Source organism: Streptomyces sp. Ru72 (genome assembly GCF_002920635.1).
Taxonomy (GTDB): Bacteria; Actinomycetota; Actinomycetes; order Streptomycetales; family Streptomycetaceae; genus Streptomyces.
Genome location: NZ_PQSR01000002.1, coordinates 1 through 113774 on the forward strand (window position 1 = coordinate 1; position 113774 = coordinate 113774).

The window sequence follows — 113774 nt, forward strand, 5'->3', positions numbered from 1 at the left end:
CGGCACCATCAAGGGCCTGAGCGCCGAGGTCGGCGCCTCCATCACCTCCGGTGCCGCGATCTGCGAGATCAAGGACTGACGGCCCGACTGACCGACACGGACGGCGCAACGCCCGGCGGACCGGAAACCGGACCCGCCGGGCGCCTGCTTTCCTGACGGCTGTCCGCGGGCCGAGTCGTCCTCCGGGCGAGGAGCGGGACCGGACGGGCGCCGTTCGGCGCGGCCACCCGGACCGGAGCCCCGGCGCGCGGAACCCCCTGCGCCCGCGTGTCAGCGGCGGCGCAGGTCCGCCACGCGAGCGCGCTCTCCCGGGGGATGCTCGCCGAGCGCCGTGGCACTGCGGAGCTGCGGGCCGGGGGCCTGGCTGCGGCGGGGCCCCGGGAGGGGCACGTCCCGCCGTTGCCGGCCGCCCGCCGGGACCGGGTCCGCGGCCGAGGCCCCGGCGACCGCGATCTGCACGCCCTGGTCGGCCAGCGCCTGCAGTTCCGTCGCCGCGCGGTCGTCGTGCGCCGGGGGCTCGTCCGTCACCAGTCGGGTGATGACGTCCGTCGGCACCGTCTGGAACATCGTGTCCGTGCCCAGCTTGGTGTGGTCGGCGAGCACGACCACCTCGGCCGCCGCCTGGACCAGCGCCCGGTCCACGGACGCGGACAGCATGTTCGACGTGGACAGACCGCGCTCGGCGGTGAGTCCGCTCCCGGACAGGAACGCCTTGGAGACCCTGAGGCCCTGGAGGGACTGCTCCGCGCCGCTGCCGACCAGGGCGTAGTTCGAGCCGCGCAGGGTGCCGCCGGTCATGACCACCTCCACGCGGTTGGCGTGCGCCAGCGCCTGGGCGACCAGGAGCGAGTTGGTGACGACGGTCAGCCCCGGCACCCGCGCGAGCCGGCGGGCCAGCTCCTGCGTGGTCGTACCCGCTCCGACGACGATGGCCTCGCCCTCTTCGACGAAGCTCGCGGCGAGGTCGGCGATGGCCGTCTTCTCGGCGGTCGCGAGGTGGGACTTCTGCGGGAAGCCGGACTCCCGGGTGAACCCGCCCGGCAGGACCGCACCACCGTGCCGGCGGTCGAGGAGTCCTTCGGCCTCCAGTGCGCGCACGTCCCGCCGTACGGTCACTTCGGAGGTCTGGACGACGCGGGCGAGCTCACGGAGCGACACTGCCCCGTTGGCCCGCACCATTTCGAGGATCAGTTGGCGACGTTCTGCAGCGAACACGAAACTGACAGTAACCCCAACGACCGTCTGCTTTCAGCAGTTTGCGCCGAATAACAGAAGTTGTTCGCACGGCAGAGCGGAAAGTGGTATAGGCGCCCGATCCATGCCCATCCGGGCCGCCCCTGCCGTGCCCATCACCGGCCGCCCGCCACGGTCAGCCGCCTGACCTGCGGGATCGGCCGGAGAGCGGGCGTCCGGGCCGTCAGCCTTCGCCCGATGTCTTACGGGTGTGCAGCTGCCGTGCCACCTCGGCGATCGAGCCGGACAGGGACGGGTACACGGTGAAGGCGTTCGCGATCTGTTCGACCGTCAGATTGTTGTCGACCGCGATCGAGATGGGATGGATCAGTTCCGAGGCACGCGGCGCGACCACGACGCCGCCGACGACGATCCCCGTGCCCGGGCGGCAGAAGATCTTCACGAAACCGTCCCTGATGCCCTGCATCTTCGCGCGCGGGTTGCGCAGCAGCGGCAGCTTGACGACCCGGGCGTCGATCTTGCCCGCGTCCACGTCGGCCTGCGTGTAGCCGACGGTGGCGATCTCGGGGTCAGTGAAGACGTTCGAGGAGACGGTCTTCAGGTTGAGCGGGGCCACCGCGTCGCCCAGGAAGTGGTACATGGCGATGCGTCCCTGCATCGCGGCCACGGACGCCAGCGCGAAGACTCCGGTCACGTCACCGGCCGCGTACACGCCCGGTGCCGTCGTCCGGGAGACCTTGTCCGTCCAGATGTGCCCGGACTCGCGCAGCTTGACCCCGGCCTCCTCCAGGCCCATCCCGCTGCTGTTGGGTATGGCGCCGACGGCCATCAGGCAGTGCGAGCCGGTGATCACGCGGCCGTCGGCGAGAGTGACCTCGACCCGGTCGCCGACACGCTTGGCGGACTGCGCGCGGGAGCGGGCCATGACGTTCATGCCGCGGCGCCGGAAGACCTCCTCGAGGACTGCGGCGGCGTCGGGGTCCTCGCCCGGCAGCACACGGTCGCGCGAGGAGACGAGGGTGACCTTGGACCCGAGCGCCTGGTAGGCGCCGGCGAACTCGGCACCGGTGACACCGGACCCGACGACGATCAGCTCCTCGGGCAACTCGTCGAGGTCGTAGACCTGTGTCCAGTTCAGGATCCGCTCACCGTCGGGCTGGGCGTCGGGCAGCTCGCGCGGGTGACCGCCGGTGGCGATGAGCACGGCGTCGGCGGTGAGTGTCTCCTCGCTGCCGTCCGCGGCACGCACGACGACCTTGCGGGAGCCGTCCAGGGCCTGCATGCCCTCCAGCCGGCCGCGACCGCGCATGACCCGGGCGCCGGCGCGCGTGACGGAGGCGGTGATGTCGTGGGACTGGGCGAGCGCGAGCCGCTTGACCCGTCGGTTGACCTTGCCGAGGTCGACCCCGACCACGCGAGCGGCCTGCTCCGCGGGCGGCGTGTCGTCGGCGACGATGATTCCGAGCTCTTCGTAGGACGAGTCGAAGGTGGTCATCACCTCGGCCGTCGCGATGAGTGTCTTGGACGGCACGCAGTCGGTGAGCACCGACGCCCCGCCCAGGCCGTCGCAGTCGACGACGGTCACCTCCGCGCCGAGTTGTGCGGCCACCAGCGCCGCTTCGTATCCGCCGGGTCCGCCACCGATGATCACGATCCGAGTCACGTACTCCATTGTCCCGCACCCTCCAGGCGGCGCTTCTCCTGGGGGCGGCCGGTGATGCTTCTGTTACGGCAGGGACGCCCGAAGCGCTGCCGTACCCTCGACTCCATGTCGCTCTACGCCGCGTACGCCGGCAACCTCGACGCGCGGCTGATGACCCGCCGCGCTCCCCATTCGCCGCTGCGCGCCACGGGCTGGCTGAACGGCTGGCGGCTGACCTTCGGGGGCGAGCACATGGGGTGGGAGGGCGCCCTCGCGACGATCGTGGAGGACCCGCTGTCGCAGGTCTTCGTGGCGCTGTACGACATCGCGCCGATGGACGAGGAGTCGATGGACCGCTGGGAGGGCGTGGGCCTCGACGTCTACCGCCGGCTGCGCAGCGTCCGCGTCCACACGCTGGACGGCGAGGAGACGGCATGGACGTACGTCCTCAACGCCTATGAGGGCGGCCTCCCCTCGGCCCGCTACCTGGGCGAGATCGCGGACGCGGCGGAGTCCGCCGGGGCGCCGCACGACTACGTGATGGAGCTGCGCAAGCGGCCCTGCTAACCCCTTTCATCGCGGTTTCGTCCCTTTCGCCGGAAAACGACAAGACAACGATCGCATTGCCGTGACCTCCGTCATCTACGCGCGTAGGCAAAGACCGGCTACCCTCATGCGCGTGAACGCATCTCTTCTTCCGGACGACCTCCAGGGCGACCCCTACGCCGCCGCCGACGCCGCCGCCGCGCGCCTGCGCGAGCTGACGGGTGCCGAGACCCACGACGTCGCCCTCGTGATGGGCTCCGGCTGGGCTCCAGCCGTCGACGCCCTCGGGGCACCCGCTGCCGAGTACCACGTCACCGAGCTGCCCGGCTTCCCGCCGCCGGCCGTCGAGGGCCACGGCGGCAAGATCCGCTCGTACCGGATCGGCGACAAGCGCGCCCTGGTCTTCCTCGGCCGTACGCACTACTACGAGGGCCGCGGCGTCGCCGCCGTCGCGCACGGCGTCCGCACCGCCGTCGCCGCCGGCGCCAAGACCGTCGTGCTGACCAACGGCTGCGGCGGCCTGCGCGAGACGATGCGCCCGGGCCAGCCGGTCCTGATCAGCGACCACATCAACCTGACCGCGACCTCCCCGATCGTCGGCGCCAACTTCGTCGACCTCACCGACCTGTACTCCCCGCGCCTGCGCGCCCTGTGCAAGGAGATCGACCCCACCCTCGAGGAGGGCGTCTACGCGCAGTTCACCGGCCCGCACTACGAGACCCCGGCGGAGATCCGCATGGCCCGCACCATCGGTGCGGACCTGGTCGGGATGTCGACGGTCCTCGAGGCGATCGCCGCACGCGAGGCGGGCGCCGAGGTCCTCGGCATCTCCCTGGTCACGAACCTCGCCGCCGGCATGACGGGCGAGCCGCTGAACCACGAGGAGGTCCTGCAGGCGGGCCGTGACTCCGCCGCGCGGATGGGCGCGCTGCTGGCGAAGGTGCTGGAACGGCTGTAGGGCACCATCGCACGGGGGTGCCCTCCCTCCGGGGCCTCCGCCCCGGACTCCCGGGTCGGCCTGCGGCCTCGTCCTCGAGCTCCCCCAAGCCCTTCGAGCAGGGGACCTCCAGACGGGCAGTCGTCGCCGGCCTGGGCCGGGAGGCACCGACCGACGTGCCGCCGCACCCGGCTCCCGCACCCACCCGGCCGCCGTGCTGCACTGGACGGGACGGCGATACGCGACGCACCCGCCCGCCCCCGCATGGACAACGCCATCCACCACACAACGAGAGGTTGACCCGACGTGCACGACGAACTCATCGCACGGGCCAAGGCGTGGCTGGCCGAGGACCCCGACGCGGAAACCCGTGACGAACTCGCCGAGCTCATCGACGCCGGGGACCACGCCGAGCTCGCCGCGCGCTTCAGCGGCACCCTCCAGTTCGGCACCGCCGGCCTGCGCGGCGAACTCGGCGCCGGCCCGATGCGCATGAACCGCTCGGTGGTCATCCGCGCCGCCGCGGGCCTCGCCGCGTATCTCAAGGCCAAGGGTCGCGGCGACGGCCTCGTCGTGATCGGCTACGACGCCCGCCACAAGTCCGCCGACTTCGCCCGGGACACCGCGGCCGTCATGACGGGCGCGGGTCTGCGCGCGGCCCTCCTCCCCCGCCCCCTGCCCACCCCTGTCCTCGCCTTCGCCATCCGGCACCTCGGCGCGGTCGCCGGCGTGGAGGTCACCGCCAGCCACAATCCGCCGCGCGACAACGGCTACAAGGTCTACCTCGGCGACGGTTCCCAGATCGTGCCCCCGGCGGACGCCGAGATCGCGGCCGAGATCGACGCGATCACGACCCTCACCGCTGTCCCCCGCCCGGACGCCGGCTGGGACACCCTGGACGACAGCGTCCTCGAGGCCTACCTCGCCCGCACGGACGCCGTCCTCGCCGCCGACTCCCCGCGCATCGCCCGCACCGTCTACACGGCGATGCACGGCGTCGGCAAGGACGTCCTCCTCGCGGCCTTCGCCCGGGCCGGCTTCCCCGAGCCCGTCCTCGTCGCCGAGCAGGCCGACCCCGACCCGGACTTCCCGACCATCGCCTTCCCCAACCCGGAAGAGCCCGGCGCGATGGACCTCGCCTTCGCCAAGGCCCGCGAGACGGACCCCGACCTGGTCATCGCCAACGACCCGGACGCGGACCGCTGCGCCGCCGCCGTCAAGGACGGCACCGACTGGCGCATGCTCCGCGGCGACGAGGTCGGCGCCCTGCTGGCGGCCCATCTGGTCTCGCGGGGAGCCACCGGCACCTTCGCGGAGTCGATCGTGTCCTCCTCGCTCCTCGGCCGCATCGCCGAGAAGGCGGGCCTGCCGTACGAGGAGACCCTCACCGGCTTCAAGTGGATCGCCCGTGTGGAGGGCCTGCGCTACGGCTACGAGGAGGCCCTCGGCTACTGCGTGGACCCGGACGGCGTACGCGACAAGGACGGCATCACCGCGGCGCTCCTGATCACGGAGCTCGCCTCGCAGCTGAAGTCCGAGGGCCGCACGCTGCTGGACCTCCTCGACGACCTCGCCGTCGAGCACGGCCTGCACGCCACCGACCAGCTCTCGGTCCGCGTCCAGGACCTCTCGCTCATCGCCGCCGCGATGCGCCGCCTGCGCGAGCAGCCTCCGACCGCACTGGCGGGTCTGCCCATCACGAAGTCCGAGGACCTCACCCAGGGCACGGACACGCTCCCGCCCACGGACGGCCTGCGCTACACGCTCGACGGCGCCCGCGTGATCGTCCGCCCCAGCGGTACCGAGCCCAAGCTCAAGTGCTACCTGGAGGTCGTGGTCCCGGTCGCGGCGCACGCCGACCTCCCGGCGGCCCGGGCCAGGGCCACCGACCTGCTGGCGTCGATCAAGCGCGACCTGTCGGCGGCGGCCGGCATCTGACCGGCCTCGGCCGCTCGGTTGCGGTCTGGCCGTGGCTGCCGCGGTGGCGGGTACCTGCACGGAAGGCTGCCTGCCCGGGGGCCGGGGGCCGGAGGCCCGAGGCCGGGGTTGCTCGGGGGTCGCCTGGGGTCGTCCGGTGGTCGGGGCGTGGCTGTTGGGCCGCTCGCTTCTTTGTCAGGGTCGTGCTTGCGCGGGCCGAGTCAAGGGCGCTGCACTCCGCTGCGCTGCGTTCCGCGTCGGCTGCGCCGATCGGCCTGCGGCCGACCCTTGACCAGTCCCGCTCCAGCACGGGTGAGAAGCGAGCGAGCGGCCCGGAGGAACGGGGGACCCAGGTCGGGCGACCTGCGCGTGGGCTGCACTGTGCCCGGAGTTCGGGGCGCGATCGCGCCTCGCATGCACGCCGGGTGGGTTCAGCGACTCACGGTGCGAGGGCAGAAACGTCGTCGCGAATCGACGGCACCTCGGCAACGTGCGGCTCACTGTGCGTGTGCAGGGCGGGCGGGATGCCCACGCGGCCATACAGTCGGGCGCCGACCCACGCATGACGCCAACCGGAACCGCAAGGACGATGGGAGACCGTGCCGCGTGGCGGGCGCCGCTCGCCGGGGTGTCTGCCCGGAAACTGCAACAGAACGCGCAGATGTGCTGCACTCTGCGCACCCACCTCCCCACCCGCCCACCCACTGCCCACCGGCCGTACGCCGCTTTGCCGACCCGGCGTGCATGCGAGCCGCTGATGCGCCGCCCGACCCCCAGCACAATCCAGACAACAGGTTCCTTGAACTCCGCCGGGCCCCCCGTTCCTCCGGGCCGCTCGCTCGCTTCTCACCCGTGCTGGAGCGGGACTCGTCAAGGGTCGGCCGCAGGCCGATCGGCGCAGCCGACGCGGAACGCAGCGCAGCGGAGTGCAGCGCCCTTGACTAGGCCCGCGCAAGCACGACCCTGACAAAGAAGCGAGCGGCCCAACAGCACGCCCGGACCACCGGACGACCCCAGGCGACCCCCGAGCAACCCCGGCCTCCGCTCAGCCCACCGCCAGCAGAATCGCCAGCACCACCGCTCCCGCGACCGCCGGCCCGGCGATCTCGTAGGCCCAGCGCACCGTCACCTCGCCCTGAGCCGTCTCCTCGTGCTCTCGGGTCTCGTGCAGCCGGCGCAGGTCATCCATGACCTGGTCGGTCGTGGCGCGGAGGGGACCGGTCGAGCCGGCGGGGCCCGCCGGGCCGGCATCCAGCGCGCCGGGGCCGAAGGGGCGAGGCCTCAGCGGCCGGTCCTTGCCGCGCTCCCCCGCCCCCGCGGCCCGCGCCTGCTGCCGTGCGGCTCTCTTGCGTGCCCGCATCGACACGGGGACCGCCCACAGCTGGTACTTGGTGCCGGACTTGGCGATGACCTCGTTCGAGTAGCCGGATCGCAGGGCGGCGATCTGGGCCCAGGGCAGGACGATCACGCGGAACGGGTTGCGGATGCGCAGCCGCTCGTCGTTGGCGTACACGGCCGGCCGCAGGGTGAAGGCGACCACCAGCGGCACGACGAGGATCATCGCGGCGAGCGCCAGCCACGGGGTGCGGCCGTGGCCGGTGAACAGCGCGTCGAAGCCGAGCCACAGGATGATGGCCAGCAGCAGGACACCCCCCGCGATGCCTCCGGACGACCGGTGGACCCGGTCCCTGAACTCGGGGGCCGGCGGCTGCGGCGCTGGTGACTCGTGCTCGGGGGTCGTCATGGTCCCGATTCTGCACGACGGGATCGGCGCGGTCGTGGGCGGTCCGTCGTGCATCCCACCGGCGTTGCGATGCGCACACGGGGGTGTACAGCCGCTACGCGCGTAGATATGCTCGCCTGGTGACCATGCCCACCACTGCATCCCGCGCACACGCTCTCGCCGACGTCACCGCGTCCGACAGCACGCTGCGCCGCTTCCTCCACGGGCTGCCCGGCGTCGACGCGGTCGGCCTCGAGGCGCGCGCCGCCTCGCTCGGCACCCGATCCATCAAGACCACCGCGAAGGCGTACGCCATCGACCTCGCCATCTCGATGGTCGACCTGACGACGCTGGAAGGCGCGGACACCCCGGGCAAGGTCCGGGCGCTCGGCGCCAAGGCGGTCCACCCCGACCCGACGGACCGTACGACCCCGACGACCGCGGCGGTCTGCGTCTACCCCGACATGGTGGCCGTCGCCAAGGAGGCCGTCGCGGGCTCCGGCGTGAAGGTGGCCTCGGTCGCCACCGCCTTCCCGGCCGGCCGCGCCGCCCTCGACGTGAAGCTGGCCGACGTGCGCGAGGCCGTCGCCGCGGGCGCCGACGAGATCGACATGGTCATCGACCGCGGGGCGTTCCTCGCCGGCCGGTACCTGAAGGTGTACGACGAGATCACCGCCGTGAAGGAGGCCTGCGGGACGTCCGCCCGTCTGAAGGTCATCTTCGAGACCGGCGAGCTGTCGACGTACGACAACATCCGGCGGGCGAGCTGGCTCGGCATGCTGGCGGGCGCCGACTTCATCAAGACCTCGACGGGCAAGGTCGCGGTCAACGCCACGCCCGCCAACACCCTCCTCATGCTGGAGGCCGTGCGCGACTTCCGCGCGCAGACCGGCGTCCAGGTCGGCGTGAAGCCGGCCGGCGGCATCCGCACCAGCAAGGACGCGATCAAGTTCCTCGTCCTGGTCAACGAGACCGCCGGTGAGGACTGGCTGGACAACCACTGGTTCCGCTTCGGCGCCTCCTCGCTGCTGAACGATCTGCTGATGCAGCGTCAGAAGCTGGCCACCGGCCGCTACTCCGGCCCCGACTACGTGACGGTGGACTGATCACCATGGCATCCGCATTCGAGTACGCACCGGCGCCCGAGTCCCGCTCGATCGTCGACATCGCCCCCTCCTACGGCCTGTTCATCGACGGCGAGTTCACCGAGGCGGCCGACGGCAAGGTCTTCAAGACGATCTCGCCCAGCACCGAAGAGGTGCTGTCCGAGGTCGCCCAGGCCGGTGAGGCCGACGTCGACCGAGCGGTGAAGGCCGCCCGCAAGGCGTTCGAGAAGTGGTCGGCGCTGCCCGGCTCCGAGCGCGCCAAGTACCTGTTCCGCATCGCCCGCATCATCCAGGAGCGCAGCCGCGAGCTCGCGGTCCTGGAGACGCTGGACAACGGCAAGCCGATCAAGGAGACCCGCGACGCCGACCTGCCCCTGGTCGCGGCGCACTTCTTCTACTACGCGGGCTGGGCCGACAAGCTGGAGTACGCCGGTTTCGGCTCAACCCCGAAGCCCCTCGGTGTCGCGGGCCAGGTCATCCCCTGGAACTTCCCGCTCCTGATGCTGGCCTGGAAGATCGCCCCGGCGCTCGCCACCGGCAACACGGTCGTCCTGAAGCCCGCCGAGACGACGCCGCTGAGCGCCCTGTTCTTCGCGGACATCTGCCGCCAGGCGGGTCTGCCCAAGGGCGTGGTCAACATCCTTCCGGGCTACGGCGACACGGGCGCCGCCCTCGTCGCGCACCCGGACGTGAACAAGGTCGCCTTCACCGGCTCCACGGCCGTCGGCAAGGAGATCGCCCGCACGGTGGCGGGCACGAAGAAGAAGCTCACGCTCGAACTGGGCGGCAAGGGCGCCAACATGGTCTTCGACGACGCACCCGTAGACCAGGCCGTCGAGGGCATCGTGGGCGGCATCTTCTTCAACCAGGGGCAGGTCTGCTGCGCGGGTTCCCGCCTGCTGGTCCAGGAGTCGATCCACGACGAGCTCCTCGACTCCCTCAAGCGCCGTCTGTCCACGCTCCGCCTCGGCGACCCGCTGGACAAGAACACCGACATCGGCGCGATCAACTCCGCCGAGCAACTGGCCCGGATCACCGCGCTCGCCGAGCAGGGCGAGGCGGAGGGCGCCGAGCGCTGGTCCCCTGCCTGCGACATCCCGGAGAGCGGCTACTGGTTCGCCCCGACGCTGTTCACGAACGTCACCCAGGCGCACACCATCGCCCGCGACGAGATCTTCGGCCCGGTGCTCTCCGTCCTCACCTTCCGCACGCCGGACGAGGCGGTCGCCAAGGCGAACAACACGCAGTACGGCCTGTCGGCGGGCATCTGGACCGAGAAGGGCTCCCGGATCCTGGCGGTCGCGAACAAGCTGCGCGCCGGTGTCGTCTGGTCCAACACGTTCAACAAGTTCGACCCGACCTCGCCGTTCGGCGGATACAAGGAGTCGGGCTTCGGCCGCGAGGGCGGCCGCCACGGCCTGGAGGCGTACCTCGATGTCTGAGAAGTCCGAACAGCAGCGGCTCACCGTCTTCAAGACCTACAAGCTGTACGTCGGCGGGAAGTTCCCGCGTTCCGAGAGCGGCCGGGTGTACGAGGTGACCGACTCCAAGGGCAACTGGCTGGCGAACGCGCCGCTCTCCTCCCGCAAGGACGCCCGTGACGCGGTCGTGGCCGCGCGCAAGGCGTTCGGCGCCTGGTCGGGTGCGACCGCCTACAACCGCGGCCAGGTCCTGTACCGCGTCGCGGAGATGCTGGAGGGCCGCCGGGAGCAGTTCGTCCGTGAGGTCGCGGACGCGGAGGGACTGTCGAAGTCGAAGGCTGCGGCGGTCGTGGACGCGACCATCGACCGCTGGGTCTGGTACGCGGGCTGGACCGACAAGATCGCCCAGGTGATCGGCGGCGCCAACCCGGTCGCGGGCCCGTACTTCAACCTCTCCTCCCCCGAGCCGACGGGCGTGGTCGCCGTGCTGGCCCCGCAGGAGTCGTCCTTCCTCGGCCTTGTCTCGGTCGTGGCCCCGGTGATCGCCACGGGCAACACGGCGATCGTGGTCGCCTCCGAGAAGGCCCCGCTGCCCGCCCTGTCCCTGGGCGAGGTGCTGGCCACCTCGGACGTCCCGGGTGGCGTGGTGAACGTCCTGTCCGGCCGTACGGCGGAGATCGCCGCGCCGCTGGCCGCGCACCAGGACGTCAACGCGATCGACCTGGCCGGCGCCGACGAGGTCCTGGCGAAGGAGCTGGAGATCGCGGCCGCGGACAACCTCAAGCGCGTTCTGCGTCCACAGGCTGTGGATTACTTCGAGACGCCCGGCATCGAGCGCATGACGGCCTTCCTGGAGACGAAGACGGTCTGGCACCCGACGGGTTCTCTGGGCGCCTCCGGCTCGTCGTACTGACGCCGGTCCGCGGGGCGGCCACCAGCCCGCGCGCCCTTACGGACAGCAGAGCCGCGCTCTCCCCCGTCCGGGAGAGCGCGGCTCTGCGTGGGTGGCCGCCGGCCGGGAAGCGGTCAGCGCAGCGCCCCGACCACCTGTCCGACCACCGGCACACTGCCGAGCGACTCCGCCTCGGCCACCGGCCGGGTCAGGGACCGGGACGACAGCGGCTTGAAGTCGGCGAGTTGCGTGGCGACGCCGTTGTCGAGCGGGTCGACGCCCGTGCCGGCGAGCGGGTTGGGCTTCAGGCCCGCGAGCGGCCCGGCCGCGTACCGCACGGGCCCGGTGACGTACCCGACGGTCCCCGTCAGTGCCGACACCCCCGCCTGCGGGTCGACCTTGCCGAGCGACGTGGGCCTGGTCCGCATCACGTCGGCCAGTGGGCCGCCGTCCGCCGCCGACGCCGAGGCGGCGCCCGCCCCCAGGGCGACGCCCGCGGTCGCGAGAGCGACGAGCGCGCGCTGGGCGGTGGGGGACTTGGGGGAGGCGTGTCGTGCCATGGCTGCTGCCACCTTCTTGCTGCGAAACGTGAGAGTGTCGCCACGCAGCGTAGTTGAGGTGTGATCTGCGCTCCAAACGTCGACCCGCGGGGTCCGCAGGGTGTACGGCATGCGTCAGACTGGTGTCTCGTGAGTCTTCATCCCCCGGCCCCGCCCGCGTCGTGCTGCTGTGCGGCCCCTCCGGCTCCGGCAAGTCCCTCGTCGCCGCCCGTTCCGGCCTGCCCGTCCTGCGGCTCGACGACTTCTACAAGGAGGGTGACGACCCCACACTGCCCCTGGTGGAGGGGAGTTCGGACATCGACTGGGACCATCCGCAGTCGTGGGACGCGGACGTCGCGGTCGCGGCCATCGCCGAACTGTGCGCCACGGGCCGTACGACGGTGCCGGTGTACGACATCGCCCGGAGCGCGCGTACGGGCGAGGAGACGCTGGACATCGACCGTGCTCCCGTGGTCGTCGCGGAGGGCGTCTTCGCCGCCGAGATCATAGAGCGCTGCCGGGAGCTCGGGCTGCTCGCGGACGCGCTGTGCCTGACCCGTGGCCCCCTCACCACGTTCCGCCGCCGCTTCCTGCGCGACCTGAGGGAGGGCCGCAAGTCGGTGCCGTTCCTGCTGCGCCGCGGCTGGCGGCTGATGCGCGCCGAGCGGTCGATCGTGGCCCGGCAGACGGCGCTCGGCGCGTACGCCTGCGACCGGGACGAGGCACTGAGCCGGCTGGCCGCGGCGGCCGCGGGACGGCGGGCGTCGGTGGGTACGGCGGCGTAACCCGTTCGCCCGAGGACCGCGGGGAAACGAGAAACGGGACTGGTTGGACCCCCCGGCCCTCCAGTCCCGCTCTCTTTGTGCTCCCCCGTGATCCCCCGTTTCTCCGTGTCCCCCGTGCTTCCCTCCCCGGTACCGATCCCCCGATCGGTACCGCTCCCCCGTGTCCCCCGTGTCCCCCCGCCCCTCAGGCGACGAGCTCGCCGAAGGACTCCTCCTGGTCACGGCCGAAGCTGAGGACCTGGTCCTCGCGCAGCCGGCGGAGCGACCGCCAGATGCTCGACTTCACCGTGCCCACACTGATGTCGAGGATCTCCGCGATCTCCGGGTCCGTGCGGCCCTCGTAGTAGCGCAGGACCAGCATGGTGCGCTGGAGTTCCGGCAGCCGGGCGAGCGCCTGCCACAGGACGGCGCGCAGCTCCGTACCACGCATCGCGTCCGTGTCGCCGGGCGTCTCCGGCAGCTCCTCGGTCGGGTACTCGTTCAGCTTGCGGCGACGCCACGCGCTGATGTGCAGGTTGGTCATCGTGCGCCGCAGGTAGCCCCCCACGGCTGCCTTGTCGCTGATCCGGTCCCATGCCCGGTAGGTCGAGAACAGCGCGCTCTGCAACAGGTCCTCGGCCTCGAAGCGGTCACCGGTCAGGTGGTAGGCGGTGGCGTACAGGGAGGCGCGGCGCTCCTCGACGTAGGCGGTGAACTCCGCCTCCGCCGCGGAGCGGCGCTCCCCCGGGTCCTCCCCGTACGCGGCTCCCCCGTGGGTCTCCCCCGTGCGAGCGTCGACCACCGTCATGAACGCGGTGTGCTGACGCCCGGTGCCGCGAGCGCACCCCCGCGCTCCCCCACGCTCGAACACGCTCGCGCGGGAGGGACCCCCGTCTGCACCGGACTTCTCAGAACCGCGGGTCACGTCGTGCAGACGCGTGACCACTGCGCTGGTGCTGGTGCCCTGCAGCGTATTCATCTCGCGCCCCCCGTCGTGGAGTCCCGGTCGTCGGCTCGCTTCCTTGCCTGTGCCGAAGAGCTTGCCCGGGCCAGTTCATGGCCGTGTCCGTCGACTGTCACAGAGCTGTCACAGGGGGCGCCCGCAGCCGTGCCTCAGCCCGCTCACAGAGAAGAGCGATACGGCTACGCAGGCGCGGCGGGCAGTGGCGTCCTGCCGGTCGTGAGGGGTCGGAGCAGCCGGACAGTCGAAACACGGCCACGGCATGGGCCAGAATGACCTCCGTGCCTTCCCTGTTGCTGATCGAGGACGACGACGCCATCCGAACGGCCCTGGAGCTCTCTCTGACGCGCCAGGGACACCGTGTGGCCACCGCTGCCACCGGCGAGGACGGTCTGAAGCTGCTGCGCGAGCAGCGGCCGGACCTGATCGTGCTGGACGTGATGCTGCCCGGCATCGACGGGTTCGAGGTGTGCCGGCGCATCCGGCGCACCGACCAGCTGCCGATCATCCTGCTGACCGCGCGCAGCGACGACATCGACGTCGTGGTCGGGCTGGAGTCCGGCGCCGACGACTACGTCGTCAAGCCCGTGCAGGGACGGGTGCTGGATGCCCGGATCCGGGCCGTGCTGCGTCGCGGGGAGCGCGAGGCCAGCGACTCGGCGGCCTTCGGCAACCTGGTCATCGACCGGGCCGCGATGACCGTCACCAAGAACGGCCAGGACCTGCAGCTGACCCCGACCGAGCTGCGGTTGCTCCTGGAGCTGAGCCGGCGGCCCGGACAGGCGCTGTCCCGGCAGCAGTTGCTGCGGCTGGTGTGGGAGCACGACTACCTGGGCGACTCGCGGCTGGTCGACGCGTGTGTGCAGCGGCTGCGCGCCAAGGTGGAGGACGTACCGTCCTCGCCCACGCTCATTCGTACGGTCCGTGGGGTCGGCTACCGGCTGGACGCCCCTCAGTGACCGATTCACCAGGGGGAATCCGCGGCTGGGCCGCGGCTCGCAGGACCGTACAGTCCCGTCTGCGCTTCACCAGTCTGCGGCTGCGCCTGGTCGTGGTGTTCGGGCTCGTGGCGCTGACCGCCGCCGTGTCGGCGTCCGGCATCGCGTACTGGCTGAACCGTGAGGCCGTGCTCACCCGCGCCCAGGACGCGGTGCTGCGCGACTTCCAGCAGGAGATGCAGAACCACGCGAGTTCCCTGCCGCCGCATCCGACGCAGGACGAGCTGCAGCGCACCGCCGGCCAGATGGCGAACAGCAGCCAGCGCTTCAGTGTGCTGCTGATCGCCCGGGACGAGCGCGGGAAGACGGTCGTCGGCAACTCCGACCTGGACTCCTTCACGTTGGAGGATGTGCCGCAGTCGCTGCGGAAGGCCGTCGACAAGCAGCAGAAGGTGTCCTCCACCAACAAGTACGCCCACCACCTGTACTGGCAGCGGATCGTGGAGGGCGGCAAGCCGTACCTGGTGGGCGGCGCCAAGGTGATCGGTGGCGGTACGACCGGCTACATGCTCAAGTCCCTGGAGCCGGAGGCCAAGGACCTCGACTCGCTCGCCTGGTCGCTCGGCATCGCCACCGGTCTCGCGCTGATCGGCTCGGCGCTGCTCGCGCAGGCCGCCGCCACGACCGTGCTCAAGCCGGTGCACCGCCTCGGCATCGCGGCCCGGCGCCTGGGCGAGGGCAAGCTGGACACCCGGCTGCGGGTGTCCGGCACGGACGAACTGGCGGAGCTGTCACGGACGTTCAACCGCGCCGCCGAGTCCCTGGAGAAGACGGTCGCGGACATGAGCGCCCGCGAGGAGGCCTCCCGCCGCTTCGTCGCCGACATGTCACACGAGCTGCGCACACCGCTGACGGCGATCACGGCCGTCACGGAGGTGCTGGAGGAGGAGCTGGACGCGGAGACCGGCAGCGTGGACCCGATGATCGAGCCGGCCGTGCGGCTGGTGGTCAGCGAGACCCGGCGGCTGGGCGACCTCGTGGAGAACCTGATGGAGGTCACCCGCTTCGACGCGGGCACGGCCCGGCTGGTCCTGGACCACGTGGACATCGCCGACCAGATCACCGCGTGCATCGACGCCCGCGCCTGGCTCGACGCCGTCGAGCTGGATGCCGAGCGCGGCATCATGGCCCGCCTGGACCCGCGCCGCCTCGATGTGATCCTCGCGAACCTGATCGGCAACGCGCTCAAGCACGGGGGTTCGCCGGTACGGGTCTCGGTGCGCGAGGAAGGCGAGGAGCTGGTCATCCGGGTGCGGGACCACGGCCCCGGCATCCCCGAGGACGTCCTGCCGCACGTCTTCGACCGCTTCTACAAGGCGAGCGCCTCCCGCCCGCGCTCCGAGGGCAGCGGCCTCGGTCTGTCCATCGCGCAGGAGAACGCGCACATCCACGGCGGCAGCATCGATGCCGCCAACTCCCCGGAAGGCGGGGCGGTGTTCACGCTGCGCCTGCCCCGCGACGCGTCGCCGCTGATCGAGCAGGAGACGCGGAACGGGAACGGCACCGAGGGGAAGGCGCCATGAGGGCACGGAGCGGACGCCTGACGGCGATACGGGGCGGTCGCCCGGCGGTGCCGCCGGGCGGACGCCGAGTGGCCGTACGCGGCACACGCGCGGTGGCGGTACGCCGCGCGCGCCGCTGGTTCGCCGTGCCGTTGCTGGCCGCGATGCTGGCCGGCTGCGGGATCCGGGCCACCCAGGTGCCGACGGACTTCGGGCCGGCGCCGTCCCGGGTGCCGTGCGCGCTGTCCGGTGCGGACCTGGCCACGCAGGCGGGCCGGGGCATTCCCGTCCAGGTCTTCCTGCTGTGCGCCTCGCAGCTGGTGACGGTGGACCGCTCCGTGCACATCCCGGACGGCACGGCCGAGCGGCAGCGCCGGGTGCTGGTGGCGCAGGGGTTGCTCGACCAGCTCGCCATGGCGCCGTCGCCCGCCGAGAAGCAGGCCGGCTACACGACGGACGTGGTCGGCGGCATCACGGTGAGCGGCCCGCGCGGCAAGGACCCGGAGGGCACGTTCCGGCTCAGCAGCCGCCTGCAGGAGCTCACCACCTCCGCCCTCGGGCAGATCGTCTGCACGTTCGCCGACTCGGAGGCGACCGCCGCCGACGACGGGACGGTCGTTCTCGGCGGGCCGGAGGACCGGCCGCTGCGCCGCTACCGGTGCACTGCTCAGGTGCGGTCGCACCCGGGGGCGACGGCGCCGCCGTCGACCGAGGTCACAGGCGGGTGAACCGTGGGGCGCGCCCCTGAGGTGAGCGAGCCCGTCACAAAGGGGAACCGATCGTGCCGGGAGCGGCGTCTAGGGGGGCGTGCAGCGTCAAGGCTCAATCAGCGGCAGCGCCGCGGTCCGCGTCCGTGTGGCAGGGGGTGTCCTCCTCGTCGCACACCTCGCGCTCGTCGCCTGGATCACGCTGCGCCCGCTGGACGTGCCCTGGGTGAGGCCCGCCAACCTGCATCCGTTCGCCGGTATCAGAGCCGATCTCGCGCTGGGCTGGCCGGAGGCGGCCCGCCGTATCGGCAAGGGGCTCGCGCTGCTCGCGCCGCTCGGGGTGCTGCTGCCCGTGGTGGGTGGGCGGCTCGTCGTCTCCCCGCTCGCCTCGCTGGCCCGTACGGTCGCCGCGGGCACCCTGATCTCCCTGGGCATCGCGCTGCTGCAGACCGGGGTGCCCGGACAGGTCGTGGACATCGACGCGACCCTGCTGAACACGGTCGGCGTGGCGCTGGCGCACCTCCTGGTGGTGCCCGTGGCACGGTTCCGGCTGCGCCGCCGGATGGAGTCCCGCGGCGCGGGCGCCCACCCCCGGGAGGAGCCGGCTCAGGGACGGACCCCGACGATTCCCAGGGTCGGGATAGCTCCGTAGAGTGACGCTTCGTCCGCTTCGCCCCCGTAGCGTGGAACATGTCGAAAGCGCCGAGGAGTTGGGCGCCGGCCCCCGGACTTCCGGCAGCCGCCGGAGCGGGGTTCCACCACGGTTCGCGAAGGAGCCACCATGACCGCCCTGGCCCGCCCCACCCACGGACGGATGATCGGCGGAGTGTGCGCAGCGCTGGCACGGCGCTTCGGCACCTCCGCGACGACGATGCGCGTGATCTTCCTGCTGTCCTGCCTGCTCCCGGGCCCGCAGTTCCTGCTCTACATAGCCCTGTGGATCCTGTTCCCCTCCGAGGACAAGGCGGCGGCCGGCACCGCCTGGTGACCTGCCGACCGCAGGCACGCCGACGGGCGCCCCGAGCGGGGCGCCCATCGTGGTCGTGGGGGCGTGTCCGCTCAGCCCAGCGGGATGCCGTTCACCGGCAGGCCGTGCGTGGGCAGCCCCTGCACCGGCAGCCCGCCGAGCAGCCCGGCGGCCGGGGCGACGGGGCCGTTGCGGAGGGCCTTCTCGGCGGCGGGCTGCGCGGCGGCCACCACGGTGCCGAGCGCGTTCTGCCCCTGGCCGAGCGCCTGGTCCGCGCCGGGCAGCGTCTTGGCGACGTTGCCCACCGGCAGCGCCTGGGTGACGGAGTCCAGTGCGGCGGTGTCCGGCACGGCGGGGGCCGCGCTCGCGACACCCGCGCCCGCGGCGGCGAAGGCGGCGCCGAGGGCGGCGACACCGAGGGTCCTGGCAGCAGACTGCTTCATGTTGAACGCGTCCTTGGGTCCGTTGACGGAGATCTGAGCGGTCCAAAACCGTAAACACGCGCCGACGGGCTCCGCAAACATACGAATACGGCCGGACGACGATCTCCCGGCCGTATCGAAAAAGCCGTCCGTCAGCCCTCGGACGCCCCGGAACCGCTGGTGGAGGCGGTCTGCTGGAACAGCCATTCGGACTTCAACTCGGCGTATCCCGACTTGATGACGTCATTGATCATCGCCAGTCGTTCATCGAAAGGAATGAATGCTGACTTCATAGCATTGACGGAGAACCACTGAAGATCGTCGAGCGTGTAACCGAATGCCTCGACCAGGTGGTCGAATTCCCGGCTCATGCTCGTCCCGGACATCAGGCGGTTGTCCGTGTTCACCGTGGCCCGGAAATGCAGCCGCCGCAGCAGCCCGATGGGGTGGTCGGCGTACGAGTCGGCGGCGCCGGTCTGGAGGTTGGAGCTCGGACACAGCTCCAGCGGGATGCGCTTGTCGCGTACGTAGGAGGCGAGGCGCCCGAGCTTGACCGTGCCGTCCCGGAGGACCTGGATGTCGTCGATGATGCGCACGCCGTGCCCGAGCCGGTCGGCGCCGCACCACTGCAGGGCCTGCCAGATGGACGGCAGCCCGAAGGCCTCCCCGGCGTGGATGGTGAAGTGGTTGTTCTCCCGCTTGAGGTACTCGAAGGCGTCGAGGTGCCGGGTGGGCGGGTAACCGGCCTCGGCTCCGGCGATGTCGAAGCCCACGACACCCAGGTCCCTGTACCGGTTGGCGAGTTCGGCGATCTCCAGGGCGCGGGCGGCGTGCCGCATGGCGGTGAGCAGGGCGCCGACACGGATGCGGTGGCCGGCCGCCTTGGCCCGCCGCTCGCCCAGCCGGAAGCCCTCGTTGACCGCCTCGACGACCTCCTCCAGGCTGAGCCCGCCCTCCAGGTGCTGCTCGGGCGCGTACCGGACCTCGGCGTAGACGACCCCGTCCTCGGCGAGGTCCTCGGCGCACTCGGCGGCCACGCGCACCAGCGCCTCGCGGGTCTGCATCACGCCGACGGTGTGGGAGAAGGTCTCCAGGTACCGCTCCAGGGAACCGGAGTCGGCGGCCTCACGGAACCAGACGCCGAGCTTGTCCGGGTCGGTCTCGGGGAGGTGGGTGTACCCGGTCTCGCGGGCGAGGTCGACGATCGTGCCGGGGCGCAGACCCCCGTCGAGGTGGTCGTGGAGCAGGACCTTGGGAGCCCGGCGGATCTGGTCCCAGCTCGGGGTGTTCTGGTGCTGGCTCGTCATTGCCGCACCCTATGCCCTACGCGCGTAGAGCACGGGGTGCGGCGAGGCGTCGATACCCAAAGGTGACCCGTCGGCCAGGTTTCGTACACCGTCGCTTCTGACACTGTTCTGTCATGGCAGATCAAGCGACGCCGGTTCGCACGGCCCGGCTGGGAAGGGCGCTCGGCCCGGAACCGACGGCGGTGAGCGGTGCGGTGCTGCTGCTCCCCGGCGGTGACGAGACGTCCTTGCGAAGACCGCTTCCTGTGATGGCCGCCGCCTCGGTCCGCGCGCTCGGCCGCTGGCTGACCCGGGCCGGGCATGGCGAAGGCCTGGTCACACATGTCGTGCACTACCGCTACCGGGGCTGGAACGGCGGCGAGGCGCATCTGGCGCAGGACGCCGACTGGGCCGCCGAGGAGGTCGTCCGCCGCTACGGGGACGTGTCCGTCTGTCTGGTCGGCATGGGCATGGGCGGGCGGGCGGCGCTGCACGCCGCGGGGCACACGGCCGTCAACTCCGTTGTCGCACTGTCGCCTTGGCTGCCCGAGGAGGATGTGGCGGCACCACCCGAACCGGTGAAACAGCTCGCCGGACGCCGGGTGCTGATCGTGCACGGCACGAACGACGAACGCACGGACCCGGAGCTGTCGTTCCGCCTGGCGGCGCGCGCGAAGAAGGCGAACCGCGACATCTGCCGCTTCGAAGTGCACTCCGACGGGCACGGGTTGCACCAGTACCGCTCGGAAGTCCACTCCCTGGCCGAGGACTTCGTGATGGGCTCGCTGTTCGGGCGGGCGTTCTCCCGCCCGGTCCAGGACGCACTGGCGGCTCCGCCGCCGCTGGGGTTGAGGATGCCGTTGGCCGCGGGGTTCGGCAGGTCGTTGAGGAGGTGAGCGGGGCGTCCCTCGCGGGGCGCGGGACTGCGTCGGCCCGCGGCTCCGCCGTGAGGGCGCGGGCGATCACGGCGAACCTGCGCCCTCAGTCCGGGAGAAGCCGTCCCCTCCTCGACAGCAGAAACTTCTTGAAGGCCGCCACCGGCGGCGTGTCCACGTGCCCCGCAAGCCACGCCACGCCGATCTCCCGCACCGCCCGCGGCGCGGTGACGGTGAGTTCCACGACCCCGGGCCGGGGCACGGCCGGCGGTGGCAGCAGAGCCACCCCCAGTCCCGCCGCGACCAGGCCGCGCAGCGTCTCGGCCTCCTCTCCCTCGAAGGCGATCCGCGGCTTGAACCCCGCCTCGCGGCACAGGTCGTCGGTGATGCGCCGCATCCCGTATCCGGGCTCCAGGGTCACGAACGTCTCGTCGGCGGCTTCCGCGAGCCGCACGCGCCTGCGGCTCGCGAGCCGGTGGTCGGCGGGCACCACGAGCCGCAGCTTCTGCTCGTCGAGGCGCCGGGCGACCAGATCGGGCGCGTCCGGCACCGGAGAGGTCAGGCACAGGTCCAGCTCCCCCGCCCGCAGCCGCTCCAGCATCGCCTCGCCGTAGTTCTGGACCAGGCTGAAGCGGACCCGCGGATGGTCGGCGCGGAAGGCGTGGATCAGCCCGGGCACGGTCTCGGCGCCCAAAGTGTGCAGAAAACCGAAGGCGACCTTGCCGACGGCCGGATCGGCGTCCGCGCGCACCTCCTCCGCGGCGCGTTCGATCTCGGCGAGGGCACGCTCGACGGAGGCGAGGAACGTGCGCCCCGCCGGGGTGAGCGCGACCGTGCGGCCACGCCGGGCGAACAGCTGCACACCCAGGTCCTCCTCGAGCCGCACCAGGGCCCGGGACAGGGTGGACTGCGGGACCTGCATCTCCTGAGCGGCGCGCGTGACGTGCTCGGTGCGGGCGACGCCCGCGAAGTACGCGAGGCGCGGCGCGAGCAGCGTGACGATGTCTTCTGCGTCACTTGTGTCACTGAACGATGACAGGCGAGCGGCTGACCTCTGCTGATGCACCATGGGAACGATTATGGCGGTTCTGTGCATTGGACGGATCAGCGGTCGTGTCCGTACGTTCGAGGCATGCCTGCTGCCGATACCGGGGCGTCCACCACCGTGGGCGCCGATGCCGTCACCGCCCCCGCCCCGCCCCCGACTCGCGGATGACCCCGGGTGGCCCCGGCTACCGCCGCATGAGCCTCGCGCTCTTCCTCGCCGGTGTCGCCACCTTCGCGCTCCTCTACTCCACGCAGGCCCTGCTGCCGCTCGTCTCCCGCGACTTCGGGGTGACGGCGAGCGCGGCGAGCTGGACGGTGTCCGGCGCGACCGGCGCGCTGGCGCTGTTCGTCCTCCCCATGAGCGCCCTGTCCGAACGCTTCGGACGGCGCACGCTGATGACGGCGTCGCTGGCCGTGGCGGTGACCGTCGGACTGCTCGTCCCCTTCGCCCCGTCGCTGGGCTCGCTGATCGTGCTGCGGGCGGTGCAGGGCGCGGCACTGGCCGGGCTGCCGGCGTCGGCGACCGCGTACCTGGCCGAGGAGGTACGGCCCAAGGCCCTGGTCACGGCGATCGGCCTGTTCGTGGCCGGGAACAGCGTCGGCGGGATGAGCGGCCGGATCATCACCGGCTGGGTCGCGCAGGAGTGGGGCTGGCGGGTGGCCGTCGGCACGGTCGGCGTGATCGCGGTCGCCTGCGCGGTGGCGTTCCGTCTGCTGCTGCCGGCGCCCAAGCACTTCACGGCGGGTTCGCTGCGCCCTCGCGTGCTGGCCCGCACGGTCCGCGACCACCTCGCCAACCCGCTGCTGCGCCGGCTGTACGCGATCGGCGCGCTGTTCATGACGGTGTTCGGCGGCGTCTACACGGTGATCGGCTACCGCCTGACGGAGGCGCCGTTCGGGCTGCCGCAGGGCATCATCGGCTCGATCTTCCTGGTGTACCTGGTGGGCACGGTGTCGGCGTCGACGGCGGGACGGCTGGTGGGCCGTCTGGGCCGCCGCGGGGCGCTGTACCTGGCGGGCGGCACGACCACGGCGGGCCTGCTGCTCTCCCTGGCGTCCTCGCTCCCCCTGGTCCTGCTGGGCCTGGTCCTGATCACCGCCGGGTTCTTCGCGGGCCACGCGGTGGCGTCCTCGGCGGTCAGCCACACGGCGGAGGAGGGCCGCGCCCAGGCGTCCGCGCTCTACCAGTCGGCGTACTACATCGGCTCCAGCACGGGCAGCACCCTCGGCGCGGTCGCGTTCCACGCGGGCGGCTGGACCGGCACGGTCGGGATGGGCGTGCTGGCGGTCGCGGGCGTGGTGGTGATCACCCTTCTCGGATCGCGGGCGGCCCGCGTCGCCGCGCGCCGCGAGCCGCTGCCCGCGCACTGAGCCCGGTCCGGCCCGAGGGTCGTCCTCCGCTCGGGCCCGACCTGCGCCTTCCCTCACTCCGCGAGCCGTTGTCAGTGGGCTGCTGTAGCTTCCGAAGTGCTGGGGCGCAATGGCGCGCGACAGGAACGGCCACAGGGGTGGGTGGACCATGGGTGAGGGCACGGCGACGGTGGAGGACCTCGACGTCCGGCTGGAGAAGCACAGGGTCGAGCTGACGGGGTACTGCTACCGCATGCTCGGCTCGTCCTTCGAGGCCGAGGACGCGGTGCAGGACACGATGGTCCGCGCCTGGCGGAGCTACGAGAAGTTCGAGGGCCGCTCCTCCTTGCGCTCGTGGCTGTACCGGATCGCGACGAACGTCTGCCTGGACATGCTGAACGCGGGCAACAAGCGGGCCCGTCCGATGGACCTGACCGAGGCCACGCCGCTGGAGCGGGCCGCCCTCTCCCCGCGCCCGGACCACACGTGGCTGGAGCCGATGCCCGATGCGCGGGTGCTGCCGACGACCGGGGACCCGGCGGAGGCGGCCGTCGCCAAGGAATCCGTCCGACTGGCCTTCATGGCGGCCCTGCAGCAGCTGCCGCCCAAGCAGCGCGCGGTGCTCATCCTGCGCGAGGTGCTGGCCTGGAAGGCGAGCGAGGTCGCGGAACTGCTCGACACCTCGGTCGCCTCGGTCAACAGCGCGTTGCAGCGGGCGCGGGCGACGCTCTCGGAGAAGAGCGGCGAGGGGTCCGACGCGGCCGTCTCCGACCCCCTCGACGAGGAGCAGAAGAAGCTCCTGGAGCGCTATGTGGCCGCCTTCGAGGGGTACGACATGGCGGCGCTCACGACTCTGCTGCACGAGGACGCGGTGATGACGATGCCGCCGTTCGACCTGTGGCTGCGCGGCACCTCGGACATCACCGGTTTCATGACCACGCTCGGCGCCGCCTGCGCGGGTTCGCGGCTGGTGCCGGTCGCGGTGAACGGCCTGCCGGGCTTCGCCCAGTACAAGCCGGACCCGGAGAAGGGCGGCTTCACGGCCTGGGCGGTGCAGGTGCTGGAGACGTCAGCCGGGCGGATCACCGGGTTCCACTGCTTCCTCGACACCCGGCGCTGGTTCCCGCTGTTCGGGCTGCCCCTCGAGCTCGACCGGGAGGCCGACGAGGTCGAGTAGTGCGCGCAGGGCGGGCGCCGGGTCGCGCAGCCGGATACGGCCCCCGGCCCGACGCGCGGCGAGCTGCAGCCTGGCCAGCAGGTCGAGGGTGGCGAGCCGCACGGGCCTGAGGGCGCCGACGTCGCATACGACGACCCCGGTGCCGGTGGCCTTCAGCAGTGCCTGCACGTTGTCGCCGAGCTGCGCCACCTCGTCGGGGGCGACGGGTCCGGCCAGCACGAGTACGGGGGGTGTATTGGCGTCCACGGAGGGTGGACCGGGCGGACGCCGCCAACTCATCGGCTGGCGGCCGTACCTCTAGTCGACCGGAAACTCGCTGGTGTCGATGATGAGGTCGAAGGGAGCCGGAAGCTTGATGGCCTCGCCGAACTTGGCAGTGCTCAGTGGGCGGTAAACGTCGCTCTTCGGATCTCCGTAAAGCGTCGCGGTAGGGCCGTCAGGGGCCCAACGGTCGACGAGCAGGTAGAACGGGATGCCGGCGGTGGCGTAGGCGGCGGGCTTGCTGACACGGTCGTGGCGCGCGTTGGCCTTGGACGTGACCTCGACTACGAGTTCGGCGAGAGCCGCCGGAATATGGGTCTCCGTCTCCGCGCACTGCGGCACCGGAGCCACTACAAGGTCCGGGATGAGCATGCCCAGCCGCGACGGCACGGCGATGGCCAATGTCTGGAAGACCCCCCAGTCGTCGGGGATGACTGAGTAGAGGCGACGCTGGATGCGTTCTGCGATGACGTTGTGGCGGGACGCAGGAGCAGGTGACACGGTGATGATCCCCTCGATGATCTCCACCTTGCTGCCCTCAGGCCATTCCATCTCCTCCCAGAACCGGACGAGCTCGTCCCAGCTCTGCTCGGGGTCGTGGCTGACGGTGAGTGCGCTCATGGCGGTCTCCTATCGGTGCGTCACCGATCCCAGCATGCCGAACGGGATCGGCGGCGGTCCACCGATCCCGTTCACCCGAAAGGGAAAACGCCTGGTCAGGCGATACGTTCCAGCACCACCGGCGACGCCGTGAAGTCTGCTCCGTCCGCCGCGATGTCGTACGCCCCCTGCACGGCCTGCAGCGCGTACTCGAAGCGCTCCGGCGTGTCCGTGTGCAGGGTCAGCAGGGGCTGGCCCTCCGTCACCGTGTCGCCCGGCTTGGCGTGCATCTCCACGCCCGCCGCCGCCTGCACCGGGTCCTCCTTGCGGGCCCGGCCCGCGCCGAGGCGCCAGGCGGCGACGCCGATGTCGTAGGCGTCGAGGCGGGTCAGGACACCCGACGACGGGGCCTTGATCACGTGCTGCTCCTTCGACGTCGGCAGTGGCGCGTCGGGGTCGCCGCCCTGGGCAGCGATCATGCGGCGCCAGACGTCCATCGCGGAGCCGTCGGCCAGGGCCTTCGCCGGGTCCGCGTCCTTCACGCCGGCCGCGTCGAGCATCTCGCGGGCGAGGGCGATCGTCAGCTCCACCACGTCCGCCGGGCCGCCGCCCGCCAGGACCTCCACCGACTCGCGGACCTCCAGCGCGTTGCCCGCGGTCAGGCCGAGCGGGGTCGACATGTCGGTCAGCAGCGCGATGGTCTTCACGCCGTGGTCCGTGCCGAGGCCCACCATCGTCCGCGCCAGTTCACGGGCGTCGTCCAGGGTCTTCATGAAGGCGCCGGAGCCGACCTTCACGTCCAGGACCAGCGAGCCCGTGCCCTCCGCGATCTTCTTCGACATGATGGAGGAGGCGATCAGGGGGATGGCCTCCACCGTGCCCGTCACGTCGCGCAGCGCGTAGAGCTTCTTGTCCGCGGGTGCCAGGCCGTCGCCCGCCGCACAGATCACGGCGCCGACACCGTCCAGGACGGACAGCATCTCCTCGTTCGACAGCAGCGCGCGCCAGCCCGGGATCGACTCCAGCTTGTCCAGCGTGCCGCCCGTGTGGCCGAGGCCCCGGCCCGACAGCTGCGGGACCGCCGCACCGCACGCGGCGACCAGCGGGGCCAGCGGCAGCGTGATCTTGTCACCGACGCCGCCCGTCGAGTGCTTGTCGGCCGTCGGGCGGGAGAGGGACGAGAAGTCCATGCGCTCTCCCGACGCGATCATCGCGGCCGTCCAGCGGGCGATCTCGCGGCGGTTCATGCCGTTGAGCAGGATGGCCATCGCGAGCGCGGACATCTGCTCGTCGGCGACCTCGCCCCGCGTGTACGCGTCGATGACCCAGTCGATCTGCTCGTCGCTCAGCTCACCGCGGTCCCGCTTGGTGCGGATGACGGAGATGGCGTCCATGGCCATGGGTTCCTTCCGGAGGTTCGAAGGACCGGAGGTCCGAAGGTGTACGGCCCCCCTGAGCCGAAGAGATCAACTCAGAGGGGCCGCACGGGAGTTACTTGGTGAGATGGTCCGGGCCGAAGGCCTGCGGCAGCATCTCCGACAGCGGCAGGACCCCTGCCGGAGAGTCCACCAGCAGATCCGGGCCGCCGAACTCGTACAGCAGCTGGCGGCAGCGACCGCACGGGACGAGCAGCTCGCCCTCGCCGTTCACGCAGGTGAAGTGCGTGAGCCGGCCGCCCCCGGTGTTCTGCAACTGCGAGACCAGCCCGCACTCGGCGCACAGGCTCAGGCCGTAGGAGGCGTTCTCGACGTTGCAGCCGGTGACGGTCCGCCCGTCCTCGACGAGGGCCGCCACGCCGACCCGGTAGCCGGAGTAGGGGGCGTAGGCGCGGGACATCGCCGCGCGCGCCTCCTGTCTGAGGGCCGCCCAGTCGAACGTCGCGGGCTCGGTCACTTGCCCTGTCCCTTCCGGTACGGCAGACCGTCCGCCTTCGGCATCCGCAGGCTCTGCGCGGACAGCGAGAGCACCAGCAGGGTGACGATGTACGGGGTGGCGGTCACGAGCTGCGCCGGGACCTCGTTCGTGGTGGCGTACCACACGAACATCAGGGCCGCGGCCACGGCCGTGACCAGCGCGGGAACGTACCTCTTCTTCCACACGAGGTAGGCCGCGCCGAACACCACGAGGATGGCGAGCAGCAGGATCAGCGCGTGCACGTTGGTGGTGCCGCCGCGCAGGTTGAGGCTGTCGGTGTAGCCGAACAGGCCCGCGCCGAGCGCGAGTCCGCCCGGCATCCAGTTACCGAAGATCATCGCGGCGAGACCGATGTAACCGCGGCCGGCGGTCTGACCGTCGAGGTACACGTTCGAGGCGACGATCGACAGGAACGCGCCGCCGAGACCCGCGAAGGCACCGGAGATGATCACCGCGATGTACTTGTACTTGTACACGTTCACGCCCAACGACTCCGCCGCCACCGGGTTCTCACCGCAAGAGCGCAGACGCAGACCGAACGCCGTGCGCCACAGCACCCACCAGGTGACCGGGACCAGGGCCACCGCGATCACGGTGAGCGGCGAGAGGTCGGTGACGAGGCCGCCGATCAGGCCCGCGATGTCCGACACCAGGAACCAGTGCTTGCCGTTCAGGGTGTCGAGCCAGTGGGACAGGCCCGGGATGTCGAAGGTGCCCAGCGAGTCGATCGGCGGGGACTGCTTGGAGGAGCCCTGCGGGGCGTTCTCGAAGGTGAACTTCGACAGGTAGCGGGTGGTGCCGAGGGCCAGGATGTTGATCGCCACACCGGAGACGATGTGGTTCACGTTGAAGGTGATGGTGGCGATGGCGTGCAGGATCGCACCCAGGGCCCCGCCCACGATGCCGAAGACGACACCGGTCCACGGACCCCACTGGTAGCCGGCCCAGGCGCCGAACCAGGTGCCGAGGATCATCATGCCCTCGAGACCGATGTTGACGACGCCGGAGCGCTCCGCCCACAGGCCGCCGAGACCGGCGAGGCCGATCGGCACGGCCAGGCGCAGCGCGGTGGACATCTGGCCGGTCGAGGTGATGCCGTCCGCGCCGGTGATCAGACGGACGGCCGAGGTCAGGACCAGGACGCCCGCGATGATCAGCAGGAGTGCGGGGAGCGAGATACGGCGGCTGCCCTTGCCGGGCTGCTGCGCCTTCGGCTTGGCGACGGTCGCGGTGGTCATCGGGCAGCCACCTCCTTCTGGTGCGAGTTGTTGTTGCCGGCCGCCTCCGCGGCCAGCTCCGCGCCGACCCGCTTCTGCTGGCGGCGCAGACCCCACTGGCGTACGGCCTCGTAGGAGATGACGACCGCGAAGACGATCAGGCCCTGCATGATCGTGGCGATCTCCTTCTCGTACGCGACCGGGGTCGCGTAGTCGAGGGCCGGGGACGCCTTGTCGAGGAAGGCGATCAGGAGCGCGGCGAAGGCGATGCCGACCGGGTTGTTGCGGCCGAGCAGGGCGATGGTGATGCCGGTGAAGCCGAGGCCGGTCGGGAAGCTCAGGCTGTAGGTGTGGGCGTCGCCGAGCAGCAGCGGCAGGCCCGACAGGCCCGCCACGCCGCCGGAGATCAGCATCGCGGTGAGGACCATCCTCTTGGCGTCGACGCCGGAGGCCGCCGCGGCGGTCTCCGAGGCGCCGGTGGCGCGCAGGTCGAAGCCGAAGCGGGTGCGGTTGAGGACGAGCCAGTACAGGACGCCCGCGAGGACGGCGAGGAAGACCAGGCCGTAGATCTCACCGACGTCGGCGCCCAGGTTGATGCCCGGGAACCAGCCCGACTTCTTCATGATGCCGGTCGTCATGTTGTTGCCGACCTGCACACCCCAGACGTCGGACAGGGTGAGGTAGCCGATGAGGCTGGTGGCGATCGCGTTGAGCATGATCGTCGCGACGACCTCGCTCACGCCCCGGGTGGTCTTCAGCACGCCCGCGATACCGGCCCAGAAGGCGCCGGTGAGCATGGCGACCAGCATCAGCACCGGGATCTGCAGGAAGGACGGCAGCGCGATGTGGGCGCCGACGACGGCGGTCATCATCGCGGCGAGCCGGTACTGGCCGTCGACGCCGATGTTGAACAGGTTCATCCGGAAGCCGACGGCCACGGCGAGCGCGGCCAGGTAGTACATCGACGCCTGGTTGATGATCAGCACCTGGACGTCGGAGTACCCGATCTGCTGGAGCATCAGCGCGTACGGCTCGAACGGGTTCTTGCCGGAGGCGACCAGCACGACCGAGGTCAGCAGGATCGCCGAGACGAGCGCGATGACCGGGCCGGCCACCGCGAGGAGCACCCGCTCCTTGTCGAACTTCTTCATCGGGCCTCGTCCTCCGGACCGGCGTCTGCCTCGTCTGTGTCGGTCGCTACGTGTTCCAGGTGTCCGGACGCGGCACCCGTCATGGCCGAGCCCAGCTCCTCCGGAGTGATGGTGGCGGGGTCGGCGTCGGCGACGAGCCGGCCGTTGTAGATCACCCGAAGGGTGTCCGAGAGGCCGATCAGCTCGTCCAGGTCGGCGGAGATCAGCAGCACGGCCAGGCCCTCGCGGCGGGCCTCGCGGATCTGGTCCCAGATCTGCGCCTGCGCGCCGACGTCCACACCACGGGTGGGGTGGGCGGCGATCAGGAACTTCGGCTTGTGGCTCATCTCCCGGCCGACGATCAGCTTCTGCTGGTTGCCGCCGGACAGGGAGGCGGCGGTGACGTCGATGCCGGGCGTGCGGACGTCGTACTCCTCGACGATCCGCCGCGTGTCCTCCTGTGCGCTCTTGAGGTCGAGCCAGAAGCCCTTGGCGTTGGGGCGCTCGGTGACATGGCCGAGGATGCGGTTCTCCCACAGCGGGGCCTCGAGCAGGAGGCCGTGGCGGTGGCGGTCCTCGGGGATGTAGCCGACGCCCCGCTCGCGGCGCTTGCGGGTGGCCCAGGCGGTGATGTCCTCGCCGAGGAAGGCGATGGAGCCGGAGTCGGCGTGCTTAAGGCCGATCAGCGCGTCGATGAGCTCCGTCTGGCCGTTGCCCTCGACGCCGGCGATGCCCATGACCTCGCCCGCGTGGATGGTGAAGGTGACGTCGTCGAGGACGCGCTTCACGTCGCCGCCCCCGGCGAACTCGGTGAGCCCGCCGGCCGAGGGCTCGGCCTCCACGCCGAGGGAGGCGCCGCCGCTGGCGTAGACGGTGAGGTTCCTGACCTCGATGACCGGCTTGTCCGTGACCGTGGACTCGGCGGTCTCCGGGGTGGGCAGCTCACTGCCGACCATCATCTCCGCGAGCTGGCGGGGGGTGGTCTTGGAGGGTACGGCGGTGCCGACCGTCGTACCCCGCCTTATGACGGTGATGTCGTCGGCGACCGAGAGGACCTCGCCCAGCTTGTGGGAGATGAAGATGACGGACAGGCCCTCGGACTTCAGTTCGCGCAGGTTGTCGAAGAGCGCGTCGACCTCCTGCGGGACCAGCACGGCGGTCGGCTCGTCGAGGATCAGGGTGCGGGCACCGCGGTAGAGGACCTTGAGGATCTCCACGCGCTGGCGGTCGGCGACGCCGAGCTCCTCGACCAGGACGTCGGGGCGTACGTTCAGCCCGTACCGGTCGGAGATCTCCTTGATCTTCTTACGGGCGCCGCCGCCGATGCCGTACAGCTTCTCGCTGCCGAGGACCACGTTCTCCACGACCGTGAGGTTGTCGGCGAGCATGAAGTGCTGGTGGACCATGCCGATGCCGCGGGCGATGGCGTCGGCGGGGCTGGAGAAGCTCACCTGCTCGCCGTCGACGGTGATGGTGCCCTCGTCCGGCTTCTGCATGCCGTAGAGGATCTTCATCAGGGTCGACTTGCCGGCGCCGTTCTCGCCGACCAGGGCGTGCACGGTGCCCTTGCGGACCGTGAGGTGGATGTCGTGGTTGGCGACGACACCCGGGAATCGCTTGGTGATCCCCGCCAGCTCGACCGCGGTCGTCGACTGTGCGGTGAGCGGAGGGCTGCTGGACGCGTCGATGGCGCACTCTCCTTGGAAAAGGGGCCGCTCTACGCGCATAGCGCCCCTGCCTTAAATTTGCCCGGACCTGATCGCGGTCGATCCGTTCCGAGCATTCTGCCGCGCGAACGGGGTGCGGTTCGGCGATCCTTCCCGCACCCCGTTCCCAGGCCGTAACGCTGTCATGACAGCGCTATTCCGGCCATGCCTTCGACAGGCCTATGACCACCTGGTCAGGAGGTCTTGACCTTGATCGAGCCGTCCTTGATGCCCTGCTCGGCCTTCTTCAGCGCGGCCTGCAGGTCGGCGTTGTCCTTGAACACCGGGTTGGAGTCGGCGAGGCCGACACCGCCGTTGGCCAGGGAGCCGCGGATCTCGCCGGACAGCGGCTTGTTGTCCTTGATGACCGACTTGGCGAGGTCGTACACCGCGCCGGAGACGTTCTTCAGGGCCGAGGTGAGAATGTACTGCTTGTACGCGGCCAGCGCGCTCTGGTTGTACTGGTCGGAGTCGACACCGATGGCCCACACCTTGTGCGTGGCGGCGGCCTTGATGACGCCCTGACCGGACAGGCCGGCCGCGTGGTAGATGACGTCGGCACCGGCGTCGATCTGGCCGTTCGCGGCGTTCTCGCCCTTGTCGGGGCTGGAGAAGCCGCCCTCCTGAGCGGTCTGGGTCAGGTACTGCGTCTCGACCTTGATGTTCGGGTTGACCGACTTGGCACCCTGGATGTAACCGGCCTCGAACTTGTGGATGAGCGGGACGTCCACGCCGCCGATGAAGCCGATGTGGTTCTTCTTGGTGGTCTTGGCGGCGGCGACACCGGCGAGGTAGGAGGACTCCTCCTCGTGGAAGACCAGGTCGGCGACGTTCTTCGCCTGGATCGTGTTGTCGTCGATGATGCCGAAGGTGATCTTCGGGTACTTGGCGGCGGCCTCCTTGACGGCCGGCGCGTAGGCGAAGCCGACACCGATCACGGGGTTGTAACCGGCCTTGGCCAGCGTCTCCAGACGCTGCACCTTGTCGGCGTCGGACTCGTTGTCCTGCGGCTCGACGTCACGGCCGCCGACACCGAAGTCCTTCTCGGCTTTCTGGAAACCGGCGTAGGCGGCGTCGTTGAAGGACTGGTCGCCCTTGCCGCCGACGTCGTAGGCGAGGCCGATGCCCTTGCTCTTGCCGCTGCCGGCGGACTCGGTGGACGAACTGCCACAGGCGGACACGGTGAGAGCGAGGGCTGCGGTGGCAGCACCCGCGACGGCGATTCGGGACACCCGGCGCATGGAACGAGACTCCTTCGTGCAAGCGCCCATACCAGGCGCTGGTTCCGCGGCAGCGTAACGCGCGTAGACCGGACGGAAAACCCCTTCTGTCCGGTCCGTTATCGAGATGTGGCCACCGTCTCTTCGACGGGTTACGGAGAGCGTCGGGGCACTTGCGGGAGGCGAGGGAATGCGGTGTGAGAGGTGTCGACGGGGACTGTGAAGCCAGGGGGAGGAGTGGTGACTCTGGAAGCGATTGGACGAAGGGGGTGGCTGAGTTCTGCGGGACGGCCGGGCGGGTGCTCGGAGGAGCCTGCCCGGAGGCTGCGCGGACGACCGCCGCCTTCGGCGCTCCGCTCTGTCCGTGGCCCATGGTCATCGGCACCGGGTTGCCACCGGCGCGTCTTTCATGCCGGTGCCGCGCGGACGCTGTCCGGCGCAGCCACCGGCGGGGGCACAACGCACGAAACCCATCCCGCGCACGGGATGGGTTTCGTATCGGAGCGCCGGGCAGGCCTTGCACCTGCATCTCCCCGCAGGAAGCGGGGCGTCTTTCCTTGGACCACCAACGCGTGACCAGGCACCGGGAGTTCCGGCGACCAGCTCAAGATCAAGTGTATCAGGGCCCGTCCCACCCGGCCTCTCGAACGGGACGGGCGCCCCCGGCCCGCTCTTCCGGCCGAGGGCGCCCGGTCGTCGGCCGGGCCGACGGTGTCACTGCGTCTTGACGACGACCTTGCCGTCGATGATGTCCTGCTTGGCCTTGTTCACGGCCGCCACGACGTCCTTCATCGCCTGGTACTTCGGGTTGGAGTCCGCGAAGCCCACGCCGCCCGACTTGAGGTCACCGCGGACCTCGCCGGTCAGGGGCTTGCCGTCGACCACGGACTTGGTCAGGTCGTAGACCGCGCCGCCGACGTTCTTGAGAGCCGAGCCGAGGATCCAGTCCTTGTACTTGGCCAGCGCACTCTGCTCGTACTGGTCGGAGTCGACACCGATGGCCCACACCTTGTGATCGGCCGCGGCCTGGATCACGCCCTGGCCGGACAGGCCCGCAGCGTGGTAGATCACGTCGGCACCCGCCTCGATCTGGCCGTTCGCCGCGTCCTTGCCCTTGTCGGGGCTGGAGAAGCCGCCCTCCTGGGCCGTCTGGGTCAGGTACTGCGACTCGATCTTGATGTTGGGGTTGACCGACTTGGCGCCCTGGTCGAAACCCGCCTCGAACTTGTGGATGAGCGGGATGTCCACGCCGCCGATGAAGCCGATGTGGTTCTTCTTGGTCGCCTTCGCCGCCGCGACGCCTGCCAGGTAGGAGGACTGCTCCTCGTGGAAGACCAGGTCGGCGACGTTGCTCGCCTTGACCGTGTCGTCGTCGATGATGCCGAAGGTGATCTTCGGGTACTTGGCCGCGACCTCCTTGACAGCCGGCGCGTAGACGAAGCCGACACCGATGATCGGGTTGTAGCCGGCCTTCGCGAGCTGCTCCAGGCGCTGCACCTTGTCCGCGCTGGACTCGCCGTCCTGCGGCTCGATGTCCCGGCCGCTGATCTTGAAGTCCTTCTCGGCCTTCTGGAAACCGGCGTACGCCGCGTCGTTGAAGGACTGGTCGCCCTTGCCGCCGATGTCGTAGGCCAGGCCGATGCCCTTGCCGGTGTAGCCGGAGGAGCTCTTGCCGGAGTCGCTGTTCGCCTCCGTGCTGGACTTGCCGCAGCCGGCGGCCGCGAGGGCGACGACCGCGACGGTCACCGCAGCTTGGGAGAACCTCGTTCTCCGAGAGACCCGAGAGATCAGACGCACAGCAAGCACCCCTTCATCCCCACGGCACCGTCACCGGTCCGCATGCCCAAAGCGCCGCCACCGCAGCGATTTCGGCGCACAGTAACGCGCGTAGAAGGGGAGGGGAACGGGGTTTCTCGCGGCCGTTATCGATTCGTGCCGCCGCCGGGTTACAGCCGAGCGACGGCGGTTACGGGCGGGTGACGCAAGGGGGCGAAGGCACGCCAAACGGGTCGCCCACCGCCGGCACCGGTCGCCCACCGCCGGCACCGGTCGCCCGCCGCCCGGACTCGGGGGTTTCAACGTCCTGCCCCGGCCGCGAGGGCGACGACCGCGCGGCCGCGACGGCCACCGGCCGTCGGCCGCCTGGCTCTCGCTTTCAGCCTCCGGCCATCGGCCATCGGCCACCAGCCGCCAGGGCTCCCGGCTCCCGGCTCCCGGCTCCCGGCTCCCGGCTCCCGGCTCCCGGCCCAGCCTGCGGCCACTGATCGTCGGCCGTCCGGCCGTCCGGCCGCCCGGCTCCGGCCCTGGCCCCCTGGCCCGGGCCGTCGCCACGGGCCACGAGCCGCCGGCCCCGGCCCCGGCCCGCCTACCGCCTACCGCTCCTGCGCGTCCAGCAGTGCCGCCGCCGTGAACAGTTCCACGCCCACCGTGATGGCGTACTCGTCCGCGTCGAAGTCCCCCTGGTGCAGGTCCCGCACCACACGGTCCCCGGGGCGACGGACGCCGAGTCGGGCCATGGCGCCGGGCACCTTCTCCAGGTACCAGGAGAAGTCCTCGCCGCCGAGGCTCTGCTCGGTGTCCTCCACCGAGTGGGCACCGCGCCGCGCGGTCATCGCGTCGCGCAGGAGTTCGGTGGCACCGGCCTCGTTGACGACCGGCGGTACCCCGCGGACGTAGTTGATCTCGGGCTTGGCCTTGTACTGGTTGGCGATCTCGTCGACCGCCGCGTGCACCAGGTCCGGCGCCTGCCGCCAGGCATCGAGGTCCAGGCAGCGTACGGTCCCGGAGATCTCGGCGTGCTGCGGGATCACATTGCAGGCGTGCCCGGACTCGATGCGGCCCCAGGTGACCGAGAGCCCGCTGCGGGCGTCCACGCGGCGTGCGACCATCCCCGGCACCTCGGCGGCGACACGCGCGGCGGCGAGCACGAGGTCCGTGGTGAGGTGGGGGCGCGCGGTGTGACCGCCCGGTCCGTCGAGCGCGACCTCGAGCCGGTCGCACGCGGAGGTGATGGGGCCGTGCCGCAGCCCGATGCGCCCGGCGTCGACCTTGGGGTCGCAGTGCACGGCGAGGATCCGCCCGACCCCCTCCAGGACACCGGACTCGATGGCGTCGGCGGCCCCGCCCGGCAGGACCTCCTCGGCGGCTTGGAAGAGCAGCCGCACCGGCCTCGGCAGCCGCCCCTCGCGGTGCAGCTCGGCGAGGACGAGCCCGGCGCCGAGGACGACCGAGGTGTGCACGTCGTGGCCACAGGCGTGGGCGCGGTCCGGCACGGTGGAGCGGTAGGCGCAGTCGGTCTTGGTGTCCGGGATGGGGAGCGCGTCGATGTCCGCGCGGAGCGCGAGCATCGGGCGTACGCCGTCCGGGTCGCCGATGTCACACACGAGTCCGGTCCCGGTGTCGAGCACGCGCGGCGTGAGACCCGCCTGCTCCAGGCGGGCCTTGATCGCGGCGGTCGTACGGAACTCCTGGTGGCCGAGTTCCGGGTGCATGTGCAGGTCGCGACGGAAGGCGACGAGTTCGGCGTGCAGCGCCTCGGACAGCGCGCCTGGAAGCACCGCTTCCCCGGGGTGATCGGCCTCGGACTCTAGGGACATCAATTGGTTCACCCTTTGAAGGGTAAGGCGATCGGGCGGCCGGCCTCCCTGCGATCAACAAAACTTCAGCCCGTCAGGGGAAGAAAATCTGGCCGCACGCCGCATGGTCGGCAGTGGGGATGGGTAAACTCGCCCGGCTTTCCGGGCGACGGGATCGCCCCGGGGGCGGGAACGGGGCCGTGGAGGTGACCGCGGCGGCGTCCCGGCGCCGTGGGAGGCGCCCGGTGATCCCAGCACGGGACCGCTTCTGTGTACGAGGGTCCCGTCACGTGAACGCCCGAAGGGCTCCGAGCGATTCCCGTACACCACGGATACCACGTCACGCCGCCTTCCCGTCGCGGAAGCGTCACCTCCTCTACGACTCCCCAACCCGTGCGCGGCCTCACATGGCGAAGTGGTGAAGGGTGAAAGCAGCCCCTTCCCGTTCGCCCGCGCGGGTGGGGTGGCCCGCGTGAACGCCGAGGAGCCCGACTTCATACGGGCCACCCTGGTGTCGTACGACGCCCGCGCGCGGAGAAGGCCCTGCGCGAGGCTGCGGTCCGGCCGGCGGGTCTATCCCGCCGCGACGTCCTGCCCGGCGGCCGCCACGTCCGGTCCCCCCGTCACCGACGACACCCGGTCCACGCCCCGAGCCGTGTCCGTCACCCCGGACAGGAAGCCCTGTGCCCGGGGCGAGGCGTGGTCGGTCAGCCAGGCCGGGTCGATGTCGCACACCGCGACGCGGACCTCCGTGCCGACCAGGGCCAGCGGCAGGGTGTGGACGACCGTGGAGGGGAAGCTGAGGACCGTACGGCCGACGGGGCCGCGGCGGGCGATCAGTTCCAGGGGCAGGTCGGGGCGGACCACCTCCAGGCCCGTCTCCACCGCCAGCTTGTGGAGTTTCTCGGGGCTTTCCCGGCGGTGGGCGAAATAGCGGGTCGCCCCGTGCGCCGTGGCGAGCGTCCGCACCGCCTCCAGATAGCGCTCGCCGTCCACCACGCCCGACTCGACGAGGGAGGTGCCGACCAGGTCCGCGCCCTTGGTCAGGCGTGGCGGGCCGAAGCGGGCCCGCGTCCAGACGAAGTCGTTCGACGTGATCGTGACCCCGGCCGGGGCCTCCTCGATCGGCATCGAGGAGAAGACCTCCACCGTGCGCCGGGTGCCCGGGGTCAGCCTGCGGCGCGCGGAGGACGACACCGGGGCGAACAGCAGGTCCCGGGGGCTCCGGCGGCCGCCCTTGCGGTGCCAGCGCACCAGGCGTTCACCGCGGGCGAGCTGGGCGACGAACTCCATGGTCGCGGTGCCGTCGTCCACCACCACCAGCTCCCGGGCCCCGGTGATGGCCAGCAGCAACTGGACGTAGCGGGAGAACGGGTCCCCCATCACCACGCGGCGCGCCCGGCGCAGCAGCGGGGCGAGGCCGCCGATGGTGTGAAAGGGGGCCAGGGCACCGCCCCGCGCCTCCTCCCAGCGGACCTCGTACCCCTCGTCACGGGCCAGTTCCGCCATGCGGCGCAGCTGGCCCCGGGTCATCGGGTCGGTGGGCGCCAGCACCACGAGGATGAGCCCCTCCGGCGCCGTGCCTTCCGCCGCGCCACCGTCCTGCGGCACCGTGCCTTCCGCCGCCACGCCCGCGCCGTCCGCCGCCGTACTGTGCGGCCCCCCGCCGTCCGCCGCCGTACCGTGCGGCCCCCCGCCGTTCCCCGTCGTACGCCCCGCCCCGGCCCCCGGCCCCCTGCGCCGGAACCCCCAGCTGCCGCCGGCGCCCCTGCGCGGGGATCGCCGCCGGGCGCCCGGGCGCGATGCCCCCCGCGCTGCGCAGGGCGTGCGCGTGCGCCCACTCCAGTACGTTCAGGAGCTGTACCGGGCTCTCGACGAAGGCGAGCGTGCAGTGGGGGTGGCCGGCGGATCCGGCGCGGGGGCTCATCGGCTCAGGACCGTCCCGTTAAGGCGCTCAGACCGCCACCGGCTCCCCGGCGGCCGCGGCGATCTCCGCCTCGGCGACGACTCCGTTGACGCGGCGCAGCTTCTTCATCGGGCCGAGCTCGGAGTCGTAGACCTTCTTCACGCCGTCGCCGAGGGATGCCTCGATGACGCGGATGTCGCGTACGAGGCGGGTGAGGCCCTGCGGCTCGACGGAGGCGGCCTGGTCGGAGCCCCACATGGCGCGGTCCAGGGTGATGTGGCGCTCGACGAACACCGCGCCGAGGGCGACCGCGGCGAGCGTGGTCTGCAGGCCGGTCTCGTGGCCGGAGTAGCCGATCGGGACGTTCGGGTACTCCTTCTCGAGCGTGTTGATCACGCGGAGGTTGAGCTCCTCGGCCTTCGCCGGGTAGGTCGAGGTGGCGTGGCACATGAGGATGTTGTCGCTGCCGAGCACCTCCACCGCGTGGCGGATCTGCCTCGGGGTCGACATGCCCGTGGACAGGATGACGGTGCGGCCGGTCGCGCGCAGGTCGCGCAGCAGCTCGTCGTCGGTGAGGGACGCGGAGGCGACCTTGTGGGCGGGGAGGTCGAACTTCTCCAGGAAGGCGACCGCCTCGGTGTCCCACGGGGACGCGAACCAGTCGATGCCCTTCTCCTTGCAGTACTCGTCGATCCGGCGGTACTCGTCCTCGCCGAACTCCACGCGGTGGCGGTAGTCGATGTAGGTCATCCGGCCCCAGGGGGTGTCGCGCTCGATGTCCCACTGGTCGCGCGGGGTGCAGATCTCGGGGGTGCGCTTCTGGAACTTCACGGCGTCGCAGCCGGCCTCGGCGGCCACGTCGATCAGCTTGAAGGCGTTCTCCAGCTCACCGTTGTGGTTGATGCCGATCTCGCCGCAGATGTAGACGGGCCTGCCCGGGCCGACCTCGCGGGAACCGAACGTACGCAGACGGGAGTTGGTGCTCATCAGGGGTGTCCTTACTTGGGGAGGGAATCGAGAGAGGGGCCGAGGATCCAGCTGGCGATCTCTCGGATCGCGCCGTCGCCGCCGGGGACGGTGGTGACCGCGCGTGCGGCGCCGCGCACGACGTCGTGGGCGCTCGCGACCGCCACGGGCCAGCCGACGAGGCCGAAGCACGGGAGGTCGTTGACGTCGTTGCCGACGTAGAGCACGCGCTCGGGCGCGATGCCCTGCTCCTCGCACCACTGCTTCAGCGCGAGGTCCTTGCGGTCGATGCCGTGCAGGACCGGGATCTGGAGCTTCCGGGCCCGTGCGGCGACGACCGGGTTCACTTCCGTGGAGAGGATCAGCATCTTCAGCCCGCTCTTGCGCAGGGCCGCGATGCCGAGTCCGTCCCCGCGGTGCACGGAGACGAACTCCTTTCCATCGGCGTCGATCAGCACCCGGTCGTCGGTCTGGGTGCCGTCGAAGTCCAGTACGACTGCCTCGACGTCGTCAGCGGTGGGCAGCGAACCGGGGAGGTCCGCGTCGAAGAGGGGCGCCAGAGCCCGCGCCCGCGCCAGGTCGTGCGGGTCGTCGATCTCCAGGACCCGCGCCGGGTCCGTCCGCACCAGTTCCGTGCGGCCGAAGAAGCGGTGCTGGTGCTTGCGGAAACCGGCCGCGTCCATCGCGTAGGCGGCGCCGGTCTCCAGCAGGTCCTGGGGGCGGTCCTGACGGCGCGGGCGGAAGGACTTGTCGTGGTTGACGCCGTAGCCGCCCCCGACGGCCGCGTCGGCCTCGGCCACGGCGCCGACGGCGACCTCGTCCGCCGCGTCCTCGTGGTCCCGCCAGATGAAGCCGTGGAACGGTGCCACGGTCACCGCCGTGTCGGCCCCGTTCTCGACGACCGCGCCGGCCACCCCGTCGATGTCCTCGCGGACGATGAACGGGCTGGTGCACTGCACGAGCAGGACGACGTCGACGGACGCGCCGTGCAGGGCCTCGTGGGCGTCCACGGCGTGCAGCACGGCGGCTTCCGAGGTCGCCGTGTCGCCGGCGATGGCGGCCGGCCGCAGCACGACCTCGGCGCCGGCCTGGCGCGCGGTCGCGGCGATGGCCTGGTCGTCGGTGGACACCACGACGTCCGTCACCAGGCGGGTCGCGAGGCACTCGCGCACCGCCCGCGCCACCAGCGGCACACCGCCGACGGGGGCGAGGTTCTTCGCGGGCACGCCCTTGGAGCCGCCGCGCGCGGGGATCACCGCGAGCACCCGGCGCGCCGAAGCGCCTCGGCCCGCTTGCGGGTTCGACATGGAGTCCACTCCTTGAAGAGAGGTCACAGCTCACCCATCCGCCGGATGACAGGCGCCACCCGCTGCACCCCGTGCCGGTACGCGCCCCGCGCCGCGCGGCGGACGATCTGGCGTACGGGTCCGGGCGCCTTGTCGGCGACGGGCGCGCCCGGCAGCGGGCTGCCGTCCGGGGCGAGGTGGTGGCGGGCGAGGACGCCGGGCAGATAGCCGGGCGCGGTGACGGGGGTGTAGTAGGGCTTGAGCGGCGGGAGTTCACCGGTGGTCAGCAGCTCGGCGACGCGCTCCCGGGCCTCGCCGAAGGCGGTGGCGTACGAACCTTCCCCGGAGGGGGTACTCCCGGCAGCGACGCCCTGCCGGGCCACCCACTCCGCGTCGGGTGTCGGCTCGTGTCCGGCGTCGAGCTGGTCCCAGGAGGCGAGGCAGCCCGAGCCCACGAAGTGGTGGTTGCCGAGCGCCTCCCGCACCCCGAGGTCGGTGAGGACGACGGTGGGGATACGGCGGTGGAGGGACTCCAGGGCGGCCGTCGAGCTGACCGTGACCAGCAGGTCGGTGCGATCGAGGACCTCGCCCATGTTCCCGTAGACCAGGCGCAGGTTGGCCGGCAGGTCGTGCCGCTGGGCCAGCTTCTGGTAGGGCAGTTCCTCGATGTGGGTGGTGTGCTCGCCCGGCTTGGAGCGCAGCTTGAGCAGCACCTCGCGCTCGGGGTGGCGGCGCGCGTGCCGGACGAGCCGGTCCAGCAGGTAGGAACGGTCCTTGCGGGTCTCCGGGACGGAGGGCTGTGCGGCGAAGACGACCGTGTAGGGGTCCTTCTTCTCGTAGGGTGCGCCGCCGAGGAAGGGCAGCGCGACCTCGGTCACCGACGAGGCGTCGGCGCCCACCCCCTCGTAGACGGCCCTGAAACGCTCCGCGTCCTGCCGGGAGTTGGCGAGGACCAGGTCCGCGCCGTGCCGCAGCAGCAGGCCGTCCGCGAGCTTCTCGTAGACGACGCCGACGTAGCCGGTGACCACCACGGGCCGCTCCGGGCGTCCCTGCCAGGCGTGGGCGAGTCCGTGCAGCATCGCCTGGACGCCGCCGCCGACGAGTGCGAGCACGAGGACGTCGTACGTCTCCTTCGTCATCTCGCGCAGGAATTCGACGGCGGTGACCTCGCGGAGGGAGTCCGCGCGGACGCCGATCTCCTTGAGCTGACGGACGGTGGGGGTGGCACGGCCCCGCAGGAGGAAACCGTCGAGCCGAATGTCCGAATCGGCTGTCTTATCGGATTTTTCCGTCGATTCGGTGGTCTCCGTGAATTCCGTCGATGAAATGCGGGCTGCGGTGAGCGCACCCCATTTCCACCGGGTGTCGGAATCGGCTAGGACGGCGACCCGCAGGCGCCTCGCGGTACTTGCTGGCACATCGAAGACACTAGGAAGGGATTTCGAGGCGCAGCCGAAGCGGAATGCAACAAACGGTTAACAGCACGCCGCCGAACAGCGAAGCAGGCCGCGAAATTGCCGGGAAAGCGCTGGGTTCACTATTCCGCCACGCGTCGTTCACTCCCCATCAAACCGCCGGTCAAGACGAATGCCGGGCCGCCCCCTACCGTCAAAGGCGTGGTCAAGCTCTCCGTTATCGTGCCGTTCTACAACGTGCAGCAATACGCGTCCGACACCCTGAAGAGCCTGCGTGCGAACGCACGCGAGGACTTCGAATTCATTCTCGTCGACGATTGCTCGCGCGACGAGACACCGGACATCCTCGCGCGCGCGGAGCGCGAGCTGCCAGGCGCGGTGGTTGTCCGGCACGAGAAGAACGGGGGGCTGGCGACCGCGCGCAACACCGGGATCGACACGGCACGCGGCGAGTACCTCACGTTCCTCGACGGGGACGACTGGCTCGCCCCCGGCTACTTCGCCAGACTGGTCGCCGCCATCGAGGAGTTGGGCTGCGACTTCGTACGCACCGACCACGTCCAGTGCACCGGGCGGGCGCGTGCCGTCCACCGGGTGCCGCACGGCCGTCGCGGGGTGGTCATGAACCCGCGCGACGCCATCCTGCCCGCCGACCGCTCCACCTCCGTCGACTACGCGTACGCCTGGGCGGGTGCGTACCACCGCCGCCTCGTCGACCGCGGTCTACTGCACTTCACCGACGGCCTGCGCACCGCCGAGGACCGGCCCTGGATCTGGAAGCTGCACCGGGAGGCGGAGTCCTTCGCCGCGGTGAGCCTCATGGGCGTCTACTACCGGCGCGGTGTCGCCTCCTCGCTCACACAGATCGGGGACGTGCGGCAACTGGACTTCATCCGCGCGTTCGACCAGATCGTGGCGGAGACAGCCGGGGACCAGGATGCCGACAAGCTGCTCCCCAAGGCCGTGCGCACCTACTGCGCGATCATTTCCCACCATCTGGGATCCGTCGAAAGATTCGAGCCGCCGGTGGCACGGAAACTGAAGTCGATGAGTGCTGTCGCGCTGCGGCGCATGCCGCAGGACGTGCTCGACGACGCCCTGGACTCGATGGACATCGAGCGGGCCTCACGTCTGCGCCGGCTGCGCCGCCGCCCCGCCCCCGCGGGGGTGGCCGCATGAGGACGCAGATCTTCCTGGCGTCGACCCTGTACGGCGCGGCGACCCTGGCCGCGGCGCTGGACAGCGAGTGCTTCGCGCCCGCCGACCGGCGCATCCTGCTCGTGTCCAACAACGCGATGACGCCCGAGACCACACCCGGCCTGGACGAGATGCCCGGCTTCGAGCGGCTGCGCGGCCGCTTCGACGAGGTCATCTCCTGGAACGAGACCATCCACCCCTTCCACCCGGGCGGCTGGGCCCCCCGCCTGGACGACGTCCCGCTGTGGGAGCGGCACCTGCGGCTCCTGTGGAACCTGGGCGACGACGAGATCGAGCTGGCCGTGGAGTCCATCCAGGTCAACCCGGCGCTCGGCGTCTGCCAGATCTTCACCGGTGCGCCCGTCACCGTCTACGCGGACGGCCTGATGAGCTACGGCCCCACCCGCAACAAGATCGACCCGCTGGTCGGCACCCGCGTGGACCGGCTGCTGCACCTGGACCTGGTGCCGGGCCTGAAGCCGCTGCTGCTGACCGAGTTCGGCGTCGAGCCGGAGATCGTGCCGCCGGACGCGTTCTCCAAGGTGCTCGCGGAACTCGAGGAGACCGGCGACGCGTTGCCCGCCGTCGAGGCCCCCGCGCTGCTGCTCGGCCAGTACCTCTCGGCGCTCGACATACTCACCGCGGTGGAGGAGGAGAGCCTCCATGTGCGGATGCTGAAGGGCGCCGTCGCGCTCGGGCACACCCGGGTGGTGTTCAAGCCGCACCCCTCGGCGCCCGCCCGGTGGTCGCGCGCTCTGGAGCAGGAGGCGGAGAAGCTGGGCGCCGACCTGACGGTGCTCGACACCCCGGTCCTCGCCGAGGTGCTGTACCAGCGCATGCGTCCGGCGCTGGTCGTCGGCTGTTTCTCCACCGCGCTGCTCACCGCGTCCGCGTTCTACGGCCTCCCGGTCGCCCGTATCGGCACCGAGACCCTGCTGGAGCGTCTGGCTCCGTTCGAGAACAGCAACCGCGTCCCGGTGACCGTCGTGGACGCCCTGCTGCCGGAGCTGACGGAGCGTCAGGCGGTCGAGGACCAGCGCCGGGGCATGGAGGTCGAGGACCTGAACGCGCTCGTGCGGGCCGTGGGCTTCGCCATGCAGCCGAAGATCTACCCGGAGCTGCGGACGCACGCCGAGCGCTATCTCACCGAACACCTGGGTCCGCACACCTGGCGGTACTTCAAGCGGCGTCGCCTGACCTCGCTGGCGCTGCCCGGTGGGATCCCCGTCCAGCTGGCGTTCATCCCGCGCAACGCCACCGTCCGCAGGGTCGCCCGCCGGGCCCGGGCCCTCAGGCGCGGACGGGTCGCCCGGGGCTGAGGGGTCCGTGCACTGTGCCGGCCGGACAGCGCGGCCCGGCACCGCGCCTCGCCGCGTTGTCGGGTCGCCCGCGGGTCGCCGACCGGCACGGGTGCGCGCCCGGCACACCGCCGCGGCGGCGCGGGCGACCCTGCACGGCACGCGGGCGACCCTGCACGGCACCGTGCCGACCCCGTCCGGCCCTTCGCGCGGGGACGGACAGTTTCACGGCCGCGTTCTCGAAGCCCCGGCTCTCGGTCGGCCCACAGGAATTGGCCCGCTGTTCACCCCGCCGCCCGTTGGGACGACGCCTGCCGGGCAGATGCTGGGCAGTTCTCGCACCGTTTCCGTCCGCACAAGGGAGTGCCCCGTCCTCATGGTCGCCACAGCAGAAACGGCTCCACCGCCCCGTCGGCTCGATGACGTCCCCGGCTGGTTCCCCGTTCTCGACCAGACGCTCTTCAACTGGTTCCTCGACCGGCAGGAATCCGCCGGGATGCGCGGAGACCTGCTGGAGGTCGGGGTGTACATGGGCAAGAGTGCGATCTTCCTCGGCCGGCATCTGAGGGACGGCGAGGGGTTCACGGTGTGCGACCTCTTCGGGGGCGACGCACCGGACGACGCCAACAGGGCGGAGTCGACGAAGTCGTACAGCGCCCTGACCCGGCAGGCCTTCGAGGAGAACTACCTCTCCTTCCACGACGCGCTGCCCCGCGTCCTGCAGGGACCGAGTTCGATGGTGCCCGACGAGGTCCCGCCGCGTTCCTGCCGGTTCGTCCACATCGACGGCTCGCACCTGTACGAGCACGTCCACGGTGACATAGGAGCGGCCCACGACCTGCTGCTGCCGGGCGGAATCGTCGTCCTGGACGACTTCCGCTCGGAGCACACCCCCGGTGTCTCGGTGGCCGCGTGGGAAGCGGTGCTGAACAGGGGTCTGCGCCCGATCTGTCTGAGCACACAGAAGCTGTACGGGACCTGGGGCGATCCCGAGCCCGTCCAGGAGGAACTGCTGGCGATGGTGGAGGGGCGCGAGGACTGCCACCTCAGTGTCCAGCAGGCCGCCGGCCACCGCATCGTCCGCCTCAAGTCCAAGGGCATGCAGGCACCCCCGTTCCCTCCGTCCCGGCACGCCGACGCCCCGGAGCCCGCTGCGGCCGCGATCCCCGCGCAGCCGATCCGGCGGCCCGCCGACCCGCCGAAGCGTGCCGCGGTCCCGCGCAGCCGGACCCGTAAGCTCGCCGCGGACCTGCTCCCGCCGGTGGTCACGCGCGCGATCCGCAAGGCCCGCAACCGCTGAGCGGCGCGCCGGCGAGCGGGCGGCCGCGCGTTCACCCGGGCCGGGGCCGCCGCCCGGCCCGGTTCGCCCGGCCTCGGCCCTGTCGCGTGGCGATCTGCCCGCGCGCTGGTCGGACCGCACGAACTGGCGGTGCCGGGCTGGGGGCCTCTCGCCTCTCGCCTCTCGCCTCTCGCCTCTCGCCTCTCGCCTCTCGCCTCTCGCCTCTCGCCTCTCGCCTCTCGCCTCTCGCCTCTCGTTTGGATCATGCCGGGCTCGCGGGGCCCGATCCGAACGAGAGACCCTACGCGCTCGCCAGCGACAGCTTCACCGCGAACCCGAGGAACAGCAGGCCCACGGCCGAAGTGGCCCCCGCCGAGAGCCGCTTGCGCCGCCGGAAGGCCGCCGCGAGGCGCGTACCGCTGAATATCAGGGCGCTGAGGTAGAGGAAGCTGGCGAGCTGGGCGAAGGCGCCGAGGACGACGAAGGACAGCGCGGGGTAGGCGTATCCCGGGTCGACGAACTGCACGAAGAAGGCGATGAAGAACAGGATCGCCTTCGGGTTGAACAGGCTGATGACGAGGGCGCGGCGGTAGGGCCGCTCCTCGGCGGGGGCGGCGGGAGCGGCGGGAGCGGCGGCCGGCGTGTCCTCGACGGCCTTCTCCCGCCGCGAACGCCACATCCCGACGGCGGCGCGCAGCATTCCGACCGCCAGCCAGCTGAGGTATCCGGCGCCGGCGTACTTCACGACGCCGAACAGCACGGCGTTCGCCTGGAGCAGCGAGGCGACCCCGGCGGCCGACAGTGTCATCAGCACGGTGTCCCCACACCACACACCCGCCGCGGCGGTGTACCCGGCGCGCACCCCGCGCCGGGCGGCGACGGACAGCACGTACAGGGAGTTGGGCCCGGGCAGCAGGACGATGAGGACGAGCCCTGCCAGATAGGTGGGGAGATCGATGACGCCGAACATGGCAAGGAGTGTCGCACGGGGGTACGACACTCCACCCCGCCGGTACGACGGTCAGAAGACGTCCGACGGCACGTACGTCCCCCACACCTCCCGCAGCGCGTTGCACACCTCGCCCACCGTCGCGCGGGCCTTGAGGGCGTCCTTCATCGGGTACAGGACGTTGTCCGCACCCTCGGCCGCCTTCTTCAGCTCCTTCAGGGCCGCGTCCACCGCCGGCTGGTCGCGTTCCGCGCGGAGCTTGGCGAGGCGTTCGGCCTGCTGGGCCTCGATCGCGGGGTCGACGCGCAGCGGCTCGTAGGGCTCCTCCTCGTCGAGCTGGAAGCGGTTGACGCCGACCACGACCCGCTCGCCGGAGTCGGTCTCCTGTGCGATGCGGTAGGCGTTGCGCTCGATCTCGTTCTTCTGGAAGCCCCGTTCGATCGCCGCGACGGCGCCGCCGAGGTCCTCCACCTTGTCCATCAGCTCCAGCGCCGCCGCCTCGACCTCGTCCGTCATCTTCTCGATGACGTAGGAGCCCGCGAAGGGGTCGACGGTGGCCGTCACGTCCGTCTCGTAGGCCAGCACCTGCTGGGTGCGCAGTGCCAGACGCGCGCTCTTGTCGGTCGGCAGGGCGATCGCCTCGTCGAAGGAGTTGGTGTGCAGCGACTGGGTGCCGCCGAGCACGGCCGCCAGGCCCTGGACCGCGACCCGGACGAGGTTCACCTCGGGCTGCTGGGCCGTCAGCTGCACGCCCGCCGTCTGGGTATGGAAGCGCAGCATCATCGACTTCGGGTTCTTCGCGCCGAACTCGTCCTTCATCACCCGCGCCCAGATCCGCCGGGCCGCCCGGAACTTGGCGACCTCCTCCAGGATCGTCGTCCGGGCCACGAAGAAGAACGACAGGCGCGGCGCGAAGTCGTCCACGTCCATCCCGGCCGCGACCGCCGTGCGCACGTACTCGATGCCGTCGGCGAGCGTGAACGCGATCTCCTGCGCGGGAGACGCGCCCGCCTCCGCCATGTGGTAGCCGGAGATCGAGATCGTGTTCCACTTGGGGATCTCGGCCCTGCAGTACTTGAAGATGTCCGCGATCAGCCGCAGGGACGGCTTGGGCGGGAAGATGTACGTCCCGCGGGCGATGTACTCCTTCAGGACGTCGTTCTGGATCGTGCCCGTCAGCTGGTCGGCGGACACGCCCTGCTCCTCCGCCACCAGCTGGTACAGGAGCAGCAGCAGCGCGGCCGGGGCGTTGATGGTCATCGACGTGGACACCTTGTCCAGCGGGATCCCGCCGAACAGCACCCTCATGTCGTCGACCGAGTCGATCGCCACACCCACCTTGCCGACCTCGCCGTGCGCGATCGGGGCGTCGGAGTCGTGGCCCATCTGGGTGGGCAGGTCGAAGGCGACCGACAAGCCCATGGTGCCGTTCGCGATCAGCTGCTTGTACCGGGCGTTCGACTCGGTCGCCGTGCCGAAGCCCGCGTACTGGCGCATCGTCCAGGGACGGCCGGTGTACATCGTCGGGTACACGCCGCGCGTGAAGGGGTACGCCCCCGGCTCGCCCAGCTTCTGTGCCGGATCCCAGCCCTCGAGGGCGCCCGGCCCGTACACCGGCTCGATGGGCAGTCCGGACTCCGACTCGCGCGCCATGGTGTGTGCCTCCGCGTTGCTTCGTTGCTTCGTACTCGGCTTGGTGGCCTGGCTTCGTTACTCGCCAGTACAGACGACCCTCGCGACGGACTGTAGCGGCGGCCCTGCGCGCGGTGGAATCGCCGCACGCTGGGACCTTGCTCACAACCATGCCCCCTGGTTCGCCGTCGGTCACGCGCGGGGAACATCTGAGGAGATGCGACCGGACAGAGGCGTCCGGTGAGACGGCGGGGGGTCGGTATGCGTATCAGGGGCATGGGGAAGTCGCTCGTCGCCGTCACCGGGGCCGCCGTGCTCCTCCTGGCCGCCGGCTGCACGGCGCAGCCGGGGGACGCGGGCGGCGGGGACGGCGGGAACCGTTCGCCGGTGCACATCGAGGTCCCGCGCACCCCGTCCGCCGCCGGGCGCACCGCGTCCGGGGACGGCGCGCCGAGCACCGCCGCCCCTGCCCCGGAGCCCTCGCCCGCCACCCTGTGGCGGCGCGGCGACTCGGGCCGCGGGGTGCGCGAGCTGCAGGCCCGGCTGCGTCAGGTCGACTGGCTGTTCGACGGCCCGACGGGGACGTACGACGACCTGACCGAGAACGCCGTCAGGGGTTTCCAGGGCAAGCGCGGATTGCCCCGTACGGGTGAGGTCGACTCCGCCACCTGGCGGCGGTTGCTGGCCATGACGCACGAGCCCGGCACATGGGAGCTGTACCTGATGGGCGGACAGCCGGCCGGGGCCCCGGACCGGCGCTGTATGACGGGCCGGGTGCTGTGCATCAGCAAGACGAGCCGCACGTTGCGCTGGATGGTGGACGGACGGACGCTCTCGACGATGGCGGTGCGCTTCGGCACGGAATACACCCCGACCCGCGAAGGTGTGTTCCGCGTCTACTGGAAGTCACGCGACCACGTGTCCACGCTCTACCACTCGCCGATGCCGTACGCGATGTTCTTCAGCGGCGGTCAGGCGGTGCACTACTCGTACGACTTCGCGGCGCGCGGCTATGCCGGAGGCTCGCACGGATGTGTGAACGTACGGGACGAGTCGGCGATCGCGGCGCTGTTCGCCCAGGTGCGGGTCGGCGACAAGGTCGTCGTCTACTGGTAGACGCCTGAAGGAGGATGTGGGGCGCGGGCGGGACCGGGGGAACGTGTCCCGCCCGCGCCGGTGCACGAGCCGTGGGTACGGGGGGAACCCCGGCTCCGTGCGACGGCCGATGACCAGTCGGCTCACTCAGTACTGCGCCACGGCGGCCGAAAGTGTCACACCTCCGGCGAAGAATTTTTCAGGAGAGGCGAAACCGCAGCTCAGCGCGGCAGTGGCGACGGCTCAGTGGTTCTCGGCGGAGCCCAGGGCGCTGTACGTCGGGCTCGGGGACGCCGTGCGCGTCGGCGCGGCCCCGACCAGACCGCGGGGTGCGGTGGGCACAGGGGCGACCGGCGCTATGTGGCCTTCGCCGTCACCGCCGTCACCGCCGTGGCCGCCCTGGTCGCCGCCACCGCCGCTGCTCCCTTTCCCGCCGCTGTCCCCTTTTCCGCCGCCGCCGTTCCCGTCGCGGCCCTTGCCGCTCCCGTCCTGGCCGGAACCCTCGTCGCCGCCGCCCAGGACCCCCTTGCAGTACGCCTTCACGCGGCCGCTGCCGCCCGCCGCGGCCGCCAGGTCGCGCAGCCGCTCGGGACCGAGGACCTTGCCTCCGGCCATGTCACGGCAGGACGAGCGCACCTCGGTCCACCGGTCACCGGTCGGCCCGTCCGCGCGGTTGCCGGGGTCGCCGGGCCGGCCGGTCGCGGTCGAGCCGTCGCGTGCCTCGTCGCGCGAGGAGCCGTCCCGCCCCGGTGTACCGGACGTGCCGCCCGGCGTCACGGACGGGCCCCCGGTTCCCGCCGTGCCGGGGGTCGCAGTGACCGACGGCTGAGGGGACGTCAGCGCCGGCGACACGGACGCGGCCGGCCCCGGGGCGTCGCGGAACGGAGTCGGCAGCATTCCGGTTCCGGCGGCCACCGCGACGCCGCCGATCATCCCGGCGGCCACCGTGGCGGCCAGCCCGAAGCGCACCGTGCGCCACCGGCGGGCCCGCCGCCCACCCGCCTCGGAACGACCGAGACGAACGAGTCCGGCGTCGGCATTGGCGGGCCCGCCTGCCGCCCGGGCGAGGTCGCGAGCCTGGGAGAGAGCGGCGGGCTGCGGGTGGCGCACCGCCCCGTTGTCGTTCCGGGCCGCACGGGCGGCCCGGAACGCGGCCACCGCGGCCTCCTCACCCGGGAGTTCCTCGCTGGTCGAAGCGGGTGCGGCGGCCAGAGCGGCGAGTGCTTCGGCGAGCCGTTCGGCGCGGGCACGCACCTCGGCGTCGACGGGGGCCGGGGGCTCTCCGCGCAGCAGACGCTCCGCCGCGTCCCTGTCCAGCCACCTGTCCTGCTCGTCGGCCATCACATGTCCTTCTGCGTCCGCGAACGCGTATGCGTCACACCGGCGGACGACACCGCACGTCTGTGCGCATCTCGCTGGGGAGGCATGGCGCCGAGCGCGCCAGCCGATTCCGGATCCGTGTCCGGATTCACTTCGAGCAACTCCGCGAGCCGCTTGAGACCGCGGTGCGCCGCCGTGCGGACGGCTCCCGGACGCTTGCCGAGCGTCTCGGCGGCGGTCTTGGCGTCGAGACCCACGACCACCCGCAGCACCACGGCCTCCGCCTGGTCCTGCGGAAGCTGGGCGATGAGGGAGAGCGTGCGGCCGGTTGCCAGGGCCTCGATGGCCTCCCCGGCCGTGTCGGACTCGGCGGGCTTCCCGGTCAGTTCCGTCTCGTCGCCGCCGATCGCGGGGCGGCGGCCGCGCATCCGTATGTGGTCGAGGGCGCGGTTGCGGGCGATACGGGCCGCCCAGCCGCGGAACCGGTCGGCATCGCCGCTGAACCGGTCCAGGTCACGGGCGATCTGCAGCCACGCCTCGGAGGTGACGTCCTCCGCGTCCGGGTCTCCGACCAGCGTGCGCACATACCCGAGCAGCCGCGGATGCACCGCGCGGTACACGGTACGGAAAGCGGTCTCGTCCCCCTCCTGTGCCGCACGCACCGCGGCCGTCAGCTCCGCGTCGTCCCCCAGCACCCGAACTGCCCCTCTGTGCGCCTGATCCGGCACCGCTCGCGCGCGCCGGGTTCTCGCCGTCGTGATTCCTCGTCCTGCCTGTGGTCTTCAGGCCGCTCGTGGTCTGCGGCGGTTGCATCACCCGTTATTGCTGATCGTCGCGGTCGGCGCGAAAGGCACGTTACGGCCTGAAACCGCTCTGCGTCCACGCCCGCACGACGTGCAACCAACCCGTGACGCGGCGAGGTGTGACAGAAAACGCATCCACGGCGCTGTAGAGAGTGACGGGCCGCCGCGCGGCCCGTACCGCGCGACGGCCGGGGCCTCTCCTGTGGGGGGTGGCGGCCCCGGCCGTTGCTTCGCGGCATCGGCCCGCCGCCCGGACAACGCAAGCACGAGCCACCGGAGTGTCCGGGAAGGCGGCACGGGGGCGCGGGATTACTTGTTCGAGGGCGGCTCGAGGGCCTGGATTACCTGTTCTTCCCGCGGGCCTTGGCGGCCTTCTTGGCCTGGTCCCCGGGCACGGGAGTGCGGGAAGCCGCGGGAACCCTGCCCGCCTTGCCCGCCTCGCCGGATTCGCCGGACTTGCCCGATTCGATGTCGCCCTGTGCCAACTGCTCGGCGCAGTAGGCGGCGACCTTCTGTTCACCGCCGGCGGCCTCGACGAGCCGCTGCCATGCCGTCGAGCCGATGGCGTTGCCACGGTTGTCCACCTGCTCGTAGGCGCGGCAATGGGCCTCGGTGTCCTGGGCGGTGTCCGGGCGGCCGGGAGAGACGGAGGTGTCCGTCACAGGGGACGTCGCCGGATCCGGCGCCCCGCTCCACCGACCCGGGGCGCTCGGCGACGGCTGCCGCCGCCCGTGACCGTCGTCCCCGCCGCCGAAGGAGCCGCCCGGGCCGATCGCCGCGAACGCGACTCCGCCGAGGGTCAGTCCGGCGAGCAACAGGCAGACCACGGCCTTCGCCGACGACCGCGCACGCCGGCGCCCGTGCGCCCGCCAGTCGTCCCTGCGCCGGGTCCGCGCCCGGGGCGCGCCGGCCTCCCGGACGGCCCGGAACGCGGCCACCGCCCTCTGTTCGGCCTCTGGGTCCAGGGCGCACTCGCGCAGCGCGGCGGCGAGCAGCGCCTCCAGCGCGGTACTCCCGGCCGCGCCGGCGGAGGTGGAGGCGGTACCGCCGGGGTGCACGCGCCGACGGCCGAAGACCTGGCCGTCGCTGTGCCGTTCACCCATGTCCACACCCATCTCCGCCCGGCCGCCGGCCCGGTCGTCGTGTCCGCCGCCGCTGCCGCTCACTTCGACTCACCCAGCGTCCCGGGGCCGTCATCCGTCACACCCCGGTCTTCCGCGCCCTCGACGCGAAGCCTGCGGGCCAGACGCTTCAGGCCCCGGTGGGCCGCGGTGCGCACCGCACCGGGCCGCTTGCCGAGGACGCGGGCGGCGGCGGGGCCGTCCAGGCCGACGACCACACGCAACAGCACGGCCTCGGCCTGGTCGCGCGGCAGTCCACGGATGAGTTCCAGGGCGTGCTCCGTGGAGATGGACTCCAGCGCCTCGTCATGGGTGCTGTGGGCGCCCGGCAGTTCGAGTGCCTCCTGTTCCAGCCCCGACGAACGGGGCCGTACCCGGCGGCGGCGCAGGTGGTCGAGCGCGCGGTGCCGGGCGATGGTCGCCGTCCAGCCGCGGAAACCCGCCCCGTCGCCCTTGAACCGCCCCAGGTCCCGGGCGATCTCCAGCCAGGCGTCGGAGGCCACGTCCTCCGCCTCGTCCGCGACGAGACCGCGCAGATACCCGACCAGCCCCGGCTGCACGATCCGGTACGCCACCGCGAAGGCGGCTTCGTCCCCCTGCTGGGCCCGCGCGACCGCAGCGCCCAGCTCCGCGTCGTACGGGTGTACGCGGCGCGGTTCCCCTCCCTGACCCAAGACTGTCCTCGCCCCATGCCGAGTTCGCGGCGGGTTTGTGTGTAACACCCACGATCATCAGCGCCGGGGCTCACAGAAATGTCACAGCTCGTCAGGCGGCAGCCGGGCGCGGGCCCGCCCGTGCGGCGTCGGCCGGTCCGTCCACGCCTCGTCGTACTGCGGGACGAGGTGTCGTCGGTGAGCGGTACGCGAACTCACGCCGATCCTCGAGCGGTTGCGCACGGCCGGCGTCCGGGCGCCCGAGAGCCAGGCCCCGGTGGAGCGCGTCGAGGAGGTGCTCTCCCCCGGCCGACGGACCTCGGGTGGAACCTCGGCCGGCTGCGACGGCCGCGACAGACGCTCAGACCGTCTTGCTCGCCGCGTCCCGGCACAGCAGCCGCAGCGAGCCGTCGCCGTGGAAGCAGCGGCGGGCCTCGTCGATGGGGTCCCACAGGCGGCCGTCCGGTGTGCGCACCCAGTGGTCGCCGCCGGACGACCACCACTCGCCGCCGGTCAGCCGGACCACCACCTCGCCCGCGTACGCCCCGAACCCGCGCATCACGGGCTCCACGGCGGCGTACGGCGGGCTCTGACGGCTTATCTCCTCGATCGTCCGGTCCACACGCCACAGGCTCTGCGCCGAGTAGTCGAGCCGCAGCCGGGCGCCCTCGCGCATGGCCGCGACGGCGTCGGCGGCCCAGCGGACGGGCTTCGTGGCGGCGTGGGGCCTGGTCACCTGAGTTGCGTTCACACCCGGAAGAGCGCCCTCCACCGCCGTCGCGTCACGCCGTCCTGAGGGGGTCCCCGACACCGGCGCAGGACCGCCCCACCGCACCACAGGACGGTCACAGGATCCTTGCAGCGGAAGGGGTTTACGAGGCTGTCGCCTCCGCGGCTACGAGCGGCCCCGTGCGCGCCGGGACACCACGGCCCGCAGCACCCGGCGCCCCTCGGTCGACACGTCGAGGGCCCGGCGCAGTCCGCCCGCGCCGTGGTCCCTGACCAGCTCCAGGACGGCGACCTGGCGTCGCAGTTCCGCGGCGACGAGCGGCGGCATGCGGTCCGTACGGCCCTCGCGGCGGGCCGCGACCGGGGCGTCGTCGTCGGCGGGGTCCAGCAACCGGTGGATCTGCAGCGCGGCCACCGAGCAGGCGTCGGCCCACCGGCGCAGGGCGTCGGCGGACGGCTCGGCGGGGACCGCCTCGAGCATGCGGCGGGCGAGGCGGGCGGCCTCGGCCTCGGAGGTGCACTCGGCGTCCGCCTCGGAGTCCTCCCCGGCCGCCAGCTCGGAGCGCGCCTTGGCGAGCCGCTGCTCCCAGTCGTGGCCCTCGACGAGGCTCGCCCACAGCGGCCGCAGGACCTCGTCGTCGCCTCCGAGGAGCGGCACACACCGGTCCAAACAAGCCAGTCCGCTCGCCGCGAGTGCCCGTTCGTCGGCCTGCGCGATCAGGTCCACCAGGCTCATCAAGCCTCCTCGAAACGCCTCGTCGGGGGCGCCTCATCCGTACGGAGCCCGCATCTTCCCTTACTGCGTGCGACGGACCGGGAGTGTCACAGTCACACCAGGGGGAGCTGTCGAGGCGTTCGAGGAGGGTATTTTCGGCCATCGAGCCTGCCCGAGGGGGCGTTTCATCCCAGCCGGCCCGCCAGCGCCTTGAACTGGGTCCAGGACAGCGACGGGGTCCGCGAGTCCCACAGCTTCTGCGCCGTGGCCCGCAGCGGCATCCGGATCCCGGCCGCCACCTGGTCCTGCGTCTGGGCGGTCGGACGGTCGCTCCAGACGGCGAAGACGCCGCCGAGGATCTGCCCGTCGTACCGCGCGGGCACCGCCGTCGTGCCCCGCAGGACCCGCGGGGTCCACTGTTCGTAGATCCGCTGCCCGGTGGGGTAGACGAAGGTCTGCGGCTGGCCGAGCACGTAGTAGAGGTACTCGTCGTTGTAGTTGATCACCTTGCGGCCCGCGCCCAGGTAGTCGGTCGGCGGCCGGGCGCCCAGCTCCTTGCCGGTCCAGTACGCGACCTCGAGGTCCCCGGCCGGCTGCACGGAGCTCGCCCGGTAGAAGCCGTCGTTCCAGGCCCGCATGGTCCTGCCGTGCCCGCGCATCACGTTCGCGCGGTCGTTCAGCCAGCCGGTCGCGAGGTCGGCGACGCCCGCCTTCGGACCGAACCGGGCCCGCGCGGCGGCGGCGAGCTGCGGGTAGGAGGCGGCCGGATCGCGCGCCATCAGCGCCAGGTACTCGTCGCCGCCGAGGTGCCAGTACGCGCCGGGGAACACGCCCGAGAACTCGTTCAGCAAATCGTCGACGATCTTCGCCGCCGCGGGCTTGGAGATGTCGACCGCCCCGCGCGTGGCGACGCCGGAGGCGTTGCGCAGCTGGATGTCGGGGTGGGCGGCGATGACGGCGCCGAGGTGGCCGGGCGAGTCGATCTCGGGCACCACGGTGATGTGCCGACTCGCCGCGAGATCGACGATCCTCTTCACCTCGGCCTTGCCGAGGTGCTGCTTGGAGACGATCTCCGGGTGCGAGGAGGACTCGATGCGGAAGCCCTGGTCGTCGGAGAGGTGCAGACCCAGTTCGTTGTACTTCAGGTCGCCCAGCTCACGTATGCGGTCCTCGATCCAGCCGGCCGTGTAGTACTTGCGGGCGATGTCGAGCATGAACCCGCGCCGCGGCTTGGCGGGCGCGTCGTTCACGACGCCCTCGGGCGCGGTTCCGCCGCCGTGCACTTCCTGCTTGAGGGTGCGGGTGCCGTAGAAGACGCCGGCCTCGCCGGGCCCGGTGATCTTCACCCGCCCGTTCGCGACGGTCAGCGTGTACGACTCCTGGTTGCCGCTGCCGGCCAGGCCCAGCTCCACGTCACCGGCGCCGGCGCCGGCGCCGGTCTGCCCGCCGTACGCCATGCCCAGCTCCCCGGCGAGCAGCCGCCCCTCGTCCGCGAGCTGAGCGTTGTCGACCACCACCCGGTGCCCGGATGCGGGCCGCCAGCCCGGGCCCCGCGCCGCGGTGAACCGGCTGACGGCGGGGATGGTGCGGGGCGGCTGCGAGAGGGGGTAGGAGCGGGATGGGACGGAGCGGGCGGAGCCCGTGGACGCCGCCGACGTGCCCACGGAGGCCCCGGCCCCGTTCGGCGAGCCGCCACCGGAGGGCCACAGCGTCACGGCCGCCGCCACACCGCCCGCCACCACGATCCCGGTGGTCGCCAGCAGCAACCTGGTGCGCCGTACGTGCGTCCTCCCCTCGGGGACCCGCCTGCGGCCGGTCACCAAGCCACATCCGTTTCGACACCGTGGCACGCGCGCACCGTGCTCCTCCGCATGCGTATGCGTATCGGTACTCGCCCGACCTTGGACCGCAAGCGACTCACCTCCACACTCTGCCCCCCTGCCGTTCCTTCCGAAGCTACGACCACCGTCCCGCCCACGTGTCCACGAAAGGTCCGGAAACTCTCCCATCCGGGTGAAATCCGGGCAGCGACTGGACGCCGACCCGACCGCCGTCGCTAACGTGGCGGCGCATTTCTCACACGATCCCCTGCCGACCCGCACGTGGCGCGCACGAGCCGTCACGCCAGCCGCCGAGGACCCACGCTGCCCGCGCACCGTCTACCGCACCTCCCCGGCCACACCGCCCTCCCGGCGCAGCACCGCACCGAGGCCGCCACGGGCCTCGCGCGGTTCAACCGCGCACCGGCCGACGACGTCCGGCGTGCCCTGCTCACCTGCTGCCGCAGCCTGCGCTGGGCCCACCGGGTCGCCGAGCACCGCCCCTACCCGGACCTCGACTCCCTACTCGCGGCGGCCGACGAGGCGACGTACGACCTCACCCCCGTGGACCTCGCCGAGGCCCTGGCCGGAGAATCCCTCGCCCCGCTCCCCGACGGCACGTACTCCGCCGCCCACACCGCCCTGAGCGCGGCCCACGCGGCGTACGAGAGCAAATTCGGCCATGTGTTCATCATCTGCCTGGACGAGGTGGCGCCGGACGAGCTGCTGGACCAGCTCCTCGCGGCCATCCGATCACGATTGGCGAACGATCCCGAGGAGGAACGGGTCCTGGCGACAGAGGAACTGCGCCGCCTGGCGAGGGGGAGACTGACCCGCCTGGTACGGGACTTTTCCGACCAACCCGTACAGCCCCGCACCCCGTAGGTGCACGGGGATGTGACGGCACGCGGCTCCGCCACACGGGCGCGAACAACTACGAACCGCCCGCATCCGGCAGAAAACAAGCAGCCCCGTCCCGGCAGCCGCCCGGCCGATGAGCCATCCGTGCTCGTTTGAGTGCCTGATTGATCACACCCGCAGGCCCCCCGTAAGCGCCGCAGGCAACCGTCGCTACCATGCTGGGGGCCGGTGGACCGTACCCGGCCGGGCCCGACCGACACAGAAAGCCGGCGCGGCCCTAGTCCCCGCTCCCGGAGGGTTCTTCCGTGCCGGCTGGAACGCTGTACCGCGGCCGGGAAGGAATGTGGTCCTGGGTGGCTCACCGAGTCACCGGCGTCCTCATCTTCTTCTTCCTGTTCGTACACGTGCTGGACACCGCACTCGTCCGTGTCTCCCCGGAGGCCTACGACAAGGTCGTGGCCACGTACAAGACACCGATCGTCGCGATTCTGGAGTACGGCCTCGTCGCCGCCATCCTCTTCCACGCGCTCAACGGCCTCCGCGTCATCGCGGTCGACTTCTGGTCGAAGGGCCCGCGCTACCAGAAGCAGATGCTCTGGACCGTCGTCGGAGTCTGGGTCGTGCTGATGCTCGGGGCGATCTACCCCGTCCTCGGCCACGCCGCTCGTGAACTCTTCGGGAGCTGACGCGTATGTCCACCACTGAAACCACCACCTCCGGCATCGGCCCCGTCGAGGGTGCCTCGCTGTACGACGTCGACAACCCGGCGCCGGTCATCGAGCCGCCCCGCAAGCGGACGAAGAAGACCCCGAAGTCGACCCGCGGCAACTTCGAGATGTACGGCTGGCTGTTCATGCGCCTGTCCGGCATCGTGCTGGTCGTCCTGGTCATCGGCCACCTGCTCATCCAGCTCGTGCTGGACGGCGGCGTCTCCAAGATCGGCTTCGCCTTCGTGGCCGGCCGCTGGGCCTCCCCGTGGTGGCAGGTCTGGGACCTGACCATGCTGTGGCTCGCGATGCTGCACGGCGCCAACGGCCTGCGCACGGTCATCAACGACTACGCCGAGCGGACGAACACGCGGCTGTGGCTGAAGGGCCTGCTGTACACCGCCACGGTGTTCACCATCCTGCTGGGCACGCTGGTGATCTTCACCTTCGACCCGAACATCCGCTAGGCACGGGGCTGCGAGAATCATGAAGATCCACAAGTACGACACCGTCATCGTCGGCGCCGGTGGCGCGGGCATGCGCGCCGCGATCGAGGCGACGAAGCGCAGCCGCACCGCCGTGCTGACCAAGCTCTACCCCACCCGCTCCCACACGGGCGCCGCGCAGGGCGGCATGGCCGCCGCGCTCGCCAACGTGGAGGAGGACAACTGGGAGTGGCACACCTTCGACACGGTCAAGGGCGGCGACTACCTGGTCGACCAGGACGCCGCCGAGATCCTGGCGAAGGAGGCCATCGACTCCGTCCTCGACCTGGAGAAGATGGGCCTGCCGTTCAACCGCACCCCGAACGGCACCATCGACCAGCGCCGCTTCGGCGGTCACAGCCGCAACCACGGCGAGGCCCCGGTCCGCCGCTCCTGCTACGCGGCCGACCGCACCGGCCACATGATCCTCCAGACGCTGTACCAGAACTGCGTGAAGGAGGGCGTGGAGTTCTTCAACGAGTTCTACGTCCTGGACCAGCTGATCACCGAGGTCGACGGCGTCAAGCGCTCGGCCGGTGTGGTGGCGTACGAGCTGGCGACCGGCGAGATCCACATCTTCCAGGCGAAGGCCGTGATCTACGCCTCCGGCGGCTGCGGCAAGTTCTTCAAGGTGACGTCGAACGCGCACACGCTGACCGGTGACGGCCAGGCGGCGGTGTACCGGCGGGGCATCCCGCTGGAGGACATGGAGTTCTTCCAGTTCCACCCGACCGGCATCTGGCGCATGGGCATCCTCCTGACCGAGGGTGCGCGCGGTGAGGGCGGCATCCTGCGCAACAAGGACGGCGAGCGCTTCATGGAGAAGTACGCGCCGGTCATGAAGGACCTCGCCTCCCGTGACGTCGTCTCCCGCTCCATCTACACGGAGATCCGCGAGGGCCGCGGCTGCGGTCCCGAGGGTGACCACGTCTACCTGGACCTCACCCACCTGCCGCCGGAGCAGCTGGACGCCAAGCTGCCCGACATCACCGAGTTCGCCCGCACGTACCTCGGCATCGAGCCGTACACGGACCCGATCCCGATCCAGCCGACCGCGCACTACGCGATGGGCGGCATCCCGACGAACGTCCAGGGTGAGGTCCTCGCGGACAACACCACGGTCGTCCCGGGCCTGTACGCGGCCGGCGAGGTCGCCTGCGTGTCGGTGCACGGCGCGAACCGCCTCGGCACCAACTCGCTGCTGGACATCAACGTCTTCGGTCGCCGCGCGGGCATCGCCGCCGCCGAGTACTCCCGGACGGCGGACTTCGTCGAGCTGCCGGAGAACCCGGAGGAACTCGTCGTCGCGCAGATCGAGCGGCTGCGCAACTCCACGGGCAGCGAGCGCGTGGCGGAGCTGCGTCGTGAGCTGCAGGAGACCATGGACGCCAACGTCATGGTGTTCCGCACCGAGCAGACGATCAAGACGGCGGTCGAGAAGATCGCCGAGCTCAAGGAGCGCTACAAGAACGTGGCGATCCAGGACAAGGGCAAGCGGTTCAACACGGACCTGCTGGAGGCCGTCGAGCTGGGCAACCTGCTCGACCTCGCCGAGGTCATGGCGGTCTCCGCACTGGCCCGCAAGGAGTCCCGCGGCGGTCACTACCGCGAGGACTACCCGAACCGCGACGACGTCAACTTCATGCGCCACACCATGGCGTACCGCGAGGTGGGCGACGACGGCACCGAGTCCATCCGTCTCGACTACAAGCCGGTCGTCCAGACCCGCTACCAGCCGATGGAGCGTAAGTACTGATGGCTACCCCTGTTCTGGACAAGGCCGAGGCGAGCGCTTCGGGCTCGGCAGCGTCCCCCTACATCACGGTCACCTTCCGCGTCCGCCGCTTCAACCCGGAGGTCTCCTCCGAGGCGACCTGGCAGGACTTCCAGCTGGAGATCGACCCCAAGGAGCGCGTCCTCGACGGTCTGCACAAGATCAAGTGGGACCTGGACGGGTCGCTGACCTTCCGCCGCTCCTGCGCGCACGGCATCTGCGGCTCGGACGCCATGCGGATCAACGGCAAGAACCGCCTCGCGTGCAAGACGCTGATCAAGGACATCAACCCGGAGAAGCCGATCACGATCGAGCCCATAAAGGGCCTGACGGTCCTGAAGGACCTGGTCGTGGACATGGAGCCGTTCTTCCAGGCGTACCGGGACGTGATGCCGTTCCTGATCACCAAGGAGACGAACGAGCCGACGCGCGAGCGTCTGCAGTCGGCCGAGGACCGCGAGCGCTTCGACGACACGACGAAGTGCATCCTGTGCGCCGCCTGCACGACCTCCTGCCCGGTGTTCTGGAACGACGGCCAGTACTTCGGCCCGGCGGCCATCGTCAACGCGCACCGCTTCATCTTCGACTCGCGTGACGAGGCCGGCGAGCAGCGGCTGGAGATCCTGAACGACAAGGACGGCGTGTGGCGCTGCCGCACGACGTTCAACTGCACGGACGCGTGCCCGCGCGGCATCGAGGTCACGAAGGCGATCCAGGAGGTGAAGCGGGCACTGATCACCCGCCGCCTCTGAGGTTCGTCGCGCACGACGCCTGAGGGCCCCGTTCCGCTGGGAACGGGGCCCTCGGGCGTGTGGGACACGATCGGGTGAACATGATCGTCAGGGACGTGGGGCGCCTTCGGGCCTACGATGATGCTCTCGGCACCACCCACTGGAGGCAGTGATGTCAGCAGCTCCCGTCGAGTGGCCACACGACGAGCGGCCACTGACGGCCCTGGCCGACGAGATCATGGAGCGCCATCCGGGGTACCACGTCGAGATCATCGGAGGCCAGCTCCTCGTGACCCCGTCCCCGGACGCTCAGCACTCCTTCGTCCTGACCGACCTCACCGTCCCGTTCATCGCGGCAGGACTCCACGGCCAGAAGACCAAGGTCGGGCAGAACATCGGCATCTGGCTCCCCGACGGCGCCGAGGACTTCGCCACCCCCGACCTGTGCGTCGTAGACGCCGACATCGACGATCACCACATCGAGAGGAACTGCTACGACCCCGCGGTCTTCCTCCTCGTCCTTGAGGTGACATCCAGCAACTGGAAGACCGACCTCCAGACCAAGGTCACCGCCTACGCCAACGCCAAAGTCCCGGTCTACGTGATCGTGGATCGCAAACACAACCGCCTCCACGTCCTGACCGATCCGGCGCAGGACGACTACGCCGTCCACCGCGTCCACGCCCCCGGCGAAGTGGTGACCCTCCCCGACTCCATCGGCGCGCACGTCACCCTGGACGTCGCCGAGATCCTGAAGGCCGGCCGGCAGAAGGCCGAGTAGGCCCCCGCCTCCTCAGCCCCGCAGTACCCGCCCCTGCTTGTCCGTGCGGTCGTTGCTCGTCAGGAACAGGATGCCGTCGATCAGCGCCCAGATGCCGAGGCCGCCGCAGGTGAACAGCTGGGCGATGCCCACGCCGACCGAGCCGACGTAGAAGCGGCCGATGCCGAGGCTGCCCAGGAAGATCTGCAGGATGCCGGCGACGATCTTGGACTTGTCGGAGTACGGGCGGCCCTGCGGGTCGACGCCGTAGGGAGCCTCGGGGGTGGGGACGGTCATGGGACTGCTCCTGGAAGTGCCGTAGCGGATCACGGAGAACCGGAATGGTTGACTCCGGAATAAGGCAAGGAGGGATCCCGCCGCGAAGATGGAATGAGAGTTCCGACCGGGATCCGGCCGGAGATCTTCTGTCGTCGTCCCCCTGCGAGCTGGGAGCTTAGGTAAAGGAAGCGCAAGGGCGGGAGAGGGTGTGAATGATTGTTCCTGTTCCGTGATCAAATCCGGACAGGCGGCGGCCACATCAAGCCGAAGCCACTCAACTCCCGCCTGTCAGAAGACGTTACGGACCACTGTCCACACCACCGCAAGCCCTAGGACCAGCACCTGTGCCCGTGTGCTCAGTTGTGGCTGCCAGCGACGGCCGCGCAGCCCTTCGACCGCCCAACGGCCCAGCATGGCGAGGGCGTACGGCGAGGCGAGGAGCAGTGCCCGGTTGTCCAGCCATGCCTCGGTGAAGTGACCGTGCATCAGGTCGTACACCATGCGGGTGCCGCCGCAGGCCGGGCAGAGCAGGCCCGTCAGGAGCCGGAACGGGCACTGGGGCAGCAGGTGCCCGGGCTGGTGCGGATCGGTGACGTACAGATAGCCGGCCCCGGCCGCCCCGGCGGCGAGTACCGCCAGGGGCGCCGCCGCCGGATGCCGCAGTACGGACTGGGGAGACATAGCGTCCTCAGCCGCGCAGGACGCGGCCCTGGGAGTCGGTCTGGTTGCTGCCCGTCAGCAGGATGATGCCGTCGATCAGCGCCCAGATCCCGAAGCCGCCGCAGGTGAAGAGCTGGGCGAGGCCCAGCCCGACGTTGCCGATGTAGAAGCGCCCGACGCCGAAGCCGCCGAGGACGAACTGCAGCACACCGGCGACGACCTTCGACTTGTCGGAGTAGGGGCGGCCGTAGGGGTCGTAGCCGTACGGGGCGTTGGGGTCGCCGGTGTACATCCCGGGCGGCACGGCGCCAGGCACAGACCCGTACTGCGGATACCCGTACTGGGGATACCCGGGCGGCGGGCCCGGGGGCTGGTTCGGGTACCCGTAACCGTAGGGACCGGGCTGCTGCGGCTGTTCGCTCAAGGACTGCTCCTGGGACCGGTTGCGGGGAGCCCCGCGAAGATGCGACAAGACGAGAAATGAGCCCGGTCATCATGCCCGAGAAGCCCCCGAGCACAGAAGCCGGGGCGGCGCAGCAGTGAGTTGAACATGTTCAAAAACAGGTCTACAGTCAGACACGCCAGCGTTTTGAACGCGTTCAAGAAGGGTGGGGGACATGGACCTCACGGTCATCGCCTACGTCATCTATCTGCTGGTCAGCATCGCCCTGACCGTCTGGGTGGCCCGCACGCTGAGCCGCAACGGCCGGATCTTCCTCGCCGACGTGCTGCGCGGGAACGAGAAGCTCGCCGATGCGGTCAACCACCTCCTGGTGGTCGGCTTCTACCTCGTCAACCTCGGTTTCGTCGCCCTGTACCTGAACGGTGACGACACCATTGCCGACATCCGCGGCGTCTTCGAGGCCCTGTCGACCAAGCTCGGCGTGGTGCTGCTGGTGCTCGGCGTGATGCACCTCGGCAACGTCTTCGTGCTCAACAAGATCCGTCGGCGCGGAGTGATGGAGCGGGAGCAGATGCCGCCGGTCGCGCCCCAGGACTGGGTCGCGCCCTCGGCCGGGGCGTGAGCGGCGTGCGGGCCACGGCGGACCGGGACGCCGCGCGCGTCCCGGTCCGCGGGCTCACCGTCCTGTACGACGCCGAGTGCTCCCTGTGCACCTACGTGCGCGACTGGCTGGTGCGGCAGGCGCAGTTGGTGCCGCTGCGGCTGGTGCCGGCGGCCTCCGAGGAGGCCCGCCGGCTCTTCCCCGGACTCGACCACCGCGCCACACTCGACGAGATCACCGTCGTGGCCGACGCGGGGCAGGTCTACCGGGGCGCCGCCGCCTGGGTCGTCACCCTGTGGGCCCTGCGCGAGCACCGGCCCCTCGCCCACCGGCTGAGCACACCGGCGGGAGCCAGGGTCGCCCGGGGCGCGGTGCTGGCGGCCGCCAAGTGGCGCGGGGCACAGTGGGGCGGCCGGACCTACTCCCGCAGCGACGGGTGGGCGTACGACCCGAGGTGGGGGTGGACGTACAGCGGCCCCGGCTGTGACGGCGGCGCCTGCGCCACTGACTAGGCTCTTGGGCGTGTCCGCGAAGAACGACGGCCCCGGCGAGGGCGTGACCCCGAGCAAGTCCGAGCAGACCCGTGCGCTGATTCTCCAGACGGCGATGCGGCTGTTCCAGGAGCGCGGCTACGAGAAGACCACCATGCGGGCGATCGCCAAGGAGGCCGGGGTCTCCGTCGGCAACGCGTACTACTACTTCGACGGCAAGGAACACCTGATCCAGGGGTTCTACGACCGGATCGCCGCCGAGCACCAGGCGGCGGTCCGGGAGGTCCTGGCACGGGAGACCGATCTGGAGGCGCGGCTCGCGGGTGTGCTGAGGGCCTGGCTGGACATCGCCACGCCCTACCACGAGTTCGCCGTGCAGTTCTTCAAGAACGCCGCCGATCCCGACAGCCCGCTCAGCCCGTTCTCCCCCGAGTCGGAACACGCGCGCACCGAGGCCATCGGCGTCCACCGGCAGGTGCTGGCGGGGTCGAAGGCGAAGGTGCCCGAGGAACTGCGCGACGTGCTGCCCGAGTTGATGTGGCTCGCGCAGATGGGACTAGTCCTGTACTGGATCTTCGACCGCACCGAGGGGCGCGAGCGCAGCTACCGGCTCGCCGAGCGCGGTGCCCGTCTCACCGCGCGCGGCGTCTCACTGGCCCGCTTCCGGGTGCTGCGGCCCCTCGTCCAGGAGGTGCACGAGCTGTTCACGGACTTCCTGCCGGGCATGACGAAGGCGCTTCCGGACCCGGCGCGAGGAAGAACCCGCTGACGCGATGAAGAACCCGCCGACGCGAGGATCCGCGGCGGTCAGATCCAGTTCAGGCGCCACAGACGGAAGACACCCGTGCCGTCCGACAGGTACTGGCCGCCGCCGACGTCCTCGCTGTTGACCACGTACTCCTTGCGCTGCCACAGCGGGATCAGCGGGACGTCCTGCGCCACGATCTCCTGGATGTGCTGGAAGTCGTCGGCGGTCCGGCTGCGGTCGGAGTAGCGCTGGCTGTCCAGGATCAGACCGTCGACCTGCTTGTTGCTGTAGCCGTTCTTCATGCTGTTGCCGGTGCCGACGAGCGGGGCCGTGAAGGTGTCGGGGTCGGGGAAGTCGGCGACCCAGCCGACGGCGTACGCGTCGAGCTTGCCGCTCGCGTACCGCTCCTGGAAGTCGGTCCACTCGTAGCCCTTGACGTCCACCGTGAACAGTCCGGTCGCCTCCAGTTGCCGCTTGAGGTCGGCGGCCTCCTCGGCGGCGGCGCCACGGCCCTGCGCGTAGCCGTAGGTGAAGTGGACGGGGACGCTCACGCCCGCGGCGGTGAGCAGGGCGCGGGCCTTCTTGGTGTCGGGCTTGGGGTAGGCGTCGAAGAACGACGTGGTGTGACCCGTGATACCCGCCGGGATCAGCGAGTACAGCGGGTCCGTCGTCCCCTCGTAGACGGTGCTGACGAGTTCCTCGCGGTTGATGACCGCGGCGATGGCCTGACGGACACGGCGGTCGTGCAGCGGTGAGCCGGCGGAGGTGTTCAGGACGAGGTTGCGGATCTCCGCGCTGTCGGCCTCGGTGACGCGCTGGCCGGGGTCGCTCGGCGAGAGGTTGGCCAGCACGGAGGGCGGCAGCTGGCGGGTGGCGACATCGACGTCCTTCGCCTTCCACGCCTTCTCCAGGGCGGCGGGGTCGGCGTAGTACCGCAGCTCGATGGGCCGGCCGGTTTCCTTCACGTCGCCCTTGTAGTGCTTGTTCGGGGCGAGGTCGGCCTTCTTGTCCTTCGTGTACGACGTCAGGGTGTACGGCCCGGTCCCGTCGACACCGTTGTCGGTGCGCAGCTTGTCCTGCGGGTACTTGGTGCGGTCGACGATGGAGCCGGCGCCGGTGGCCACTTTGAACGGGAAGGTCGCGTCCGGCGTGGACAGGTGGAAGGTCACGGTCAGCCCGTTCGCGTCCACCGAGTGGAGGGTGTCGAGCAGGGTCGCGGGACCGACGTCGGAGTTGATCCGCTTGACCCGGTCGAAGGAGTACTTGACGTCTTCGGCGGTCATGGTGCGCCCGCTGGGGAACGTGACGTCCTTGCGCAGCGTGCAGCGGTACGTCTTCAGGTCCGTGCCCACGAACCCGCAGCTCTGCGCGGCGTCCGGCACCGGTTCCACACCGTCCGGTTCGAAGGTCAGCAGTGACTGGAAAACGCTGCTGAACAAGGCCCACGATCCGGCGTCATAGGCCCCCGCCGGATCGAGCGACGTGACGGCGTCCGTCGTCCCGACCGTGATGGTCCTGTTGGTGTTCTCCTTGGCCGGCAGCAACTGCCACCCGCCCACTCCCGCGCCTGCCAACACCAGCACAGCCGCGAGAACCCGCATGCGAACCGATCGCATCGGCGCCCCTCCCCAGGCCCTCAGCGCATACCACTCCCCTGTGGCGATGATCACCTAATCACAGTGTTTCAAGTGGGGGAAGAGGCATTGGTTGAAGATGAGAGAGAACTTACCCAGGGGTTGTTTCCGTCAGGTTTCGGCCAAGGCATCAGGCCTGGCGGGAGGCCAGTTCGATGACGGTGATGTCCGACGGGGCGCCCACCCGCGTCGGCGGTCCCCATGCCCCCGCTCCCCGTGACACGTACAGCTGGGTGTCGCCGTAGCGGTCCAGCCCGGCGACCGTGGGGTTGGCCGCGGCCGCGACGAAGTCGCCCGGCCAGAGCTGGCCGCCGTGGGTGTGACCGGAGAGCTGGAGGTCCACGTGGTGCCTGACGGCTTCGTGGATCTGCAGCGGCTGGTGGGCCAGGAGGACCACCGCGCGTGAGGTGTCGCGGTCGCCGAGCGCCTTGGCGAAGTCGGGTCCCTCGCCCTCGCTCTCGCCCGCCAGGTCGTTGACCCCGGCCAGGTCGAACGCCGGCAGTTCCGTACGAGCGTTCTCCAAGGGGTGCAGGCCCAGCCGGCGTACCTCCTCCACCCACTGGTCCGCGCCCGAGAAGTACTCGTGGTTGCCCGTGACGAAGTAGCTTCCGTGACGGGCCTTCAGCCGGGACAGCGGGGCCGCCGCCGGGCCCAGGTCCTTGACGCTGCCGTCGACCAGGTCGCCGACGACCGCGATCAGGTCCGGCCGGGTCGAGTTGATCGTGTCCACGACCTTCTGCGCGAAGCCCCTGCCCAGCACGGGGCCCAGGTGGATGTCGCTCACCACCGCGATGCGGAAGCCGTGCGCCGCGCGCGGGAGTTTGGCCAGCGGCACCGTGACCCGCTTCACGGCGGGGCCGCGCAGGACCCCGTAGGTGCCGTAGCCCACCGTGCCGACCGCGGCGGCGGCCACCGTTCCACCGACGAGCCGGGAGACGAACAGGCGCCGGGACGGGGCGGACTGAGCCTGTGGCGGCGCGGGCTCCGAGCCTGCGGGCTCCGAGCCTGCGGGCTCCGGGTCCGCGGGCTCCGGGTCCGCGGATGCCGGTCCCACCGGCACCGCCGCCGGTACCGGTGCCGTCTGCTCCGCTCGCGCCCCGCGCTCCACCACGCGCCGCACCAGCGGTCGTACCAACTCCCCCGCCACCAGCGCCAGCAGCAGGTACAGCGTCAGCGCCATCCACAGGAAGCCGGGCCAGCCGAGGACGCGTTGCAGCCAGAACGGGGCGCCGGCGCGCTCCGCGACCAGGGCCGCGACCATCAGCACCGGTCCTGCGACGAGCACCGCCGTGCCGGTGCGGCGGGCCCGGCCCGGACCGCGGGTCGTGTCGCGGACCAAGCGACGCCAGGCGTACCAGTGCAGGGCGACGAGCGCGGCGAGGACGGCGAGGACGACGAGCGCGAGGACGACGGCCACGGTGTTGTCCCCGTCCCGCTATGACGTTCGCCGCAGCGCGCGCAGTCCGCGCAACCCAATGACGCCGATGACAGTCCCAAGGACAAAGGAGACGACGGCGAGCGTCAGGTGCACCCAGAAGTACGCCGTCGGATTCCCCGCGTCGTCGAACGCGAGTCCGCTGCCGTCCTTCCAGAGGTTCTTTACGAAAGTGATCCAGATGACCCAGCTCCACACCCCGAAGGCGAGCAGGAACCAGGAGACGGGGCGGCTGAGCTTCATACCTTCAGTATCGCGGGTCGGGGGCGGCCCCTCGTCCGGGGGTGCGCGGCAACGGCCGGGACGTGTCGGGACTTCTCCGTCGGCGCCCGGTACCTTCGCGGTCGTGTCCGCCTTGAAGAAGATCGTCGGGCGCCGCCTGCCGGTCGCCTCCGCCGTCGTGCTGTCCCTCTCGCTCGCCGCACCGGCGACCGCGTTCGCGGCCCCGAAGACCCCGGCGGCGTCGCCCTCGGCCACCCCTCCGGCCGTGATGTCGACCGTCGGCGGCGAGCAGCTCGGCAGGCCGGGCACCCAGGTGAACCTGGGCGGCGGTGCTCCGGTGCTGCCGAAGGACGTCACCGCGCGCTCCTGGATCGTCGCCGACGCCGAGTCCGGTGACGTCCTCGCCGCGCACAACGCGCACTGGCGGCTGCCCCCGGCGAGCACCCTGAAGATGCTGTTCGCGGACACCGTGCTGCCGAAGTTCCCGGCGAGCGAGACGCACAAGGTGCTCCCCTCCGATCTGGCCGGCATGGGCGCCGGATCCAGCCTGGTCGGGATAAAGGAGGGCGAGACCTACACCGTCCACGACCTGTGGCTCGGCGTGTTCCTGCGCTCCGGCAACGACGCCGTGCACGCGCTGTCGGCGATGAACGGCGGCGTCCCGCAGACGGTGAAGGACATGCAGGCGCACGCCGAGGAGCTGCAGGCGCTCGACACGCACGTGGTCAGCCCGGACGGCTACGACGCCCAGGGGCAGGTGTCGTCGGCGTACGACCTCACCCTGGTCGCCCGGTCCGGACTCCAGAAGAAGGACTTCCGCGACTACTGCTCGACGGTGCGGGCCACGTTCCCGGGCGAGACCACCCAGAAGGGCGGCAAGAAGTCCCGCGGGTCGTTCGAGATCCAGAACACCAACCGGTTGCTGGCCGGCGACTACGACATGACCCCGTACCGGGGCATCGCGGGCGTGAAGAACGGCAACACCACCAACGCGGGCGCGACCTTCACGGGGGTCGCCGAGCGCAACGGCAGGGTGCTGCTCGTGACGGTCATGAACCCTGAGAAGCACGACCACAACGAGGTCTACAAGGAGGCCGCCCGGCTGCTCGACTGGGGCTTCGGCGCCGCCGGCAAGGTGACGCCGGTGGGCGAGCTGGTCGCGCCGAAGAGCGCGGCCACGGGCACGGACCCCAGCGGCACGCCGTCCCCGGCCGCCGCGGCCGGGGGGCCCGGCAAGCCGGTGGCGGCCTCGGTGCGGGAGGGCGGCTCCAGCGGGATGGGCGTGGCGCTCGCCATCACGGCCGGCGTTCTGGTGCTGCTGGGCGCGGGGGCGTTCCTGGTGAATCGCCGCTGGCCGCTGCCCGATCTGGTACGTCGCCGGACGCGTCCCTGACCTGTTCGACCTGTTCGACCTGATCGACCTGTGCCGCCTCCTTCTCCTTGCTCTGCGTCGCCGTCCAGGCGGCGCAGAACAGCACGAGCTTGGAGGTGAAGTTGATCCACAGCAGCAGCGCGACGGGCACTCCGAAGGCGCCATACATGCTCTTTCCGGCGACGCCCTGGATGTAGCCGCTGAGCAGCAGCTTGAGCAGTTCGAAGCCGACCGCGCCGATCAGGGCGGCGACGAGCAGGCGGCGGCGCCGCGGCTCCACGCCGGGCAGCAGGGTGAGGACGTAGAGCAGGACGAGGAAGTCGGCGAGGACCGAGACGGCGAAAGCGGCGATGCGCAGCAGGACGCTGCCCCAGCCGCCCCGGTCGAGGCCGAGTTGCCCGGCCATCCAGTCGACCAGCGCGGTGGCGACGGTGGACGTGGCGAAGGTGACGACGACCGCGCCGCCGAGGCCGACCAGCACCAGCCCGTCCTTGAGCGTGCGCACCAAGGGGTTCGCGGTGTCGTCCGGCAGCTCCCACACCGCGCGCAGGCAGTCCCGCATCTGGCCCACCCAGCCGATGCCGGTGAACAGCAGCACGGCCCCGGCGATCACGCCGACGGTACCGGCGTTCTGCACCAGGCCGTGGATGTCGAGCTGGCTGGAGATGCCCGGGAACTGCTCGGCGATCTTCTTCTGCACGGTGTTCTGCTGGGCCTGGCTGAGCGTCCCGGCGCCGATCGCAGCGGCGACGGTGAGCAGCGGGAAGAGCGCCACGAAACTGACGAACGTCATCGCGGCGGCGAGCCGGGTCCACTTCACGCGGTCCAGGCGTTCATAGGAACGCCAGGCGTGCGTGGTCATCAGGCGCGTGACCAGTGGCCCGATGCCGGGGAGTCTTTTCAGCCAGTCCATGCTCCGTCCCTCCCCTGGTGAACCCGGTCCGTACCCCGGTACTCCGGTCTGTATCCGGTTTCCCCGCATCGCCCATTTCAGTGAGGAGCCGCACAGAGGGGAGATCGTGAGCAGTTATGCCCGTTTCATCACGATACGGTCGCGGTCATGTCTGCCGCGAAGGACGCCCACCGCCTACCCCGGTCCCTGCTGGTCCTGGGCGGCACGTCGGAGATCGCCCTGGCCACCGCCCGCCGCCTGGTCGCCCGCCGCACCCGTACCGTATGGCTGGCGGGGCGGCCCTCCCCCGGGCTGGAGGCCGCCGCCGAGCATCTGCGGGCGCTCGGCGCCGACACCCGCACCGTCGCCTTCGACGCCCTGGACCCCGAGGCGCACGAGGCCGCGCTCGGCAAGGTGTTCGCGGAGGGAGAGGTCGACCTGGTGCTGCTCGCGTTCGGCGTGCTCGGCGACCAGGCGACCGACGAACGCGACCCGGTGGCAGCGGCGCGCGTCGCCCGGACCAACTACACGGGCGCGGTCACGGCGGGACTGGTGTGCGCCCGGGCCCTTCAGGCACAGGGCCACGGCTCGATGGTGGTGCTGTCGTCGGCCGCCGGGGAGCGCGCCCGACGCCGGGACTTCCTGTACGGCTCCAGCAAGGCGGGGCTCGACGTGTTCGCGCAGGGCCTGGGCGACGCGCTGTACGGCACGGGCGCGCACGTCATGGTCGTACGCCCCGCGCACGTCCGCACGCGCGGCACGGCGGCACGGGAGCCGGAGCCGCTCTCCACCACGCCGGAAGAGGTCGCCACGGCGATCGAGCTCGGGCTGCGCAGACGGTCGGAGGTGGTGTGGGTCCCCGGCGTCCTGCGCCTGGTCATGGCCGTCCTACGGCACCTTCCGCGACCGCTGTTCCGGCGACTGCCCGTCTAGGGTCCCTCTCAGGGCCGGGCCCTGCCCGGGAGCGGGCACTTCCCTAGAGGGTCGGCAGGCCGGCGTTCTCAGCCGGGGCGGTCGCCTGGGGCGGTACGACCGCGCTGCCGAAGGGGAACTCCCGCAGCTTGCGCCAGACGCCGTCCGCGCCCTGCTCGTACAGGGCGAAGCCCGTGCAGGACCACTCGGCCGCGTAGTCCGCAAGCTCCTCGTACGCCCTGTCCATCGCCGCGTCGTCGATGCCGTGCGCCACCGTGACGTGCGGGTGGTAGGGGAACAGCAGCTCGCGCGCCACCGGCCCGGAGGGGTCCCGGACCTGCCGCTGCAGCCGGGAACAGTCCTCGGCGCCCTCGACGACCTTCACGAACACCACCGGCGACAGGGGCCGGAACGTGCCCGTGCCGGCCAGCCGCATCGGGAAGGGGCGCCCGGCCGCCGCGACGGCGACGAGGTGCGCCTCGATCGCGGGCAGATCCGCGGAGTCCACCTCCGTCGGCGGCAGCAAGGTGACATGAGTGGGAATGCAACGCGCCGCGGCGTCGCCGAAGCCCGCGCGCAGCTCCTGGAGCTCGCTGCCGTGAGGCTCCGGGACCGCGATCGACACACCGATCGTTACGGTCCCCACGTCGTCTCCCTGTCGTCGAGTCGGTCGTCGTGTCGGTCGTCGTGTCGGATTCGTGCACAGCCGTCCGGCTATCGACTGTACGGCCACGACCGCCCGGTGGGCAGGCGCAACCGCAGTGATGTACAGCGCTCTTGGCCGTGGCGCGTCCGTACGCCGGTACGCGCCGGTCCCGACGTCAGTGCTTGGCGGGCAGGAAGCCCACCTTGTCGTACGCCTGCGCCAGCGTCTCCGCGGCGACGGCGCGGGCCTTCTCCGCGCCCTTGGCCAGGATCGAGTCGAGGGACTCGGGGTCGTCCAGGTACTGCTGGGTGCGCTCCCTGAACGGCGTGACGAACTCGACCATGACCTCGGCGAGGTCCGTCTTCAGCGCGCCGTAGCCCTTGCCCTCGTACTGCTGCTCGAGGTCCGCGACCGGGGTCCCGGTGAGGGTCGAGTAGATCGTCAGCAGGTTGCTGACGCCCGGCTTCTGCTCCACGTCGTAGCGGATCACGGTGTCCGTGTCCGTGACCGCGCTCTTGACCTTCTTGGCGGTGGTCTTCGGCTCGTCCAGCAGGTTGATCAGGCCCTTCGGCGTGGACGCCGACTTGCTCATCTTGATGGACGGGTCCTGCAGGTCGTAGATCTTCGCCGTCTCCTTGAGGATGTACGGCCGCGGGATCGTGAACGTCTCGCCGAAGCGGCCGTTGAACCGCTCTGCGAGGTCGCGGGTCAGCTCGATGTGCTGGCGCTGGTCCTCACCGACCGGGACCTCGTTCGCCTGGTAAAGCAGGATGTCGGCGACCTGGAGGATCGGGTAGGTGAACAGGCCCACGCTCGCACGGTCGGCGCCCTGCTTGGCGGCCTTGTCCTTGAACTGGGTCATGCGGCCGGCCTCGCCGAAGCCGGTGAGGCAGTTCATGATCCAGGCGAGCTGGGCGTGCTCGGGGACGTGGCTCTGGACGAAGAGCGTGCACCGCTCCGGGTCGAGCCCGGCCGCGAGCAGCTGGGCGGCGGCCAGGCGGGTGTTGGCGCGCAGGTCCTTCGGGTCCTGCGGGACGGTGATCGCGTGCAGGTCGACGACCATGTAGAACGCGTCGTGGGTCTCCTGCAGGGCCACCCACTGACGGACGGCGCCGAGGTAGTTGCCGAGGTGGAACGAGCCCGCGGTGGGCTGGATACCGGAGAGCACGCGAGGACTGTCAGAGGCCATGTCCACCATTCTCTCAGGTCCGGGGGGCCGGGCTGGAACTGGCCGGGAACAGCCGTGACCCGATCTTTCTGCGACGGTGTAACAAAGGACATGACAACTGAGGGGGGTCGCGTGCGCGGGCTCGGCAGGCCGGTGGGGGCACTGGTGACGACGGTGGTGGCCGCGGTGGTGGCGCTGGCCGGGCCGGTGGCGCCGGCGCGGGCCATGAGCAGGGACATACCCGATCTCGCGCTGGTCGTGGGGGGCGATTCGGGCCGCACGACGACCTTACGCTCGGGTGACCGGCGCTTCGCGCTGCTGTGGCAGTTGCTGGCGCCGACGGAGACGCGGACGGAGCGGGTGCCCGAGGCGTGGCAGCACGGGCGGTATCCGCGGGCGCGGGCCACGGTGGTGTGGGCGCTGACCGGGATCGGGGGGTGGCCCTACACGCGGCGGGCACCCGGGGGTGACGTGGCCATCGAGCGGCAGGACCAGGTCTTCCTGGCGGCGGACGGGACGCCCTGGGTGCGCTCGGACCCGGCGCCGGACGTGGCCGACGACGACATCCGGTGGCGGCGGGTGCCGAAGGGCGTCTTCGAGCGGTTGGAGCAAGACGGGCTCTTCGGGGCCGCGCCCGCCGCGCCCCGAGGTGGCCTTCCGGACGACCTGCGCTGGGCGGCCGTGGGGCTCGGGGCCGGGCTGGCGCTGGGTGCCGGTGGCACGTTGGCCGTACGACGGCGCGCGGCGGCTCGGCGGGTGGCCGAGCCGCCGCGGCAGGAGCTCATCGATCTCGGAGAGCTCGGGTGACCGGCAGCGGTCAGCCCAGGTCGATCTCCGGGTACAGCGGGAAGCCCGCCACCAGGTCCGTCGCTCGCTGGGCGATCTCCTGGGCGACCTTCTCGTCCAGGACGTGGGCCGCCTTGGACGGGGCGCCGGACTTGGTGGTGCCCGGCTCGGTGGTGGTGAGGACCCGGTCGATCAGGCCCGCCACCTCGTCCATCTCCGCCGTGCCCAGGCCACGGGTGGTGAGCGCGGGCGTGCCGATGCGGATGCCGGAGGTGTACCAGGCGCCGTTCGGGTCGGCCGGGATGGCGTTGCGGTTGGTGACGATGCCCGACTCCAGCAGGGCGGCCTCGGCCTGGCGGCCGCTGAGGCCGTAGGAGGTCGCCACGTCGATCAGGTTCAGGTGGTTGTCGGTGCCGCCGGTCACCAGCGTGGCACCGCGGCGCATCAGGCCCTCGGCCAGCGCCCGGGAGTTGTCCACGATCCGCTGGGCGTAGTCCTGGAAGGCGGGCTGCCGGGCCTCCGCGAGCGCCACCGCCTTCGCGGCCATCACGTGCGGGAGCGGGCCGCCGAGGACCATCGGGCAGCCTCGGTCGACCTGGTCCTTGAGGGAGTCGTCGCACAGGACCATGCCGCCGCGCGGGCCGCGCAGCGACTTGTGGGTGGTCGTGGTCACGATCTGGGCGTGCGGGACCGGGTCGAAGTCGCCGGTGAGGACCTTGCCCGCGACCAGGCCGGCGAAGTGCGCCATGTCGACCATGAGCGTGGCGCCGACCTCGTCGGCGATCTCGCGCATGATCCGGAAGTTGACCAGGCGCGGGTAGGCGGAGTAGCCGGCGACGATGATCAGCGGCTTGAACTCGCGGGCCTGGGTGCGCAGGGCGTCGTAGTCGATGAGGCCCGTGGCCGGGTCGGTGCCGTAGGAGCGCTGGTCGAACATCTTGCCGGAGATGTTCGGGCGGAAGCCGTGGGTGAGGTGGCCGCCCGCGTCCAGGGACATGCCGAGCATGCGCTGGTTGCCGAAGGCGCGGCGCAGCTCGGCCCAGTCCTCCTCGGAGAGCTCGTTGACCTGGCGGACGCCCGCCTTCTCCAGGGCCGGGGTCTCGACGCGCTGGGCGAGGACGGCCCAGAAGGCGACGAGGTTGGCGTCGATACCGGAGTGCGGCTGGACGTAGGCGTGGCGGGCGCCGAACAGCTCGCGCGCGTGCTCGGCGGCCAGCGACTCGACGGTGTCCACGTTGCGGCAGCCGGCGTAGAAGCGGCGGCCGACGGTGCCCTCGGCGTACTTGTCGCTGAACCAGTTGCCCATCGCCAGCAGGGTGGCCGGGGAGGCGTAGTTCTCGGAGGCGATCAGCTTGAGCATCTCGCGCTGGTCGGCGACCTCCTGGCCGATGGCGTCGGCGACCCGGGGCTCGACCGCGCGGATCACGTCGAGGGCGGCGCGGAAGGCGGTGGACTCGGTGGAGAGGGGCTGCTGCTCTGTCATGTCGGCCTCCGGGCGGCGTGGCTTGAAGCGTTCACGGTTCACGGTTGGCCCAGGCGCACGGCACTCGCTCGCATCCGGGCCGCTCCCCGATGGTCGGTCCCATCCCTGCGCGCCAGTCACGGCCCGTCGATCAGCCTACCGGGCATCGCGGCGCGGTCCGTTCCCGTGTCCATCATGCGAGCGACACGGCCGAAGGGGCGCACGTCCGCCCGGGGCCGGAAGACGGCCGGGCCGGCTGCGGGCGGCTCGGCGTCCGAAGGACCGCATCTAGAGGATCACGTGTGGCAGGAAACGCGCGTACTCGTCCGTGACCAGGCCCGACGACTCACGGATGCCGAGGCCCGCCGACTCCTCCTCGACGACCCACGCTCCGAGGACGACGTGGTTGCCGTCGAAGGAGGGCAGGGGCGCCAGTTCCTGGTAGCAGCACGGCTCCTCCCGCACGACGGGCGCGGCGCCCGGCGCGTGGACCGTGACGCCCTCGCCCTCGCGGCCGAGGAGCGGCTTGGCGACGTACCCCGTGGTGCGGGCCAGCTCCCGGGGGCCGTCCAGGTGGGCCGGAAGCAGGTTCGGGTGCCCGGGGTACAGCTCCCAGAGGATCGCGAGCAGCGCCTTGTTGCTGAGCAGCATCTTCCAGGCGGGCTCGATCCACAGGGTGCTGCCGGTGCCGCCGCCGTTGTCGAGGGTGTCGAGGACGTGGCCGCCGAAGCGGTCGGTGGTGAGCCATTCCCAGGGGTACAGCTTGAAGCAGCTGCGGATGAAGCGGAGCCGGTTGTCGACGAAGCGCTCCGAGAGCGGGTCCCAGCCGATCTCCTCCATGGAGATCCAGTCGGTGTCGAGACCGGCCTGGTCGGCGGTCTCCTTCAGGTAGGCGACCGTCATGAGGTCCTCGCCGAGCTCGTCACTGGCCGAGTGGGCGAAGTACAGCGGGCCGCCGGGCGGGAGCAGCGTGGCCTGCCTCTTCCAGGCGGCGACCAGGCGTTCGTGGAGGGAGTTCCACTGGTCGGCGCAGGGGAAGCGGTCCTCCATCCAGAACCACTGGGCGCTCGCCGCCTCCACGAGCGAGGTGGGCGTGTCGGCGTTGTACTCGAGGAGCTTCGCCGGGCCCGTGCCGTCGTAGCGCAGGTCGAACCGGCCGTACACGGAGGGGAGTTCGGCGCGTCGGTGCCAGGACTCGGCGACCGCGGCGGCCACGCGCGGGTCGGTGATGCCGAGGTCGGCGAAGCGGTCCGTGGCGACGATGTGCCCGGCGGCGGCCAGGCACATGCCGTGCAGCTCCTCGACGGCCTCTTCGAGGGCCTCCACCTCCTCGAGTGTGAAGACGTAGTAGGCGCTCTCGTCCCAGTACGGGCGCAGCGAGTCGTCCGGGTAGCGGGTGAGGGGGTAGATCAGGCCCTGCGCCTCGACGGTCTCCTGCCAGCCGGGGCGGGGTTCGGTCGTACGGCGTTCCACCGCGGCTCAGCCGCCGGACTTGCCGTGACCGCTGCCGAAGCCGCCGCGGTCGACGCCGCCGTGGCTTCCGGACCCGCCGGATCCCTTGTGGGGCTTGGTGAAGGAACCGCCGTTGACGAAGCCGCCCTTCTTCTTGCCGCCGTAGTACCAGCCGCCGTCCACGGAGGTCTTGGTGGACTTGCAGTTCTTGTCGGAGACGACCTTGTAGCCCTTGCCGAGGGTGTAGCTGTCCCGGTCGACGCAGCGCTTGTCCGGGTCCGAGGAGCAGGCGGTGAGGGCGGCGGCGAGGAGTCCCACGCCGCCGAGGACGACGGTGCCCGAGCGCAGTCGCCGGCGTGTGTCCGCCATGTTCGTTGATCCCCCGTCGAGTGAGAATTCGTTGAGCTGTTGGTGAGACTCTGCGGCAATCAGACTAGAGACCGCCGTCGTCGTGTTCGCGGCTGCCCCTGCCCCCCGGATGTCTCCTACAGTCGCTCTGTGCTTCTGGGAATGGTGTGCGCGCTGGGCGCGGCGGTCTGTTTCGGTACGGCGACGGTGTTGCAGGCGGTCGCCGCGCGGGCGGCGGGCACGGGTGGGGGCGGGGACGCGGCGCTGCTGCTGCGGGCGTTGCGGCAGTGGCGGTATCTCGCGGGGCTCGCGCTGGACGGGCTCGGGTTCCTGTTCCAGATCGCGGCGCTGCGGTCGATCCCGATCTACGCGGTGGGCGCGGCGCTCGCGTCCAGCCTGGCGGTGACGGCGGTGGTCGCGGCGCGGCTGCTGCGGGTGCGGCTGACCGGGAGCGAATGGGGTGCGGTGGCGGTGGTGTGCGGGGGGCTCGCCATGCTGGGTCTGGCGTCCGGGGCCGAGGGCGACCGGGGCGGGTCGGCAGGGCTCCGGTACGCGATCTTGGCAGCGGCGGTGTGCGTTCTGGTGCTCGGGCTGGTGGGGGGCCGGTTGCCGGGGAGGGGGCGTTCGCTGGTGCTGGGGCTGGGCGCCGGGTTCGGGTTCGGGGTGGTCGAGGTGGCGGTGCGGCTGATCGACTCGCTGGCGCCGTGGGGGCTGCTCGCCAATCCGGCGACGTACGCGCTGGTGGTGGGTGGCGGGGCGGCGTTCGTGCTGCTGACGACGGCGCTGGAGCGGGGGTCGGTGACGGTCGCGACGGCGGGCATGGTGGTCGGCGAGACGGTGGGACCGGCCGCGGTGGGCGTCGTGTGGCTGGGTGACCGTACGCGGGAGGGGCTGAGCTGGCTGGCGGTCCTGGGGTTCGCGGTGGCGGTGGCGGGTGCGCTGGCGCTGGCCCGGTTCGGGGAGGCGCCCACCCATACCGCGGAGGCTGCCCGGTTCTAGGGCAACACACGGCACAGCGCTTCCAGCGCCCCCGACCACGCGTGGTCCGGTGGCGTTCCGTAGCCCACGACCAGGGCGTCCAGTGGGCGTGTGGTGGCGGACGGGTGGCGGTAGGCCGACAGACCCTGCAGTGACAGGCCCTGCCAGGTGGCCGCCCTGATCACCGACGCCTCCGTGCCCGGGGGCAGTTGCAGCACCGCGTGCAGGCCGGCGGCGATGCCCCAGACGCGCACCTTCGGGGCGCGGGACGCGAGTGCGGCGACCAGGGCGTCACGACGGCGGCGGTAGCGCAGGCGGGCGGCGCGGACGTGGCGGTCGTAGGCGCCCGAGGTGAGGAACTCCGCGAGGGTGAGCTGTTCCAGGACGCCGGTGGCCCAGCCGCCGACCCGCTGGGCGGCCAGCACCTCCGGGAGCAGTGACGCGGGCAGGACCATCCAGCCCAGGCGGAGCCCGGGGGCGAGGGACTTGCTGGCGGTGCCCAGGTACACCACGTGGTCCGGGTCGAGGTCCTGCAGCGCGCCCACGGGCTGGCGGTCGTAGCGGAACTCGCCGTCGTAGTCGTCCTCCAGGACGAGGCCGCCCGTGCGACGGGCCCAGTCGACCACCGCGGCCCGGCGCTCCGGGCGGAGGGCGCCGCCGAGGGGGAACTGGTGTGCGGGGTTCAGCAGCACCGCCGGTACGCCGGTCAGGTCCTCCGTCCGCGTGCCGAGGTCGTCGAAGGGCAGCGGTACCGTGGGCAGCCCGGCCCGCTGAAGGATGTTCCAGTGCACGAACAGGCCGTACGACTCCACGGCCACCGAGCCCGCCCCGCGGTCCCGCAGCACCTCGCCGAGGAGTTTCAGGCCCTGCGCGAAGCCGGAGCAGACCACGATCCGCTCCGGGTCGGCCCGCACACCCCGGACCCGGGAGAGGTAGCCGGCAAGCGCGGTGCGCAGTTCGACCCGGCCGCGGGGGTCGCCGTAGCCGAGGGCGTCGTGCGGGGCGGCGGCGAGGGCGCGGCGGGCGGCCTTGAGCCATGCGGTGCGGGGGAAGGAGGCGAGATCCGGGGTGCCAGGCGTCAGGTCGTAGGGGAGGCGGCCACGCTCGGGCGGGTGCGGCACGGGCTGTCGGGGCGGCGCGGCCACCGGATGCTCGGCCACCCGGGTGCCCGAGCCCTGGCGCGCGGTGAGCCAGCCCTCGGCGACGAGATCGGCGTAGGCGTCGGCGACCGTGTTGCGGGCGATGCCCAGGTCGGCGGCGAGCGAACGGGAGGACGGCAGCCGGGTGCCGGGCGCCAGGCGGCCGGTGCGGACCGCTTCGCGCAGGGCGTCGGTCAGGCCCCGGCGCAGGCCCGGGCCGGTCGGCTCCAGATGCAGGTCGATGCCCAGAGTGGCCCACGTTTTCCCCATGGAAATGGACCATACCCCTGGGCTGCTTGGCTCCTAGGGTCTAAGGCATGACCACGAACGAGAACGCCACCACCGTTGAGTACGCCCCCGAGCACACCCCCCGCATGGCGTGGGCCAAGCACGCCCCGGAGGTCTTCAAGACGATGGTCCGGCTCGACGCGGCGGCCGGGCAGGGACTGGAGCCGACACTGCGCGAGCTGGTGAAGATCCGCGCCTCCCAGATCAACCACTGCGCGTACTGCCTCGACATGCACACCAAGGACGCGCTCGCGGCGGGCGAGAGCGTGGAACGGATCATCCAGCTGAGCGCGTGGGAGGAGTCGCGGCACTTCTACACCGAGCGGGAGCTCGCGGCGCTGGAACTGACCGAGGCCGTCACCGTCCTGACCGACGGCTTCGTGCCGGACGAGGTCTATGAGAAGGCCGCCAAGCACTTCGACGAGGCCGAGCTGGCGCAGCTCATCGCGGCGATCGCCGTGATCAACGCATGGAACCGGTTCGCCGTGTCGACGCGGGCGGTGCCGGGACACTACCGGCCCGGGCAGTTCAAGTGACGGCTCGCACGACGTATCTGCACGGCGAGGTCCGCGCCTCGATGCAGGCGCTGAGCGCCGCGGCGAAGAAGGGCCTCGGCGATCCCGCCCTCGCCGAACTGGTCCAGATCCGTGCCTCGCAGCTCAACCACTGCGCGTTCTGTCTGGACATGCATCTGACGATCGCCCGGAAGCACGGGGTCGACGAGTCGCGGCTGGACCTGCTGAACGCCTGGGAGGAGGCCGGGGAGGTCTTCGACGAGCGGGAGCGGGCCGCGCTGGCGCTGACGGAGGCGGTCACGACCCTGACGGAGGGCTTCGTGCCGGACGAGGTGTGGGAGCGGGCCGCCCGGCACTTCGACGAAGCCCGGCTCGCCCACCTGCTCGCCCTCATCAGCGTCATCAACGGCTGGAACCGGCTGATGGTGTCCCGGCGCATTCCGGCGGGGAGCATGGAGTGGTGAGCAAAGTCGACACGTTCCGCGCCCTGCACCACGGACGCCTCCCCGGCGATCCCCTCGTCCTGCCCGGGCCCTGGGACGCGGCGAGCGCGCGGGCCTTCGAGGACGCCGGGTTCCCGGCGCTCGCCACGCCCAGCGCCGGGATCGCCGCCTCCCTGGGGTACGCGGACGGGTCCACCCCCGCCGACGAGATGTTCTCGGCGGTCGCACGGATCACCCGGGCGGTCGATGTGCCCGTGTCGGCCGACGTGGAGGACGGGTACGGACTCGCCCCGAAGGAGCTGGTGGAGCGGCTTCTGGAGGCGGGCGCCGTCGGGTGCAACCTCGAGGACTCCAGCGGAGGTGCCCTCAAGGACCCGCGGCACCACGCCGACCTGCTCGCCGAGGTGCGGGCCGCGGCAGGCGACCGGCTGTTCCTCAACGCCCGCGTCGACACGTTCACATGCGGGGACGGGGACCCGGAACGGGCCATCGAGCGGGCGGCGTTGTACGTCGCCGCGGGCGCCGACTGCGTCTATCCGATCGGCGCCCCGGCGAACGTACTGCCGCTGCTGCGGGCCGGCATCCAGGGGCCGCTCAATGCCTACGCCCAGCTCGACGGCGAGAGCCCCTCGGCCGCCGAGCTGGGCGAACTCGGCGCCACCCGGGTCACGTTCGGACCCTGGCTGCAGCGGCGGGCGACAGCGGCGCTGGGCGAGATCGCAGCGGGGCTGTAGGCGGGATAGGCGGGATCAGGACAGCCACGCCTTCCAGGTGGACTCGTGGCTGTCCACCCACTTCTTCGCCGCCTCGTCCGGAGTCATCTTCTGGTCGGCGATCATCAGGGCGACCTCGTTCTGGTCCTCCGTCGTCCACCTGAACTTCTTCAGGAACCGCGCCGCCTTGCCGCCCTTCTTCGCGAAGTCGGCGTTGAGGTACTTCTGCAGCGGTGTGTGCGGGTACGCGCAGGCGACCTTCGCCGGGTCCGCGTCGCAGCCCTCCTTGTACGGCGGCAGCTTCACCTCCGTCATGGGGACCTTCTTGAACAGCCACTGCGGCGTGTACCAGTACGTCAGGAAGGGCTTCTTCTCCTTCGCGAACTGCCTCATCTGCGTGATCTGCGCCGCCTCCGAACCCGCGAAGACCACCTGGTAGTCCAGCTTCAGGTTCTGCACCAGCGCCTTGTCGTTGGTGACGTACGACGGCGAGCCGTCCATCAGCTGGCCCTTGCCGCCGCTCTCCGCCGTGCGGAACAGGGAGGCGTACTTGTTCAGGTTCTTCCAGTCGGTGATGTCCGGGTGCTGCTCGGCCAGGTACGTCGGCACGAACCAGCCGATGTGCCCGGTGACCCCCAGGCCGCCGCCGCGGACGATCGTCTTCTTGTCCTCGACGTACCGCTTCTCCTGGTCCGGGTGGCCCCAGTCCTCCAGGATCGCGTCGACCCGGCCCTGGCTGAGCGCGTCCCAGGCGGGCACCTCGTCGACCTGGACGGTGTCGACGCGGTAGCCGAGCCTGTGCTCCAGGATGTACTGCGCCACGGCCACGTTGGCCTGGGCGCCCACCCAGGACTGTACGGACAGGGTCACGGACTTCGAGCCCCCGGCGTTCGCGAAGGGCGAGGCCTGCTTGGTCATGTCGGCGGCGCCGCAGCCGGCGAGCAGCGAGCATGCGGCCGCCGTCGCGGCGATCAGCGCCGTCCTGCGGTTCAGTGTCATGTCACGCTCCCTTCGTCGCGCGTCGCTCGGTCGGCTGGGTCACCCGGTCGAGCATCAGACCGAGGCAGACGATCGCGATCCCGGCCACCAGACCGGTCGCCAGATCGCCCTGGGCGAGGCCGAAGACGACGTTGTAACCGAGCGCGCCGCCGCCGACCAGGCCGCCGATGATGACGACGGCGAGCACCAGGACGACACCCTGGTTGACCGCGAGCAGCAGGGCCGGACGGGCCAGCGGAAGCTGCACCTGGCGCAACTGCTGCCCACTGGTCGCGCCGAGCGAGCGGGCGGACTCCAGCGCCGCCGGGTCCACCTGGCGCAGGCCCTGCGCGGTGATCCGGACGACCGCCGGAAGGGCGTACACGACGGCGGCGGCGACGGCGGGGGCACGGCCGACGCCGAACAGCGCGACGACCGGGATCAGGTACACGAACTGCGGCATCGTCTGGAAGACGTCGAGGACGGGGCGCAGCAGCCGCTCGAAGCGGTCGCTGCGGGCCGCCGCGATGCCGGTCGCGAAGCCGACGACGAGGGTGACGGCGACGGCGGCGAGCACCTGCGACAGCGTGTCGAGCGACGGCTTCCACACACCGAGCACGCCGATCGCGGCCATCGCGAGGACGGCGGTCAGCGCGGTGCGCCAGGTGCCGATCAGCCAGGCCAGGGCGGCGACGATCAGCAGCACCGACCACCAGGGCAGCCACTGCAGACCGGAGCGGACCGGGTCCAGGACCCAGGTGGTGAAGTGGCCCGCCCAGTCGGCGGTGCCGCCGACGACCGGGACGCCGGAGTACAGGTGGGCGGTCATCCAGTCGACGGCGCGGTTGACGGGCTCGGCGATGTTCACCGTCCAGCCCGTGGGCCAGTCGAGGCGGCCCGCCAGGCGCGCGGCCAGGGCCACGGCGACGGCGGCGAGGGCCGCGTAGGCCCACGGGAGCGCGCTGCGCTGCTCCTGCCCGATCCGGTTGCCCGCCGCCGAGGTCACCCGGTCCAGGACGACGGCCAGCAGCACGATGGGGATGCCCGCGGCCAGTGCGGCGCCCACGTCGACCGACGCCAGCGCCTGGTAGACGCGGTCACCGAGACCGCCGGCGCCGATCACCGAGGCGATGACCGCCATGGACAGCGCCATCATGATCGTCTGGTTGAGGCCGAGCAGGAGCTCCTTGCGGGCGAGGGGGATGCGGGCGGTCAGCAGGCGCTGCCGCGCGGTGGCGCCGAGGGAGTCGACCGCCTCCAGCACCTCCTTGTCGGCGCCGCGCAGGCCGAGGGCGGTCAGACGGGCCATCGGCGGGGCGGCGTAGACGACCGTGGCGAGGACGGCGGCGGGCACACCGATGCCGAAGACCAAAACCACGGGGAGCAGGTAGGCGAACGCCGGCAGCACCTGCATGGTGTCCAGGACCGGGCGCAGGGCGCGGTCCACGCGGTCGGACAGACCGGCGCCCAGGCCGAGCAGTGCACCGACGAGGACCGAGGCGAGGACCGCGACCACCATGAGGGCGAGGGTCTGCATGGTCGCCACCCACATGCCGAGCAGACCGCAGGCGAGAAACGCCGCGGCGGTGCCGAGGGCGAGGCGCACACCGGCCGCACGCCAGGCCACCAGGGCGGCCGCGACCGTCACGCCGGGCCAGCCCGCGGCGAGCAGGACGAGGTAGACGGCGCGCACGGAGAGGACGACGGCGTTGCTGATGTAGCCGAAGAAGTACAGGAACAGGGGGTGGCTGTCCCGGTTGTCGATGATCCAGTCGCTGGCCGTGGTGAGTGGCTTGGACAGGTCGACGGTGAGGGCGCCCGGCCAGCCGGCGCCCGGCCAGCGGGAGTTCACCAGGGGTGCGAGGACCGCGGCGACGACCGCGAGCACCAGGAGTTTGCGGGCGGCGCGGGTTTTGACGAAGCCGGGCAGCAGGGCGCGTGGGGCGCTTGCGGTGACCGTGGCCATCAAGCGTCCTCCTTGCTGGTGCTGAGCGGCGGGCGGTGCGGCGGGCCCTGCTTGCCGGGTGCGTCCGTCACGCCCGACTTGGCTCGCGCGGAGGTACCCGCCTCGCCCACCTGCGCCGCCACGGCGGCACGCTTGCCGGCGGCCACGGCGGCCATCCCGGCGGCGGACTTCCTGGCCCGGGCCGTTGCGGCCGACGTCTCCTCGTCCGTGGTGCCCCCGGTCGGCGCCTCGTTGCCCGCCGCGACCCCGGCGACCACCCCGAGCAGGGCCTCGGGGTCCACCAGGCCCAGGCATCGGCCGTCGTCCACCACCCGCGCCGGGGCACCCGCCCGGGCCACCGCCTCGATCGCCTCGGAGACCGTGGCGTCCGGCGGTACCGCCGGGCCGCTGCCCGCCTCCTCCAGGGAGGCGGTGCGCATGGCGCTGCGGACCGTCATGACCTGTTCGCGCGGGACGTCGCGGACGAACTCGCGGACGTAGTCGTCGGCCGGGGAGCCCACGATCTCCTCGGGGGTGCCCAGCTGGACCACGCGGCCGTCGCGCATCAGGGCGATGCGGTCGCCCAGTTTGAGGGCCTCGTTGAGGTCGTGCGTGATGAAGACCATCGTGCGGCCCTCCTCGCGGTGCAGCCGGACGACCTCCTCCTGCATGTCCCGCCGGATCAGCGGGTCGAGCGCGCTGAACGGCTCGTCGAACAGCAGCACTTCGGGATCGACGGCGAGCGCGCGGGCGAGTCCGACGCGCTGCCGCTGACCGCCCGAGAGCTGACCGGGGCGCCGGTGCTCCATGCCCTCCAGGCCGACCTTCGCGACGACCTCGGCGGCCTTCTCGCGGCGTTCGGACCTGCCCAGGCCCTGGATCTCCAGACCGTAGGCCACGTTGTCGAGGACCGTGCGGTGCGGCAGCAGGCCGAAGTGCTGGAAGACCATCGCGGCCCGGTGGCGGCGCAGTTCGCGCAGCCGGGACCTGTCCATGGCGCGGACGTCCTCGCCGTCGATGACGATCGTGCCCGCGGTCGGTTCGATGAGGCGGGTCAGACAGCGCACCAGCGTGGACTTGCCGGAGCCGGACAGACCCATGACGACGAAGACCTCGCCCTTGCGGACGTCGAAGCTCACATCGCGCACGGCAGCCGTGCAGCCGGTGCGTTCGCGCAGCTCGGCGGGGCTCAGCGCACCGAGCTCCGGGTCGGAGGGGACGCGGTCCGCCTTGGGTCCGAAGACCTTCCACAGGCCGTCCACGGAGAAGACCGGCGTGCTCGAAACCGGAGTGCTCGAAACCGGAGTGCTCATCGTGCACCACCTCCGATCAGGTCGGCGGCCTTCTCCCCGACCATCAGCACCCCGATCATCGGGTTGACGGCGGTCATGGTCGGGAAGACGGACGCGTCGGCTATACGGATGCCGTCCAGGCCGCGGACGCGCAGCTCGGGGTCGACGACGGCGAGGTCGTCGGTCTCGGCGCCCATGCGGCAGGTGCCCGCCGGGTGGTACACGGTGTGGGCGACCTTGCGGGCGTACTCGCTCAGCTCCTCGTCACCGGTGATGTCCGGGCCGGGGCACACCTCCCGCTTCAGCCAGCCCGCCAGCGGCTCGGTCTTCGCGATCTCGCGGGCGATGCGGATGCCGTCGACGAGGGTGCGGCCGTCGTAGTCGTCCTCGTCGGTGAAGTAGCGGAAGTCGAGGGCGGGCTTGACGGACGGGTCGGGGCTGGTGAGGTACAGCCGGCCGCGGCTCTTCGGTTTGGGGATGTTCGGGGTCATCGAGACGCCGAACTCCGGCCGCTCGTAGCCGAGGCGCTCCGGGTTGTCCGTGAACGGGATCTGGTAGAAGTGGAACATCAGGTCCGGGCCCGCGTGTTCGGGGTCGCGACGCACGAAGAGTCCGGCGTCGGAGTCCATCGCGGAGTTCTCCGGGATGGGCCCCTGCGTCTCCCACACGATGACCGACTCCGGGTGGTCGAGCAGGTTCTCACCGACGCCCGGCAGGTCGTGCACCACGGGTATGCCGAGCTGCTCCAGGTCCGCCTTGGGGCCGATCCCGGAGTGCAGCAACAGCCGCGGGGAGTCGACGGCGCCGGCGCACAGCACGACCTCGCGCCGGGCCCGTACGAGGATCTCCTCGCCCTCCTTGGTGCGCACGTGCACGCCGCGGGCTCGCGTGCCGTCCAGCTCCAGCTTGTACGCCCATGTCTCCAGCAGCAGCGTGAGGTTGGCGCGTTCGTCCATCACGGGGTGCAGATACGCCACCGACGCGCTGGAGCGCTTGTTGTTCTCCGGGTGGTAGGCGAGGTCGAAGAAGCCGACGCCCTCGGTGAACGGCTTCTTGTTGAAGCCCTCGACCCGCGGCACGCCGAGCGCCGCCTGGGCCGCGTCCACGAAGTCGCGGGCGATGGCGTTCCGGTCGTTCTCGTCGACCGGGACGATGTTGTTCTTCAGACGGGCGTAGTACGCCTCCATCGGCACGGCGCCCCAGCCCTCGGCGCCGGCCGCCTCCCACTCGTCCCAGTCGGACGGCAGCGGCTTGAAGGCGATGAGCGTGTTGTGCGAGGAGCAGCCGCCGAGGACGCGGGCGCGGCTGTGCCGGATGTGGGAGTTGCCGCGCGGCTGCTCGGTGGTCGGGTAGTCGTAGTCGAGTTCGCCGCCGAGCAGGCCCATCCAGCGGCGCAGGGTGAGGACGTCGTCGCGGCCGACGTCGCTGGGGCCGCCCTCGATGACGGCGACGGTGACGTCCGGGTTCTCGGTGAGGCGGGAGGCGATGACGGAGCCTGCGGTTCCGCCACCGATGACGACGTAGTCGTACTCGTGGGTGGTTTCGGACATGGGCGTCGTGCTCCAGGGATACGGGGAGGTGGGGGGAGTGCGGGGTCGGGGGGGAAGTGGGGGACGGAGGTGGAGGTCCGGCGTGATCGGTCGCGGGGCGGGGCTCAGCCCGCGAACCACCGCACCGGCTTGGGAGCGAGGTTCTGGTAGACGTGCTTGGTCTCGCGGTACTCGGCGAGGCCGGCGGGGCCGAGTTCGCGGCCGATGCCGCTCTTGCCGAAGCCGCCCCACTCCGCCTGCGGGAGGTAGGGGTGGAAGTCGTTGATCCAGACGGTGCCGTGGCGCAGCCGGCCGGCGACGCGGCGGGCACGGCCGGCGTCGGCGGTCCACACGGCGCCGGCGAGGCCGTACTCGGTGTCGTTGGCGAGGGCGACCGCCTCGTCCTCGGTGCGGAAGGTCTCGACGGTGAGGACGGGCCCGAAGACCTCCTCCCGGACGACCTTCATCTCCCGGTGGCAGTGGTCGAGGACGGTCGGCTCGTAGAACCAGCCGGTGGCGGGCCGGATCTCACTGGGCTCGGGCCGCTTGCCACCGCAGCGCAGCACCGCGCCCTCGGCCAGCGCGGAGGCGACGTACGCCTCGGTCTTCGCGCGCTGCTGTTCGGAGACGAGCGGGCCGCACTCGACGCCCTTCTCGGTGCCGCGGCCGAGCTTGATCCTCTCGGCGCGGCGGGCGAGTTCGGCGACGAAGCGGTCGCGGACGGACTCCTCGACGATGAGGCGGGCGCCCGCCGAGCAGACCTGGCCGCTGTGGATGAAGGCGGCGTTGAGGGCCTGGTCGACGGCGGTGTCGAAGCCCTCCTCGGTGGCGCAGGCGTCGGCGAAGACGACGTTGGGGTTCTTGCCGCCGAGCTCCAGGGCGATCTTCTTGACGCCCGCGGCGGCGGCCTGCGCGACCTTCGTGCCGCTGAGCAGGCCGCCGGTGAAGGAGACGAGGTCGACGCCGGGGTGCTCGGCGAGCCGGGCGCCGACGGAGTGCCCGGGGCCGGTGACGATGTTCGCGACCCCGTCGGGCAGCCCGGCCTCGACCAGGAGGTCGATCAGCGCAATCGTCGTCATCGGGGTGATCTCGCTCGGCTTGACCACGAAGGTGTTGCCGGCCGCGAGAGCCGGGGCGATCTTCCAGCTGGCCTGGAGGAGCGGGTAGTTCCAGGGGGTGATCAACGTGCACACGCCGACGGGTTCGTGTACGACGACGCTGTGGATGTCCGGTGAACCCGCGTCGACGACCCGGCCGGCGCCCTCGCCGGCGACGAGGTTCGCGAAGTAGCGGAAGGCGTCGGCGACGCAGTCGATGTCGACCCGGCCCTCCTCTACGGTCTTGCCGGCGTCCCGGCTCTCGAGCAGGCCCAGCTCTTCGCGATCGCGTACGAGAAGATCGGCGACGCGGTGCAGCAGCGCGGCACGCTCCGCGACGGGCGTGTGCGGCCACGGCCCCTCGTCGAAGGCCCGGCGCGCGGCCTGCACCGCGGCGTCGGCGTCCCGCTCGTCACCCTCTGCGACCACCGCGAACGGCGTGGCATCCGCCGGGTCGAGGACCTCGCGCGTGGCCCCGGAGAGGGCTGCGCGCCACTCCCCTGCCACGTGGATCGTCTGCTCTGCCTGCCGTGCCTGCTGTCCGGCCATGATCGGTACTGCCTTCCGTTCCTGTGCGGTACCCCTGTGTCACACCGGTGTCACTTCGGGGCCGGAGGCGCGCCTGCCCCCGGCTCGTCGATGCATGCGGGCCTTGCGGCCGAAAGTGCGGAGCGTCACTAAAAATGCGGTCGAAAAGGGTGAAAAGTACGCTGAGCCACTGGAGGTGACGTGATGTCCCGAACCCATGGCTTCGCGATCGCTACGAGCGCCGTGTCGATGGCGCTGCTGCTGCCCCCGATGTTGTTCTCTCCGCCGGCGAGCGCCGCCGTCCCCGCCCGGACCGGAGGCAACCAGAGCCCGCAGGATCTGGCCGCGCAGGCGGAGCGGGGGCTGCGGAACGCCACATCCGTCCGGCTCGTCTACGAGGACCGCAGCGCGACTGCGAGGTCGAGCAAGCGTCTGCCGACGGCGATGGACCTCGCCCTCGACCGGGCCGGCAACTGCGCCGGCACCATGACGCTCGGCGGACACGGCGGCACCGTCCAGATCGTCAAGCGGGGCGCCGACGTGTGGCTGAAGCCGGATGCGGCGTTCTGGAAGGCGGAGTACCCCGGCAAGCGGGGTGCCGGCCTGGCCTCGACGTTCAGCAACCGCTACATCCACGGCTCCACGTCCAGCAACCTGCTGGCAGGCATCGCGAGCACCTGTGACCTCCGGGAGATCCAGGAGGTCGCGAAGGTCTCCGCACCCTCGTCCCTGAAGGAGGGCCTCGCGACGACCCTGAACGGCACCCGGGTGGTCCCCCTGTCCTTCAAGGTGAACGGCTTCACCTCGACGCTGTACGTCACCACGGGCAAGGACCACCGTCTCTACCGGGCGGCCCAGAAGGGCCCGGACACGGATCTGAGCCTGACCTTCACGGGCTACAACGTGCCGGTGCCGAAGACGACCCCGCCCGCGAGCCGGACGGTGGACATCTCACGGGTGCCGCAGCCGCCGCGGAGCTGACGGAGAGGAAAGGCCCCCCGGACACGAAGAACGGGCCCCGCTCCGGACGCGACCGGAACGGGGCCCGTGGCGCAGGGGCGCCGACGTGTCAGATGAGGCCGAGCCCGCGGACCGCCTCGCGCTCCTCCTCGAGCTCCTTGACGGAGGCGTCGATGCGGGCGCGGGAGAACTCGTTGATGTCCAGGCCCTGGACGATCTCGTACTTGCCGTCCTTGGTGGTGACCGGGAAGGAGGAGATCAGGCCCTCCGGGACGCCGTAGGAGCCGTCCGACGGGATGGCCATGGAGGTCCAGTCGCCCTCGGCGGTGCCGTTGACCCAGGTGTACACGTGGTCGATGGCGGCGTTGGCGGCGGAGGCGGCCGACGAGGCGCCGCGGGCCTCGATGATGGCGGCGCCACGCTTGGCGACGGTCGGGATGAAGTCCTCGGCCAGCCACTTCTCGTCGTTCACGACCTCGGCGGCGTTCTTGCCGGCCACCGTGGCGTGGAAGATGTCCGGGTACTGGGTGGCGGAGTGGTTGCCCCAGATCGTCAGACGCTTGATGTCGGCGACCGAGGTGCCCGTCTTCTTCGCGAGCTGGGTCAGCGCGCGGTTGTGGTCCAGACGGGTCATCGCGGTGAAGCGCTCCGCCGGTACGTCCGGCGCGGCGGCCTGGGCGATCAGCGCGTTGGTGTTGGCCGGGTTGCCGACGACCAGGACCTTCACGTCGTCCGCGGCGTGGTCGTTGATGGCCTTGCCCTGCGGCTTGAAGATGCCGCCGTTGGCCTCGAGGAGGTCACCGCGCTCCATGCCCTTGGTCCGCGGGCGGGCACCCACGAGGAGGGCCACATTGGTGCCGTCGAAGGCGACGTTCGGGTCGTCCGTGATGTCGATGCCGTGCAGGAGCGGGAACGCGCAGTCGTCGAGCTCCATGGCCGTGCCCTCGGCGGCCTTGAGGGCCGGGGTGATCTCCAGGAGGCGCAGCTTGACCGGCACGTCCGCGCCGAGCAGGTGGCCGGAGGCGATGCGGAAGAGCAGTGCGTAGCCGATCTGGCCGGCCGCGCCGGTGACGGTGACGTTCACGGGAGTGCGGGTCATGGCGTTCTCCGTATGACAGCTGGCGGTGGGGCGTCGTCGCCCCGGGGTGAGGGATCCCCGTCACCGGCTCGTGGCCGGCGCCCGCCGCGATGATCGATCACGGGTACGAATGATCGATCTCTTGGCGTCAAGAGAGATCCAGCCGTCAGGCTATCGCGCATCCGGCATCCCGCACGGCCGGGTCCGTGTGGCCCGGCCCACAACCCTCATGAGGCGGCGGCCGCCTGCTCGATGAGGGGGGACTGAGCGGCGGCCGCCGTGGGGGGATGTCCTGCCGGAAGGGGGTGTCGGCCCTCCGGCGCTGCCGGACTCCCGTGGGGGTGTACGGTCCGCTTGCCCCGCGACGGGACGCTCATGCGTGTCGTGGCGTGATTCTTTTCCGCGAGAGACGCGCGGCACCCGTCCGCGCGCCCCTCGCTGTCGCCGCCGTGCTACTTCGTGCACCCCTTCTGCCCCGACGCCAGCGTCACGCAGGCCTTCGCCGCGGCCCCGCCCTTCACGGCCACCATCGGGGTGTAGGCGTCGGTGTCCCCTGCCGTGGCGACCGAGCCGGTCTGCTGCGTCGCCCCGGCCGCGGACACCTCGACCGTGTCGCCCTGCGCTGCCCGGGTGATACGGGCCCACGCGGCGCCGCAGGTCCTGCTGTAGCGGACCTCGACGAGGGTGCTGCCGACGGTGACGCTGGTGCTGGTCGTGGCCTGTGTGCCGCCGCAGCCCATGGTCTCCGGGTCCTTGCCGGTGCAGCTCGCGCCGGCGCACTTGACGCCGGGCGGCAGGTCGGCGTCCGGGCTCGGCGACGTCGCGGACGGCTTGGAGGCGGCGGCTTTCTCGTCGTTGCCGCCGGTGAGGTGGAAGGCCGCCGCGATCACCAGCAACGCTCCGGCGAGACCCGCCACGAACATGGCCGGCCGACGCCTGCGGGGCGCGTCGCCGGACCCGCCGCCGCCGTTCGGCCGGGCGTCGGAGGGCGCCGGTCCGTGCGGCCCGGGCGCATCCGGTGCGGGGGGCGAATCGGGTGCGGGAGCCCCGGACTTGTGCGCCGTGGCCGGGCTGCGCCCGGCCCCCGACGGCCCCTTGAACCCGGCGAGTCCCCAGGAGTTGCCACCCGTCGAGCCGACTCCCGTCGAGCCGGCACCCGCCGTACCGCCGCGCGCCCTACCGGAGTCGCCCGCCGCGTCCGGGGTCTGCTCGGGCGTCGGCTGCGGCGGCACCGTCGGGGACACCCCCGCAGGACCCGCGATGCCCGGCGCCACCGTGGTGCTGCGGGCCGCCCTGCCGCCACGGCCCTGGTTCTCGGCGGCCGCCCCGAACTCGCCGAGCGCGGCGCGCGCCTGGGAGATCCGGATGGCCTCCATGGTTCTGTCGTGGCGCATCTCCGCCCGGCTCCAGGCCCGTTCGGCCAGCTCCCACATGGTGGTCAGGTGGACCGGATGGGTGCCGGTCACCTCGGCCAGCGCGACGATCGCGCCCTTCGGTGCGAGCAGCCGGCCGTTCAGGTACCGCTCCCAGGACGTCTTGCTGTAGCCGGTGCGGTCGGCCACGGCGGAGACGCTGAGACCGCTGCGGTCCACGAGCCGCCGCAACTGTGCGGCGAACTCCTTGACCTGCGGATCGAGTTCATCGGGCAAGGCCTTCCAGCGAGGCATTGCTTCCCCCCTCTTCCCCCGGTACATCCAGTTGTTCCCCCGTGTGTGGCACCCGCTGCCGGTCCCCGTTGTGGCTACCCACGCCGAACGCGCCCGGCCGGGCCTTCCGTCTCCGGAGCGGGGCGCACGGAGGCAGTCGGACGGGAGCGAGCGCCGTCGCACGCCCCCGTGGGTCTCCGGACCAGTGCCCACCGCCTGTTCGCAGAGCCGAACAGAACGCCCGGTTCGCCGCGCGGGACGCCCCGGACCGTCCCGATTGGACACGTTAGCGGCCATGTGCGAACGGTTCGCGGTCCATGCGCGAACTTGTCAACACATCGACACAACGGGGACACAGCGGCGACCTCAGCGGACACCGAGGACTCAGGGACCCAGGAGACCCCGGGGGCCCCGAGGAACCCGAGCAACCCGACGACCCCGGTGGCCTCACCGGAAGGTCAGGACCCGAAGGTCACGGCGCCGACGACGGCGACGGCGAGCAACGCCAGCAGCCCGACAACAGCGGTGAGCAGGAGACGGCGGCCGGCGGGCCGCGGCCGGGGCTCCTCCTCGAGCCGCTCCCACCACGGAATCGTCGGCTCCTCTTCGTACTCCCCCGGGACGGGCGCGGGCGCCGGAGCTCCTGCGGGGGCGGGCGCGGTGGCCGCACTTCCGACAGGAGCGGGAGCGGTGGGCAGACCTGCCGCCGAAGCGGGAGCGGCCGCCGGAGTCCAGGCCGTGGCGGGCCCGGTGGCCGAACTTCCCACCGAGGCGGGCGCGGTGGCCGATCCTTCCGCCGGGGCGAGAGCGGCGGCCGGACCTCCCGCCGACGCGGGCGCCGGGGTCGGCTGCCGGGGCCAGGCGCGCACCGCCAGCTCCCAGCGCACGCCGAAACGTTCAGTCTCCTCCGCCTCGAGACCCGCGACCCGGCACAGCGCCGTGACCGCCTGGCGGGGCGGCGGCTGCGTGGCGTTGAGGTAGCGCTGCCAGGAGGACTTGCTGTACGCGGTGCGGGCGCCGAGGGCGACGAGGCTCAGCCCGGTGCGGTCCTTCAGGAGCCGCAGCTGTTCCACGAAGTGCCGTACCTCCGGCGGAAGATCGTCCGGCAGCGGCTGCCAGGCGCCCATCCCTCACCCCTCCGCGTCATCCGGTCAAAGAGCGTGTTTCTGTTCGATTGACGACGTCAGGGGCGAGGCCGGTTCCGCCGCGCGGCGCGGAACCGTAGCGGAACGGTCACTTCCGTGCCACAGCGAACTGCCAGGTGTTGAACATATTCCGGCATGTACATGAAGGTGTTTCCGGCGCCCGGTTCCGAACGGGGGTCGGGACCGGGCGCCTCCCGAGGTGGGACACGGACTGCTCGTCATGGACCGTTCGCTACGGAACGTTCAGGTACGGCCCGTCCAGTACGGACCGGTCAGGTACGGCCCGGTCAGGTACGGCCCGGTCAGGTACGGACCGTGAAGTGCAGCGTGTCGTCCAGGAACGGTATCTCCAGCCAAGGGTGAGGCTGCGCCATCATCGCGAGCAGCACGATGGCCAGGCCCAGGACGCCGTACGTGATCATGTCCGTGAAGCGGGACCGCACCGCGAGCATGCCCACGTCGGGCAGCGCCCAGCGCATCACGGCGCCGCCCAGCAGTGCGACGCCGATCAGGATCGTGCCGAAGCGGAACGCGTCCAGCGCGGTCAGCAGCAGCCCCAGACCGACGAAGGCCAGCACGGCGAGGATCGGCCACTGCCGGGCGGGCGCGGGAGCGTCACGGGGCGCGGCCCGGCCCCCGCCCTCGGGCCGCGCGGTGTCCCGGGTGATCCGCGGGAACCGCCGGGTGGCGCGCCGGGGCACACCGTCCGCGTCGGGGGCGCTGACCGCGTCCGTCACCACCGGCTCGGCGTCGGCTTCCCGCTCCTGTGCGGCCCCCTTCTCGGGGTCGCCCGCGGGCCTGGCCTCAGCCGACACTGCGCTCCGCCGCCTCGACCACGTTGACGAGGAGCTGGGCGCGGGTCATCGGGCCGACACCGCCCGGGTTCGGGGAGATCCAGCCGGCCACCTCGGCCACGTCCGGGTGGACGTCGCCGACGATCTTCCCCTCGGCGTTGCGCGAGACACCGACGTCGAGGACGGCGGCGCCCGGCTTCACGTCCTCGGCCCTGACCAGGTGGGCTGAGCCGGCCGCGGCGATGACGATGTCGGCGCGCTTGAGGTGGGCCGAGAGGTCGCGGGTGCCGGTGTGACACTGGGTGACCGTGGCGTTCTCGCTGCGCCGCGTCAGCAGCAGCGGCATCGGGCGCCCGATGGTCACGCCCCGGCCGACGACCACGACCTCGGCGCCCTTGATCTCGACGCCGTAGCGGCGCAGCAGGGTGAGGATGCCGTTGGGGGTACAGGGCAGCGGGGCCGGCTCGTTCAGGACGAGACGGCCGAGGTTCATCGGGTGCAGGCCGTCCGCGTCCTTGGCCGGGTCCATCAGCTCCAGGATCCGGTTCTCGTCGATACCCCTGGGCAGCGGCAGCTGCACGATGTAGCCGGTGCAGGCCGGGTCCTCGTTGAGCTCGCGGACGACCGCCTCGATCTCCTCCTGGGTGGCCGTCGCGGGCAGCTCGCGCTGGATCGACGCGATGCCGACCTCGGCGCAGTCGCGGTGCTTGCCCGCGACGTACTTGCGGCTGCCGGGGTCGTCCCCGACGAGGATCGTGCCGAGGCCGGGCGTGACGCCCTTCTCCTTCAGCGCCGCCACGCGGGCGGTCAGATCGGACTTGATCGCGGCTGCGGTGGCCTTGCCATCGAGAATCTGGGCGGTCATGGTCCCATCCTCGCGGATGACCCGGCCCCGGTTCCAATCCGGGTGGCAACCGGTTCGCAGGGTCGTCGGCGGGCGTGCCCGGACCGGGAGGATCGCGCACATTGCGACTGCACAACACATGTTTCCGCCGACTGGACAAATTGTCGCCGCTGCTAGAACGATGAACGGCGCAGTTCTGCGGTTCGTGTTCGGGGGGCAACCGCTCGGTTCGTGACGTTCCTCCGCGCAATCCGCACCGTCCCCGAATGCGTCAACGGAGGAAACCGGCCATGAGTTTCGGCTCGCCCAACAACCCCTACGGACAGCCGCAGAACCCCCAGGAGGGGTACGGCTACCCCCAGCAGGGCCAGCAGTACCCCCAGCAGGGTCAGCAGCCCGGCTACGGCTACCCGCAGGCGCCGGGCGTGCCGCCGCAGGGGGGCTACGGATACCCGCAGCAGCCGGGCTACGCGGGCGGCGGCGCCCCCGCTCCCCGGGTCGCGTCGATGGGCCGCCGGTTCGGCGCCCGCCTGATCGACGGCGTCGTCTTCGGCGTCATCTACATCATCCTCGCCGTCGCGGGCGCAGCCGGTGCCGTCGGCGCGGCCAAGGACTGCGACCCGAACGCCGCCGACTACAGCACCTGCATCAACAACGCGAGCTCGGACTTCGTCGGCAAGTTCACCGCCGTGATCGGCATCCTCGCGATCATCGGACTGCTCTACGAGTGGCTGATGGTCGGCCTGGTGGGCCGCACCCTGGGCAAGATGGCCCTCGGCCTGCACGTGGTGAACGCCGAGACGGGCCAGAAGCCGGGGCTGGGCAAGTCCTTCATCCGCTGGATCATCCCGATGGTCGGCTCCATCGCCTGCGGCATCGGCCAGCTCCTGGTCTACCTGTCCCCGTTCTGGGACAAGTCCGGCCGCCAGCAGGGCTGGCACGACAAGGCCGCGGGCACGATGGTCGTCCAGAACTGACCTGACCGCAGGCATCACACCAAGGGCCGTGCCTCGCCCCGGACAGGGGGAGGGACGGCCCTTTGCGTGTTCGTGTGCAGCCCGCGTCAGCGGGTGAAGTGCCGCGGCGGGGCCCGGCGTTCGCCCGATGGCTCCCGCCGGCCCCGCACCGCCGGTGTCAGTGGAAGAAGTGGCGCGTGCCCGTGAAGTACATCGTCACGCCCGCCTTCTGAGCGGCCTCGACCACCTGCTCGTCGCGGATCGAACCGCCGGGCTGCACGATCGCCTTGACGCCCGCGGCGATCAGGATCTCCGGGCCGTCGGGGAACGGGAAGAAGGCGTCCGAGGCGGCGTACGAGCCGCGCGCCCGCTCCTCGCCCGCCCGCTCGACGGCGAGCTTGCAGGAGTCCACCCGGTTGACCTGGCCCATGCCCACGCCGACGGAGGCGCCGTCCTTGGCGAGCAGGATGGCGTTGGACTTGACGGCACGACAGGCCTTCCAGGCGAAGGCGAGCTCCTTCAGCTCCTCCGCGCTCAGCGCCTCACCCGAGGCCAGGGTCCAGTTGGCGGGGTCGTCGCCGTCGGCCTGGAGGCGGTCGGTGACCTGGAGCAGCGCACCGCCGTCGATCTGCTTGATCTCGGCGGGGTTCTCGGGAGCGTTCGGAGCCCTCAGGACCCGGATGTTCTTCTTCTTGGCGAGCGCCTCGAGCGCGCCCTCCTCGTAGTCGGGCGCGACGATGACCTCGGTGAAGATGTCGGCGACCTGCTCCGCCATCTCCCGGCTCACCGGACGGTTCACGGCGATGACACCGCCGTACGCCGAGACCGGGTCGCAGGCGTGCGCCTTGCGGTGCGCCTCGGCGACGTCCGCGCCGATCGCGATGCCGCACGGGTTGGCGTGCTTGATGATGGCGACGCACGGCTCGGCGTGGTCGTACGCGGCACGGCGCGCGGCGTCCGTGTCCGTGTAGTTGTTGTACGACATCTCCTTGCCGTGCAGCTGCTCGGCCTCGGCCAGGCCACCGGTGCCGTCCACGTACAGGGCGGCGGGCTGGTGCGGGTTCTCGCCGTAGCGCAGGGTGTTGCGGCGCTCGTAGGTGGCGCCGACGAAGTCGGGGAAGACCGAGTCGTCGACGGGCGCATAGGAGGACGCGAACCAGGAGGCGACAGCGACGTCGTAGGCGGCGGTGTGCTGGAAGGCTTCGGCGGCGAGCCGCTTGCGGGCGGTGAGGTCGAAGCCGCCGTCGCGGACGGCGGCGAGGACGTCGGCGTACCGGTCGGGGCTGGTCACCACGGCCACCGACGGGTGGTTCTTGGCGGCGGCGCGGACCATGGAGGGGCCGCCGATGTCGATCTGCTCGACGCACTCGTCGGGGGACGCCCCGGAGGCGACGGTCTCGCGGAACGGGTAGAGGTTGACGACGACGAGGTCGAACGGCTCGACGCCCAGCTCGGCGAGCTGCTGCCGGTGGGTCTCGAGGCGCAGGTCGGCGAGGATGCCCGCGTGCACCTTGGGGTGCAGGGTCTTGACCCGGCCGTCCAGGCACTCGGGGAAGCCGGTCAGCTCCTCGACCTTGGTGACGGGGACGCCGGCGGCGGCGATACGGCCGGCGGTGGAACCGGTCGAGACGAGCTCCACGCCCGCCTCGTGCAGGCCACGGGCGAGCTCCTCCAGCCCGGTCTTGTCGTAGACGCTGACGAGCGCGCGCCGGATGGGCCGCTTGGTGCTCTCGGCGGTCACTGGATAACTACCTTTCGTCCCTCAATGCGATAGCCGTTGCGGGCGATCCGCCCCACGACCTCGACGAGCAGTCTTCGCTCGACTTCCTTGATGCGCTCGTGCAGAGCGCTCTCGTCGTCCTCGTCCCGGACCTCCACCACGCCCTGCGCGATGATCGGCCCGGTGTCGACGCCGTCGTCGACGAAGTGGACGGTGCAACCGGTGACCTTGGCGCCGTACGCGAGCGCGTCCCGCACACCGTGGGCTCCGGGAAAGCTGGGCAGGAGAGCGGGGTGGGTGTTGACGAACCGCCCGCCGAACCGGGCGAGGAACTCCTTGCCCACGATCTTCATGAACCCGGCGGAGACGACGAGGTCGGGTTCGTAGGAGGCGACGGCCTCGGTGAGGGCCACGTCCCACGCGTCCCGGCTCTCGTAGTCCTTCACCCGGCACACGAAGGCGGGCAGTCCGGCGCGCTCGGCGCGGGCGAGGCCCTCGATCCCGTCGCGGTCGGCGCCGACGGCCACGACCTGTGCCCCGTAGGCGGCGGGGCCGGCCTCGGCGATGGCGTCGAGAAGCGCCTGCAGGTTGGTGCCGGAACCGGAGACCAGGACGACCAGGCGCTTGGCCGTCGACTCGGTGACGGTCTCGGCCACGGACTCGGGCACGGCGGGGCCCTTTCTCGGGGAAGTGTGCGTGCGGTCGCTCGGAGAGCGTTTGTGCGGTCGTACGAATGCTTCGCGCCCCGGGATACGGGGAAGTCTACGAAGCGGCCGACCGTCAGCAACGATACCGGCACACCGGCAGGCCCCCGGGCGACGGGGGCGGGGCTGGAAGGTAGCGTCTGGGGAGGAGCCACCCGCAGACGCGGCCCGGACAGCGGTCACAGGCGGGGAACGCCGCACCTGTGCGGGACGTTGACCGGGTGAGGGGGACGCCCGCGGCCCGCCTGCGCGGGGCGCACCCGCCTCACGGCGAGCTCCGTGGACGAACCGCCCGCCCGTACGACCAAGGGGAAGACGCACACCTGATGCCGGACCGCAGTCTCCGACTCCCTCCGCTGCTGCTGCGCGAGCGGCACCCTTCGCATGTGCCGCCGCAGGAGAGCGACGGGGCACCGTCCGCGGGCGGCGGTTCGGTCGGGGACGGCCAAAGGCCCGAGAAGGCACCGGCGGACGACAATCCGTTCGCGCCACCGCCGGAGGGGGCACCGGACCGCCCCTGGCGGCCGCGCCTCCCCGACCAGGGGCAGGACGGCTCCGGCGAAGGCGAGCGTTCGCCCTGGGGCAGCCAGTGGAGCGACCGGCAGCCGGGCCCCGCGACGGGCGGCCGCTTCGGCGAGCGCCCGGGCAGTCCGGGCGGCCCCGGCGGACAGGGCGGACAGGGCGGCCCTGACGGCCCGGGCTCCGGCGGCCCCGGTGCGGGACTGCGCTGGGACCCCACGGACCCTGCCCAGCGCCGCGCGCGGTACGCACTGCTGGGCGGTATGTGGGCGTTCTTCTTCGCCCTCTTCAGCTGGCAGTACGTGGCGCTGCTGCTGGGCGCGCTGTCGCTGTACTGGGGCGTGAGCGCCCTGCGCTCCAGGCCCCGCACGCCCGCCCCGGAGAACCCCACGCCTCCGGCCCGCCCCCAGACCACGGCGGCGATCAGCGGTCTGGTCACGGCGTCCGTGGCGCTGGCGCTGGTGGCCACCACGTTCGCGGCCCAGCTGGTCTACCGGGACTACTACACGTGCGTCAACGACGCCTTGACCACGGCGTCGAAGCAGTCCTGCAACGACCTTCTGCCGAAGGACCTGCGGGGCGTTCTGGGGACGAACGGCTGACCTTTCCGGTCGTATCCCCAGGCCCGGTGGGCGGAATCCTCTCCGGACGGAATCCTCTCCGGCTCGGTGGGCGGAGATCCCCTCCGGCCCGGTGAGTGCAATCGCCTCCCCTCCCGTGGACGGACCGCGCCGTCACGACTCTTCCGGTGGGGTGGGCGTCGGGTTGGGCTCGGACGGGCCGGACAGGCTGGACGGCCCGGACAGGCTGGACGAGCCGGACAGGCTGGAAGGACTGTCCGGCACAAACGGATCCGCGTCCGCCGCCAGCACCTCGTACGGGAACAGGTCCGGGTCCTCCCAGGCCCCGTCCGCCCGCGCCCCCACCGATTCCGACGCCACCGGCGCCGGCACGGGAGTCACTGCCGAGGCGACCGGAACCTCGATCCGCAGCTCATCCACCTCCCGGACCTCCGTCCCCGGGACCTCACCCCGCCGGACCTCCGTCCCCGGGGCCCCGCCCCGCCGCTTCTCAGCTCCCCGGAGAGTCCACCACCGCACGACCACCGCGACCGGCACCCCCACCCCCGCGATCCATCCGGCGGCGGCACCCGCCACCTGCCACCCCACCGGTCCGAACCGCGCCAGCGCCGCGACGCCGAGCGGCCCCCCGGACACCTCCGCGAGCCATCCGAGCAGCAGGCCGCACATCACCGCCGCACCCACGACACCCGTCACCGTGCGCCCGACGGACCAGACCGCACTCCGCCCCCGCTCGGCGCGAGCGCTCCGCGCCATGAACCACCCCGCCACCGCCCCCGCCACGATCGGCACCACCCCCACCGCCCAGCGCAGCAGCCCGTTCCCGCCTCCGCTCCCGGGCACAGCCGCCAGCAGCGGAAACGGCGGCATCAGCGACGGCGCCGTCGCCGGCGACCACGGCCCCATGCCATGCCCCGCCCCCAGCAGGAATCCGGGACCCAGCGCGTACGCCGCCGCCCACACCGCGGCGTTCGGCACCAGGGCGGCCGCCAGCAGCAGCACCGCTCCCCGTCCCGCCCATCCCTGCGTGACCTGGAGGAACGACTCCCGCACCACCTCGCCGTGCCACACCAGCGACAGCCCCACGAGCAGCGCGCCCCCGCCGACCAGCACGGCCGTCCCGGCGAGGGCCGCCCGTCCCGCGCTCGAGAGCAAGCCCTGGTCGTCACGGTTCAGCACGCGCAGCACCCGCAGCGCCCCGGACGGCCCCTCGCACGCCCTCCACACCCCCACCCCCGCCGACACCACCGTCACCAGCGGCAGGCAGACGAGGGTCCACACCCACGACGGCCGCAGCGCTCCCGCCGAGGCGTACAGAGCCGCCACCAGCCCCACCCCGATGTAGCCTGCCGCCACTCCGCACCATGCCGACCCGACGGCAACGGGCTGCGATCCTTCCGCGCCCCGCGTGCCCCGCGTGCCCACCGGGCGGCCCTCGATGCCCTTCATGGTCTCCGGGCCCTCCGTGGCATCATCACCGTCCATCGCCTCCCGCATCGCCCGGTACAGCAGCCACACCGGCAGCACGGCCGGCAGCATCGGCGTGACACCGACGGGCGCCGGCACTCCGGACAGCGTCTCGGTGCGGAAGAGCACCACGCCGTGCGCCAGCAGCCACAACCCGGCGGCCACCCTCAGGGCCCCATCGGGCCCGTCGTCCGGGTACGGCGCACTGATCCACAGCACGATCGCGAGCAGGGCGAACGCACCGAGCCCCGCCACCGCGGCAAGGGCTCCACTGAGCAGGCCCGCACCCAGCCCGGGCCACCTATCGCATGACCGGGCGAGCAGGGACGGCAACGGAATGCGGCGGTCGGTCCATTGAGTCACGCCGCCATGCTCCCAACGACACGCGCTTTCCCGGCGTAACGCATGAAACATGGATGTGTCGCTAAAAATACTTTTATGTACTTTTCGGTACGGCGGGCCGCCGGATGAGGCAGACCCTGACGCCTGACCAGGCCTTCGACGCTCTGTACGAGTACTGCGCCCCCGCGCTCGTACGGCAGGCGTACCTGCTCACCGGTCGGCGCGACCTGGCCCGTGAGGTGGTCGAGCGTGCCTTCCAGCTGGCGTGGCAGTGCTGGCCCGAGGTGGCCGTGGACCGGGATCCCGCGGGCTGGGTACGGGCAGCGGTGCACGACCGGGCCCTCTCGCCCTGGAACCGCTTCCGCCTCCGCCACCGGCTCCCCGAGCCGCCGCCCCCGGGACCCCCGAACCGTGCCCTGCTGCACGCGCTCCTGAAACTGCCGCCGACCCAACGACGCACCCTGCTGCTCTACGACGGCCTCGGCCTCGACCTGCCGGACGTCGCGGCCGAGACGGAGGCGAGCACCCCGGCCGCCGCCGGCCGTCTGCTGCGCGCCCGCGCCACGCTGGCCAGGCTCGTACCGGACCAGGCGGAACCGGAGGTCCTGCCCCGCCGGCTCGCCGAACTGGCCTCCGCGGAGCGCCTACGCGCCCCCAAGGCGCCGTCGGTCCGCTCCCACGGCGAACGCCGCACCCGCCACTGTGCCCGCGCGGCGATCGCCCTGACGACGGCGGTCATCGGCGCGACGACCCTGACGCTGCGCACGGCCGCGAACCACTACGAGCCCCCGGTGGGCCGGGGCACTCCCGTCCAGGACATCCCCCCGCGCCCGGCCCAGGGCCCCCTGTCCCGGCCGCAGACAGCGCTGCGCGGCAAGCTGATGTCGGCCCCGCACCACGGCCCGGCCCGACTGACCCCGCAGCCCCGATGAGCCGGTCAGCCGCTGCGGCGGCTCCCGGAAAGGCCGGTGGGCCCGCACCCCAAGGGGTACGGGCCCACCGCGCGCTCAGCCAGGCGGAGTTCAGCCGGCCAGGATCTCCCGCGCGAGCTTCGCGGTCTCCGTCGGCGTCTTGCCGACCTTGACGCCCGCCGCCTCCAGCGCCTCCTTCTTCGCCTGGGCGGTGCCCGACGAACCGGAGACGATGGCGCCCGCGTGACCCATGGTCTTGCCCTCGGGCGCGGTGAAGCCGGCGACGTAGCCGACGACCGGCTTGGTCACGTTCTCCTTGATGAAGGCCGCGGCCCGCTCCTCGGCGTCGCCGCCGATCTCGCCGATCATGACGATCAGGTCGGTGTCGGGGTCGTCCTGGAACGCCTTCAGCGCGTCGATGTGGGTGGTGCCGATGATCGGGTCACCGCCGATGCCGACGCAGGTCGAGAAGCCGATGTCCCGCAGTTCGTACATCATCTGGTACGTCAGCGTGCCGGACTTCGACACCAGGCCGATGCGGCCCGGCTTGGTGATGTCGGCCGGGATGATGCCGGCGTTCGACTGACCCGGGGTGATCAGGCCGGGGCAGTTCGGGCCGATGATGCGGGTCTTGTTGCCCTTCTTGCCGGCGTACGCCCAGAAGGACGCCGTGTCGTGCACCGCGATGCCCTCGGTGATGACGACGGCGAGCGGGATCTCGGCGTCGATGGCCTCGACGACCGCGTCCTTGGTGAACTTCTCCGGTACGAAGATCACCGAGACGTCGGCGCCCGTCTTCTCGATGGCCTCCTTGACGGAGCCGAAGACCGGTACCTCGGTGCCGTCGAAGTCGACGGTCTGGCCGGCCTTGCGGGGGTTCACGCCACCGACGATGTTGGTGCCGGACGCCAGCATGCGGCGGGTGTGCTTCTGACCCTCCGAGCCGGTCATGCCCTGGACGATGACCTTGGATTCCTTGGTGAGGAAGATAGCCATGGTTGTGTGTGACCTCGTCCCTTACTTCGCGGCAGCAGCCAGCTCGGCGGCCTTGTCGGCCGCGCCGTCCATGGTGTCCACACGCTGCACGAGCGGGTGGTTGCGGTCGTCCAGGATCTGGCGACCCAGTTCGGCGTTGTTGCCGTCGAGACGCACGACCAGCGGCTTGGTGACCTCTTCGCCCTTGGACTCGAGGAGCTCCAGGGCCTGCACGATGCCGTTGGCGACCGCGTCACAGGCGGTGATGCCACCGAAGACGTTCACGAACACGGACTTGACGTCCGGGTCGCCGAGGATGATCTCGAGGCCGTTCGCCATGACCTCGGCGGAGGCGCCACCGCCGATGTCGAGGAAGTTGGCGGGCTTGACACCCTTGTGCTTCTCACCGGCGTAGGCGACGACGTCGAGGGTGGACATGACCAGACCCGCGCCGTTGCCGATGATGCCGACCTCGCCGTCGAGCTTCACGTAGTTGAGGTTCTTCTCCTTGGCCGCGGCCTCGAGCGGGTTGGCCGCCGCCTTGTCGTGGAGCTCCTCGAACTCGGGGTGACGGAACTCGGCGTTGTCGTCCAGGGACACCTTGCCGTCGAGGGCGATGACGTCACCGGAGGCGACCTTGGCCAGCGGGTTCACCTCGACGAGCAGGGCGTCCTCCTTGACGAAGACCTCCCACAGGCTGACCAGGACGTCGGCGACCTTGTCGGCGACCTCGGCCGGGAACTTGGCCGCGGCCACGATCTCCTCGGCCTTGGCCTTGTCCACACCGTCGATGGCGTCGATCGCGATCTTGGCGACGGCCTCGGGGCGGGTGGCCGCGACCTCCTCGATCTCCATGCCGCCCTCGACGGACGCGATGGAGAGGAAGGTGCGGTTGGCGCGGTCGAGGAGGAAGGAGACGTAGTACTCCTCGAGGATCTCCGGAGCGGTCTCGGCGATCATCACCTTGTGGACCGTGTGGCCCTTGATGTCCATGCCGAGGATGTCCGTCGCGCGGGCGACCGCCTCGTCCGGGGTGGCGGCCAGCTTGACACCGCCGGCCTTGCCGCGGCCACCGACCTTCACCTGGGCCTTGACGACCGACTTGCCGCCCAGCCGCTCGGTGATCTCGCGCGCCGCCTCAGGCGTGTCGATGACTTCACCGGCCAGCACCGGTACACCGTGCTTGGCGAAGAGGTCCCTCGCCTGGTACTCGAACAGGTCCACGCGCTTCCGTCCCTATCAGTGATCTCGCGGTTCGTTGGATGCGTGGGCGTGCCGCGAAGGGCAACGTGACGTCCGCTCTGTGTCACAAGGGAGGCGCACACGGTGTCCGAGCGCGCGGCATGTCCGTCTCGCAGGTTATCGCCGCTCGCGGGGCGTCCATAAATCGAGGGTCACACCTGAGCGGTGATACCTGTCACATGATGCCGGACTCTCCGGCACTCCGTGCCAGAGGTGAAGGGCCTCACCGGGCTGGGGTTGACCCGGTGAGGACCCTTGAACAACCCCGAAGGGGGTCAGGGCGGCCGATCCCCACCCCAATGGGGACCGGCCGGCCCTTTCCGCGGGGTTCCGGACGGACGAACCGACGGCTTTCGGTCGTCCGCCTCCACCAGCCCGCGGGGTCGGTCGGGCGCCCTGCGACGGCACCGCCGGGCGCGCGTCGTACGGCGACGGGGTCGGACGGGGGCAGGGAGGGGGGTCAGAGGGGGGACGTGCCGTAGCGGCTCTGCTCCGGGCAGTCCGGAGCGGCGGCCCTGGCGACGCCCTCGGCCCCGGAGGCCCCGGCTGTCGGCGTGGCCGGCCGGCGAGCCTCCGGACGCCTGGACGGTCCCTCTCACGGCCCCGGCGAACGGCGCCGCCTGCCCGGCGGCCCCCTGCGCGAACAGGTCGCCCTCGTCGGCGATCCCGCCGACGAACATGGGCACGTCGCCCGCCGCGCCGTACGCGAGCTGCGCCGCGTCCTCGACGTCCTGTCCGGCGACGGGCACGACCGCCCGGACGGCGTTTCCGGGCGACCGGCTGCGGCACGGACGCGGGTACGTCATCCGTCGGCTCCGACGGCCGCTCGTGCGCACCCTGCCGGCGGAGTGCCGGCCTGGGGCCCGGCCGGTGCCGTGCCGGGCCGGGCCCCGGCCGCCGCGGGAGCCGACGGGCCCGTCGGTGGCCCGTCCGCCGCGTGCGCCTGCCCCTGGCGCGGGAGTCCCAGCGCGAACAACCCGCCCGGCACCAGCGCCTTCTGCAGCGCACACCGCCCGGCCGCCGTACGCATCGCGCGCGGTACGGGACCGGCGGAGGACAGTGCGGCCGGCAGGATCAAGACGGGAGAGCCTCCGTGCGGCGGAAACAGGCGGTACGGAACGAACACCGTGCACCGTGGATGGCCGAGCGCGGAGGATCCTCGCACGGGACGTCCGCGGTCGCGCAAGCCCGCTGTTACCGATGGGTCGTCATATTCGGTTCACCCCTTGCACGGCGAGGTGTCCGGTTTGGGATTCCTCTTGTCGCCGTCAGACCGTCTCCGGGATCGGCAGCGGCCGCTTCTCGATCGCTGCCCCCATCACCTCCGGGAAGAGGTCGGGCGTGCACGCGAACGCCGGTGCTCCGAGCGCCGCGAGCGCCGCAGCGTGCTCCCGGTCGTACGCGGGTGCCCCCTCGTCGGAAAGCGCGAGCAGCGCCACGAACTGCACCCCCGACGCCTTCATCGCCTCGACCCGCTTGAGCATCTCGTCGCGGATGCCTCCCTCGTACAGGTCGCTGATGAGGACCACGACCGTCTCCGTGGGCCGGGTGATCTGCGACTGGCAGTACGCCAGCGCCCTGTTGATGTCCGTGCCGCCACCGAGCTGGGTGCCGAAGAGGACGTCGACCGGGTCGTCGAGCTGGTCGGTGAGGTCCACGACGGCCGTGTCGAAGACGACGAGCCGGGTGGCGATGGAGCGCATCGACGCCAGCACCGCCCCGAACACGGACGCGTACACCACGGAGGCCGCCATCGACCCGGACTGGTCGATGCACAGGACGACCTCCTTCTTCACCGACTGGGACGCCCGCCCGTATCCGATCAGCCGCTCCGGCACCACCGTGCGGTACTCCGGCAGGTAGTGCTTGAGGTTGGCGGCGATCGTGCGGTTCCAGTCGATGTCCCGGTGGCGGGGGCGGGTGACGCGGGCGCTGCGGTCGAGGGCGCCGGTGAGCCTGGCCCGGGTGCGGGTGGCGAGTCGCTTCTCCAGGTCCTCGACGACCTTGCGCACCACCGCCCGCGCCGTCTCCTTGGTGGTCTCCGGCATCGCCTTGTTCAGCGAGAGCAGCGTGCCGACCAGGTGCACGTCGGCCTCGACGGCCTCGAGCATCTCCGGTTCGAGCAGGAGTGCGGACAGCCCGAGCCGGTCGATGGCGTCACGCTGCATGACCTGGACGACGGACGAGGGGAAGTAGGTGCGGATGTCGCCCAGCCAGCGCGCCACGGACGGCGCGGACGCCCCGAGCCCCGCCGAACGGTCCCGCCCCTGCTGCGGCCTGTCCCCCTTCCCGTACAGCGCGGCCAGGGCCCCGTCCATCGCCGCGTCCTGCCCGCCCAGCGGGTACCCGGTGCCGTCCGCCGCGTCTCCGCCGAGGACTAGCCGCCAGCGCCGCAGCCGCTCGTCCGCTGCGGCGGTGTTCGCCCCGTCGGTCGTGTGCGTGCTCATCCGGCCACCCCCACCAGGTCGTCGACATCACTGCCGTCGGGTTCGTCCAGGCCGAGCAGCAGCCGCAGCACCGGGACCACGGCGTCCGCCCGTCCCATGTCGAGGTCGGTGCCGAACCCGGGGACACCCGCGCCGGTGGGCGCCGCGCTTCCCCGCGCGTCCGGCCCGCGGCGCACCAACTCGCCGAGTGTGCGCCGCACGCCGGGCTCGTACGCCGAGAACGTCCGCCGCAGCAGTGGCAGCACGTCGGTGAACGCCTCCGCCGGCACCCCGGTGAGCCAGGCGTCCACCAGCGAGAGCAGCCGCTCGTCGTGCACGAGCAGCATCCCGCCGCCGGAGCCGCCCCCGACGAACCCCTCGATCCAGGCGGCGGCGTCCGCCGGTGGCGTTCCCGGCGACAGCGCGAGCCCCATCAGCCGTGCGGCTTCGTCCTGCGCCAGCTCCCCTTCGTCCAGGAGCAGCCGCACGGATCTTCCGCGGATCACTCCTGGCACGGTGTCCCGTGCGCCGAGCACCCGCAGGACGGCACGCCATCGGCCCCGAATGTCACCGTGGTCCGCCGCGATGCCGTCCCCGAGCAGCCCCACCGCGCCGTGAACGGCGTCCACATGGCGCCGCATCTCCTCGGCCGCCTCCGCGTCCAGCGCCGCGCACGCCGGTGGCAGTCCGACGAACACGCGCTCGGCGAGACCCGCCGCGACGTCCGCCAGGGCCCGGGTGTCCGTACCGCGCACGTCCCCGTAGCGCAGTGAACGGACCAGGGCGGGCAGGGCCTGCGCGAGGTGGCCGACGTCGGCGTCGAGGGCGGCTCGGTCGGCGAGGACCCGCATCACCACGGGCAGCGCCGCCGGCAGTTCCGCCAGCAGGCACCGCTCGGCGAGCGCGGTGACGTCGGCGAGGGCCTGGGCGGCGGTCGCGTCCGCCTCGGCCCTGGCGGTCGCGGCGGCGAGCACGGTCGTCCCCCACACCCCGGCCTCGGCGACCCGCACCGCGAGCTCCGGTTCCCAGCGCAGCCGCCAGGTCTCCCGGAACGTCCCCGTGCTGCCCCGCGAGGCCGTGGGCTCCCCCCAGCCGATCCCGAGGAGCCGCAGCCGGTGCAGCAGCCGGCTGCGCTCGGCGTCGGTGTCCTTGCGCAGGTCCAGCTCCACTTCCCGCTCCAGCGGCTCCGGTTTGAGCCGGAGCCGCTTCTGCAGCCGGGCGAGGTCCCGCTGCAACGGCACGGCGGGGGCCGATTCCGGCACCTCCCCCATGGCGTCGCCGACCACCAGCCGGTCGCGCACCAGGGCCAGCGGCACGTCCGACCCCTCGCACATCACCGCCCGCACCGCGTCCGTGGTCTCCGACAGGCCCGGAAGCGGACGCCCGCGCAGGACGGCGAGCGTTTCGGCCAGCCGCACCGCCTCGATGACATGCGCGGACGACACGATCCGGTCCTCCTCGCGGAGCAGCCCGGCGACCTTCGTCAGCCACCGCTCGACGGGCCGGTCCGGCGCGCGGAACAGATGCCCGTACCAGCCGGGCGAGTCGACGCCCGCCCCGTACCCACTGGCCCGGGCGAGCCTGCGGTGGGTCCAGGGCACCCAGGTCATGTCCGTCTTCACCTTGGGCAGACCCTTCAACAGCGCGCGGTCGGCGGCGACGGAGGTCCGCTCGCGCAGCGCCGGCACATGCCAGGCCCCGCACACCACCGCCACGTCGGCCCCGAACTCCCGCTGCGCGGCGCGCACCTGGAGCCGCATGTACGCCTCCCGCACGAGGTCCCGCTCGTGTCCCCCGGCGCCGTACTCGTCCCGCAGTGCGCCCATGGCCTCCCCGAGCACGGTGAACGGCGCGAGCGGGTCCCCCGTCCCCACCCCCCGGTGCTCGACGACGTCCTCCCACCATCGCTCCGGGTCGTCGTACCCGGCGGCCTCGGCCAGCACGGCGAGGGGGTCGACACGGACGGTGGCGTCGGAGTCGTCGACCGTGTCGGGCTCCTCGTCCCCGGTCCCCGTGGCGTCTTCCTTCTCCCACGCCAGTGTGTGCGCCGCAGGCAGGTCGATGAACCGGGCCGGAACCCCCTGGCGCAGCGCCCAGCGGATCGCCACCCACTCCGGGGAGAACTCGGCCAGCGGCCAGAAGGCCGATCGTCCGGGCTCGTCCACGGCGTGAGCGAGCAGGGCGACGGGGGGCCGCATGTCCGGGTGGTCCGCGAGCGGGATCAGGGCGTCCGCCTCCGGTGGCCCCTCGATCAGCACCGCCCCGGGTCGCGCCGCCTCAAGAGCCGCCCGCACGGCCCGCGCGGATCCCGGCCCGTGATGCCGCACCCCGAGCAGCAGTGGTCCCCTGCACGGAGAGTCGGAGTCCTTCACGCGGTCACCTCCCGGCACGCGCGGTAGAAGTCGGTCCAGCCGTCGCGCTCGCGGACCACCGCTTCCAGGTACTCCTGCCAGATGACGCGGTCGGCCGCCGGGTCGCGGACGACGGCGCCGAGAATGCCCGCGGCGACGTCGCTCGGACGCAACACGCCGTCGCCGAAGTGGGCGGCCAGCGCCAGTCCGTTGGTGACGACGGAGATCGCCTCCGCGGTGGACAGGGTGCCGCTGGGCGACTTCAGCTTGGTCCGGCCGTCCGCCGTGACCCCGCTCCGCAGTTCCCGGAAGACCGTCACCACGCGGCGGATCTCGTCGATGCCGTCGGGCACGGCCGGCAGGTCGAGCGAGCGGCCGATCTGGCCGACCCGGCGGGAGACGATGTCGACCTCGGCCTCCACGCTGTCCGGGAGCGGCAGCACCACTGTGTTGAAGCGGCGGCGCAGCGCGCTCGACAGGTCGTTGACCCCGCGGTCGCGGTCGTTGGCCGTGGCGATCAGGTTGAAGCCGCGGACGGCCTGCACCTCCTCGCCCAGCTCCGGTATCGGCAGCGTCTTCTCCGACAGGATCGTGATCAGCGTGTCCTGGACGTCGGCCGGGATGCGGGTCAGTTCCTCGACGCGGGCGGTCATCCCCTCGGCCATGGCCCGCATGACGGGGCTCGGCACCAGGGCGTCGCGGCTCGGGCCGTGCGCGAGCAGCCGCGCGTAGTTCCACCCGTAGCGGATCGCCTCCTCCGGCGTCCCGGCGGTGCCCTGCACGAGCAGGGTCGAGTCGCCGCTGATGGCCGCCGCCAGGTGCTCGGACACCCAGGTCTTGGCCGTGCCGGGTACGCCGAGCAGGAGCAGGGCGCGGTCGGTGGCGAGCGTGGTGACGGCGACCTCGACGATGCGGCGCGGGCCCACATACTTGGGGGTGATCACCGTGCCGTCCGGCAGCGTGCCGCCGAGCAGGTAGGTGGCGACGGCCCACGGTGACAGCTTCCAGCGGGCCGGGCGCGACCGGTCGTCCTGGGCGGCCAGCGCGGCGAGTTCGTGGGCGAAGGCTTCCTCGGCGTGCGGACGCAGCGCTTCCGCGGGCGCGGACCCCTTCTCCTGCCCGGAGGTGAGCATGGGTGCGGACTCGGGCACGCCGGGGCTTGCGTCCGCGTTTCCGTTCGCAGGCGCGGACGGGCTCGGGTTCGTTTCGACGGACTTCTGGTCAACGGACGCACGCATGGCCGTATCCCCCTCCAGCTCGGCCGGTTCGGATCTGTCACCAACCGTGCACCACACCACTGACAATGCGTGGCGACCTGCACGAACGCCGTCGCGAGGGTCGATTGTCAGTGCCGGGACCTACCGTCGGCGACATGACTTGGCAGGGGGAGCGCTGGACCGCGGAGCAGGTGCTGGCACTGGCACCTGATGCGGCGTCACGCAAAGCGGGAAGCAAACTCGGCACGGCGGGGCCGTGGTCGGAGGCGGGCAGTTCCGACGAGGGGACGGTGTGGGGGCTGTGCAAGGGCAGTGGCAGCAAGCCGTACCAGACGGTCGTCGACATCGCGGACGCGGCGGGGCCTGCGTACAAGTGCAGTTGTCCGAGCCGGAAGTTCCCGTGCAAGCACGCGCTGGGGCTCCTGCTGCTCTGGGCGGGCGGGGACGGCGCGCTGACACGGGGACAGGAGCCGGACTGGGTGGAGCAGTGGATCAAGGGGCGCCGTCAGCGTGCGCAGGACAAGCGGGCGGCCGGTGCTTCCCCGCCGGCCCCGTCCGCCGATCCGGAGGCGGCCCGGCGCAGGGCGGAGCGGCGGGCCGAGCGGATCACGGCGGGGGCGACGGAGTTGGAGCAGCGCCTGGCCGACCTGCTGCGCACCGGCCTGGCCGCGGCCGAGCAGGCGGGGTACGGGCTGTGGGAGGAGACGGCGGCCCGCATGGTCGACGCGCAGGCCCCGGGACTCGCCGGGCGGGTGCGGGAGTTGGGGGCACTTCCGGCGTCCGGGCCGGGCTGGCCGGTGCGGTTGCTGGAGGAGTGCGCGCTGCTGCACCTGCTGGACCAGGGCTGGCTGAGGCGTGATCGGCTGCCTGAGGGGCTGGCGGCGACGGTCCGTTCGCGCGTCGGCCTGGCGGGTTCCCCCGACGGCTCGCCCGTCCGCGACCGCTGGCTGGTGCTGGCGCAGTACGACACCTCGGACGGCCGGCTGACGACACGCCGGATCTGGCTGTACGGGGAGAAGTCCGACCGCACGGTGCTCCTTCTTTCCTATGGAGCGGCGGGGCGCGCGCCGGAGCCGGCCCTGCCGGTGGGGCTGACCTTCGAGGCCGATGTGTCGCCCTACCCGGGCGCGGGGCAGCTGCGGGCGGCGCTGGGCGAGCAGTTCACGCCCCCGGCCCCGGCAGCGACGAGACCGCCGGGCGTGACCACGCCGGACGCGGCGGCGCGTTATGGGGAAGCCCTCCGGGCCGATCCGTGGCTGGACTCGTACCCCGTGACGCTGGGCCGGGTCATACCGACCCCGCTCGACGGCTCCTGGCAGCTGGCGGACGCGGACGGCGGCACGGCGCTGCCCCTGACGCCGTCGGCGGGCAGCCGACCGGGCCTGTGGCGGCTGGTCGCGCTGTCGGGCGGTGCTCCGGTCACGGTCTTCGGCGAGTGCGGCCACCGCGGCTTCACTCCGCTCACGGCCTGGCCGGAGGGTGCCGGAGAGGCGGTCCCACTGTGCTGACGACACCCGAGCGACTCGGTACCGACCTGGAAGGGACCGACATGAACGCGACTCCCGCTCCCCCGGGCACGTCCCCCGCCGCGCCCTGGGAGGAGCTTGTCACGGTGGCCCTGCTGGGCACCGACCGGCGCACCCCGCCCTGGCTGCCGTCCGGCCCGCAGGCCCCGGCCGCGCTGCTGGACCTGGCCGCCGTGGAGACGGTCCGCCGCAGGGCCGGGCTGCGCCCCGCACCGGCCGGACCGCGCCCGGAGCCCGCGGCGGCGGACCCCCGCCCACCGCTGCCGCCCTCGGCGGCCCGCAGACTGGCCCTGCTGCTGTCCGACCGCCCCGGCGCGGGCGGCGGCCGCCGGGGGGCGGCTCCCGACCTCATGGAGCTGCTGCCGCAGTGGCTGGCGCTGGCCAACGAGCGCGGCTACGCGCCACCCCCGCAGGCGCTGCCGGCGCTGCTGGACGCTGCCCGCGCCCGCACGGATCTGCGACCGGCGGCGCTGGCCTTCGCCGGGCCGCGCGCCCTGTGGCTGGCCCGGATGAACCCGGAGTGGCGCTTCGCGCTGCGCTCCGTGCCCGGCGGCGGTTCCGATCTGCCGCCGCCTCAGGAGCCGGACCGCGTCCGACGGCTGTGGCAGGAGGGCCTGTTCGCCGAGCGGGTGGCCCTGCTCACCTCGCTGCGCGTACGGCACCCCGCTCTCGCCCGGGACCTGCTGGCCGGCACTTGGGCGACGGAGCGGGCCGAGGACCGCCTGATGTTCCTCGACTCGCTGCGCACGGGACTTCAGCCGGCGGACGAGCCCTTCCTGGAGCAGGCGCTCTCCGACCGCAGCCGCAATGTGCGGGCGACGGCGGCGGAGTTGCTGTCCGCACTGCCGGATTCGGCCCTGGCAGGGCGGATGGCGGCGCGGGCGGCGGCCTGCGTCGCGGTCGACCCCACACAGGGTGAGCCGACGATCGTGGTCGAGGCACCGCACGAGTGCGATCCGGGCATGGAGCGCGACGGCGTGGTGCCGAAACCACCGGCGGGACGAGGCGAACGGTCCTGGTGGCTCGGCCAGTTGGTGGAGGCGGCGCCGCTCGGCACATGGCCGGCCCGGCTCGGGGGGCGCACGCCGGAGGAGATCGTCGCGCTGCCGGTAGCCGACGACTGGCGGAGCGAACTGCACGCGGCCTGGTGCCGGGCCGCGGTCCGGCAGCGGGACGCCGCATGGTCGCGAGCCCTGCTCGGCCCGCCCTCCGCACCGGAGGCCGCCGGCCCGGGAGCCGTCTCCCTGGCCGAGCGGGCGAAGCTGCTGTCGACGCTGGCGCCCGAGGACCGGGCCGACTGGGTCGCCGGTTTCATCGCCACGCACGGCCTGTCGGAGGCGTTCCAGCTCCTCGGGGTGTGCGCGGTGCCCTGGGCCGCTCCCCTGGGCCGGGCCGTCGTCGACGCCCTCAACATCGCGCGGGACGCCGGAAGTTACCCATGGAGCTTCAGCGGGGTGATGGGGCTGGCGGAGCGATGCCTGGACCCGGCGGAGGCGAGCCGCCTGGACGCGTTGACGGCGATACCGGACGAGCCGGAGGACGCGTCGCCGGGTGCGGGCGGCTACTGGGCGGAGGCGTTCCAGCGCCTGACGACGACGTTGCGGCTGCGGGCGGCGATGGCGGAGGAACTGCGGGATGCGTGAGCGATGGGCCCACCCGGCCCTCGGCCCCTCCGCACCGGACGCCGATCAGCCCGCCGCGGTCGGCGGGATGTGCCCTGCCTCTGCCGCCTGGCGAAGGCAGGCGGGCCGTGCCCGGCCCCGGCCCCCGCCGGGCGGCACCCGCGAAGGCGCGACGACGACGCCTACAGAGCGTTACGCTCCGGCCGGCTGCCGTACGTTCGCCCGTACCCAGTCCACGATCGACGCGGTCGTCGCCCCGGGCGTGAAGATCTCCGCGACGCCCTTCTCCTTCAGCAGGGGGATGTCGGCCTCGGGGATGATGCCGCCGCCGAAGACCAGGATGTCCTCCGCGTCGCGCTCCTTCAGCAGGTCGATCACCGCGGCGAACAGCGTGTTGTGCGCGCCGGACAGGATCGACAGCCCGATCGCGTCGGCGTCCTCCTGGATCGCCGTGTCGACGATCTGCTCGGGCGTCTGGTGGAGACCGGTGTAGATGACCTCCATTCCCGCATCGCGCAGCGCCCGCGCGATCACCTTGGCCCCGCGATCGTGGCCGTCGAGCCCCGGCTTGGCCACCACCACGCGGATCGGACCGGCTGCCACACCCATCACTGCCTCCATGAAGCGACTACACACACCCTGTACCGATGGACCGCCTGCCGCCACATCACCGCACCGGCGGACACACGGACCG

The 113774-nt window shown here is 71.7% G+C and carries 102 protein-coding genes, 2 pseudogenes and 1 riboswitch; of the genes and pseudogenes, 41 read left to right on the top strand and 63 right to left on the bottom strand.

Features of this window, described 5'->3' with window-relative positions:
* Positions 1-270: 270 nt before the first annotated feature.
* Positions 271-1215 carry a DeoR/GlpR family DNA-binding transcription regulator gene (locus C3488_RS01120; protein ID WP_103837387.1) on the bottom strand — a complete coding sequence of 315 codons (945 nt, stop codon included), beginning with the start codon at positions 1213-1215 and terminating at the stop codon, positions 271-273.
* A 202-nt stretch (positions 1216-1417) separates the two neighbouring features.
* A complete protein-coding gene (locus tag C3488_RS01125; RefSeq protein WP_103837388.1) occupies positions 1418-2866 on the bottom strand; it encodes an NAD(P)H-quinone dehydrogenase in 1449 nt (482 codons plus the stop codon).
* Positions 2867-2962: 96 nt separating this feature from the next.
* On the opposite strand from C3488_RS01125, the gene C3488_RS01130 reads away from it, so the two are divergent.
* The 3 genes from C3488_RS01130 to C3488_RS01140 all read left to right on the top strand — a co-directional run bounded on the left by C3488_RS01130 (position 2963) and on the right by C3488_RS01140 (position 6257).
* Positions 2963-3403 carry a gamma-glutamylcyclotransferase gene (locus C3488_RS01130; RefSeq protein WP_103837389.1) on the top strand — a complete coding sequence of 147 codons (441 nt, stop codon included), beginning with the start codon at positions 2963-2965 and terminating at the stop codon, positions 3401-3403.
* Between the two features lie 112 nt (positions 3404-3515).
* Complete coding sequence (locus C3488_RS01135; RefSeq protein WP_103837553.1) at positions 3516-4340, top strand: purine-nucleoside phosphorylase; 825 nt, start codon at positions 3516-3518, stop codon at positions 4338-4340.
* Positions 4341-4625: 285 nt separating this feature from the next.
* Positions 4626-6257 (top strand): phospho-sugar mutase, encoded by a 1632-nt coding sequence (locus C3488_RS01140; protein WP_103837390.1) that lies wholly within the window; start codon positions 4626-4628, stop codon positions 6255-6257.
* 1024 nt (positions 6258-7281) lie between these two features.
* On the opposite strand, the gene C3488_RS01145 is transcribed toward C3488_RS01140, so the two are convergent.
* Positions 7282-7980, bottom strand: coding sequence for a PH domain-containing protein (locus C3488_RS01145; RefSeq protein WP_103837391.1), 699 nt, complete (start codon positions 7978-7980; stop codon positions 7282-7284).
* 125 nt (positions 7981-8105) lie between these two features.
* Here C3488_RS01145 and deoC point away from each other — a divergent pair, with 125 nt between their 5' ends.
* The 3 genes from deoC to C3488_RS01160 are packed head-to-tail and all read left to right on the top strand — an operon-like array spanning position 8106 to position 11399.
* Entirely contained in the window at positions 8106-9065 is a 960-nt protein-coding gene (gene deoC, locus C3488_RS01150) for a deoxyribose-phosphate aldolase (RefSeq protein ID WP_103837554.1), read from the top strand.
* Positions 9066-9070: 5 nt separating this feature from the next.
* Complete coding sequence (locus tag C3488_RS01155) at positions 9071-10507, top strand: aldehyde dehydrogenase family protein (RefSeq protein WP_103837392.1); 1437 nt, start codon at positions 9071-9073, stop codon at positions 10505-10507.
* The gene (locus tag C3488_RS01160; RefSeq protein ID WP_103837393.1) at positions 10500-11399 is read left to right on the top strand and encodes an aldehyde dehydrogenase; all 900 of its coding nucleotides are present in this window, start codon (positions 10500-10502) and stop codon (positions 11397-11399) included. Before C3488_RS01155 ends, C3488_RS01160 begins: the two co-directional genes overlap by 8 nt.
* A gap of 113 nt (positions 11400-11512) precedes the next feature.
* Here C3488_RS01160 and C3488_RS01165 read toward each other — a convergent pair whose 3' ends face one another.
* Positions 11513-11938 (bottom strand): hypothetical protein, encoded by a 426-nt coding sequence (locus C3488_RS01165; protein WP_103837394.1) that lies wholly within the window; start codon positions 11936-11938, stop codon positions 11513-11515.
* 122 nt (positions 11939-12060) lie between these two features.
* On the opposite strand from C3488_RS01165, the gene C3488_RS01170 reads away from it, so the two are divergent.
* A complete protein-coding gene (locus C3488_RS01170; RefSeq protein ID WP_258053241.1) occupies positions 12061-12702 on the top strand; it encodes a uridine kinase in 642 nt (213 codons plus the stop codon).
* Between the two features lie 184 nt (positions 12703-12886).
* On the opposite strand, the gene C3488_RS01175 is transcribed toward C3488_RS01170, so the two are convergent.
* Complete coding sequence (locus tag C3488_RS01175) at positions 12887-13660, bottom strand: SigE family RNA polymerase sigma factor (protein WP_103837396.1); 774 nt, start codon at positions 13658-13660, stop codon at positions 12887-12889.
* Between the two features lie 263 nt (positions 13661-13923).
* Here C3488_RS01175 and afsQ1 point away from each other — a divergent pair, with 263 nt between their 5' ends.
* The 5 genes from afsQ1 to C3488_RS01200 all read left to right on the top strand — a co-directional run bounded on the left by afsQ1 (position 13924) and on the right by C3488_RS01200 (position 17837).
* Complete coding sequence (gene afsQ1, locus C3488_RS01180) at positions 13924-14601, top strand: two-component system response regulator AfsQ1 (protein WP_103837555.1); 678 nt, start codon at positions 13924-13926, stop codon at positions 14599-14601.
* Entirely contained in the window at positions 14598-16163 is a 1566-nt protein-coding gene (locus C3488_RS01185) for a HAMP domain-containing sensor histidine kinase (RefSeq protein ID WP_103837397.1), read from the top strand. Before afsQ1 ends, C3488_RS01185 begins: the two co-directional genes overlap by 4 nt.
* 143 nt (positions 16164-16306) lie before the next feature.
* A complete protein-coding gene (locus C3488_RS01190) occupies positions 16307-16870 on the top strand; it encodes a hypothetical protein (protein WP_103837556.1) in 564 nt (187 codons plus the stop codon).
* 79 nt (positions 16871-16949) lie between these two features.
* Positions 16950-17501 (top strand): VanZ family protein, encoded by a 552-nt coding sequence (locus C3488_RS01195; protein WP_103837398.1) that lies wholly within the window; start codon positions 16950-16952, stop codon positions 17499-17501.
* A 129-nt stretch (positions 17502-17630) separates the two neighbouring features.
* Positions 17631-17837: a PspC domain-containing protein gene (locus C3488_RS01200; RefSeq protein WP_103837399.1), complete on the top strand. Its 207-nt coding sequence runs from the start codon at positions 17631-17633 to the stop codon at positions 17835-17837.
* Between the two features lie 71 nt (positions 17838-17908).
* Here C3488_RS01200 and C3488_RS01205 read toward each other — a convergent pair whose 3' ends face one another.
* Together C3488_RS01205 and C3488_RS01210 are read right to left on the bottom strand one after the other, a co-directional pair.
* Positions 17909-18259, bottom strand: a complete 351-nt coding sequence (locus C3488_RS01205; protein ID WP_103837400.1) for an ATP-binding protein — start codon at positions 18257-18259, stop codon at positions 17909-17911.
* A 131-nt stretch (positions 18260-18390) separates the two neighbouring features.
* Positions 18391-19545, bottom strand: a complete 1155-nt coding sequence (locus C3488_RS01210; RefSeq protein ID WP_103837401.1) for an adenosine deaminase — start codon at positions 19543-19545, stop codon at positions 18391-18393.
* A 113-nt stretch (positions 19546-19658) separates the two neighbouring features.
* Here C3488_RS01210 and C3488_RS01215 point away from each other — a divergent pair, with 113 nt between their 5' ends.
* Positions 19659-20420 carry a dienelactone hydrolase family protein gene (locus tag C3488_RS01215; RefSeq protein WP_103837402.1) on the top strand — a complete coding sequence of 254 codons (762 nt, stop codon included), beginning with the start codon at positions 19659-19661 and terminating at the stop codon, positions 20418-20420.
* Positions 20421-20505: 85 nt separating this feature from the next.
* On the opposite strand, the gene C3488_RS01220 is transcribed toward C3488_RS01215, so the two are convergent.
* Positions 20506-21468, bottom strand: a complete 963-nt coding sequence (locus C3488_RS01220) for a LysR family transcriptional regulator (RefSeq protein WP_103837403.1) — start codon at positions 21466-21468, stop codon at positions 20506-20508.
* A 63-nt stretch (positions 21469-21531) separates the two neighbouring features.
* On the opposite strand from C3488_RS01220, the pseudogene C3488_RS01225 reads away from it, so the two are divergent.
* A pseudogene (locus tag C3488_RS01225) lies at positions 21532-22817 on the top strand (MFS transporter).
* A 148-nt stretch (positions 22818-22965) separates the two neighbouring features.
* A complete protein-coding gene (locus tag C3488_RS01230; RefSeq protein WP_103837405.1) occupies positions 22966-23973 on the top strand; it encodes a sigma-70 family RNA polymerase sigma factor in 1008 nt (335 codons plus the stop codon).
* Here C3488_RS01230 and C3488_RS01235 read toward each other — a convergent pair.
* From C3488_RS01235 to C3488_RS01305, 14 genes are all read right to left on the bottom strand, one after another.
* Entirely contained in the window at positions 23866-24252 is a 387-nt protein-coding gene (locus C3488_RS01235; RefSeq protein ID WP_103837406.1) for an STAS domain-containing protein, read from the bottom strand. The genes C3488_RS01230 and C3488_RS01235 overlap by 108 nt on opposite strands.
* Positions 24253-24270: 18 nt before the next feature.
* Positions 24271-24855 (bottom strand): Uma2 family endonuclease, encoded by a 585-nt coding sequence (locus tag C3488_RS01240; protein WP_103837407.1) that lies wholly within the window; start codon positions 24853-24855, stop codon positions 24271-24273.
* A 95-nt stretch (positions 24856-24950) separates the two neighbouring features.
* Positions 24951-26234 carry a thymidine phosphorylase gene (locus tag C3488_RS01245; RefSeq protein WP_103837408.1) on the bottom strand — a complete coding sequence of 428 codons (1284 nt, stop codon included), beginning with the start codon at positions 26232-26234 and terminating at the stop codon, positions 24951-24953.
* Positions 26235-26325: 91 nt separating this feature from the next.
* On the bottom strand, positions 26326-26727 hold the full coding sequence (locus C3488_RS01250) for a cytidine deaminase (protein ID WP_103837409.1): 402 nt from the start codon (positions 26725-26727) through the stop codon (positions 26326-26328).
* Entirely contained in the window at positions 26724-27986 is a 1263-nt protein-coding gene (locus tag C3488_RS01255) for an ABC transporter permease (RefSeq protein WP_103837410.1), read from the bottom strand. Before C3488_RS01255 ends, C3488_RS01250 begins: the two co-directional genes overlap by 4 nt.
* Complete coding sequence (locus C3488_RS01260) at positions 27983-29116, bottom strand: ABC transporter permease (RefSeq protein WP_103837411.1); 1134 nt, start codon at positions 29114-29116, stop codon at positions 27983-27985. The genes C3488_RS01255 and C3488_RS01260 overlap by 4 nt, the downstream gene beginning before the upstream one ends.
* Entirely contained in the window at positions 29113-30822 is a 1710-nt protein-coding gene (locus C3488_RS01265; protein WP_258053242.1) for an ABC transporter ATP-binding protein, read from the bottom strand. Before C3488_RS01265 ends, C3488_RS01260 begins: the two co-directional genes overlap by 4 nt.
* 173 nt (positions 30823-30995) lie before the next feature.
* Positions 30996-32042 (bottom strand): BMP family protein, encoded by a 1047-nt coding sequence (locus C3488_RS01270; RefSeq protein ID WP_103837412.1) that lies wholly within the window; start codon positions 32040-32042, stop codon positions 30996-30998.
* Positions 32043-32735: 693 nt separating this feature from the next.
* Complete coding sequence (locus C3488_RS01275; RefSeq protein WP_103837413.1) at positions 32736-33767, bottom strand: BMP family protein; 1032 nt, start codon at positions 33765-33767, stop codon at positions 32736-32738.
* A 626-nt stretch (positions 33768-34393) separates the two neighbouring features.
* On the bottom strand, positions 34394-35617 hold the full coding sequence (locus C3488_RS01285) for an amidohydrolase (protein WP_103837415.1): 1224 nt from the start codon (positions 35615-35617) through the stop codon (positions 34394-34396).
* Positions 35618-36169: 552 nt separating this feature from the next.
* Positions 36170-37225, bottom strand: a complete 1056-nt coding sequence (locus C3488_RS01290; protein WP_374955387.1) for a hypothetical protein — start codon at positions 37223-37225, stop codon at positions 36170-36172.
* A 325-nt stretch (positions 37226-37550) separates the two neighbouring features.
* On the bottom strand, positions 37551-38489 hold the full coding sequence (locus C3488_RS01295; RefSeq protein WP_103837416.1) for an N-acetylneuraminate synthase family protein: 939 nt from the start codon (positions 38487-38489) through the stop codon (positions 37551-37553).
* Between the two features lie 11 nt (positions 38490-38500).
* The gene (locus C3488_RS01300) at positions 38501-39775 is read right to left on the bottom strand and encodes an acylneuraminate cytidylyltransferase (protein WP_103837417.1); all 1275 of its coding nucleotides are present in this window, start codon (positions 39773-39775) and stop codon (positions 38501-38503) included.
* 23 nt (positions 39776-39798) lie between these two features.
* The gene (locus C3488_RS01305; RefSeq protein WP_103837418.1) at positions 39799-41172 is read right to left on the bottom strand and encodes a DUF6716 putative glycosyltransferase; all 1374 of its coding nucleotides are present in this window, start codon (positions 41170-41172) and stop codon (positions 39799-39801) included.
* Positions 41173-41370: 198 nt separating this feature from the next.
* Here C3488_RS01305 and C3488_RS01310 point away from each other — a divergent pair, with 198 nt between their 5' ends.
* From C3488_RS01310 to C3488_RS01320, 3 genes are all read left to right on the top strand, one after another.
* Positions 41371-42348 (top strand): glycosyltransferase family 2 protein, encoded by a 978-nt coding sequence (locus tag C3488_RS01310; RefSeq protein ID WP_103837419.1) that lies wholly within the window; start codon positions 41371-41373, stop codon positions 42346-42348.
* Positions 42345-43685, top strand: coding sequence for an alpha-2,8-polysialyltransferase family protein (locus C3488_RS01315; RefSeq protein ID WP_103837420.1), 1341 nt, complete (start codon positions 42345-42347; stop codon positions 43683-43685). The genes C3488_RS01310 and C3488_RS01315 overlap by 4 nt, the downstream gene beginning before the upstream one ends.
* A 355-nt stretch (positions 43686-44040) precedes the next feature.
* A complete protein-coding gene (locus tag C3488_RS01320; protein WP_103837421.1) occupies positions 44041-44964 on the top strand; it encodes a class I SAM-dependent methyltransferase in 924 nt (307 codons plus the stop codon).
* A 280-nt stretch (positions 44965-45244) separates the two neighbouring features.
* On the opposite strand, the gene leuE is transcribed toward C3488_RS01320, so the two are convergent.
* Positions 45245-45913 carry a leucine efflux protein LeuE gene (gene leuE, locus C3488_RS01325; protein ID WP_103837422.1) on the bottom strand — a complete coding sequence of 223 codons (669 nt, stop codon included), beginning with the start codon at positions 45911-45913 and terminating at the stop codon, positions 45245-45247.
* A 51-nt stretch (positions 45914-45964) separates the two neighbouring features.
* The gene (locus tag C3488_RS01330) at positions 45965-47545 is read right to left on the bottom strand and encodes a methylmalonyl-CoA mutase (RefSeq protein ID WP_103837423.1); all 1581 of its coding nucleotides are present in this window, start codon (positions 47543-47545) and stop codon (positions 45965-45967) included.
* 240 nt (positions 47546-47785) lie between these two features.
* Here C3488_RS01330 and C3488_RS01335 point away from each other — a divergent pair, with 240 nt between their 5' ends.
* The gene (locus tag C3488_RS01335; protein WP_258053244.1) at positions 47786-48640 is read left to right on the top strand and encodes a L,D-transpeptidase family protein; all 855 of its coding nucleotides are present in this window, start codon (positions 47786-47788) and stop codon (positions 48638-48640) included.
* A gap of 222 nt (positions 48641-48862) precedes the next feature.
* Here the strand turns inward: C3488_RS01335 and C3488_RS01340 are convergent, their stop codons facing one another.
* The 7 genes from C3488_RS01340 to C3488_RS01370 form a co-directional block, all read right to left on the bottom strand.
* Complete coding sequence (locus C3488_RS01340; RefSeq protein WP_103837425.1) at positions 48863-49960, bottom strand: hypothetical protein; 1098 nt, start codon at positions 49958-49960, stop codon at positions 48863-48865.
* On the bottom strand, positions 49960-50634 hold the full coding sequence (locus tag C3488_RS01345) for an RNA polymerase sigma factor (protein WP_103837426.1): 675 nt from the start codon (positions 50632-50634) through the stop codon (positions 49960-49962). Before C3488_RS01345 ends, C3488_RS01340 begins: the two co-directional genes overlap by 1 nt.
* 449 nt (positions 50635-51083) lie before the next feature.
* Positions 51084-51908, bottom strand: coding sequence for a hypothetical protein (locus tag C3488_RS40020; protein WP_258053245.1), 825 nt, complete (start codon positions 51906-51908; stop codon positions 51084-51086).
* Positions 51905-52537 (bottom strand): RNA polymerase sigma factor, encoded by a 633-nt coding sequence (locus tag C3488_RS01355; RefSeq protein ID WP_103837427.1) that lies wholly within the window; start codon positions 52535-52537, stop codon positions 51905-51907. Before C3488_RS01355 ends, C3488_RS40020 begins: the two co-directional genes overlap by 4 nt.
* Before the next feature lie 340 nt (positions 52538-52877).
* Positions 52878-53252, bottom strand: coding sequence for a hypothetical protein (locus tag C3488_RS01360; protein ID WP_374955388.1), 375 nt, complete (start codon positions 53250-53252; stop codon positions 52878-52880).
* Between the two features lie 159 nt (positions 53253-53411).
* Complete coding sequence (locus C3488_RS01365) at positions 53412-53981, bottom strand: hypothetical protein (RefSeq protein WP_103837429.1); 570 nt, start codon at positions 53979-53981, stop codon at positions 53412-53414.
* A 164-nt stretch (positions 53982-54145) separates the two neighbouring features.
* Positions 54146-55726 (bottom strand): glycoside hydrolase family 20 protein, encoded by a 1581-nt coding sequence (locus C3488_RS01370; RefSeq protein ID WP_103837430.1) that lies wholly within the window; start codon positions 55724-55726, stop codon positions 54146-54148.
* 336 nt (positions 55727-56062) lie between these two features.
* Here C3488_RS01370 and C3488_RS01375 point away from each other — a divergent pair, with 336 nt between their 5' ends.
* The 6 genes from C3488_RS01375 (at position 56063) to C3488_RS01400 (ending at position 61119) form a co-directional block, all read left to right on the top strand.
* Entirely contained in the window at positions 56063-56665 is a 603-nt protein-coding gene (locus tag C3488_RS01375) for a 2-oxo-4-hydroxy-4-carboxy-5-ureidoimidazoline decarboxylase (protein ID WP_103837431.1), read from the top strand.
* A gap of 281 nt (positions 56666-56946) precedes the next feature.
* Complete coding sequence (gene sdhC / locus C3488_RS01380) at positions 56947-57327, top strand: succinate dehydrogenase, cytochrome b556 subunit (protein ID WP_103837432.1); 381 nt, start codon at positions 56947-56949, stop codon at positions 57325-57327.
* 5 nt (positions 57328-57332) lie between these two features.
* Positions 57333-57815 carry a succinate dehydrogenase hydrophobic membrane anchor subunit gene (locus tag C3488_RS01385; RefSeq protein WP_103837433.1) on the top strand — a complete coding sequence of 161 codons (483 nt, stop codon included), beginning with the start codon at positions 57333-57335 and terminating at the stop codon, positions 57813-57815.
* 19 nt (positions 57816-57834) lie between these two features.
* The gene (sdhA, locus tag C3488_RS01390) at positions 57835-59589 is read left to right on the top strand and encodes a succinate dehydrogenase flavoprotein subunit (RefSeq protein WP_103837434.1); all 1755 of its coding nucleotides are present in this window, start codon (positions 57835-57837) and stop codon (positions 59587-59589) included.
* Positions 59589-60359, top strand: a complete 771-nt coding sequence (locus C3488_RS01395; RefSeq protein WP_103837435.1) for a succinate dehydrogenase iron-sulfur subunit — start codon at positions 59589-59591, stop codon at positions 60357-60359. Before sdhA ends, C3488_RS01395 begins: the two co-directional genes overlap by 1 nt.
* A 151-nt stretch (positions 60360-60510) precedes the next feature.
* Positions 60511-61119: a Uma2 family endonuclease gene (locus tag C3488_RS01400; RefSeq protein WP_103837436.1), complete on the top strand. Its 609-nt coding sequence runs from the start codon at positions 60511-60513 to the stop codon at positions 61117-61119.
* A gap of 12 nt (positions 61120-61131) precedes the next feature.
* Here C3488_RS01400 and C3488_RS01405 read toward each other — a convergent pair whose 3' ends face one another.
* From C3488_RS01405 to C3488_RS01415, 3 genes are all read right to left on the bottom strand, one after another.
* Positions 61132-61395, bottom strand: coding sequence for a TM2 domain-containing protein (locus C3488_RS01405; protein ID WP_103837437.1), 264 nt, complete (start codon positions 61393-61395; stop codon positions 61132-61134).
* Positions 61396-61665: 270 nt separating this feature from the next.
* Positions 61666-62058 (bottom strand): DUF2752 domain-containing protein, encoded by a 393-nt coding sequence (locus C3488_RS01410; RefSeq protein WP_103837438.1) that lies wholly within the window; start codon positions 62056-62058, stop codon positions 61666-61668.
* Between the two features lie 7 nt (positions 62059-62065).
* Entirely contained in the window at positions 62066-62461 is a 396-nt protein-coding gene (locus C3488_RS01415; RefSeq protein WP_103837439.1) for a TM2 domain-containing protein, read from the bottom strand.
* Between the two features lie 193 nt (positions 62462-62654).
* Between C3488_RS01415 and C3488_RS01420 the strand changes: the two genes are divergently transcribed.
* The 3 genes from C3488_RS01420 to C3488_RS01430 are packed head-to-tail and all read left to right on the top strand — an operon-like array spanning position 62655 to position 64301.
* The gene (locus tag C3488_RS01420; RefSeq protein WP_103837440.1) at positions 62655-63062 is read left to right on the top strand and encodes a hypothetical protein; all 408 of its coding nucleotides are present in this window, start codon (positions 62655-62657) and stop codon (positions 63060-63062) included.
* Positions 63059-63553: a thiol-disulfide oxidoreductase DCC family protein gene (locus C3488_RS01425; protein ID WP_103837441.1), complete on the top strand. Its 495-nt coding sequence runs from the start codon at positions 63059-63061 to the stop codon at positions 63551-63553. Before C3488_RS01420 ends, C3488_RS01425 begins: the two co-directional genes overlap by 4 nt.
* A 10-nt stretch (positions 63554-63563) precedes the next feature.
* Positions 63564-64301: a TetR/AcrR family transcriptional regulator gene (locus C3488_RS01430; protein WP_103837559.1), complete on the top strand. Its 738-nt coding sequence runs from the start codon at positions 63564-63566 to the stop codon at positions 64299-64301.
* A gap of 38 nt (positions 64302-64339) precedes the next feature.
* Here C3488_RS01430 and C3488_RS01435 read toward each other — a convergent pair whose 3' ends face one another.
* The 3 genes from C3488_RS01435 to C3488_RS01445 all read right to left on the bottom strand — a co-directional run bounded on the left by C3488_RS01435 (position 64340) and on the right by C3488_RS01445 (position 67592).
* Entirely contained in the window at positions 64340-65896 is a 1557-nt protein-coding gene (locus C3488_RS01435) for an ABC transporter substrate-binding protein (protein ID WP_103837442.1), read from the bottom strand.
* A gap of 148 nt (positions 65897-66044) precedes the next feature.
* Complete coding sequence (locus tag C3488_RS01440) at positions 66045-67331, bottom strand: metallophosphoesterase (RefSeq protein ID WP_103837443.1); 1287 nt, start codon at positions 67329-67331, stop codon at positions 66045-66047.
* A gap of 18 nt (positions 67332-67349) precedes the next feature.
* Positions 67350-67592: an SCO4848 family membrane protein gene (locus C3488_RS01445; RefSeq protein ID WP_103837560.1), complete on the bottom strand. Its 243-nt coding sequence runs from the start codon at positions 67590-67592 to the stop codon at positions 67350-67352.
* Positions 67593-67695: 103 nt separating this feature from the next.
* On the opposite strand from C3488_RS01445, the gene C3488_RS40340 reads away from it, so the two are divergent.
* A complete protein-coding gene (locus tag C3488_RS40340) occupies positions 67696-68964 on the top strand; it encodes a D-alanyl-D-alanine carboxypeptidase family protein (protein ID WP_374955389.1) in 1269 nt (422 codons plus the stop codon).
* On the opposite strand, the gene C3488_RS40345 is transcribed toward C3488_RS40340, so the two are convergent.
* Positions 68867-69856: a YihY/virulence factor BrkB family protein gene (locus C3488_RS40345; protein WP_181138844.1), complete on the bottom strand. Its 990-nt coding sequence runs from the start codon at positions 69854-69856 to the stop codon at positions 68867-68869. The genes C3488_RS40340 and C3488_RS40345 overlap by 98 nt on opposite strands.
* Positions 69857-70003: 147 nt before the next feature.
* Here C3488_RS40345 and C3488_RS01455 point away from each other — a divergent pair, with 147 nt between their 5' ends.
* Entirely contained in the window at positions 70004-70768 is a 765-nt protein-coding gene (locus C3488_RS01455; protein ID WP_103837444.1) for an SDR family NAD(P)-dependent oxidoreductase, read from the top strand.
* A 43-nt stretch (positions 70769-70811) separates the two neighbouring features.
* On the opposite strand, the gene C3488_RS01460 is transcribed toward C3488_RS01455, so the two are convergent.
* A complete protein-coding gene (locus tag C3488_RS01460; RefSeq protein ID WP_103837445.1) occupies positions 70812-71393 on the bottom strand; it encodes a 2'-5' RNA ligase family protein in 582 nt (193 codons plus the stop codon).
* A gap of 175 nt (positions 71394-71568) precedes the next feature.
* Positions 71569-72582 (bottom strand): tryptophan--tRNA ligase, encoded by a 1014-nt coding sequence (gene trpS / locus C3488_RS01465; RefSeq protein WP_103837561.1) that lies wholly within the window; start codon positions 72580-72582, stop codon positions 71569-71571.
* A gap of 90 nt (positions 72583-72672) precedes the next feature.
* On the opposite strand from trpS, the gene C3488_RS01470 reads away from it, so the two are divergent.
* Positions 72673-73368, top strand: a complete 696-nt coding sequence (locus tag C3488_RS01470) for a hypothetical protein (RefSeq protein ID WP_374955390.1) — start codon at positions 72673-72675, stop codon at positions 73366-73368.
* Positions 73369-73378: 10 nt separating this feature from the next.
* Here C3488_RS01470 and C3488_RS01475 read toward each other — a convergent pair whose 3' ends face one another.
* The 3 genes from C3488_RS01475 to C3488_RS01485 form a co-directional block, all read right to left on the bottom strand.
* Positions 73379-74830 (bottom strand): glycine hydroxymethyltransferase, encoded by a 1452-nt coding sequence (locus C3488_RS01475; RefSeq protein WP_103837563.1) that lies wholly within the window; start codon positions 74828-74830, stop codon positions 73379-73381.
* A 40-nt stretch (positions 74831-74870) separates the two neighbouring features.
* Positions 74871-74960, bottom strand: a riboswitch (ZMP/ZTP riboswitch).
* Positions 74961-75097: 137 nt separating this feature from the next.
* The gene (locus C3488_RS01480) at positions 75098-76282 is read right to left on the bottom strand and encodes a glutathionylspermidine synthase family protein (RefSeq protein WP_103837446.1); all 1185 of its coding nucleotides are present in this window, start codon (positions 76280-76282) and stop codon (positions 75098-75100) included.
* Between the two features lie 6 nt (positions 76283-76288).
* Positions 76289-76630: a hypothetical protein gene (locus tag C3488_RS01485; RefSeq protein WP_103837447.1), complete on the bottom strand. Its 342-nt coding sequence runs from the start codon at positions 76628-76630 to the stop codon at positions 76289-76291.
* A 141-nt stretch (positions 76631-76771) separates the two neighbouring features.
* Between C3488_RS01485 and C3488_RS01490 the strand changes: the two genes are divergently transcribed.
* The gene (locus C3488_RS01490) at positions 76772-77608 is read left to right on the top strand and encodes a hypothetical protein (RefSeq protein WP_103837448.1); all 837 of its coding nucleotides are present in this window, start codon (positions 76772-76774) and stop codon (positions 77606-77608) included.
* On the opposite strand, the gene C3488_RS01495 is transcribed toward C3488_RS01490, so the two are convergent.
* Entirely contained in the window at positions 77605-78996 is a 1392-nt protein-coding gene (locus tag C3488_RS01495) for a PLP-dependent aminotransferase family protein (RefSeq protein WP_103837449.1), read from the bottom strand. The genes C3488_RS01490 and C3488_RS01495 overlap by 4 nt on opposite strands.
* Positions 78997-79043: 47 nt before the next feature.
* Here C3488_RS01495 and C3488_RS01500 point away from each other — a divergent pair, with 47 nt between their 5' ends.
* The 3 genes from C3488_RS01500 to C3488_RS01510 are packed head-to-tail and all read left to right on the top strand — an operon-like array spanning position 79044 to position 80706.
* Complete coding sequence (locus tag C3488_RS01500; protein WP_103837450.1) at positions 79044-79550, top strand: carboxymuconolactone decarboxylase family protein; 507 nt, start codon at positions 79044-79046, stop codon at positions 79548-79550.
* Entirely contained in the window at positions 79547-79993 is a 447-nt protein-coding gene (locus C3488_RS01505) for a carboxymuconolactone decarboxylase family protein (protein ID WP_258053246.1), read from the top strand. Before C3488_RS01500 ends, C3488_RS01505 begins: the two co-directional genes overlap by 4 nt.
* Positions 79990-80706, top strand: a complete 717-nt coding sequence (locus C3488_RS01510; RefSeq protein WP_103837564.1) for an isocitrate lyase/phosphoenolpyruvate mutase family protein — start codon at positions 79990-79992, stop codon at positions 80704-80706. The genes C3488_RS01505 and C3488_RS01510 overlap by 4 nt, the downstream gene beginning before the upstream one ends.
* Positions 80707-80721: 15 nt before the next feature.
* Here C3488_RS01510 and C3488_RS01515 read toward each other — a convergent pair whose 3' ends face one another.
* From C3488_RS01515 to C3488_RS01535, 5 genes are all read right to left on the bottom strand, one after another.
* Positions 80722-81684 carry an ABC transporter substrate-binding protein gene (locus tag C3488_RS01515; RefSeq protein ID WP_103837452.1) on the bottom strand — a complete coding sequence of 321 codons (963 nt, stop codon included), beginning with the start codon at positions 81682-81684 and terminating at the stop codon, positions 80722-80724.
* Position 81685: 1 nt separating this feature from the next.
* Positions 81686-83629: a proline/glycine betaine ABC transporter permease gene (locus C3488_RS01520; protein ID WP_103837453.1), complete on the bottom strand. Its 1944-nt coding sequence runs from the start codon at positions 83627-83629 to the stop codon at positions 81686-81688.
* The gene (locus C3488_RS01525; protein WP_103837454.1) at positions 83629-84921 is read right to left on the bottom strand and encodes a glycine betaine/L-proline ABC transporter ATP-binding protein; all 1293 of its coding nucleotides are present in this window, start codon (positions 84919-84921) and stop codon (positions 83629-83631) included. The genes C3488_RS01520 and C3488_RS01525 overlap by 1 nt, the downstream gene beginning before the upstream one ends.
* Positions 84918-86450, bottom strand: a complete 1533-nt coding sequence (locus tag C3488_RS01530; protein ID WP_103837455.1) for a GMC family oxidoreductase — start codon at positions 86448-86450, stop codon at positions 84918-84920. Before C3488_RS01530 ends, C3488_RS01525 begins: the two co-directional genes overlap by 4 nt.
* A 104-nt stretch (positions 86451-86554) precedes the next feature.
* Positions 86555-88075 (bottom strand): aldehyde dehydrogenase family protein, encoded by a 1521-nt coding sequence (locus tag C3488_RS01535; protein ID WP_103837456.1) that lies wholly within the window; start codon positions 88073-88075, stop codon positions 86555-86557.
* Positions 88076-88258: 183 nt separating this feature from the next.
* On the opposite strand from C3488_RS01535, the gene C3488_RS01540 reads away from it, so the two are divergent.
* Positions 88259-89035, top strand: a complete 777-nt coding sequence (locus tag C3488_RS01540) for a hypothetical protein (protein WP_258053247.1) — start codon at positions 88259-88261, stop codon at positions 89033-89035.
* An 88-nt stretch (positions 89036-89123) separates the two neighbouring features.
* Here the strand turns inward: C3488_RS01540 and C3488_RS01545 are convergent, their stop codons facing one another.
* From C3488_RS01545 to C3488_RS01565, 5 genes and pseudogenes are all read right to left on the bottom strand, one after another.
* Positions 89124-90113, bottom strand: a complete 990-nt coding sequence (locus tag C3488_RS01545; protein ID WP_103837457.1) for a malate dehydrogenase — start codon at positions 90111-90113, stop codon at positions 89124-89126.
* A gap of 431 nt (positions 90114-90544) precedes the next feature.
* Positions 90545-91759: an XRE family transcriptional regulator gene (locus C3488_RS01550; RefSeq protein ID WP_103837458.1), complete on the bottom strand. Its 1215-nt coding sequence runs from the start codon at positions 91757-91759 to the stop codon at positions 90545-90547.
* An 827-nt stretch (positions 91760-92586) separates the two neighbouring features.
* Positions 92587-92865, bottom strand: a pseudogene (locus tag C3488_RS42485) (helix-turn-helix domain-containing protein); the annotation flags it as partial.
* 320 nt (positions 92866-93185) lie between these two features.
* Positions 93186-93623, bottom strand: coding sequence for a DUF3017 domain-containing protein (locus C3488_RS01560; protein ID WP_258053254.1), 438 nt, complete (start codon positions 93621-93623; stop codon positions 93186-93188).
* A gap of 64 nt (positions 93624-93687) precedes the next feature.
* Entirely contained in the window at positions 93688-94542 is an 855-nt protein-coding gene (locus C3488_RS01565) for a bifunctional methylenetetrahydrofolate dehydrogenase/methenyltetrahydrofolate cyclohydrolase (protein WP_103837461.1), read from the bottom strand.
* A 269-nt stretch (positions 94543-94811) separates the two neighbouring features.
* Between C3488_RS01565 and C3488_RS01570 the strand changes: the two genes are divergently transcribed.
* The gene (locus C3488_RS01570) at positions 94812-95498 is read left to right on the top strand and encodes an RDD family protein (protein ID WP_103837462.1); all 687 of its coding nucleotides are present in this window, start codon (positions 94812-94814) and stop codon (positions 95496-95498) included.
* Between the two features lie 157 nt (positions 95499-95655).
* Here C3488_RS01570 and purH read toward each other — a convergent pair whose 3' ends face one another.
* Together purH and purN are read right to left on the bottom strand one after the other, a co-directional pair.
* Complete coding sequence (gene purH, locus C3488_RS01575) at positions 95656-97218, bottom strand: bifunctional phosphoribosylaminoimidazolecarboxamide formyltransferase/IMP cyclohydrolase (protein ID WP_103837463.1); 1563 nt, start codon at positions 97216-97218, stop codon at positions 95656-95658.
* Positions 97215-97865 carry a phosphoribosylglycinamide formyltransferase gene (gene purN, locus C3488_RS01580; protein ID WP_258053248.1) on the bottom strand — a complete coding sequence of 217 codons (651 nt, stop codon included), beginning with the start codon at positions 97863-97865 and terminating at the stop codon, positions 97215-97217. Before purN ends, purH begins: the two co-directional genes overlap by 4 nt.
* Before the next feature lie 362 nt (positions 97866-98227).
* Between purN and C3488_RS01585 the strand changes: the two genes are divergently transcribed.
* Positions 98228-99022, top strand: coding sequence for a hypothetical protein (locus C3488_RS01585; protein WP_103837464.1), 795 nt, complete (start codon positions 98228-98230; stop codon positions 99020-99022).
* Positions 99023-99154: 132 nt separating this feature from the next.
* Here the strand turns inward: C3488_RS01585 and C3488_RS01590 are convergent, their stop codons facing one another.
* Positions 99155-100831 carry a DUF6350 family protein gene (locus C3488_RS01590; protein ID WP_103837465.1) on the bottom strand — a complete coding sequence of 559 codons (1677 nt, stop codon included), beginning with the start codon at positions 100829-100831 and terminating at the stop codon, positions 99155-99157.
* A gap of 104 nt (positions 100832-100935) precedes the next feature.
* On the opposite strand from C3488_RS01590, the gene C3488_RS01595 reads away from it, so the two are divergent.
* Positions 100936-101742, top strand: a complete 807-nt coding sequence (locus C3488_RS01595) for a sigma factor-like helix-turn-helix DNA-binding protein (RefSeq protein WP_103837466.1) — start codon at positions 100936-100938, stop codon at positions 101740-101742.
* A 90-nt stretch (positions 101743-101832) separates the two neighbouring features.
* Here C3488_RS01595 and sucD read toward each other — a convergent pair whose 3' ends face one another.
* From sucD to C3488_RS01620, 5 genes are all read right to left on the bottom strand, one after another.
* A complete protein-coding gene (sucD, locus tag C3488_RS01600; RefSeq protein WP_103837467.1) occupies positions 101833-102717 on the bottom strand; it encodes a succinate--CoA ligase subunit alpha in 885 nt (294 codons plus the stop codon).
* A gap of 21 nt (positions 102718-102738) precedes the next feature.
* Complete coding sequence (gene sucC, locus C3488_RS01605) at positions 102739-103920, bottom strand: ADP-forming succinate--CoA ligase subunit beta (protein ID WP_103837468.1); 1182 nt, start codon at positions 103918-103920, stop codon at positions 102739-102741.
* Between the two features lie 1286 nt (positions 103921-105206).
* A complete protein-coding gene (locus tag C3488_RS01610) occupies positions 105207-106385 on the bottom strand; it encodes a VWA domain-containing protein (RefSeq protein WP_103837469.1) in 1179 nt (392 codons plus the stop codon).
* Positions 106382-108736: a DUF5682 family protein gene (locus tag C3488_RS01615; RefSeq protein WP_103837567.1), complete on the bottom strand. Its 2355-nt coding sequence runs from the start codon at positions 108734-108736 to the stop codon at positions 106382-106384. The genes C3488_RS01610 and C3488_RS01615 overlap by 4 nt, the downstream gene beginning before the upstream one ends.
* Positions 108733-109953 carry an AAA family ATPase gene (locus C3488_RS01620; RefSeq protein WP_103837470.1) on the bottom strand — a complete coding sequence of 407 codons (1221 nt, stop codon included), beginning with the start codon at positions 109951-109953 and terminating at the stop codon, positions 108733-108735. The genes C3488_RS01615 and C3488_RS01620 overlap by 4 nt, the downstream gene beginning before the upstream one ends.
* 134 nt (positions 109954-110087) lie before the next feature.
* On the opposite strand from C3488_RS01620, the gene C3488_RS01625 reads away from it, so the two are divergent.
* Positions 110088-111440: an SWIM zinc finger family protein gene (locus C3488_RS01625; protein ID WP_103837471.1), complete on the top strand. Its 1353-nt coding sequence runs from the start codon at positions 110088-110090 to the stop codon at positions 111438-111440.
* 41 nt (positions 111441-111481) lie between these two features.
* The gene (locus C3488_RS01630; RefSeq protein WP_103837568.1) at positions 111482-113101 is read left to right on the top strand and encodes a DUF5691 domain-containing protein; all 1620 of its coding nucleotides are present in this window, start codon (positions 111482-111484) and stop codon (positions 113099-113101) included.
* Between the two features lie 171 nt (positions 113102-113272).
* On the opposite strand, the gene C3488_RS01635 is transcribed toward C3488_RS01630, so the two are convergent.
* On the bottom strand, positions 113273-113689 hold the full coding sequence (locus C3488_RS01635; protein WP_030233524.1) for a cobalamin B12-binding domain-containing protein: 417 nt from the start codon (positions 113687-113689) through the stop codon (positions 113273-113275).
* Positions 113690-113774 lie beyond the last annotated feature (85 nt).

What these genes read in the sequence shown, in the direction of transcription:
- C3488_RS01395 (WP_103837435.1), top strand. Translation starts at nt 59,589, where the DNA reads ATGGCTACCCCTGTTCTGGACAAGGCCGAGGCGAGCGCTTCGGGCTCG.
- C3488_RS01420 (WP_103837440.1), top strand. Translation starts at nt 62,655, where the DNA reads ATGGACCTCACGGTCATCGCCTACGTCATCTATCTGCTGGTCAGCATC.
- sucD (WP_103837467.1), bottom strand. Translation starts at nt 102,717, where the DNA reads ATGGCTATCTTCCTCACCAAGGAATCCAAGGTCATCGTCCAGGGCATG.
- sdhA (WP_103837434.1), top strand. Translation starts at nt 57,835, where the DNA reads ATGAAGATCCACAAGTACGACACCGTCATCGTCGGCGCCGGTGGCGCG.
- C3488_RS01160 (WP_103837393.1), top strand. Translation starts at nt 10,500, where the DNA reads ATGTCTGAGAAGTCCGAACAGCAGCGGCTCACCGTCTTCAAGACCTAC.
- C3488_RS01365 (WP_103837429.1), bottom strand. Translation starts at nt 53,981, where the DNA reads ATGAGCCTGGTGGACCTGATCGCGCAGGCCGACGAACGGGCACTCGCG.
- C3488_RS01155 (WP_103837392.1), top strand. Translation starts at nt 9,071, where the DNA reads ATGGCATCCGCATTCGAGTACGCACCGGCGCCCGAGTCCCGCTCGATC.
- trpS (WP_103837561.1), bottom strand. Translation starts at nt 72,582, where the DNA reads ATGGCCTCTGACAGTCCTCGCGTGCTCTCCGGTATCCAGCCCACCGCG.
- C3488_RS01265 (WP_258053242.1), bottom strand. Translation starts at nt 30,822, where the DNA reads ATGCGCGTAGAGCGGCCCCTTTTCCAAGGAGAGTGCGCCATCGACGCG.
- C3488_RS01255 (WP_103837410.1), bottom strand. Translation starts at nt 27,986, where the DNA reads ATGACCACCGCGACCGTCGCCAAGCCGAAGGCGCAGCAGCCCGGCAAG.
- C3488_RS01315 (WP_103837420.1), top strand. Translation starts at nt 42,345, where the DNA reads ATGAGGACGCAGATCTTCCTGGCGTCGACCCTGTACGGCGCGGCGACC.
- C3488_RS01620 (WP_103837470.1), bottom strand. Translation starts at nt 109,953, where the DNA reads ATGCGTGCGTCCGTTGACCAGAAGTCCGTCGAAACGAACCCGAGCCCG.
- C3488_RS01200 (WP_103837399.1), top strand. Translation starts at nt 17,631, where the DNA reads ATGACCGCCCTGGCCCGCCCCACCCACGGACGGATGATCGGCGGAGTG.
- C3488_RS01545 (WP_103837457.1), bottom strand. Translation starts at nt 90,113, where the DNA reads ATGACCCGCACTCCCGTGAACGTCACCGTCACCGGCGCGGCCGGCCAG.
- C3488_RS01445 (WP_103837560.1), bottom strand. Translation starts at nt 67,592, where the DNA reads ATGAAGCTCAGCCGCCCCGTCTCCTGGTTCCTGCTCGCCTTCGGGGTG.
- C3488_RS01475 (WP_103837563.1), bottom strand. Translation starts at nt 74,830, where the DNA reads ATGACAGAGCAGCAGCCCCTCTCCACCGAGTCCACCGCCTTCCGCGCC.
- C3488_RS01530 (WP_103837455.1), bottom strand. Translation starts at nt 86,450, where the DNA reads ATGTCCGAAACCACCCACGAGTACGACTACGTCGTCATCGGTGGCGGA.
- C3488_RS01245 (WP_103837408.1), bottom strand. Translation starts at nt 26,234, where the DNA reads ATGGCCATGGACGCCATCTCCGTCATCCGCACCAAGCGGGACCGCGGT.
- C3488_RS01230 (WP_103837405.1), top strand. Translation starts at nt 22,966, where the DNA reads ATGGGTGAGGGCACGGCGACGGTGGAGGACCTCGACGTCCGGCTGGAG.
- C3488_RS01240 (WP_103837407.1), bottom strand. Translation starts at nt 24,855, where the DNA reads ATGAGCGCACTCACCGTCAGCCACGACCCCGAGCAGAGCTGGGACGAG.
- C3488_RS01490 (WP_103837448.1), top strand. Translation starts at nt 76,772, where the DNA reads ATGGTGTGCGCGCTGGGCGCGGCGGTCTGTTTCGGTACGGCGACGGTG.
- C3488_RS01610 (WP_103837469.1), bottom strand. Translation starts at nt 106,385, where the DNA reads ATGAGCACGCACACGACCGACGGGGCGAACACCGCCGCAGCGGACGAG.
- C3488_RS01515 (WP_103837452.1), bottom strand. Translation starts at nt 81,684, where the DNA reads ATGACACTGAACCGCAGGACGGCGCTGATCGCCGCGACGGCGGCCGCA.
- C3488_RS01210 (WP_103837401.1), bottom strand. Translation starts at nt 19,545, where the DNA reads ATGACGAGCCAGCACCAGAACACCCCGAGCTGGGACCAGATCCGCCGG.
- C3488_RS01525 (WP_103837454.1), bottom strand. Translation starts at nt 84,921, where the DNA reads ATGAGCACTCCGGTTTCGAGCACTCCGGTTTCGAGCACGCCGGTCTTC.
- C3488_RS01270 (WP_103837412.1), bottom strand. Translation starts at nt 32,042, where the DNA reads ATGCGCCGGGTGTCCCGAATCGCCGTCGCGGGTGCTGCCACCGCAGCC.
- C3488_RS01335 (WP_258053244.1), top strand. Translation starts at nt 47,786, where the DNA reads ATGCGTATCAGGGGCATGGGGAAGTCGCTCGTCGCCGTCACCGGGGCC.
- C3488_RS01470 (WP_374955390.1), top strand. Translation starts at nt 72,673, where the DNA reads ATGACAACTGAGGGGGGTCGCGTGCGCGGGCTCGGCAGGCCGGTGGGG.
- C3488_RS01625 (WP_103837471.1), top strand. Translation starts at nt 110,088, where the DNA reads ATGACTTGGCAGGGGGAGCGCTGGACCGCGGAGCAGGTGCTGGCACTG.
- C3488_RS01330 (WP_103837423.1), bottom strand. Translation starts at nt 47,545, where the DNA reads ATGGCGCGCGAGTCGGAGTCCGGACTGCCCATCGAGCCGGTGTACGGG.
- C3488_RS01320 (WP_103837421.1), top strand. Translation starts at nt 44,041, where the DNA reads ATGGTCGCCACAGCAGAAACGGCTCCACCGCCCCGTCGGCTCGATGAC.
- C3488_RS01585 (WP_103837464.1), top strand. Translation starts at nt 98,228, where the DNA reads ATGCCGGACCGCAGTCTCCGACTCCCTCCGCTGCTGCTGCGCGAGCGG.
- C3488_RS01295 (WP_103837416.1), bottom strand. Translation starts at nt 38,489, where the DNA reads ATGAGCACCAACTCCCGTCTGCGTACGTTCGGTTCCCGCGAGGTCGGC.
- C3488_RS01435 (WP_103837442.1), bottom strand. Translation starts at nt 65,896, where the DNA reads ATGCGATCGGTTCGCATGCGGGTTCTCGCGGCTGTGCTGGTGTTGGCA.
- C3488_RS01130 (WP_103837389.1), top strand. Translation starts at nt 2,963, where the DNA reads ATGTCGCTCTACGCCGCGTACGCCGGCAACCTCGACGCGCGGCTGATG.
- C3488_RS01260 (WP_103837411.1), bottom strand. Translation starts at nt 29,116, where the DNA reads ATGAAGAAGTTCGACAAGGAGCGGGTGCTCCTCGCGGTGGCCGGCCCG.
- C3488_RS01535 (WP_103837456.1), bottom strand. Translation starts at nt 88,075, where the DNA reads ATGGCCGGACAGCAGGCACGGCAGGCAGAGCAGACGATCCACGTGGCA.
- C3488_RS01235 (WP_103837406.1), bottom strand. Translation starts at nt 24,252, where the DNA reads ATGAGTTGGCGGCGTCCGCCCGGTCCACCCTCCGTGGACGCCAATACA.
- C3488_RS01285 (WP_103837415.1), bottom strand. Translation starts at nt 35,617, where the DNA reads ATGTCCCTAGAGTCCGAGGCCGATCACCCCGGGGAAGCGGTGCTTCCA.
- leuE (WP_103837422.1), bottom strand. Translation starts at nt 45,913, where the DNA reads ATGTTCGGCGTCATCGATCTCCCCACCTATCTGGCAGGGCTCGTCCTC.
- C3488_RS01165 (WP_103837394.1), bottom strand. Translation starts at nt 11,938, where the DNA reads ATGGCACGACACGCCTCCCCCAAGTCCCCCACCGCCCAGCGCGCGCTC.
- C3488_RS01550 (WP_103837458.1), bottom strand. Translation starts at nt 91,759, where the DNA reads ATGCCTCGCTGGAAGGCCTTGCCCGATGAACTCGATCCGCAGGTCAAG.
- deoC (WP_103837554.1), top strand. Translation starts at nt 8,106, where the DNA reads ATGCCCACCACTGCATCCCGCGCACACGCTCTCGCCGACGTCACCGCG.
- C3488_RS01300 (WP_103837417.1), bottom strand. Translation starts at nt 39,775, where the DNA reads ATGTCGAACCCGCAAGCGGGCCGAGGCGCTTCGGCGCGCCGGGTGCTC.
- C3488_RS01495 (WP_103837449.1), bottom strand. Translation starts at nt 78,996, where the DNA reads ATGGGGAAAACGTGGGCCACTCTGGGCATCGACCTGCATCTGGAGCCG.
- C3488_RS01175 (WP_103837396.1), bottom strand. Translation starts at nt 13,660, where the DNA reads ATGAATACGCTGCAGGGCACCAGCACCAGCGCAGTGGTCACGCGTCTG.
- C3488_RS01125 (WP_103837388.1), bottom strand. Translation starts at nt 2,866, where the DNA reads ATGGAGTACGTGACTCGGATCGTGATCATCGGTGGCGGACCCGGCGGA.
- C3488_RS01635 (WP_030233524.1), bottom strand. Translation starts at nt 113,689, where the DNA reads ATGGGTGTGGCAGCCGGTCCGATCCGCGTGGTGGTGGCCAAGCCGGGG.
- C3488_RS01385 (WP_103837433.1), top strand. Translation starts at nt 57,333, where the DNA reads ATGTCCACCACTGAAACCACCACCTCCGGCATCGGCCCCGTCGAGGGT.
- C3488_RS01485 (WP_103837447.1), bottom strand. Translation starts at nt 76,630, where the DNA reads ATGGCGGACACACGCCGGCGACTGCGCTCGGGCACCGTCGTCCTCGGC.
- C3488_RS01400 (WP_103837436.1), top strand. Translation starts at nt 60,511, where the DNA reads ATGTCAGCAGCTCCCGTCGAGTGGCCACACGACGAGCGGCCACTGACG.
- C3488_RS01145 (WP_103837391.1), bottom strand. Translation starts at nt 7,980, where the DNA reads ATGACGACCCCCGAGCACGAGTCACCAGCGCCGCAGCCGCCGGCCCCC.
- C3488_RS01540 (WP_258053247.1), top strand. Translation starts at nt 88,259, where the DNA reads ATGTCCCGAACCCATGGCTTCGCGATCGCTACGAGCGCCGTGTCGATG.
- C3488_RS01520 (WP_103837453.1), bottom strand. Translation starts at nt 83,629, where the DNA reads ATGGCCACGGTCACCGCAAGCGCCCCACGCGCCCTGCTGCCCGGCTTC.
- C3488_RS01340 (WP_103837425.1), bottom strand. Translation starts at nt 49,960, where the DNA reads ATGGCCGACGAGCAGGACAGGTGGCTGGACAGGGACGCGGCGGAGCGT.
- C3488_RS01570 (WP_103837462.1), top strand. Translation starts at nt 94,812, where the DNA reads ATGAGTTTCGGCTCGCCCAACAACCCCTACGGACAGCCGCAGAACCCC.
- C3488_RS01455 (WP_103837444.1), top strand. Translation starts at nt 70,004, where the DNA reads ATGTCTGCCGCGAAGGACGCCCACCGCCTACCCCGGTCCCTGCTGGTC.
- C3488_RS01405 (WP_103837437.1), bottom strand. Translation starts at nt 61,395, where the DNA reads ATGACCGTCCCCACCCCCGAGGCTCCCTACGGCGTCGACCCGCAGGGC.
- C3488_RS01410 (WP_103837438.1), bottom strand. Translation starts at nt 62,058, where the DNA reads ATGTCTCCCCAGTCCGTACTGCGGCATCCGGCGGCGGCGCCCCTGGCG.
- C3488_RS40345 (WP_181138844.1), bottom strand. Translation starts at nt 69,856, where the DNA reads ATGGACTGGCTGAAAAGACTCCCCGGCATCGGGCCACTGGTCACGCGC.
- C3488_RS01220 (WP_103837403.1), bottom strand. Translation starts at nt 21,468, where the DNA reads ATGGTGCATCAGCAGAGGTCAGCCGCTCGCCTGTCATCGTTCAGTGAC.
- C3488_RS01205 (WP_103837400.1), bottom strand. Translation starts at nt 18,259, where the DNA reads ATGAAGCAGTCTGCTGCCAGGACCCTCGGTGTCGCCGCCCTCGGCGCC.
- C3488_RS01565 (WP_103837461.1), bottom strand. Translation starts at nt 94,542, where the DNA reads ATGACCGCCCAGATTCTCGATGGCAAGGCCACCGCAGCCGCGATCAAG.
- C3488_RS01500 (WP_103837450.1), top strand. Translation starts at nt 79,044, where the DNA reads ATGACCACGAACGAGAACGCCACCACCGTTGAGTACGCCCCCGAGCAC.
- C3488_RS01190 (WP_103837556.1), top strand. Translation starts at nt 16,307, where the DNA reads ATGCTGGCCGGCTGCGGGATCCGGGCCACCCAGGTGCCGACGGACTTC.
- C3488_RS01630 (WP_103837568.1), top strand. Translation starts at nt 111,482, where the DNA reads ATGAACGCGACTCCCGCTCCCCCGGGCACGTCCCCCGCCGCGCCCTGG.
- C3488_RS01595 (WP_103837466.1), top strand. Translation starts at nt 100,936, where the DNA reads ATGAGGCAGACCCTGACGCCTGACCAGGCCTTCGACGCTCTGTACGAG.
- C3488_RS01215 (WP_103837402.1), top strand. Translation starts at nt 19,659, where the DNA reads ATGGCAGATCAAGCGACGCCGGTTCGCACGGCCCGGCTGGGAAGGGCG.